At 35.8% G+C, this 115343-nt stretch carries 48 protein-coding genes (1 of these 48 running past the window's edge); 41 read left to right on the top strand and 7 right to left on the bottom strand.

The features are described from left to right. The 3 genes from G3A47_RS14050 to G3A47_RS14040 form a co-directional block, all read left to right on the top strand. A protein-coding gene (locus tag G3A47_RS14050; protein ID WP_166923359.1) for a glycoside hydrolase family 20 protein crosses the window boundary here: on the top strand, window positions 1-1124 show its end. Its footprint begins 1201 nt before the window's first position; the window shows 1124 of its 2325 coding nt (coding positions 1202-2325); its start codon lies beyond the left edge, outside the window; the stop codon is at window positions 1122-1124. A 199-nt stretch (window positions 1125-1323) separates the two neighbouring features. Further along, window positions 1324-2808 (top strand): alpha-L-fucosidase, encoded by a 1485-nt coding sequence (locus tag G3A47_RS14045; protein WP_166923357.1) that lies wholly within the window; start codon window positions 1324-1326, stop codon window positions 2806-2808. A gap of 10 nt (window positions 2809-2818) precedes the next feature. Further along, entirely contained in the window at window positions 2819-5059 is a 2241-nt protein-coding gene (locus G3A47_RS14040) for a GH92 family glycosyl hydrolase (RefSeq protein ID WP_166923355.1), read from the top strand. A 369-nt stretch (window positions 5060-5428) separates the two neighbouring features. Here G3A47_RS14040 and G3A47_RS14035 read toward each other — a convergent pair whose 3' ends face one another. The 4 genes from G3A47_RS14035 to G3A47_RS14020 all read right to left on the bottom strand — a co-directional run bounded on the left by G3A47_RS14035 (window position 5429) and on the right by G3A47_RS14020 (window position 11548). Then, window positions 5429-7555 (bottom strand): alpha-L-fucosidase, encoded by a 2127-nt coding sequence (locus G3A47_RS14035; RefSeq protein ID WP_166923353.1) that lies wholly within the window; start codon window positions 7553-7555, stop codon window positions 5429-5431. A gap of 30 nt (window positions 7556-7585) precedes the next feature. Further along, window positions 7586-9034, bottom strand: coding sequence for an alpha-L-fucosidase (locus G3A47_RS14030; protein ID WP_166923351.1), 1449 nt, complete (start codon window positions 9032-9034; stop codon window positions 7586-7588). A gap of 595 nt (window positions 9035-9629) precedes the next feature. Further along, on the bottom strand, window positions 9630-10634 hold the full coding sequence (locus tag G3A47_RS14025; protein ID WP_166923350.1) for an isoaspartyl peptidase/L-asparaginase family protein: 1005 nt from the start codon (window positions 10632-10634) through the stop codon (window positions 9630-9632). Between the two features lie 11 nt (window positions 10635-10645). Next, window positions 10646-11548: an ROK family protein gene (locus G3A47_RS14020; protein ID WP_166923348.1), complete on the bottom strand. Its 903-nt coding sequence runs from the start codon at window positions 11546-11548 to the stop codon at window positions 10646-10648. A 416-nt stretch (window positions 11549-11964) separates the two neighbouring features. On the opposite strand from G3A47_RS14020, the gene G3A47_RS14015 reads away from it, so the two are divergent. From G3A47_RS14015 to G3A47_RS13980, 8 genes are all read left to right on the top strand, one after another. Next, window positions 11965-12831: an AraC family transcriptional regulator gene (locus tag G3A47_RS14015; RefSeq protein WP_166923346.1), complete on the top strand. Its 867-nt coding sequence runs from the start codon at window positions 11965-11967 to the stop codon at window positions 12829-12831. A 483-nt stretch (window positions 12832-13314) separates the two neighbouring features. After that, window positions 13315-13662, top strand: a complete 348-nt coding sequence (locus tag G3A47_RS14010) for an L-rhamnose mutarotase (protein WP_166923344.1) — start codon at window positions 13315-13317, stop codon at window positions 13660-13662. Beyond that, window positions 13649-14482 (top strand): amidohydrolase family protein, encoded by an 834-nt coding sequence (locus G3A47_RS14005; protein WP_166923343.1) that lies wholly within the window; start codon window positions 13649-13651, stop codon window positions 14480-14482. Before G3A47_RS14010 ends, G3A47_RS14005 begins: the two co-directional genes overlap by 14 nt. 226 nt (window positions 14483-14708) lie before the next feature. Beyond that, the gene (locus tag G3A47_RS14000) at window positions 14709-15488 is read left to right on the top strand and encodes an L-fucose dehydrogenase (RefSeq protein ID WP_166923341.1); all 780 of its coding nucleotides are present in this window, start codon (window positions 14709-14711) and stop codon (window positions 15486-15488) included. 328 nt (window positions 15489-15816) lie between these two features. After that, a complete protein-coding gene (locus tag G3A47_RS13995) occupies window positions 15817-17154 on the top strand; it encodes an alpha-L-fucosidase (protein WP_166923339.1) in 1338 nt (445 codons plus the stop codon). Window positions 17155-17504: 350 nt separating this feature from the next. Next, entirely contained in the window at window positions 17505-18518 is a 1014-nt protein-coding gene (locus tag G3A47_RS13990) for a LacI family DNA-binding transcriptional regulator (RefSeq protein ID WP_166923337.1), read from the top strand. A gap of 250 nt (window positions 18519-18768) precedes the next feature. Continuing rightward, window positions 18769-22104 (top strand): SusC/RagA family TonB-linked outer membrane protein, encoded by a 3336-nt coding sequence (locus G3A47_RS13985; RefSeq protein WP_166923335.1) that lies wholly within the window; start codon window positions 18769-18771, stop codon window positions 22102-22104. 30 nt (window positions 22105-22134) lie between these two features. Next, entirely contained in the window at window positions 22135-23700 is a 1566-nt protein-coding gene (locus tag G3A47_RS13980; protein WP_166923326.1) for a SusD/RagB family nutrient-binding outer membrane lipoprotein, read from the top strand. A 428-nt stretch (window positions 23701-24128) separates the two neighbouring features. On the opposite strand, the gene G3A47_RS13975 is transcribed toward G3A47_RS13980, so the two are convergent. The 3 genes from G3A47_RS13975 to G3A47_RS13965 form a co-directional block, all read right to left on the bottom strand. Continuing rightward, complete coding sequence (locus G3A47_RS13975) at window positions 24129-25097, bottom strand: M20/M25/M40 family metallo-hydrolase (RefSeq protein ID WP_166923324.1); 969 nt, start codon at window positions 25095-25097, stop codon at window positions 24129-24131. A gap of 388 nt (window positions 25098-25485) precedes the next feature. Then, complete coding sequence (locus tag G3A47_RS13970) at window positions 25486-26817, bottom strand: alpha-L-fucosidase (RefSeq protein WP_166923322.1); 1332 nt, start codon at window positions 26815-26817, stop codon at window positions 25486-25488. 205 nt (window positions 26818-27022) lie between these two features. Continuing rightward, window positions 27023-28696 carry a GLPGLI family protein gene (locus G3A47_RS13965; protein WP_166923320.1) on the bottom strand — a complete coding sequence of 558 codons (1674 nt, stop codon included), beginning with the start codon at window positions 28694-28696 and terminating at the stop codon, window positions 27023-27025. 687 nt (window positions 28697-29383) lie between these two features. On the opposite strand from G3A47_RS13965, the gene G3A47_RS13960 reads away from it, so the two are divergent. The 30 genes from G3A47_RS13960 to G3A47_RS13815 all read left to right on the top strand — a co-directional run bounded on the left by G3A47_RS13960 (window position 29384) and on the right by G3A47_RS13815 (window position 114761). Next, a complete protein-coding gene (locus G3A47_RS13960) occupies window positions 29384-31567 on the top strand; it encodes a glycoside hydrolase family 3 N-terminal domain-containing protein (RefSeq protein ID WP_166923318.1) in 2184 nt (727 codons plus the stop codon). 212 nt (window positions 31568-31779) lie between these two features. Next, window positions 31780-34038 carry a GH92 family glycosyl hydrolase gene (locus G3A47_RS13955; protein ID WP_166923316.1) on the top strand — a complete coding sequence of 753 codons (2259 nt, stop codon included), beginning with the start codon at window positions 31780-31782 and terminating at the stop codon, window positions 34036-34038. 55 nt (window positions 34039-34093) lie between these two features. Beyond that, window positions 34094-34999, top strand: a complete 906-nt coding sequence (locus G3A47_RS13950) for a metallophosphoesterase family protein (RefSeq protein ID WP_166923314.1) — start codon at window positions 34094-34096, stop codon at window positions 34997-34999. 370 nt (window positions 35000-35369) lie between these two features. Continuing rightward, window positions 35370-36659: an L-fucose:H+ symporter permease gene (gene fucP / locus G3A47_RS13945; protein WP_166923312.1), complete on the top strand. Its 1290-nt coding sequence runs from the start codon at window positions 35370-35372 to the stop codon at window positions 36657-36659. A 16-nt stretch (window positions 36660-36675) separates the two neighbouring features. Further along, window positions 36676-38331: a UxaA family hydrolase gene (locus tag G3A47_RS13940; protein ID WP_166923310.1), complete on the top strand. Its 1656-nt coding sequence runs from the start codon at window positions 36676-36678 to the stop codon at window positions 38329-38331. Window positions 38332-38578: 247 nt separating this feature from the next. Further along, the gene (locus G3A47_RS13935) at window positions 38579-39343 is read left to right on the top strand and encodes an SDR family NAD(P)-dependent oxidoreductase (protein ID WP_166923308.1); all 765 of its coding nucleotides are present in this window, start codon (window positions 38579-38581) and stop codon (window positions 39341-39343) included. 6 nt (window positions 39344-39349) lie between these two features. Beyond that, the gene (locus G3A47_RS13930; protein ID WP_166923306.1) at window positions 39350-40087 is read left to right on the top strand and encodes a (Fe-S)-binding protein; all 738 of its coding nucleotides are present in this window, start codon (window positions 39350-39352) and stop codon (window positions 40085-40087) included. 691 nt (window positions 40088-40778) lie between these two features. Beyond that, window positions 40779-42152 carry a lactate utilization protein B gene (locus G3A47_RS13925; protein ID WP_166923304.1) on the top strand — a complete coding sequence of 458 codons (1374 nt, stop codon included), beginning with the start codon at window positions 40779-40781 and terminating at the stop codon, window positions 42150-42152. 19 nt (window positions 42153-42171) lie between these two features. Further along, window positions 42172-42756, top strand: coding sequence for a LutC/YkgG family protein (locus tag G3A47_RS13920; RefSeq protein WP_166923302.1), 585 nt, complete (start codon window positions 42172-42174; stop codon window positions 42754-42756). 320 nt (window positions 42757-43076) lie between these two features. Next, on the top strand, window positions 43077-43931 hold the full coding sequence (locus G3A47_RS13915) for a fumarylacetoacetate hydrolase family protein (protein ID WP_166923300.1): 855 nt from the start codon (window positions 43077-43079) through the stop codon (window positions 43929-43931). Between the two features lie 80 nt (window positions 43932-44011). Next, a complete protein-coding gene (locus tag G3A47_RS13910) occupies window positions 44012-45640 on the top strand; it encodes a beta-N-acetylhexosaminidase (protein WP_166923298.1) in 1629 nt (542 codons plus the stop codon). 540 nt (window positions 45641-46180) lie between these two features. Continuing rightward, window positions 46181-47365, top strand: coding sequence for a hypothetical protein (locus G3A47_RS13905; protein ID WP_166923296.1), 1185 nt, complete (start codon window positions 46181-46183; stop codon window positions 47363-47365). A 1304-nt stretch (window positions 47366-48669) separates the two neighbouring features. Then, window positions 48670-62340 carry an SDR family NAD(P)-dependent oxidoreductase gene (locus G3A47_RS13900; protein WP_166923294.1) on the top strand — a complete coding sequence of 4557 codons (13671 nt, stop codon included), beginning with the start codon at window positions 48670-48672 and terminating at the stop codon, window positions 62338-62340. A gap of 34 nt (window positions 62341-62374) precedes the next feature. Continuing rightward, window positions 62375-78670 (top strand): SDR family NAD(P)-dependent oxidoreductase, encoded by a 16296-nt coding sequence (locus tag G3A47_RS13895; protein ID WP_166923292.1) that lies wholly within the window; start codon window positions 62375-62377, stop codon window positions 78668-78670. Window positions 78671-78675: 5 nt separating this feature from the next. After that, window positions 78676-89619, top strand: a complete 10944-nt coding sequence (locus tag G3A47_RS13890) for an SDR family NAD(P)-dependent oxidoreductase (protein WP_166923290.1) — start codon at window positions 78676-78678, stop codon at window positions 89617-89619. Continuing rightward, a complete protein-coding gene (locus G3A47_RS13885; RefSeq protein WP_166923288.1) occupies window positions 89620-97347 on the top strand; it encodes an SDR family NAD(P)-dependent oxidoreductase in 7728 nt (2575 codons plus the stop codon). Window positions 97348-97376: 29 nt separating this feature from the next. Next, window positions 97377-97712 (top strand): hypothetical protein, encoded by a 336-nt coding sequence (locus G3A47_RS13880; protein ID WP_166923286.1) that lies wholly within the window; start codon window positions 97377-97379, stop codon window positions 97710-97712. Between the two features lie 24 nt (window positions 97713-97736). Then, on the top strand, window positions 97737-99539 hold the full coding sequence (locus G3A47_RS13875) for a cytochrome P450 (protein WP_166923284.1): 1803 nt from the start codon (window positions 97737-97739) through the stop codon (window positions 99537-99539). A 64-nt stretch (window positions 99540-99603) separates the two neighbouring features. Further along, on the top strand, window positions 99604-100914 hold the full coding sequence (locus G3A47_RS13870; protein WP_166923282.1) for an NAD(P)/FAD-dependent oxidoreductase: 1311 nt from the start codon (window positions 99604-99606) through the stop codon (window positions 100912-100914). A gap of 35 nt (window positions 100915-100949) precedes the next feature. Further along, the gene (gene fabD / locus G3A47_RS13865; protein ID WP_166923280.1) at window positions 100950-103223 is read left to right on the top strand and encodes an ACP S-malonyltransferase; all 2274 of its coding nucleotides are present in this window, start codon (window positions 100950-100952) and stop codon (window positions 103221-103223) included. Between the two features lie 26 nt (window positions 103224-103249). Next, window positions 103250-104569 carry an NAD(P)/FAD-dependent oxidoreductase gene (locus G3A47_RS13860; protein WP_166923278.1) on the top strand — a complete coding sequence of 440 codons (1320 nt, stop codon included), beginning with the start codon at window positions 103250-103252 and terminating at the stop codon, window positions 104567-104569. Window positions 104570-104589: 20 nt separating this feature from the next. Next, window positions 104590-104823 (top strand): phosphopantetheine-binding protein, encoded by a 234-nt coding sequence (locus G3A47_RS13855; RefSeq protein ID WP_166923276.1) that lies wholly within the window; start codon window positions 104590-104592, stop codon window positions 104821-104823. An 11-nt stretch (window positions 104824-104834) separates the two neighbouring features. Then, a complete protein-coding gene (locus tag G3A47_RS13850) occupies window positions 104835-106094 on the top strand; it encodes a beta-ketoacyl synthase N-terminal-like domain-containing protein (protein ID WP_166923275.1) in 1260 nt (419 codons plus the stop codon). A gap of 24 nt (window positions 106095-106118) precedes the next feature. Beyond that, window positions 106119-107366, top strand: coding sequence for a hydroxymethylglutaryl-CoA synthase family protein (locus G3A47_RS13845; RefSeq protein ID WP_166923274.1), 1248 nt, complete (start codon window positions 106119-106121; stop codon window positions 107364-107366). Next, window positions 107363-108145 (top strand): enoyl-CoA hydratase/isomerase, encoded by a 783-nt coding sequence (locus G3A47_RS13840; RefSeq protein ID WP_166923273.1) that lies wholly within the window; start codon window positions 107363-107365, stop codon window positions 108143-108145. Before G3A47_RS13845 ends, G3A47_RS13840 begins: the two co-directional genes overlap by 4 nt. Continuing rightward, complete coding sequence (locus G3A47_RS13835; RefSeq protein ID WP_166923272.1) at window positions 108133-108879, top strand: polyketide synthase; 747 nt, start codon at window positions 108133-108135, stop codon at window positions 108877-108879. Before G3A47_RS13840 ends, G3A47_RS13835 begins: the two co-directional genes overlap by 13 nt. 84 nt (window positions 108880-108963) lie before the next feature. Then, complete coding sequence (locus G3A47_RS13830; protein WP_166923271.1) at window positions 108964-109935, top strand: acyltransferase domain-containing protein; 972 nt, start codon at window positions 108964-108966, stop codon at window positions 109933-109935. After that, entirely contained in the window at window positions 109925-110665 is a 741-nt protein-coding gene (locus G3A47_RS13825) for a 4'-phosphopantetheinyl transferase family protein (protein WP_166923270.1), read from the top strand. The genes G3A47_RS13830 and G3A47_RS13825 overlap by 11 nt, the downstream gene beginning before the upstream one ends. Next, the gene (locus tag G3A47_RS13820; RefSeq protein WP_166923269.1) at window positions 110665-111309 is read left to right on the top strand and encodes an MBL fold metallo-hydrolase; all 645 of its coding nucleotides are present in this window, start codon (window positions 110665-110667) and stop codon (window positions 111307-111309) included. Before G3A47_RS13825 ends, G3A47_RS13820 begins: the two co-directional genes overlap by 1 nt. Before the next feature lie 1286 nt (window positions 111310-112595). Continuing rightward, on the top strand, window positions 112596-114761 hold the full coding sequence (locus tag G3A47_RS13815) for a hypothetical protein (RefSeq protein ID WP_166923268.1): 2166 nt from the start codon (window positions 112596-112598) through the stop codon (window positions 114759-114761). Window positions 114762-115343 lie beyond the last annotated feature (582 nt).

Below are 115343 nucleotides of genomic sequence, written 5' to 3'. Positions count from 1 at the left end.
TAGCTCCTGAAGCAACTGTAATGAGCTGGAGAGGTACAAAAGGAGGAACCGAAGCAGCAAATCAGGGACATGACGTGATTATGTCGCCGGAGTCACCTTGTTATTTTAATTTTTATCAGGGACCACAAAACGAAGAACCTTTGGCTTTTGATGCGTATAATCCGTTAAATAAAGTGTATGAATTTGATCCTGTTGTAGCAACCATGACACCGCAGGAAGCCGGTCATGTTTTAGGCGGACAAGCTAATTTATGGGCTGAATTTCTAACCAATCCACAAGCTTCAGAGTACATGATTTTTCCGAGATTAGCAGCTTTAGCTGAGGTTTTATGGAGTTCAAAAGAAAATCGCAACTGGAATAATTTTACCTCAAGACTACCTTCCTTATTAAAAAGATACGATTATTTAGGAATCAATTATTCAAAAAGTGCTTATTTGGTCTCGGCTTCCTCTACTGCGGATTTAGCTAAAAAAGTGATCAATGTTATCTTAAAAAATGAATTCCCCAATCCCGATATTCGTTATGTTTTGGGAAATAAAAACATAGATCATAATGCTGTAAAATACACAAATCCAATTCCGTTTAAAGAGACAACAATTCTGAAGGCCTCTTTGTTTCAAAATGATAAACCGGTTGGAAAAACGTTTACTGATACTATTGTGTTTCATAAGGCAGTTGGTTATAAGGTAAGCTATCTGACACCTTATAGCGATAGCTACAAAGGTGATGGGGCTTTTGGAATGGTAAATGCCATCAGAGGGTCAAAAAACTTTCATGACGGACAATGGCAAGCCTGGTTAGTGAATGATATGGAAATCGTGATTGATCTCGAAAAGGCTCAAAGTATAGAGCAAGTTACGGTTGGAACTTTAGAAAGTCAGGGAGCAGGAATTAATTTCCCAACACAGATAAAAATTTTAGTATCAAACGACGGTATTCGTTATAAAGAAGTAGGTAAAGTAATGCGCCCGTATGCTATGAATGTCAATTCTGAATTGAAAGAATTTAAAATCAACTTTGAAAAACAAAATACAAGGTTTGTAAAAGTGATTGCTGCAAACTTAAAAAAGAGCCCAAGAGGAGAGAGTTCCTGGCTGTTTGTGGATGAGATTTTAGTGAATTAGAATCGTTGGCTCTATTTTTTTAACACATAGAAACATAGTTTTCATAGCTTAATAAAGGCGCTTCACTTGTATTAATACACATAGCCATATGAGAGAAACTTGTTTCTTTTTGCATTCTTTTTTTCATAAGTAAGGCCTATGTTTCTATGTGTTAAGAATAAATAAAGTACAAGATGGCAAAATTTAAAATGTATAAAATATGAAAAGAGGAATATTCATAGTCGCAATTTTATTTTCAGTTCAGCTGTTTGCTCAGGCCATTTACGAAGATGAACGTTATGTGCCGGAAACAGATCCTTTAGTATTGAAAAACATAGAAGAGTGGCAAGGGAAAAAATTTGGATTATTAATGCACTGGGGTACTTACAGTCAATGGGGAATTGTAGAATCCTGGTCAATTTGCCCGGAGGATTACGGCTGGTGTGAACGTAAAAAAGGAAGCAATCCGGGGAATTACAATCAATATGTGAAAGAATACGAAGGTTTAAAAAAAACATTTAATCCGGTAAAATTTGATCCCGAAAAATGGGCAAAAGCGGCAAAAGCTGCCGGAATGAAATACATGGTTTTTACCACAAAACACCATGACGGATTTTCTATGTTCGATTCAAAATATACAAATTATAAAATAACAGACAAGGAGTGCGCTTTTAGCAGTAATCCCAAAGCCAATATTGCCAAAGAAGTTTTTAATGCTTTTAGGAACGAAAATTTATCGGTCGGAGCTTATTTTTCAAAACCGGACTGGCATAACGAGAACTATTGGGATCCATATTTTCCTCCTTTCGACAGAAACGTAAATTATGACCCATCATTATATCCTGAAAAATGGCAAAAGTATGTCGACTTTACGCACAATCAAATTTTAGAATTATTGACAGATTATGGTAAGGTTGATATTTTGTGGTTAGATGGCGGATGGGTTAAAAAAAGAGACCAACAAAATATCGATGAAAATTACAAAGAAAAGTTTGCAGAAAACACTTCTAAAAACGGATTTATAAAACACAGAGTTGTGGATCAGGATGTGAAAATGGACGAATTGGTTGTAAAAGCACGTCAAAAACAACCGGGATTAATTGTAGTAGACAGAGCCGTTCACGGGAAAAATCAGAACTACCTGACCCCTGAAAATCGTGTTCCTGAAAAAACATTACCTTATCCTTGGGAATCCTGTATCACTTCAGGCGGTGGTTGGTCGTATACGCCGGATGCTAAATATCTGACCGGAAGAGAAGGAATTCATATGCTTATTGATGTAGTGGCAAAAGGCGGAAACTTATTGTTGAATGTTGCTCCAAGTCCGGATGGAGAATGGCAACAAGGCGCTTATGATTTATTGGCAGCTTATGGAGAATGGATGAAAGTAAACAGTACAGCAATTTACAATACCAAACCAATCGCGCCTTATAAAGAAAACAACATTTGTATGACTCAAAATAAAGCTGGAAATGTCTTCTTGTTTTATTTGGCTAAAGAGGGAGAACAGAAAATTCCTTCAGAAGTGGTAGTGAAAGCGATCAATCCTAAAAAAGGAACAAAAATCTCAATGTTAGGTTTTAATAAACCATTAAAATGGACGAAATTAGCGGACGGATTTAAAGTCACAATTCCCGAAAGTTTAAGTACTAATTTACCCTGCAAAGAAGCGTGGACTTTAAAAATTGAAGCCATTAACAGATAGAAGATTAAAAATGATTTTTAATAACAGAATAACAATACAAACAGCATGTTTTTTTAGCATGCTGTTTTTTAGCATCAGTACTTTTGCACAACAGCCGGCAGAATTTGTAAATCCGTTTATTGGAACTTCTAATTATGGAGCTACTTTCCCTGGGCCAATTGCACCGAGAGGAATGGCTAGTATCAGTCCGTTTAATGTGGCGGGGTCTCAGAATTCTTTAGAAAAAGACAGTCAATGGTTGTCGAATCCCTATGTAAACGAAAATAAATTTTTAACCGGATTTAGTCAGGTAAATCTAAGTGGTGTAGGTTGTCCGGATCTGGGAGTTATTCTTTTAATGCCCACAACAGGAGCAGTTGAAACAGATCATTTAAAGTATGGTTCCGTTTATTCTAATGAAGTAGCAAAATCGGCTTACTATAGTGTAAATCTAGACAAGTATAATGTTAAGGGAGAATTTACAGCTTCTAAAAGAGTGGGAGTAAGCAGATTCACTTTCCCGAAAGGGCAATCTAATATTTTATTGAATTTAGGTTTAGGATTAACAAATGAAGAGGGAGCGATGGTCAAAGTAGTGTCGTCAACCGAAATAGAAGGAATGCGCTCAGTAGGATCATTTTGTTACAATAGTCCCGAAGATGCTTATCCGGTTTATTTTGTGGCTAAGTTTTCCAAACCGGCTCACCATTTCGGAGTTTGGAAAAATAGCCCAAAATACAAAGGGGTAGAAGCACAATGGATGGGCTATAATGGCAAAACCCGATTAATGAAAAATACGGTTAAAACCGTTGTAGGAGACAGCATTGGAACTTACTTTTCGTATAATTTTGATAAAAAAGAAACAGTCGAAGTTAAAATTGGAATTTCTTATGTAAGTATTGAAAATGCTCGTGAGAACTTAGAGAAAGAAACCGGTTATAAATCATTTGATGATGTTTACAAAGAAACATTTAACGAATGGAACGAAGAGCTTTCTAAAATTTTAGTAGAAGGCGGCTCCTATCAGGATAAAGTTATTTTTTACACTGCATTGTACCACACTTTAATTCATCCTAATATATTAAATGATCTTAATGGCGATTATCCCAAAATAAAAAGGACCAAGGTTGGAAAAACTATTGATCCGCGTTATACAGTATTTTCTTTGTGGGATACCTATCGCAATATGCATCCATTAACATCTTTAGTTTATCCGAAGCAACAATCGGATATGATAAAAAGCATGTTGGCCATGTATGATGAAAACAGCTGGTTGCCAAAATGGGAATTAAATTCAACAGAAACATTTACAATGGTCGGAGATCCCGCAAGTATTGTGATAGTTGACGCCTGCTTAAAGGGAATTCAGGATTTTGATATTTACAAAGCCTACCATGCTATGTTAAAAGGCGCCGATCAAACTGAAAATAATCCGTTGCGCCCGGGGTTAAAAGAATATATTCAAAAAGGGTATTTGTCAACCAATTATCATGGGTCAGTTTCGACAACAGAAGAGTACAATACCTCCGATTATGCGATTTCACTTTTGGCAAAAGCCTTAGGTGAAAAAGAAGATTATAAGCGTTTTGCCAAACGTTCCTTATCGTACCGAAAATTATTTGATAAAGACCTGAAATTACTTCGACCACGCACTGCAGAAGGAAAGTGGTATGAGCCTTTTGATCCCAATGCAGGAGCTAATTTTCAGGAAAATGTTGGTTTTATAGAAGGCAATGCATGGCAATATGCCTTTATGGTACCGCATGATATTAAAGGATTGATGAAATTAATGGGTGGTGAAAAAGTTTTCTCGGATCAATTGCAAAAAGTGTTTGACACCAAACAATTTGATATGGCAAACGAACCGGATATTGCCTATCCTTATTTATTTAATTATGTAAAAGGCGAGGAATGGAAGAGCCAGGAAATGGTGAAGAAATTAGTAAGACAGTATTTTAAAAATGAACCAAAAGGATTACCCGGAAATGATGATACAGGAACGATGTCTGCCTGGTTGGTTTATTCCATGATGGGAATTTATCCAATATCTCCTGGAGATCCGATCTACACCATTACAACACCAATGTTCGATAAAATAACGATCAAACTAGATTCAAGATATTACAAAAAAGAAAACATTGTAATTGAACGAGAGGTAAATACCGACGACAGAATTAAAGCGATTCAACTAAACGGAAAAGTACTGAACAGCTTTTTTATCTCACATGATGATTTTGTGAATGGAGGAACATTAAAGGTGATTCAGAATTGACAATATTGTGTGAATCTTTATTTGTACTTAAAATATAATAATTTCCCTAAAATTAAATCAGACAGGTTTTTAAAATCTGTCTGATTTGTTGTTTTAGATTATCTGATTCTTAATAGTTTGTTTTTATTGATGCAGCTAATTCAATAGATAAAACAAGCACGATATGTCATTTCGACTTTAGGAGAAATCACACCCGTATTTCGGCAAAGATTGGCGACATTCTGTAAGGAGTTATTGTTGGGATTCCTCATTCCTTAAAATATACTAATTCCCTAAAATTAAATCTGACAGGTTTTTAAAACCTGTCAGATTTGTTGTTTTAGATTATCTAATCCCTATTAGTTTGTTTTATTGAGGTAGATAATTCCCTTATTTTATTGTCTTAACACCCAATTCAGCTACAGAAATATAATTTCCGTCCACACTGTTTTTACCTATAAACTTGATGTATCGGGCTTTTGTTGGTGTTCTTAATGTGATGTTTTGCTCAACAGGATTACTTTTCATATTGGCAAATTCACCTTCAGCAACAGTTGTCCAATTCTGATTGTCGGTACTTACAAGCCATTCGTAGTCTTTTACAATGCCACCCGTTCCGTTTTTACGAGGTAAATAGGATAGTGAAGCAATTGTTATTTCCTGATTCATATCTATTGTTATGGCTTGGGGAAAAGGAATTGCAGGAGAACTGTCAATAGTACTCCAAACCGTTTCAGTATTCTCATCTATTGCATTTGATGATTTCCCAATTTCCTCATTCTCAAAAGTGACGGCAGCTATTTTCCAGTCTTTTTTTGAAACAGTAAAGGATTGTATCGCAGTTTCGCCGGATTTCATATTTATGGCAAAGGATTTGGCTTTTATTTCACCGGAATTTAAGAAGGGGAAAGCGGTTTCATAAACAGGTGATTTTGACGTTGGTTCAGTTCCGTCAGTCGTATAGTGAATCTGATGTATAGTAGATTCTGTGGTGATCGAAACCATTCCGTCTTTGTTTCTTTTTATTTTTGGTATAGCTAACTGCTCCGGTTCTTTAAACACACCTATGTCGCTTAAGGCAATACAAACGGGTGATTCTTTGATGCGAATTCTTAACCTTGTAGTCGAAATATAATTGGGTAAACGCACCAATCTATTGGCGCCAATGCTTGTCGCTTCACCTATTTTTTTCCAATTTCCTTTGAAAAAAGCATCAATTTCTATTTTTTCAATGCGTTGTCCCAGTTTAATGTTTTCTCTTAAGCGGATGAGGTTAAAGGTTTGTTCTTTTTCCCATTCTAAAACTACAGAGGCTTTTTTTACCTCGTCGCTGGTAGCCCAATAGGAGTAACGATCATTATCCGTAAGGTTTTTGGTTCCGTAAAATATTTGATTGTCCCCTCGAATTTCTGAGGCAGTAAGTACAGCAGATTCTGCAAGGTTGTTTGAAAACGTTTGTTTGAGAAAATCTCCGAAATCTTTCAAAGCTTTAACGTCATTATCGTGTAATAAACCATTCGTATCTGGTGCGAGACCGATATCCATAGCGGCACCTCTTCCTACTGATTTACAATAAATTTCAAATAGTTCTGAAACGGATTTTACTTTATCATCCTGATTCGCATGATAGAACCAGCCTTCTCTAAGCGGGACATCACACTCAGCAGGTTTCCAATATTTGCCGTTTCGGGTTCCGCTTTGTGCTTTTTCAGAATCAGTTTCTCCGGGAACAGCTACCATTTTTCCGGCTATTGGTTCGGGAGTAAAAGTGGCCCAGGAGGTTTCATTTGCAAAACCTCTTTCGTTCCCAACCCAGCGCACTTCACCATTATCTGAGAAAATGACTGCTTCGGGTTGTAATTCTTTAGAAATTGCCCACGTTTTATCCCAGCCATAATAAGTAGCGCGGTCTATATTTCTATTTTCTTTTTTTCCGCCATAATAACCGTCGCCACCATTGGCACCATCAAACCAGGTGATGAATAGTTTTCCATAATTGCTGTACAATTCTCTTAACTGATTTCGGTATTTTTCTACATATTCAGGTTTACCGTAATCTTCATTGTTTCGATCCCAAGGAGAGCAATAAAGACCAAATTTCATTCCGGCTTTTTGGGCTGCAATTTCAAACTCTTTGACCATATCTCCTTTTCCATTGCGAAAAGGGCTTGCACTAATGTTGTAGGCTGTTGTTTTAGTCGGCCATAAACAGAATCCATCATGATGTTTGGCAACAAAAATGACACCTTTAAATCCGCCGGCTTTAGCTGCATTTACAATTTGACTAGCATCGAATTTTATCGGATTAAAAATCTTAGGATCGGCATCGCCATATCCCCATTCTTTATTTTGAAAAGTAGTGGGGGTAAAATGAACTAAAACATATTGTTCTGTTTCTTGCCAGCGCAATTGAGCTTCCGTTGGCAATGCTCCGTAAGGCGTGGGAGCACTTATTTTTTGAGCTGTTAGAGACAAGAAACTCAAACATCCCCAAATCGTTATTAATTGCTTTTTCATTTATCTTATGTTATTAACTTCTTTTTTGAATTATGGAATCACTTTAATTACGACAGCTTCCTGAGCAGCCAAAGAAGTTCTTAAGTCTTGTGGAATGGTAACGATAATTCCTCCATCAATCTTTGTACTTGTCAATTTTAGTTTAGTACCCAATAAAGAAGCTTTTAAATTGCCTTTTTTATCTGTTTTGATCGTGAGTGTTGCCGGTAGTTCTTTTTCATCTTTTGCGGGCATATAAATACCGTAAATGGTATTTCCTTTTTGTGTATAACCTACTTTTCCATCTAAGTAGGGAGCAACGGGTTTGGTGTCATAAATCGCTTCTCCATTTGCTGTTAGCCATTTTCCAACACCGGTCAAAGTGGCTTCAATTTTCGGATCAAATTCTCCTTTGGCGTCAGGGCCTACACCCAGAAGTAAGTTTCCTCCTTTTACTACAATATTTGTCATTAGTTGTATGACTTCTTTAGACGATTTGTAATGATCATTGGCAACCCATCCCCAGGCACCGCCAAGAGTGATACAGCTTTCCCAAGGTACTGTTAAAGGTTTCTCAGGTGTTTTTTGTTCCGGTGTTAAATAGTTCTCATATTCACTGGGAACCCAACGATCGACAACAAGCATTCCGGGTTGTTTTTTACGGGCGGTTTCAGAGATTAATTTCATATCAATATCCATATCGTAAGGATATTTGCAGAACTCTTCTACTTTTTTGTTAATGGTCGAAAGTGGTCGAACCCAGCAGCCATCAAGCCAAAGAATATCAACTTTGCCATAATTTGTAGTCAATTCGTTGAGCTGATTTTGGGTGTACGTTACATAACTTTTCCATCTTTCAGGAAATTTAGTAATGTCGTAAGTAGGATTTCTGTCCTTTGGCGGATAATAAGACCACCAGAAGTTTTGAGTTGTCCAGTCCGGTTTTGAGTAATAAACTCCTACAGCCAATCCTTCTTTTCTGGAAGCATCCAATACATCTTTTAAAACGTCGGCTTTTGCATTTTTGGCGTAAGGGAATTCAGGATTTGTAATTTTAAAATCGGTAAATTTTGAATCGTACATACAAAAACCATCATGATGTTTAGACGTGAATATCATGTATTTTGCCCCTGCGTTTTTGAACATTTTTGCCCACTTTTCTGAATTTAGACGTGTAGGGTTCAACTTGTATTTGGTATTTCTGTAATCGGTTGCGTATTGGTAATAGTCGTCGTAACCATCTCTGCCTACCCAGTCTTCCGGAGCCAGCCCCCAGGATTCTACTGTTCCCAGTTGTGTATAAAGCCCCATATGTATTAAGATACCAAATTTGTAGCCTTGCCATTTGTCGAGATTTGCTTTTACTAATGGATCTTTTGGCGCAATGTATCCCGCTTCTTCAGATTTGTTGGCTTCCATGCTAAAATCGCCCTGGGCATGCAAAGAAAAGGCACTGGCACAAACTAATGCTGTAAACAGTAACTGGAGTTTATTTTTCATTTGGTTTTTTGTTAACGTGAACTCGATTATTGAATAGTTGTAGTAGATCAGAAAAGAAATCCTTTAGATCAGTAAAATCTGTGGCAGCTTTTTTTTGCTACAGATTAAAAGATTAAAACGATTATTTCTTAGTTTAAAAAAATAATTCATAAAAATTCGTGCAATTAGTGTCTAGTTCTTTTGCCACGAATTTCGCTAATTTCCACAAATTGGCTTGTTTCTAGTCTGAACTCAATTGTTTAATACTACAATTGAATCAGAAAAGAAATCCTTTAAATCAGTGAAATCTGTGGCAGCTTTTTTTTTGCCACAGATTAAAAGAATTAAAATGATTATGTGTTAGTTTAAAAAAAAATAATTCGTGAAAATTCGTGCAATTAGTGGCTAGCTTTTTTGACATGAATTTCGTTAGTTTTCAAAAATTGCTTTGTTTTTAGCTTGAACTCGATTAATACTATTGAATCAGAAAAGAAATCCTTTAAATCAGTGAAATCTGTGGCAACTTTTTTTTTGCCACAGATTAAAAGAATTAAAATGATTATGTCTTAGTTTTAAAGAAAATAATTCGTGAAAATTCGTATAATTAGTGGCTAGGTTATTCGATATAATAATCAGGATCAATCAAACGATTTCCGGTTTCGTCATGAACGGCATAGTTAAAACCACTTTGCACACAATAAGAACCGTAATCTCCTATTTTATTCAGGGCAATAAATCCAACCTGAATGTCTTTTAGGTTTTTATTTCTGATTTTTATTAGTTTTACGACTCTATAAACCGCTTCTTCACATGCTTTTTGAGGAGACTTTCCCTGACGCATTAATTCAACAACCAGATGACAACCGGCAATTCTAATCACTTCTTCACCATGACCTGTTGCGGTTGCCGCTCCAATTTCGTTATCAACATATAAACCGGCTCCAATAATAGGAGAATCTCCTAATCGGCCGTGCATTTTAAAAGCCATTCCACTTGTTGTACAGGCGCCTGATAGATTTCCTGCTGCATCAAGAGCGATCATTCCAATGGTATCATGGTTCTCAATATTGGCAATTGGTTTGTATTCGGATGTTTTGAGCCATTCTTTCCATTCTTTTTCTGAATCAGGGACTAATAGATTTTCTTTTGGAAAACCTTGTGCTAATGCAAATTGCAGTGCTCCGTCACCAACAAGCATAACGTGAGGTGTTTTTTCCATTACGGCACGCGCAACAGAAATAGGATGTTTTATAAATTCAAGACAACCTACAGAACCAATATTTGACAATTCGTCCATAATGCAGGCGTCTAATGTTACACGTCCGTCGCGATCAGGTCTGCCGCCGTAACCCACACTTCTTTCTTTTGGGTCGGCTTCGGTAACTTTTACCCCGGTTTCTACAGCATCTAAGGCGCGACCTCCTTTTTTTAATACCTCCCAAGCCGCTTCATTAGCTTTCAAGCCAAAACGCCAGGTAGAAAGTACAATTGGTTTGCGTACTTTTCCGTCGGGAAGCTCGTTTTGTTCTTTATGTTCTTTTGCTCGCCCGGTAAAAGAACTTAATGCTACGGCAGCCGATGCTATTGCCGTTTTTTTTAGAAAATTTCTACGATTTGTCATATCCTTTTATTTTAGGCTTTATATAGTAAACTTGCAGCTCCTAATAGAGCAGTTGTTTCATTATCTGTTGAGAGTAATAGTTCAATTTCAATTCCTGATTGTTTTGCTTTTTCTTTAAAAGAATTGAGAAATAAATCTCCGGCATTGGCTACTTTTCCTCCAATAACAAGCATATTTGCATCAAAGCTTTTTATCCAGGGTAAAATAATTTCGGCCAGATCCTCTCCAAACAAATTAAAAGCTTCTAAGGCTTTTTGATTTCCTTTTACAGCTAAGGTATACAATTCCAAGCCATTACTTGCTAGAATACCGCTTAGATTTTGATAATTAGAAAGCAAGCCTCTCAGAGAAACGGCATCTTCTGCCATGCCATTTTTATAGGGAAGATTCCATATTTCGCCATTTTTGGGAACTGTGCTACCTGTATTTACAATTTTTCCGTTTTCGATAAAGCAGGCACCAAGCCCTGTACCCAAGGTAATAGCCAGTACATTTTTAGGAAGATTTTCCATATTTTTATATACTTCACCCTTTCCAAAACTCTTAGCATCATTTTCAAAAACAATTGGAAAGTTCGCATCAAAATCAAAACGCTCTCTCAGCAAATCTTTTATATTGAGGCCATAGAAATGGTTGTATTTGTCCTGATCTTTAATCCAACAGGTTCCGTCTTCATAATCAAAAGGCCCCGGTACAGCCAACGCTATTCCCGATAATTTGCCAACTTCTGATTTTTCTAATAAAGTTCGAATGGCATTTTCCCAATAATCCATTACTTCCGCGGTTGGTAAATTAGAATTAAAAGAAACCTTAAACATGGATTCTTCAAAGACCTTCATTTCGCTCAGATCCACAATTGCAGAAGTAATATGAGAACCGCCAACATCCATGGCTATTGCAAATCTTTTTTCCATCTTTTACTTTTATTCTTGTGGTACTGAAAGGTTTTATTTTGGAAAGAAAACCTTTCATTTTTTTTATTTATAATTATTTTAAAATATTTTTCTGGGAAATCTCTTCCTAATTAATAACAGTTCTTTTTTTATCGCAAAATCTCAATTTTGTCCTTATTTATTTTTGTGTTTAGCTCATAAATCAAGGCAAAGTGTTGAAAAAAAGAGGTAGAGATTTTTAGTAAATAGTAAAAATGAATCACCCCTTTTTGTATTTGTTTTTGATTTTTTCAAACTTAGTAAAACGATTTAGTACTGTCATATTAATTTTTTATTATTTTTGTTTTTTGGGAAATTTAAAATTATATCTAAAAAAAATAAGCGATTAATTCGATTTTATCCTTATTTAATTATTAATTATCATTACTATTCTTAAAATGAAAATTGTAAAGACTAATATTGCTTCCTATACCAATACATCATTGTCTGTATTCTCGCGTGAAGAATCTTTTTTTCAGTCGCCTTTTCATTCGCATCCGGAATTTGAACTGGTTTACATTTTAGAAAGTCATGGAAAAAGAATTATCGGAAATGCTGTAGAATCATTCGAATCCGGAGATATGGTTTTTCTGGGCGATGATATCCCGCACGTTTGGCTTAATGATGAAATTTTTTATAAAGGCATTAATAGTTTAAAGGCAAAAGCAATCGTGATTTATTTTAGCAGAGACCTTTTTGGAGAGTCATTTTATGAATTACCCGAAGCACAAGATGTGAAGAAGTTTTTCTCTGAAGCCATAAAAGGCGTTTCGATCTCAGGGCAAACGAATGCTTTGGTTTCTAAAAAAATGGAAAAATTGCTTAAAAAGAAAGGATTTGAAGTGGTTTTGGGATTGATTGAAATTTTATTTCTTTTGTCGAAAAGTAAAGATTTAAGGTGTATCAATGATAGTTCTTATGTTTCAGCCAATGATGAAAATAAAAACGATCGACTTGTAGAAGTTTTTCAATACGTAAAATCGAATTATAAAGAGGATATATCACTTGATGAAATTGCAAAAATTGCTAATTTAACTCCAACCTCGTTTTGCAGAATGTTTAAGGCAAAGACAAAAAAACCTTTTGTGGAGTATCTAAATGAGATACGAGTTTCAAATGCGTGTAAGTATTTAATCGAGACCGATTTGGGCGTTTCTGAAATCGCCTATGAATGTGGCTATAAAACGGCCTCAAACTTCAATAAGTTGTTCAAGAAACTAATAGGAACAACTCCTAAAGAATATCGAAAAAAGGCTTTAGTTTAAAAAAAACGTCTTTAAAATATTCTATATGTAAATATGGACTTTGGTCTTTTTATTCCTTGATTCATTGTAAATGATTATCAAAAGGCTAAGTTCTTTTTTTCGAATCTTTCCTGTTTTTTAAATCAGTCCGTTCTTTTGAGTTGATATAGGGAGAATCATTTTTATTTCTTTTGGAACAGTGAATTATATTGAAAATTCTAAATATTAAGAGTTTTTCTACGAATTTAATTATAAAGATAAAAAAAGCTTAATTAATGATAATTTTGGAGTAAAATAAAAGGTATTTAAACAATAATTTTATTTTTTGAAAACGGTAGTAAAATATCGTTTCACGAATCATAAAAACGATTTAGTTGATCGGTTTGTTTTTGTTGAAATTGAGAGAGATATTATATTCTTGTCTAAATAAATTTTAGTTTGAGTTGTTTGTTGTTGATAATCATAGTTTTAGGTTTTTTAACCTTCAATTTTAAATAAAGGAGTATGGTAACTCAAAAATTTGGTCTGGCATTAGATTTAAATGAAGATCCGACATTAATGGCCGAGTACAAAAAGTATCATGAAAAAATTTGGCCGGAAATTACAGAAAGTATCGTCAATTCCGGAATCGAAAATCTTGAAATTTATTGCATAGGCAACAGAATGTTTATGATTATTGAGGCTAATGAAACTTTTACTTTTGAAAGAAAAGGGGAGATGGATGCTGCTAATCCTGTGGTTCAGAAATGGGAAGAATTGATGTGGAAATACCAAAAAGCACTTCCCGGGGCAAAAGAAGCTGAAAAATGGATACTGATGGATAAAATATTTGATTTGCATGAGAATAGATAGTCACCAGCACTTTTGGAAATACAATCCTGTAAAAGATGCATGGATTAGTGAAGAAATGAAAGTGATCAAAAGGAATTTTTTGCCGGCCGATTTAAAGCCTTTATTGACAGAAAATGGAGTTGATGGCTGTGTAGCGGTGCAGGCAGATCAAAGTGAAAAAGAGACACGTTTTCTTTTGGATCTTGCTAAAGACCATGATTTTATAAAAGGCATTGTAGGTTGGGTTGATTTATGTGCAGAAAATATTGAAGAACGTTTAGAATATTTCTATAAGTATAAGAAACTAAAAGGATTCAGACATATTATTCAATCCGAAGCAGATCTTGATTTTATGTTATCTGAAAGGTTTTTAAATGGAATTTCGAAATTAGATAAATACAAATTTACCTACGACATTTTGATTTTTCCGAAACAGCTGGAAAATGCAGCAAAATTAGTAGCAAAGTTCCCGAAACAAAATTTTGTTATTGATCATCTGGCCAAGCCGGATTTTAAGAATAAAGAATTCAATGAATGGGAAAAGGGGATAAAAGCTATTGCGAAATATCCAAATGTAATGTGTAAGGTTTCCGGTTTAGTAACCGAAGCCGACTGGAATAATTGGACAGAGACAGATTTTACCTTTTGCTTAGATGTCGTTACTGAGGCATTTGGAATGGATCGTTTGATGTTTGGCAGTGATTGGCCAGTAAGTTTACTGGCAGCCTCTTATGCCGATTTGTGTGATATTGCCGAGCATTATTTTTTGAAATTTTCTAAAGAGGATCAGGATAAATTTTGGAGCAGAAATGCGATTGATTTTTATCAGTTAATGGAATAGATTAAAATCTGGATATAAAATATTTAACACATAGAAATATAGATTTTATAGCTAAAAAAAGGAGGGCATAAAGAAACTGGTTTCTTTCACATAGAGAAATCTATGTACATTTTATAAAGTAAAGCGTCTTTTTTGGGAGCGTTCAATAGCTATGTTTCTATGTGTTTAAATTAAAATTATAAGTAACCGTTTTACAAAAAACTTGCTAACCAAAAACAGAGAACCAATGAACCTTAATCTTAAAGACAAAATAATTATCGTCACCGGTGGGGCTAAAGGAATTGGGCTCGGAATCTGCAAAGTTTTGGCTGCTGAAGGGGCTATTCCTGTAATAATTGGAAGAGATGCAGCCGACAACCAAACAGCTATAGAGGAAATAGAAGCAGAGAACGGAAAAGCCTTTGCGGTAGTAGCAGAATTGACAGATCCTAAAGCTTGTAAAACTGCCGTAGATCAGGTTATCGCTTTGTGCGGACGTATTGATGGATTGGTGAATAATGCCGGTGTAAATGATGGTATAGGCCTGGAAAGTGGGGATTATGAAAAATTTATAGCATCGATTCATAAAAATTTAGTCCATTATTATTTAATCGCACAAAATGCCTTGCCGGAGTTGAAAAAAACTAAGGGCGCAATTGTCAATATTGGTTCGAAAACAGCAGATACCGGACAAGGAAATACTTCTGCCTATGCCGCTTCAAACGGTGGACGTAATGCTTTGACCCGCGAATGGGCAGTAGAATTACTGAAATATGGAATCCGTGTAAACGCCGTTATTGTGGCGGAATGTTACACGCCATTGTACGATAGCTGGATTAAAACACTTGAAAATCCGGAGCAAAAATTAGAAGAAATAAAATCAAAAATTCCATTTGAAAATAGAATGACAACTGTTGAAGAAATTGCAAATATGGCTGTTTTCTTATTGTCTGATAAATCAAGTCATACAACAGGTCAGTTAATTTATGTAGATGGAGGATATACGCATTTAGACCGTTCGTTGTAAGGTAACAAGTTTGTTTTGTTATCAGGGAAATTAGGTATAAAAGAACAAAGGATAACGTGTTTGGTGCAATTGCAAAAGTCAAACTTAACACATAGAAAAATAGATTTTTTTGTAAAAAAGAGTATAAAAAAAGAAACACATTTCTATCACATCGTCAATCTTCGACTTCGCTCAGACTGACAATTGAGGATTTAAATAAGTGAAACGCCTTTTCTCATTTTTAAAACTATGTCCCTATGTGTTAGAAAATAATCACACTCAACAGGTAAAGAATATTGCAGTAATACTACCAAAGCGAAATGTAATAATGAACAGTAAAAAAATAGAAATGATTAAGAAAATAATTTTAGCGGTTTTAGTAGTTGGGACAACTTTCGGAAGTGTTGCGCAAAACAAGATTGCGGCTAGTGATATTGCTCAAAAAATGAAATGGTTTGAAGATGCTAAATTAGGAATCTTTATTCACGCCGGAATTTATTCTGTTGCAGATGTTTCTGAATCATGGAGTTTTCACAATGGTAATATTTCGGTAGCAGATTATATGAAACAGCAAAAAAGCTACACCCTGAGCAAATACGATCCTGCAGCCTGGGCGGATATGATCAAAGATTCCGGTGCAAAATATGCTGTAATTACAACCAAACATCACGACGGGGTGGCAATGTACGATACCAAATTGGGTAAGTTAAGTTCTGTAAAAACCTGTCCTGCCAAAAAAGATATGATCAAACCTTTTTTTGAAGAATTGCGCAAAAGAGACATAAAATGCGGAGCTTATTTTTCTTTAATAGATTGGACACACGATGACTATCCGGGATTTTTGAAAGATAAAGCGCGTTACGATCTTAAAAAAGAACCGGCTCGTTGGGCTCGTTTTCAGAAGTTTTTTCAAGGACAAATCAAAGAAATTTCAGATTGGTACAATCCGGATTTATGGTGGTTTGATGGCGACTGGGAACATAGTGCTGACGAATGGCAAGCTGAAAAAACACGTAAAATGATGTTAGACAGAAATCCAAACACCATCATTAACGGGCGTTTGCAGGGTTATGGAGATTATGATACGCCGGAACAGAATTTTCCAGTTGTGCGTCCGGCTTTCAAATGGTGGGAGTTGTGTATGACTATGAATGAAAATTGGGGATATCGTGTGAGCGATACCAATTGGAAAACACCTTATGAAATCATCACCATTTTTGTAGACGCAGTTTCAAACGGAGGAAATTTATTGTTAGACATAGGACCAAAACCCGACGGAACATATCCCGAAACAGTTGTGACAACTTTGAAAGAATTGGGGGATTGGAACAGAAGAAATGGCGAAGGTATTTTTGGAACTATTCCGGGGATTCCGCTAGGGCATTTTTACGGACCAACAACATTATCTAAAGATTCAAAAACACTTTACTTATTTGTACACGGAAAAACTTCGGGACAATTGATGTTAAAAGGACTTGATAATAAAATTCAGGATATTACGGTCTTGGGTTCAAATATAAAATTGACGCACAAAGTAGTAGGGAAAATTTCCTGGAGTGCAGTTCCGGGATTGGTCTATATCGATTTGCCTGAAAATGCGACCGATAAATATGTAAGCTGTATCAAAGTTACATTAGACGCACCCATAAAATTATACAGAGGTCAGGGTGGTTTTCTTGTGAATTAAAGAGAAATAAAGATAAAATAGCAGCTGTTCAATTTAGTAATGACAGTATGTATTTGTGTTAAAAAATTAACATTTTCCGGATTTTAGTAATGCTCTATTTCAAGGTTTAATTTAAAAAAAATTAGAATGAAATTTAGCTGTTTGCCGAGGAAGTGATATTCGTTTTTGGAAATGTATTTTACTTATTTATAGGTAATTACTGTTTTATTTACGAATAATTAGTTTAAAATATTAAAATCAATAAAGGTCTGTAAGAAAAATACTAAATCGATTTACTAAATCGATTTATCAAAAGTGCGTTTGCTAGTGAAAAAATTAACTTAAAATTAAGAAAAAAACCAAGATGCTTTATGAGTTTAAAAATCACCATTAAAGATATCGCTAAAGCAGCAAATGTATCGATCACTACAGTTTCATTTGTTCTGAATAACAAAGGTGAGGAGATGGGGATAAGCCAAGAAGTGATCCAGAAGGTTTTTAAGGTTAGTGCCGAAATGAAATTCAGGCTCAATATGATTGCAAGTAGTTTGAGAACCGGTAAAACAAGATCTATCGGACTCATTGTAGAAGATATTTCGAATCAGTTTTTTTCTGATTTGGCAAGAGTAATTGAACGGGAGGCCATAGACCTGAATTATAGGGTTTTTTATTGCAGCACCAAGGGAAATGATGAACGCGCAGAAGAGTTAGTTAATAGTTTATTACAGGCCAATGTGGATGGTTTTATAATTACGCCAACAGAGCATATGAAACCAACCATCGATCGACTGATAAAATTGCAATGTCCGGTTGTTTTACTTGACAGATATTTTGAAGAACAAAACGTGAGTCATGTGGTGCTGGATAATTTTGAAGGAGCGGAAACAGCAACTAATTTTCTTTTAGAGAAAGGATTTAAAAAAATTGCTTTTGTGACGAATTCTTCACAATTGATTCAGATGAATCTGAGAAAACAGGGGTATAGCAAGGCACTAAAAGAAGTGGGTTTGTATGACGAATCTAAAATTCTTGATCTGGAATACCATATCAGCGAAGAAGAACGAATAGCAAAGATCTCTGACTTTTTGAGTACTACAACTGAAATAGATGCTGTTTTATTTGGAGCAAATTATCTACTGCTGGCGGGTTTGTTGTCTTTTAGAAAATTAGAGCTAAAAATTCCAACAGATAAAGCAGTCATAAGTTTTGATGATCACGACAGCTTTAGATTGCATTCGCCTGCTATTACGGTTTTGTCTCAACCAATTGAAGAGATGGGAAAAAAGGCGGTACACCTATTAATGAAACAGATGAATGAAGGAAATGATTATGAAATTGAGAAAGAAAAGAAGAAAGGAAGTCTAACGGTTAGAGAATCAGTGTAGTAGTTTTTTAGAATAAAATACTAAAACGATATAGTAAAACAATAAAAACAAGTGAAACAAGGACCAATTTTTAAACAAAAAAAGCGCGTATGATGTATAAGAAGTAAGAGATATGTTAACCAAGAAGTTTAATTACTATTAAATCCTTTCAAAGGAAATAGTAATAAAAAAATTAGAGGTTTTGATGCTCATTTTTAGGAGACGATAAGCCTTAATTAAATTAATTAACCAAACTAAACCAAAATTAATTATGAGAAAACTGTTATACGAATCACTAGTAGTCTTTCTAGTGATAATGTGCTTCCAGGAAGCAAAAGCACAAAGCAAAACAATCTCCGGAGTGATTACAGACCAAGCAAATCTTCCAGTTCCTTCGGCTATTGTTAGGGAAAAAGGTACCAAACAAGAAACAACTGCCGATTTTGACGGAGCATTTAAAATTTCAGTAAGAGAAGGGGCAACCTTGGTGGTAAGTTCAATAGGATTTAAAACAACAGAATTAAAAGCTGTTGATGGTATGAAAGTGAGATTGGTGGCTGCTACAAATGAACTTGATGGCGTGACCGTTACCGCTTTAGGTCAAACGAAAAAGAACAAATCAATCGGATATGCTACAAGTATTATTAAAGCAGATGCGATAGTAAAAACGGCTTCACCAACCATTGCTAACTCGCTGTATGGTAAAGCACCGGGGGTACGTATCAGTTCTACTCCGGGTGGAGCGGGAGCAATCAATATCCAGATTCGTGGAATCAACTCGATTACAGGGAGAAACCAGCCATTAATCATTCTGGATGGTGTGCCTATTCGTGATGGAGAAGTGAACAACAATGATTATTGGAACCAGCAACGTGTTAAAAATAATGGTCTAGCAGATATTAATCCGGAAGATATTGAGAACATTTCGATTCTTAAAGGAGCTTCTGCTGCTGCATTATACGGTTCTGAGGCTGTAAATGGAGTTGTATTGATTACTTCTAAATCGGGTAAAGGTAAGAAAGGCTTGGGTGTTGATTTTAGCACCAGTTATTCAGGAAACGAAATCGCTTATTTGCCAAGATTTCAGTACGAAAGAGGTCCGGGATGGACTAATGCAAATTATTCTACAGGATTTTTAGCGCCTGATGGTTTTGCTCGTTATGATACAAATGGTGATGGCATTAACGATACAAGAGGGGTTTCTGCCAGTAGTAATAACTTTGGTCCATGGTTCGACGGACAGCCGGTTATGTCTTGGGACGGAGTAGTACGTCCTTATTCTGCTCAAAGAGACGGATATAAAAATTTGTTCCAACATGCCTGGGATGCCACAACCAATTTTGCACTTACAAACAGTACTGATAACAGCAGTACCCGTTTTTCTTATACACATATGGAATCAGAAGGATTGAGTATGGGAAATAGCAACAAGAAGAATAATTTCAACCTAAATGCATCATTCAAAACGGGTAAATTAAAAACGGATGTTATTGTAAGTTACCTAAACCAAAATATAACGAATCGTACTTTTGCTATGGATCGTTTGGTTAACAACTTTACCGGTATGATTAGCCCATTTGATAATGGTGATTGGTATAAAGCAAAATACAAAACCAGTTTGGGCTACAAATATGTTACCGGTTTATCAGGTGTGAGTTTAACTAAGAACGAAAACATCATCCGTAATGGTTTCAAAGCTGATATTGGGGATTATTTTTGGAATACAAATGCTAAACGCCAGGAAGAGATTACAAATCGTTTGATTGCCAGTGTTACAGAAACATTTTCGATTACAAATGATTTATCAGTACGCGGTCGTATTTCTACTGACTTAACAGCGGTGAATATAGAAAATAAAAATCCTGTCGAAATTCCTTTAGTTTATCAATTTGGAGGAGATGGAGATGTTTCAGGTTCTTTTATGATGGAAGGTCAGGATTATAATATTCTTTATGGTGATTTATTATTGACTTACAATAAAAAAATCAATGAGGATTTTGGTGTGAATGCCGTTTTGGGTTATTCAGGTACACAGGAAACATTCAGAACTTTAACACGTTCTACGAATCGTGGTTTAAGTGTGGAAGGATGGTACGACATGAACTCCTCTATAGGAACGACAATCAGTACTTCGAAAAGAGAAAAAACGATTAAAGATGCTGTTTTCGGAACTTTAAGCGCAAGCTACAAAAACTATTTGTTTGTTGAAGGAACAATCAGAAGAGACCGTACTTCTACAATGAATCCAAACAATAATGCCTTTACATATCCTTCAGTAAATTCAAGTTTTGTATTGTCAGATGCGGTTAAGTTGCCGGAATTTATCAGTTATGCCAAAATGCGTGGTTCTTGGGGTATCGTGGGTAACTACCCGGATCGTTACAGAGCTAACGTTGCCTATGAGCAAACAACTTTAGGAAATCAGGGAACTGTTAATCCGGTTTTGATTACTAATTCTCAGGACATCTACGGAAATGAGTTAATCAAACCAGAGATGAAGAATGAGTATGAACTTGGTTTTGAAACTAAATTCTTTGACAGAAGATTGGGATTAGATTTCTCTTACTACAATGCAAAAGTTAAAGATCAAATTCTTGATTTGACATTAGCGCAAACTACGGGAGCAAGTAAAATATTAGCTAACGTAGGAGAGTTAAGCAATAAAGGATTCGAAGTTGCTTTGACAGGTTCCCCTTTTAGAACCGAAAACTTCTCTTGGGATATTACTTTAAACTGGGCAAAAAACATCAACAAAATTGTAAAACTGGCTAATGGCGCTAGTGAATTATTACATCAGGATTATGATGGGGCTGCGGCTCAATTAAAATCAGTAGTAGGTCAGCCAATGGGAGGAATTTACGCGCATCCGGTTAAAACAGATGATAATGGTAATAAAATGGTTGATTCAGATGGTTTTTATATCATTGATGGAGACAAATGGGAAAGATACGGAACAGCTATACCTAAAGGGGTTGGAGGTATGTTGAACTCCTTTACTTATAAAAGTTTCACTTTAGATGTCAATATTGATTATTCTTATGGAGGTTATTTAATGCCTACAGGTATTAACTGGATGACATCAAGAGGTTTGACAGAGGAATCACTAAATTATAGTACAAATGAGCGTGGTGGTTTAACGTACTATATGGAGGGTGGCAAAGGAGTACAGGTCCCTAATAGTGCAACAACCGGACCGGCCGGTCAACAACTATTCCGTGATGGTATGTTGATGGATGGAGTAACTGCTGATGGTTCCCGAAATACAAATGTAATCTCTCAGGCAGGTTATTACAACATGACTTACAACTGGGGAGGACCACAGTATAGTAGTTCACGTTATGAGTTGTACATTCAAAAGAATGACTATGTTAAATTAAGAGAATTATCTCTTGCATTTAATGTACCGTCGTCTTATGCAAGTAAAATTGGAGCTACCAGATTAAGTCTTTCTTTATTTGGACGTAATTTATTCTACATCTACAGAACGATTAAAGATATGGATGCCGAAGCAACAACTGCAGGATCCAGATGGGAGAAAAACGTAAACAATGCAGGCTTGTCTCCGTCAACAAGAAGTTATGGAGTAATGTTGAGAGCATCTTTCTAATTGGATAATTTATAAGTAAAAATAGACAACATGAAAAAATTATTATATATATCACTAGTATCCGCGTTAGTTTTTTTTAACTCTTGTTCGGATGACGACTTTGCAGAAGCTTATAGAAATCCGGCTACACTGGTAAAGACAAATGTGCCAAAACAGTTTGCCGGGTTCATGAAAATTAACTTTGAGGATGTAATCCCATCGTACTGGAATTATTTTACCGTACTTAGAACAACTTCTCTTAGTTATACGCAAGCCCATGGTTTTACCAACAGTACGGGGCGTTATATTCCGGGGGCTGCCGTAAATGACAGATGGAACAGATATTATAAGTCTGTTGCCCAATATAGAGAACTGGAAGCAGTGATGGCAGCATTATCTCCTGCTGAGCAGGCAGAAAACAGGGTGTACATGATCACTGCGACGATTTATTTGTACGATCATACCTCAAAAATGATTGATAATTTTGGAGATATCCCTTTTTATCAGGCAGGTAAAATTAGTTATACAGGCGGAAATTATGCAGAAGCATCAGCTAAGTACGACAATCAAACGGAACTTTATACAAAGATACTGGATGATTTGAAAGCTTTTTCTACAGAATTGAACACAGTAACTTTGTCTGCCAAGTTAACAGTTGAATTTAAAAATCAAGATTTGATTAATAAAGGAGATCTGGTAATGTGGAAAAATTATTGCAATTCTTTGCGTTTGAAATTATTGAACAGAGTTTCTGCCGCTCCTGCCTTTGCAGCAAGAGCAAATACTGAAATGGCTCAAATTATAGCGGAAGGAAAAATCGTTGATGAAAGTGCAGAAAATATTGCTTTTAAAGTATATACTCAGGATGTTGATTTAGATACTTCAGGATTTTTTGATGCTCTGGAGTCAGGAGGCAATAATATTGCTCCAAAACCAATGATTGATCACATGAATGCTAATAGTGATCCGCGTGAAGCCTGGTTGTTTGAAAAAGGAGAAAAAGCAACAACCTATGTGGGACTGGATCCAATGTTGACTTCAGGAGATCAGGATCAATTGCTAAACGATGGTAAAATTGCGATCTACAACAGATCCGTAATTAGTAAAAATGACTGGCTACCGGGAACATTGATAAATGCTGCTGAAGTTAATTTGATCCTTGCGGAATATTATTCAAGAAGTGGAAATGCTGCTGTAGCAAAAACGCATTTTGAAAAAGCAATCAGACAATCAGTAGAATATTATGTTAGACTGGGTGATAAAGCGGATGTTATAACCTGGAAACCAACAACAGAGCCAACAACAGCAGAAATTGATGCTTATATCACAAAAATTAATTTCGCAGGAGCCGTAACAGCTGCTGATCAATTAAAATTGATTGCTTTTCAAAAGTACATTCACTACAATGTTATGCAGGCGGATGAAACATGGGCAGAGCAAAGAAGATTAAAACTTCCGGTCTTAAATTTCATGGAAGATGAAACAAGCACTATTAGAAAAACACCTCCAACGCGTTGGACGTATCCAAATTCTGAAAGAGTTTATAACACAGATAATTATAATGCTGTAAAAGATAAAGACAACTTAAGTACCAAAATTTTCTGGGACGTAAAATAATTTCATTTTAAATGTTTTGTTAGTAATTGGAAGCCCCGGATTCAGGATATTTTCTGAATCTGGGGTTTTCAATTTTAGAAAGGTTTCTTTTTTATTTAAAAGTAAAATTTTATTTAATATACCAACATTAAAACCAGAAGAATTTCTGCAAGTTTTTACGTATAGGGCCTTTTTTGCTCGCAAAGACGCAAAAACGCAAAGTTTCTTTTTATACACGCAGATCTAGCAGATTAAGCCGATATTTTACTCTGTGATTTCGACAAAAATTATCTGAATAAATCTGCTAGATCTGCGTGAAAAAATTTCTTGCCAAACATAAGAGTTCGCAAAGCTTTATCCTTTAATCTTTGCGAACTTTGCGTAAATCCTTGCGCCCTCTGCGGTTAAAATAAACGGTACATTTTGATAAAGAAACTGTAAAAGAGAATTTAATTTTGCTTTATAAAAGCTAAAGGCTTTTCGTAATTGGCAATAGCAACTAAAGCATTATAAATGTATTTAGAAACTAAAACTCCACCTTCGCTGTTAATGAGTGCCGTATCGTCTTCAGGAGTGTGATATTGCGGATGTCCACCGGTATGCAATCCTATAGCCGAAATGTCATTTTTATAGAAGGTAACATGGTCAGAACCGCCAACGTCTCCCGCAAAAACAATCGGATTTAGCCCGCTGTTTTCACCTAATTTTTTCATAAGTTCAACACCATCAGGAAAGGTTCCTGCACCACCCATATAAAGTTCTTTTTTCTCGTTTAGTCTTCCAACCATGTCCATGTTGATCATTACTTTTACAGCATTTTTAGCTACAGGTAAGTGGCTAACAAAGTATTTTGAACCCAATAAACCTTCTTCTTCGGCACTGAAAGAAATAAAAATAATACTTCTTTTGGGAGCAATTTTGTTATGGTGAAATTCTTCGAGTATAGACAAAAGAGCCGAAACCCCCGAAGCATTATCATCAGCCCCGTTGTGAATGGCAATCGTGTCTTTTTTCTTGCTGCCGGAACCTTTTCCGCCCCAACCCCAATGATCATAATGTGCCCCAATAACGATAAATTCCTTCTTTAAATTTTCATCGGAACCTTCAAGATATCCCACAACATTCTGCGTTGCGACACTGTCTGATTTTATTTTATTAATATCAGGTTTCATGAATATTTTGAAAGGCTGATAGTAACTGGTATTAAACTTTTTTAGTCCAAATTTTTTGAAGTATTTTTTGATATAAGCTGCCGCTTCATTGTTGCCTTTTGTTCCCGCAAGACGACCTTCTAATTTATCGGAAGCCAGGTAAGTATCATGTTTAAGGAATTTTTCGGCAGAAAAAGTAGTTTGTGCAGTTCCTTTCTCAAGTGCGATAAAAGCAGCAAGTGAGAAGAAAAGAGTTTTGTTTAACATGTTTGTGAAAATTAGTTTAAGTTGTGGGGGGGTGAGATGTGAGTTGTGAGTTATGAGTTATGAGTTATGAGTTATGAGTTGTGAGAAAGTGAGTATTAGAAAACAACAACCAAACTTTAATGAATAAAATACTTACGAAAGAAAAAAACAATTCTAATTTCTATTTCATTGATTTACTATCTTACTTAGAAACCGAGTCTAAAGTTGTTATCAATTACTGTCGTTCGAGAATTCAAATAAAATCTATTACAATCTATGTTTATCTTGCAAAAAGCTGTAAAACAAAACGTACCACTTTTCAGTCGACATTTTGTTTCACATTTCACATTTTATATTTTACATTTTACAACCCATAACTCATAACTCACATCTCACAACCCACAAGTAGTTACTGTATTTGCATTTCGATTATAGTATCAATTGCATCGATTTTGACTCCATTCAGATACACAAATGTTCCTTCTGGTTGTTGTTTGAATTTTAGTTCCTTTTTGCTGTCCATCAGATAACACTTTTTAATTTTTTGCTTCATTTCAGGAATAAAAATATAATCAGCTTGATTTGGAGTTTTGAGAATGTGTGCAAACAGGGTTTTGTCTTTGGCAGTGCATACTCCCCAATCCTGCGGTTTCATTACATTACCTCTTGTTCCGTAAATGGATTTTCCGTTTTTATCCATCCAGACTCCGATTTCTTTTAAAGTTGCCACAAATTCAGGCTGAATGGATCCGTCTGCCATTGGTCCCACATTTAAAAGGAAATTGGCATTCAGACTGGCAGCATTGATTAAGTAATGAATTAAATCTTTTGTCGATTTGTATTTTCGGTCATTGATATTGAATCCCCAGGAATTGTTCATGGTTTCGCAAGTTTCTAAAGGCAATTGAGATACAGATTGCCCTCCGAATCCCGAAGTATTTCCTCCCGGTAAATCTTTTTCAAATGCTTGAAAATCCTCGCCCTGTAACGGAGTCAAATGGTGATTGTTTGAAATTAAACAGTTGGGTTGTAAGGAATGAATCAATTTGTAAATTTCATCGTAATGCCAATTGACTTTAGACTGTAATGTTTTATCTGTATCATTATCCAATTGATCCCAATGACCGTCAAACCAAATTCCTCCAATTTCTCCGTAGTTAGTCAATAATTCGGTCAATTGGCCTTTCATAAAACGAATATAACTTTCCCAATCACTTTTTTGAGTTCTTCCGGTTCCTTTTCCCGTTTTTCCTGTTTCGTATTGGTAATCAGATCTCGTCCAGTCTAAAAGCGAATAATAGCAGAATAATTTAATGCCTTCTTTATGGCATTCGTCTGCCAGTTCTTTCAATAAATCTCTTTTAAAATGCGTATTGGTAATTTTCCAATCGGATAATTTGGTGTCAAAATTGCTAAAACCATCGTGATGACGAGTCGTAACAGTGATGTATTTCATTCCTGCCGCTTTTGCGATACCAACCCATTTTTTAGCATCAAATTCCTGTGGATTAAAAACAGTAAGCAATCTTCCGTATTCTGTTACTTTAATGTTTTGGTTGTTCATAATCCATTCGCCATTGCCCAGAATGCTATAGGGACCGAAGTGAACAAACATTCCAAATTTATCGTCCTGAAATTCTTTCCTGTTTTTCAGATTTCCTTCAGTGGGGGTGTAGTTTTGTGCAACAATTGTTGTCCAGCTCATCGAGAAAAACAACAGCCAAAGTGTGATTCTTTTCATGTTTTTTGAAGTTTGGTGGTTTAATGGTAAAAAATTACTACTAAAAAAACAGAGTTAAACAAAGACTTAGAATCATGACAATTTAAAAATGGTAGCTTTAAAAGTTGTAATTCCTTGTTTTTGATTAATTTAAGTTTTTAAAATTTAAATATAGAAAGACTTCTTTGGCGAGAGTAAGTCAATATTATCTAAGTTTAATTATCAATTACCTTTCCCCAATCAAAAAACCTGAAACATTCCAAGCACTGCTACTAGTCCCTTCCGGTTTACCCATTGGGATAACTACACGAATTGTATGTTTTCCCGGCGACAGATTTCCTAAATCTATTAAGTTTGGGTTAGTTGTTGTTCCCGGACACCAATTAGAGCGGCTTAAATCTGATGAGGATAAACCATTGCCAAAATTGCCCGAAGCGGGATTGCTCAATCGGTAAGAACCACAATCGGTACGCCACGGAGTGAATCCAAATACTTCTTTGCCATCAATAAAAATGGTATTCTTTTTCTGTAAAAATTCATCGCCGTTTTCCCAGCCCCCATGACCTGTTGTGGTATAACTCAGTTTGAAATTTTTATAGCCCTGTGGAACTTCAAATGACATTTCAAGCCCTTTTTCGTTATCAAACATCGTTGCATAATCTTGTCCTGCCATTTCCATTACATTAAGGGTATTGAATAATGGTAAAATAAAATCGCCTTTTTTGTTGTTGTCTTCGCCTTCATGAATCGAAATATTCAAGCTTGCTTTGTGTCCGCCCTTGTCATAATTGCCAATAAACATTCCGATATAAACTTCCTGATTACTCAGTTTAGGTTGCAAGAGTGAAATGTCCTGACGATAAAAAACGCTGTCCTGCCAAACTTTGTTTTTGAGCTGTAGGTAGTTAAAATGCTTCACACCAAAAGGAGTGAAAAAACGCATTAATTCCAGCAAAGGGGTGTAGTCGTCTGTTGCTACGACACCCTGATATTTTTTACCGTTTCCGTTGTCATAAACAGGTAATGTTTTAACTCCGGTTTTTAATCCGTCAAGGAAGGAACTTTTTTTATCCATTGGAATCATAAAAACCGAACCTGTTCTGTCATAAGCATCTCCATTAGACTGCTGAGTAACATCTGCAAAAATGGCGCTTCCGTTTTTTATTTCAGGAAACTTTACTTTTCGAACAATAATAGTACCGTTTGCAAATCTCAAAATACTGTCATTTGATTTCGAATCAGATGAAAAGTTAATTTGCTCTTTGTTGAAAACGGCAATGTTTGTAAAACGGCTTTTCCACAATAAATCTTTATAAGTCAATTGATCAACAGTTGGTACAGCAGGTATTTTTAAAACAGCAGGAACAGTTTTCAGAACCTCAATTTTGGATGCCGAAACAATAGAATTACCGTTGCGATTTGTTTCCAGAACCAAACCTAAATCCTGTCCGAGAACGCTTGGTCCACCTTTCAGTCCCAATTCAGTGGTATACCAAATCTCGATTTTATTTGAGTTTACAGAGGTTGTTGCTTTTTTGCAGGTATAATTCAGGATTTTTTTGGTTTCATTGCTCAACTCAAATTTTTGGCTTGCCAAAGCTTGAGTATCCTGACTAAGAATAGATTGATTGGCTTTCAGTTGTGCCGATTGCAAAATCGTTTTAGTATTAAAAGCTACAAAAGTCTGTTCGAAAGGCCAATCTGCTTTTTGCTGAGTAATTTTATCAGAGGTTATTAAACTCAATTCTTTAGAAGTAAACAAAAGTACAGCATCCTGGTTTTCGATACTTTTTCCATTGTAACTTCTTTCATAAGTAACTTTGATTGCCTTTGGTGTTTTCTGTGCAAAAGTCGAAGAGATTATGCAAAAGGCTAAGCATACAAAAAGTTTTTTTTTCATGTTTTGGTAAGTGTGGTTTATCAGTCCTTAAAAGTTTAATTTTGGAGGGACTGAGAGGTTAGTTATGAAAAATTTTAAAAAACGAATTAATTTACTAAATCGATTTTGTAAAAAGCAAATGTAGAAAAAATAACTGTAAATTTGAAAATGTTGTACCGCAATAAAGTATTGGAGATTAAAAGAGTAATTAACTCAAATTGCTAGTTGAATAGTAATGTATATTGTAAAATGTATACTGTAAAATGTGAAAAATAATACGTTTTGTTTTATTGATTACTATCTTACTTTATACGAACATATAATTGTATCAGATCACTGAAATACAGTAACAATTTATCTAAATTTCAGCACTTAGCCCAAAGGCAAGAAAATCTGTTAATTAAAATTAAAACATGTACTCTTTCAGACTAGCATATCACATTTTACAGCATACATTTTACAATTAGTAACTAGTAACATGAATTAATTATTGTTTATTTATAAAAAGGACTGTTTTTAGAATTTTGCGAAAGGTAATTGATGATTAGATTTAGATAATATCGAATTACATTATCAACAGAAGTAAGTCTATATTTAAATTTCTGAAAGTACCTGGTGGCTGTACTTATTTTCTATTTTTCTATGTGGTAAATATAATTTCCAGCAATTGCAGATAACGGGTCGTTTATTAATTTAAATATCTTACTAATGAATGGTTTAAAAACTTACCAATTTCTACTGTTTTTTTGTTTTTGTATAGGGATTGCAAGCGCACAGGAAAAAGGATTTCCGTATAAAAATCAGAATTTATCAATTGATAAAAGAGTAACCGATCTCTTAAAACAATTGACAACCGAAGAGAAAATTTCTTTGTTGGGATTCGAAAGCAAAGCTGTAAAACGATTAGATATTCCGCAGTACAATTGGTGGAACGAATCGCTGCATGGAGTGGCCAGGGCCGGAAAGGCAACTGTTTTTCCACAAGCATTAGGAATGGCAGCTTCTTTTAATGATAATTTATTGAATGAGGTTGCAAACGCCATTTCAACAGAAGCCAGAGCTAAAAATAATATGGCTGTGGCCAAAGACCGTCGTTTACAATATATGGGATTGAATTTTTGGTCACCAAACATTAATATTTTCAGAGACCCGCGTTGGGGAAGAGGGCAGGAAACCTATGGTGAAGACCCTTTTTTGACCGGAAAAATGGGAGCTGCTTATGTAAAAGGTTTACAGGGAACACACCCGAAATACATGAAAACAGCAGCTTGTGCCAAACATTTTGCGGTACATAGCGGACCTGAAAAAAACAGACATTCTATTGATGTGATTGTGGATGAAAAAGATTTGAGAGAAACGTATTTATACGCTTTTAAAAAACTGGTCGATGCAAAAGTAGAAACCGTGATGTGTGCTTATAATCGGGTAAACTCCGAGCCTTGTTGTACCGGTAAAACTTTATTAAAAGATATTTTGCGAAACGAATGGAAATTTGGCGGTCATGTTGTTACCGATTGTTGGGCATTGCAGGATATTTACGACAGCCATAAAACTTTACCCAACAGTGTAACGGTTGCAGCAGCGGCAATAAAAGCAGGAGTAAATATGGATTGCAGCGGATTACTGCAAAAAGATGCTATTACTGCTTTGAATCAAAAATTAATTACTACAAAAGATATTGATAATGCATTAGCACCAACATTGCGTACCCAATTTAAATTAGGATTTTACGACAAGGCAGAAGATAATCCGTATCGGAAATATGGAATAGACAGCATTGCAAATACGTATCACAAAAATCTAAGCCGAAAAATGGCAGAACAAAGTATGGTTTTGTTAAAGAATGCCGAAATAGGCGAAATGAAAACAAAACTGCTTCCATTGAAAAAAGAAGATTACAAAGCAATGGTTGTTGTAGGGCCAAATGCAGCTTCGCTGGATGCACTATTAGGAAATTATCACGGAATCACGGACAAAGCCGTAAATTTTGTTGAAGGAATTGCAGGAGCTGTCGATCCTGATACGCGTGTAGAATACGATATGGGTTGTGATTTTACAGATACAGTAAATTTTGGTGGTGTTTGGGCGGCTTCGATGGCCGATTTGACCATTGCAGTAATTGGTTTCACTCCGGTTTATGAAGGGGAAGAAGGCGATGCTTTTCTTGCAGACGGTAAAGGCGATCGAAAAAACATGGATTTACCGGCCTCCCATATTGCCTACATCAAAGCGCTTCGCAAAGGAACTAAATCACCATTGGTAGCTGTAGTGACGGGAGGAAGTGCAGTTGATATTTCGGCAATTGAGCCTTATGTCGATGCAATTGTTTTTGCCTGGTATCCGGGAGAACAGGGCGGGACAGCTTTGGCGAATCTTCTTTTTGGTAAAGTTTCTCCATCCGGACATTTACCCGTTAGCTTTTACAAATCTTTCGGTGATTTACCGGATTATAACAGTTATGCCATGGCGGGCAGAACCTATCGTTATTTTGATAAAGAGGTACAATATCCGTTTGGTTTCGGGTTAAGTTACTCGACTTTTGCATACAATTGGGTTCAAAAACCTGAGAATGTTAAAACTACTTCAGATAAAATTTCGATGCAAATCAAAATTGATAATACAGGAAATTATGATGCCGATGAAGTGGCTCAGGTGTATATAGAATATCCGAACGTTGATAGAATGCCGTTGAAAGAATTGAAAGCTTTTAAACGGGTATCAATCTCTAAAGGAAATTCTCAAATCGTTACATTGGAAATTCCATTGCAGGAACTTCAGAAATGGGATGATACTAAGAAACAATTCAAAATCTACGAAGGAAAATACAACATAAAAATAGGTTCGAATTCGAGAGATATATCATTACAAACGAGTTTTGAAATTGTGAAGTAGTAGAGAATTAGTACAGTAGAAAATTTTTTCTCGCAGATTTTGCGGATTTTTTTTCTGATAATTATTTGCATTGGAGGTTATTTAAACATATTAGATGAAAGAAATACGTTTCTAGGTGTTTAAATAAGAGCCTGACATCAAAAAAAAGTAAAATAAAATCTGCAAAATCTGCGTGAGAAAGCATTAAATACATATGTAATAGAATAAATACGATGAATAAAAATTTTAAATCAGCATTTTTTGCAATTTTAGGACTTTGCTGCCTACAAGTGGAAAGTCAGACAACTAAACAAAATCTAACACAATATGTAGATCCGTTTATTGGTACGGGATTTCATGGGCATGTTTTTATGGGAGCAAATGTTCCTTTTGGGGCAGTTCAGTTAGGACCGGTCAATATTTCGCAAGGCTGGGATTGGTGTTCGGGGTATCATTATTCTGATCCTACAATTATTGGATTTTCACACACCCATTTAAGCGGAACGGGAATTGGTGATCTTGGTGACTTGCTTTTTATGCCCGCAGTTGGTAAAATCAGTTTGAAAAAAGGAACAGCCAAAGACATGGACAACGGTTATATCTCCAGTTTTGATCATAAAGATGAGGTAGCAAAACCGGGTTATTACTCTGTTATTTTAAAGAAAAACGGAATCAAAGCTGAAATGACAGCCTCAGAAAGAGTTGGTTTTCAAAAATATACTTTTCCGGCTTCAGATCAATCTCATATCGTTTTAGATCTGGTAGAAGGAATTGGCTGGGACAAAGCCGTGGATACCTACATCAGAGTTAAAAATGATACTTTGATTGAAGGCTATCGCTTCTCGAAAGGCTGGGCGTCGGATCAACGAATTTATTTTGCAGCCATTTTGTCAAAACCGGCTAAAAAAATCCAATTGTACAACAATACAAGGGAGATGATCAATAAAGTGGTTTTGGGTGACAGTGCCAAGGCAGTATTTCAGTTCTCGACTTTAAAAGACGAAGTAATTAAAATTAAAGTGGGTATCTCGGCAGTAAGTACAGAAAACGCTTTGATGAACATTAAAAAAGAAGTTGCCGACTGGAACTTTGAGAAAGTTGCTCTTCAGGCGGATGAAAAATGGAATAAAGAGTTGAATAAAATACAGGCGAAATCGAAGGATATAGCCAAAATGAGAACATTCTACACTGCTTTATACCACACTATGATTGCACCGTCAACTTATAATGACAGCAATGGAGATTATTATGGTTCTGACAAACAAGTGCACAGAGCGGCAGGATTTACCAATTTAACCACATTTTCATTGTGGGATACGTATAGAGGAGCAAATCCGCTGCTTACGTTAACCCAAACGGATAGAGTTTCGGATATTGTCAATTCGATGTTGGCTATTTATAAAGAAACAGGCCATCTTCCTGTTTGGCATTTAATGGGGAATGAAACCTATTGCATGCCCGGAAACAGTGCCATTCAGATTGTTGTTGATGCCTATTTAAAAGGAATCAAAGGAATTGACGGAGAATTAGCATTCGAAGCGGTAAAAGCAACGGCAATGCAAGACGACCGCGGATTGAATTTCGTAAAAAAAATAGGCTACATTCCCGCAGATAGTTTGAAAGAATCTGTAGCGATTGGAATGGAATATGCTATTTCGGACGGAGCGATTGCCATGATGGCAAAAAAAATGGGTAAAACAGAGGATTATACTTATTTCAGTAACCGATCAAAAGCGTATAAAAAGTACTATGATCCTTCGGCCACTTTTGTACGTGGAAAAGTAAGTGATACGCAATGGAGAACTCCCTTTGATCCGTTTAAATCGGCACATATGAAAGATGATTTTGCCGAAGGAAACGCATGGCAATATACGTGGCTGGTACCACATGATGTAGAGGGGCTAATTACAATGTTGGGCGGAGAAAAAGTATTCACAAAAAAACTGGATACTTTGTTTACAATCACCGGAGATATGGGAGCGGAAGCTTCAAGCGATATCACTGGTCTAATCGGGCAGTATGCACACGGAAACGAGCCGAGCCATCATATTACTTATCTCTATAATTTTGTTGGTCAGCCTTGGAAAACAGCCGAAAAAGTACGTTACATTGTTGATCATTTATACAGTGATAAACCGGATGGTTTGTGCGGAAATGAAGATGTTGGGCAAATGTCGGCCTGGTATATTTGGAGTGCAATGGGAATGTATTCTGTAAACCCATTCAACGGAATTTATGTTTTCGGAAGCCCAACTATGGACGAATCCGTACTGAATTTGGCTGATGGGAAAAGCTTTACTGTAAAAGCAATAAACAATAATTCGAAGAATATTTATATTCAAAAAGCGACTTTAAACGGAAAACCTTATACGCAAAGTTATATGCTTCATTCTGACATTATGAAAGGCGGTGAATTAATTTTTACCATGGGAGCGAAACCTTCTAAAACCTGGGGAGTTTCTGCAAAAGACAGACCGTATTCCGTAAAATAATTTTTCACCGGACAGTTTTTTAAAACTTGTCCGGTTTAAATATATCAACTACAAAATGAAAAGAAGAGAATTGTTAAAATATATTGGTTTAACTGCCGGTACTGTAGCCCTGAGTGGTTCAACTTCTATTATTTCTGCAGCAGAGAAAAGCGTAAAATCTAAAAGAGTTTTGCGAATTGCACATATTACCGACGTTCATATTCGACCGGAAGAAAATGCACCGGATCGGTTTGAAAAATGTTTAGAAGAAATTAAGAAACACAAAGTAGATTTTTTTCTAAATGGCGGAGATTCGATTTTTGCGGCAGATTATGACCATATTACCCGTGAACGAGTTAATGAACTCTGGCAGATTTGGAACCATACAACCAAAGGAATCAGCGGGTTTGAATTACACAGCTGCCTCGGAAATCATGATATGTGGTGGGCAGCGCCAAACAAACAAGATGTTATGTACGGGAAAGACTATGTTGTAAAGCAATTAGGAATTCCAAACCGCTATTATAGTTTTGATAAAAAAGGATGGCACTTTGTAGTATTAGACAGTAATAATGAAGGAGGTTCATTAGATGAGGAGCAACGTTTGTGGTTGGAGAAAGACTTGCAAAGTATTCCTGTTGGCACTCCCATTATGTGTATGAGTCATTTTCCTATTCTTGCTGTATGCACGCATGTTGACGGAGGAAATCATACCGATTCTAAATACATCAGTGACCTTTTTTACAAACATAAAGACAAAAAAATCACTTGTTTGAGCGGACACATTCATCTATTGGACGAAGCAGTTTACAACAATGTACATTATTACTGCAATGGCGCTTTGAGCGGTTTTTGGTGGGAGCTGGGAGACAAAGACTCAGCAGGAAAATCCTATTACAAACAAACGCCTCCGGGTTACGCTATTATAGATCTGTTTGAAGACGGATCTGTTGTAAACCAATACTTTCCACATTCTTTTTAAATGTACTTTTTTTTGGTTTAAAATTATCGCAATAGACAAGTATTAATTAAACAAGGGTAATTTAAAAAATACAAATCAAGCGACAAGCTATTCGAAAGAAATGAGTTTCTTTTTTAGTACCCTTTATCATGAAGATAGAGTCTATGTGTCAAATAAAATTTCAGGGACTCTTTTTGTTTATAAACCGGACAGGTTTCAAAAACCTGTCCGGTTTAATTTACTTTCCACATTCTTTTTAAATACACCTCTTTGTTTAAAATTATCACAATTGACAATTAATAATTAAACAAGGGTAATATTGAATTAATAATTATACTTTAAGTATTCTACTTTTATAATTGTAAATAAGCATAATTTTAATAAAAAGCATATGGCATTACTAACGCAGTTGGGTATTCAAAAAGAGACTGATACTAAGGAAAATAAGAAATGGCTTTTTCCTTTTATATTGGTGACCAGTTTATTCTTTTTCTGGGGTTTTGTACACAATCTGGATCCGATACTAATTCCACATTTAAGAAAAGCGTTTAATCTTACAGATTTAGAATCATCTCTAATAGACTCTTCAGTCTTTATTGCCTATTTTGTTATGGCATTGCCTGCTGGCTTTATCATGCGAAAATACGGTTATAAGTCAGGTATTATGATGGGGTTGATTCTATTTGGCATGGGGTCTATTTTGTTTGTTCCGGCCGCCAATTCGCTGCAATACGTTTACTTTTTGGGTGCTTTGTTTGTGATCGCCTGTGGACTTACCTTTTTGGAAACAGCAGCCAATCCGTATGTAACCATATTGGGGCCGGCAGAAACGGCAACCAAAAGACTAAATTTTTCGCAATCGTTTAATGGATTAGCTGCTTTTATTGCTCCGGCCTACATTGGTCCAATGATCTTATCGGATAAAAATCTGACTCAGGCTCAAATTAATGCTATGGCGCCTACAGAATTACATGCTTATGTTTTAGAAGAAGCGGCAAGTGTAAAAATGCCATACTTAGTTTTAGGACTAATTATTCTGGCGGTAGCGGTTTTGTTTTATTTTACCAATATGCCCGATGTAAAAGACGAAGATAAAGAGGGAGCAGATGGAGCAAGTTTTACAGGAGCCCTAAAATCAAAACGGTTACGCTGGGGAATTTTAGCTCAGTTCTTTTACGTAGGAGCACAGGTTTGTGTGGGAAGCTTTTTTATAAAAATGGCGACTACCTCTGCCGGACTTGCTGAAGATGTTGCAGCCAAATATTTAGGATTTTTCGGTTTGGCTTTTATGCTTGGACGTTTTGCCGGAACATTCTTTATGCAATACATACAACCAAGAAAATTATTAATCATCTATGCCATTATTAATATACTGCTATCGATCTTGGCTATAGTTGGTACCGGAATGTTGGTAGTTTATACTTTAATAGCGATAGCCTTTTTTATGAGTATCATGTTTCCAACTATTTTCTCAATGGGAATTGACGGACTTGAACATAACACAAAAATTGGTTCTTCTTTAATTGTAATGTCAATTGTTGGCGGAGCATTGCTTCCCCCGGTTTTAGGATTGATTTCAGATCGCACAGGAAGCATTCAGTACGGTTACATTGTTCCGCTGATCTGTTTCTCAGTAATACTATTGTTTGCATTTAATGCACATCAAACAAATAAAGCATAAATTCTATTTACATACTATGTTAGATAACGGAAGTAAACGATTGGTCATAAAAATGCACCCGGATGATAATGTACTGGTGGCTTTAACAGATTTGACCAAAGGAGAAAGTATAATTTTTGAGAATGAAACTTATATACTGCAAGACACAATCAAAGCAAAGCATAAATTTTATACGACCAACTTGAGAGAAGGAGATGAAATTATTATGTATGGCGTTTTGGTTGGAAAAGTACAATATAATGTTGCAAAAGGAAGTCTGATGACGACAGAAAATCTCAAACATGCTGCTGAACCTTACAAATATCGTGATATAGATTTTGAATGGAAAGCGCCAGATGTTTCAAAATATAAAGACAGAACTTTTAACGGATATAAACGAAATGACGGTCGCGTAGGAACTGCAAATTATTGGCTATTTGTACCGACTGTATTTTGTGAAAATCGAAATCTCGATGTAATACGCGAGGCTTTGCATAATGAATTGGGATATTCTGTAAGTGATAAGTATACGCAATATACCCATGCTTTGCTTGAAGCCTATAAAAACGGAAGAAGCCTCGATGCAATTGATGTGCAACTGACTCCGGATCCCTACACTAACAAAGTTTTTAAAAATGTAGACGGGATAAAATTTTTAAATCATCAGGGAGGCTGTGGAGGTACGCGACAAGATTCGGCTACATTAAGTGCCTTATTGGCGTCTTACGCAAATCATCCAAATGTTGCCGGAATAACAGTTCTAAGTTTGGGGTGCCAACATTTACAAGTGCAAAATTTTACAAACGATGTCAAAAAGCAAAACCCACATTTTGATAAACCGTTGTACATTTTTGAACAGCAGCAATCTAAAAGTGAAGAGCAATTAATTGCCGATGCTATTAAAAAAACATTCGAAGGATTAATTGAAATAAATAAACGACAACGAACTCCGGCGCCTTTGAGCGAATTGTGTTTAGGAGTTAAATGTGGAGGAAGTGATGGTTTTAGTGGTGTTTCGGCAAATCCGGCAGTTGGTTATACGTCAGATTTGTTGGTGGCTTTAGGAGGTAAAGTATTATTAGCAGAATTTCCGGAATTGTGTGGAGTCGAACAAAATCTTATCGATCGTTGTACATCAGAAGAAACGGCAAAAAAGTTCATTGATTTAATGCAGTCCTATGATGCATTGGCACATAAAGTAGGTTCGGGATTTCATATGAATCCTTCGCCCGGAAACATTAAAGACGGTTTAATAACAGATGCCATAAAAAGTGCCGGTGCAGCAAAAAAAGGGGGAACGGCTCCTGTTATCGATGTGTTAGATTACACAGAACAAGCTGTAAAAGCAGGTTTAAGTTTAGTTTGTACACCGGGAAACGATGTAGAAGCAACAACCGGAAAAGCAGCATCCGGAGCCACATTAATATTATTTACCACAGGGTTGGGAACGCCAACAGGAAATCCGGTTTGTCCTGTAATCAAAGTAGCTACAAATTCGGTTTTGGCTAAAAAAATGAGCGACATTATAGATATTGATTGTGGTCCGATTATAAGCGGCGAAAAAACCATTGAAGAAATGGGCGAAGATATACTGGAATATTGCATCAAAGCAGCCAGCGGCGAGATTATTCCAAAAGCAGTATTGTTAAACCAGGATGATTTTATTCCGTGGAAACGTGGCGTTTCTTTATAGAAAGAAAAATCTTTGGAGTTAAAAATGGAACAAAAAAGTATAAATCAAATTGTTTGGGTAAAAAAAGCTAACACATAGTAACATAGATTCTTTCTGGTTGATAAAGAATACAAAAAAGAAACACATTTCCTTCACATAGCAAGCTATGTGTATTATAAATAAGTGAAATGCCTTTTTAAAGCATTCAAAAGCTATGTCTCTATGTGTTAAATTAATTAAGCCCAACGAGTAAAATAGTAAATAATTTATGTTTTCACTACAAAACAAAAAAGCAGTTGTTACCGGAGGCGGGAGCGGGATTGGCAAAGCCATTTCGGTTTTGTTTGCAAAGCAGGGAGCCGAAGTTCATATTGTCGACTTAACAGAAGAAAGTGCCCAAACAGCGGTTGATGAAATAAAAGCAAGTGGAGGGAAAGTATTTTCGCATGCCTGTAATGTTGCGAATCAACAAGAAGTAATAGCAACATTTGAGAAAATTGGTAATATCAATATTTTGGTAAACAACGCCGGAATTGCTCACGTAGGTAAAGTAGATACTACTCCCGAAGCTGATTTTGACAGAATTATGAGCGTAAATGTAAAAGGAGTATACAATTGTTTACATGCTGCGGTACCTCAGTTTAGAAATTCCGGTGGAGGTGTAATCGTAAATATGGCTTCTATTGCAGCATGGGTAGGCATCTCGGATCGGTTTGCTTATTCTACTGCCAAAGGGGCTGTAATGGCAATGACCTTGTCGGTAGCGAGAGATTATATGAGCGAAAATATTCGTTGTAATTCGATTTCGCCGGCACGCGTGCATACTCCATTTGTAGATGGATTTATTGCCAAAAATTATCCGGGTCAGGAAGCTGAAATGTTCGAAAAATTATCCAAATCACAGCCTATCGGACGTATGGCAAAACCAGATGAGGTGGCAGCCCTGGCTTTGTTTTTATGCAGTGATGAATCCGGTTTTGTTACCGGTTGTGATTATCCTATTGATGGAGGTTTTATAAAATTAAACAACTAAGTTACAATGAAGGTCGCCTTATTTATACCCTGCTATATAGATCAGTTTTACCCCAATGTGGGTATTGCGACTTTGCAATTATTAGAAAAGCTGGGTTGTGAGGTTACTTTTCCTTTAGAACAAACCTGTTGCGGTCAGCCAATGGCCAATAGTGGTTTTGCAAATTTGAGTAAAGGTTGTGATCAGAATTTTGTTAAGAATTTTAAAGGATTTGATTATATCGTGGCTCCGTCAGGAAGTTGTGTTTTACATATAAAAGAGCATTTGCAAGATGTAGAACATCCGGAAGTGGCAGTACAGATTCGTAACGCTGTCTATGAACTTACCGAATTTTTAACCGATGTTCTGAAAGTAGAAACTATTAATGCCAATTTTCCCTTTAAAGTCGGATTGCACAATAGCTGTCATGGACAAAGAGGATTACATCTTTCGTCAATGTCAGAAAGAATGCTGCCAGAATTTTCTAAACCCGAGCAATTACTCAATATGGTAAAAGGCATTAGGTTGAGCAAACCAAAACGGAGTGATGAATGTTGTGGTTTTGGAGGTACTTTCTGTGTATTTGAAGAAGCGGTGAGTGTAAAAATGGGCAAAGACAGGGTAAATGAACACCAGGATAATGAGGTAGATTATATCACTGGTGGAGATGCCAGTTGTCTGATGCATTTGGAAGGAATATTAAAGCGACAAGGAAGTAAGACAAAAACGATTCATATTGCTGAGATATTGAATGGTTTTTTATAAAAAATAAAGTAAACGAGTTGGTTTTAGTTGATTTTTTTTAACACATAGGAACATAGATTTTAGTTGATGAGAAAAGGATAGTAAAAAGAAACCCATTTCTTTCACATAGCAAACTATGTGTATAGGAAATAAGTGGAACTTCTGTTTTAAAGTTGCAAATGTTATGTTTCTATGTGTTTGAAAAATGAAGTTTTATAAATGGCAATTAGTGACTAATAAGAGATAGAATAGATGAGTTGGTTTTAGTTGGAGTTTTTTTTAGACACATAGAGATATAGATTCAAATTGGTGAAAAAGGATGTTTTAAGGGGAACACATTTCTTTCGCATGTTATAAACTATGTGTATTGCAAATAAGTGAAACACCTTTTTTAAGAATTCAAAATCTATGTTTCTATGTGTTAAAAAAAATTGCACCAATGAAGAGCAGTATATGAAAAATGAAGTTTTATAAATGGTAACTAATAAGAGATAGAATAGATGAGTTGGTTTTAGTTGATGTTTTTTTAAGACACATAGAGATATGGATTCTAATTGGTAAAAAAGGATGTTTAAGGGGAACACATTTCTTTCGCATGGTATAAACTATGTGTATTGCAAATAAGTGAAACGCCTTTTTTAAGAATTCAAAATCTATGTTTCTATGTGTTAAAAAAAAATGCGCCAATGAAGAGCAGTATAAAAAGTAAAGTATGACGGTAAAACACGCTGCATTAGCGGAAAAGTTTATAGCAGACGAGCCAAGAACCAATTGGCACGACGAAACCTTATGGTTTGTTCGTGAAAAAAGGGATAAGGCGGCGTTTGGTTTACCGGAATGGGAACAATTGAGAGAGTGGGGATCGCAGATCAAAAATGCAACACTTTCTAATCTCTCCAATTATTTAAAAGAATTTGAAGAAAAAGCGAAAGCCAATGGTGTAAAAGTGCATTGGGCTGCAGATGCCAAAGAACACAATGAGATCGTTCATAGAATCATCAAAGAACACGGTATTCAGAAAATTGTGAAGAGCAAGAGTATGTTAACCGAAGAATGTCATTTGAACGAATATTTACAACATAATGGTGTAGAAGTAGTTGATACTGACTTAGGAGAACGTATTGTTCAATTTCGAAAAGAACCTCCAAGTCATATAGTGTTGCCCGCCATTCACTTAAAAAAAGAAGACGTAAGTGCTACTTTCCATGAGCATTTGCAAACCGAAAAAGGAAATAACGATCCGCAATATTTAACCGAGGCAGCGAGGCAGCATTTGCGCAATAAGTTTGTAGAATCGCAACTGGCAATTACCGGAGTTAATTTTGCGATTGCAGAGACCGGAGGTTTTGTTGTTTGTACCAATGAAGGAAATGCCGATATGGGAGCGCACACGGCTGCTGTACATATTGCCTGTATGGGTTTCGAAAAAATAATTCCAAAAGCAGAACATTTAGCTGTGTTTTTGAGATTATTGGCCAGAAGTGCTACAGGTCAGCCTATAACAACTTACTCGAGTCATTTTCACAAACCGAGACCCAATCAGGAAATGCATATTGTGATTGTAGATAATGGACGCAGCAAACAATTAGGAAGAGAAGATTTTAGAAATTCCTTAAAATGTATTCGTTGTGCAGCTTGTTTTAATACCTGTCCGGTGTATCGCAGAAGTGGCGGACATAGCTATCATACTGCTGTTGCAGGGCCTATTGGCTCTATTTTAAATCCAAATTTAGACAGGAAAGCCAATGCCGATTTGCCTTTTGCTTCCACTTTATGCGGCAGTTGTACTAACGTTTGTCCTGTAAAAATTAATATTCATGAACAATTATGGAAATGGAGACAAGTAATTGTTGCGGAAGGTTATGTTACGGCGAGCAAAAAATTAAGCATGAAAGGAATGAATTTCCTGTTCTCGAATCCTAAAATCTATCGTCTGCTGGGCAAAATAGGGAGGAAGAGTATGCAGTTATTTCCTTTTGTGGTAAACAATAAATTAAATGTTTGGTTCAAACAAAGAGAAATGCCTGTTGCTCCAAAGGAATCTTTTAGAGATTGGTATTTAAAAAATAATAAAAGCCAAAATTAAAATAACAGCTAATAAAAAAATGAGTGCAAGAGACTACATATTGAGTGCCATAGCAATGAATCAGCCTGAATTTGTTGAGATTCCTGTTATTGATAGCAGTGTTGTGATTCAGTATGACGATGTCTATGCGCAGTTTAAATTAGTTTTAGAAAGTATTGGCGGTAGGGCGGTATTGATCTCAGATATTACAGAATTGCAAGAACAATTAACTACCGATAGATTGAACGGGAGTTTTGTAGTAAATACAATTTCTGCAATTGGAGATGTAGACGAACAGGTCAGTTCTTTATCAGCATTTGAACTGGAAAAAGTGGAGAAAGCCTATGTTAAAGGAACAATTGGAGTAGCAGAAAATGGTGCTGTTTGGGTTTATGAAAGTCAAATGATTAACAGACTTATTCCTTTTATATGTCAGCATTTGGTTTTAGTACTAGAGAAAAAAGACATAGTTGATACTTTACATCAGGCCTACGAAAGAGTAGAGGTTTCAAAAGAAGGATTTGGTGTTTTTATTGCGGGACCATCTAAAACAGCCGATATCGAACAATCATTAGTAATAGGAGCTCACGGAGCAAGAAGTGCTGTGATTTATGTAATTGAATAAAGGACAAAATAATTATTTAAAACCCGTTGGGTGTAATTATTTTTTTAACACATAGGAATATAGATTTTGAAAACAAAAAAAGACGTTTCACTTATAAATCTTTTAAATCAGTGAAATCTGTGGCTATTTTTTCTGCCACAGATTAGAAGGATTAAAATGATTATTTCTAAGTTTTAAAAATAATTCGTGAAAATTCGTGCCATTGCTTCGCCTGTTCGCTATCGATCGAGTTGTGGCAAGCTTTGTTTTTAACCTGAACTGGATCTGAGTGGTCATTTAAAGAAGCAAGAAGAAGTATAATATATTAAATTAAGAATAAAATGAAATTAATACGATTTGGAGAAGCCGGCAAAGAAAAACCGGGTATTTTAATAGAGGAAAAAAGATTTGATGTATCTTCAATAGTAACAGATTATAACGAAACATTCTTTGAAGAAAACGGATTAGAGAAACTAAGAAAAGCATTAGAAAGTAATCCGGTGTTACCGGAAGTAGATACAAAGGTACGTTTAGGTTCTCCGGTTGCAAGGCCTTCAAAAATAATTTGCATCGGTTTAAACTATGTAGACCATTGTTTAGAAACCAATGCGCCAATTCCGGCTGAGCCCATTATCTTTTTTAAATCAACTACGGCATTGTGCGGACCAAATGATAATTTGATTATTCCAAAGAACAGCGAAAAAACCGATTGGGAAATTGAATTGGCTTTTGTAGTAGGAAAAAAAGCAAGTTATGTTGAAGAAGCTGAGGCATTAGATTATGTTGCTGGTTATGCTTTGCTTAATGATTACAGCGAAAGAGCTTTTCAAATCGAACGTGGAGGCCAATGGGCCAAAGGAAAAGGAAGCGATACATTCGCCCCGCTGGGACCCTTTCTGGCAACTCAGGACGAAATTGCAGATGTGAATAATATACCGATGTGGTTAACCGTAAACGGTAAAAAATTCCAGAACAGTAATACCTCAAATCTGGTATTCAAAATTCCATTTTTAGTGCATTATTTAAGTCAGTTTATGACTTTGCTTCCGGGAGATATAATTAGTACCGGAACTCCTCCGGGGGTAGGTTTAGGAATTAAACCGGAGCCCATTTACATCAAAGCCGGAGATATAATCGAATTAGGAATGGATGGTTTAGGAAGCAGCAAACAATTGGCTGTAGCTTATACAAAATAGAATGATATAATCTGTTGGATGTTAACCTACATTGGACAGAATTTAGAGTTTTAACAATAATTAATTAAATAATAAATAGGATGAAATCATTTTTCTTTTCGCTTCTTTTATGCAGTACATTGTCGTTTGCACAGGAAGTAAATATCATTCCGCAGCCGGTGAAAGTTGTTAAAAATGCGGGGAATTTTGTGATTAATGCACAAACTAGTTTAGTTGTTACCAGTAAAGAAGATGATGCTTCAGCTGCTTTTTTAAACGGTTATTTGTCCGATTATTACGGATTTGTATTGCCTGTTGCTCAAAAAGCAAGTAAGAACTATATTAAATTAGGAAGCCTTAAAAATATAGGTGGACTTAAAAGCGAAGGCTATAGTTTAATATCAGATAAAAATGGTGTTGAAATTACAGGAAACTCTCCAATAGGAACTTTCTACGGAATACAAACTCTTATTCAATTACTGCCAACAGAAAAAAGCAATACGCTTGCCATTGCAGCTGTAAATGTAAAAGACGAGCCTCGGTTTGCTTATAGAGGAGCTATGTTAGATGTGGGACGTCATTTTTTCTCAGTAGCATTCGTTAAAAAATACATCGATTATTTGGCATTGCATAAATTGAATTATTTTCATTGGCATCTAACCGAAGATCAGGGCTGGAGAATCGAAATTAAAAAATACCCTAAACTTACTGAAATCGGTTCTAAGAGAAACGGAAGCATTATTGGTCATTATCCCGGTAAAGGAAGTGATAATACGCCCGAAGGTGGATTTTACACACAAGAAGAAGTAAAAGAAATCGTAAAATATGCTGCGGATCGTTTTATAACGGTGATTCCGGAGATTGAAATGCCGGGACACAGTGGCGCTGCTATTGCTGCTTATCCTGAGTTGAGTTGTTTTCCTAACGAGAAAACCAATCTTCCTGACACTATGATTTCAGCTAAAAGTAAACAAGAGATGGCCAACGGAAGAAATAAGATCGTTCAGGAAACCTGGGGTGTACATGCCGATATATTTGTTCCTACTGAAAATACGTTTCAATTTCTCGAAGATGTTTTGGATGAGGTAATTGCTTTATTTCCTTCAAAATACATTCATATAGGTGGTGATGAAGCCCCAAAAGACGCTTGGAAAAAAAGTGAATTTTGCCAACAAATGATAAAAGAAAAAGGATTAAAGGACGAGCACGGTCTGCAGAGTTATTTTATTCAACGAATAGAAAAATACGTTAACAATAAAGGTAGAACCATAATAGGTTGGGATGAAATTTTAGAAGGCGGCCTTGCACCCAATGCAATAGTAATGAGCTGGCAAGGAGAAGCCGGTGGAATTGCAGCGGCAAAAGAAAACCATCAGGTGATTATGACTCCGGGAAGCCACGTGTATTTAGATCATTCACAAACTAAAAACGAAAAAGAAGTTACCATTGGTGGTTTTTTACCATTAGAGAGAGTGTACCATTATGAGCCAATTCCTAAGGAGTTAAATGCGCAACAAGCCCAATACGTTATGGGAGCGCAAGGAAATGTCTGGACAGAATATATGGTGAATCCTGCCAAAGTAGAGTATATGATATTCCCGCGTTTGAGTGCCTTAAGCGAAGTATTGTGGTCGCCAAAAGAAAGCAAAAACTGGTCTCAGTTTCAAGCAAAAATTAAAACCATGAAAAAACGCTATACCATATGGGGAGCAAACTATTTTAAAGAGTAGTAATAATAATTCGAAAGGAATAAAAGACAGCTTAATTTGGGCTGTCTTTTGTTTTGTAAGAATAGTGGTTTTTATTGAGCTTAAGTAATGATTTTATTGATGTAGAATTAATTCTATAAAAAAATAAAATAAAGTTTTACATGTAAAATTTTATAAAAATCTGACATTTGGAAAATATAGTTTAATTAGAAAATAATTATGTTTCGCATTCTTTTATATCAGGGCATTGTCGCTCAGTTGATGACCTGAGGCAGCCATCAGTAAAATTTTAAATTATTGTTACTGCAATTTTTGCTATGGTTGGTGTTTTTTTTTGTCTTTTTTATGGAAGCGGGGAAAAGATCAGGTCAAAAGGACTTTATTAAATCCGTTATTGGTTTAGGTTGTTGTAGGTATGGTAAATCTTAATAATTATCTTTTTTCTTCCTCATGCAGATGTTTTTGATTAAAGAAAAGTGTATCAGAGTTTATTCTTCTCTTAACATATAGTTGTGAAAGAGAATAAAAATAACCAGTTTAATTAAATAAAAATGCAATTATATGGAAATATTAAGAGAAAAACAGGGTTTAGAATTGATATTAAAAGATTCAACAGTATTAAAAAGGATGGATCCAAAAACAATAGAAAAGATACTTAAGGAGTCTGAGGCGAAGTTAAAAATGTTAGAAAAGAAACCAAATCTAAGCCTTTACGATAAAGCTTTAGCAAAGAATCTTGATAAACTTGTTATCAAGCTTAAAGTAGCATTGAAGGAGTCTAATAGAGTTGAAAAACAGAATTTAGAATCAGTAAAGATAAACCCGCAGCCAATAAGGATAGATCCGGAAATACAAAGGAAAATTAAGGTTCGTGAGGGTATGTTAAGAGCTGCGAAAAAGCTTGATCACAGAAGTCCTTATCGTCGACAAGATATGGAGCGTATGAATAATGAATTGATCGAGCTTAAAGTTAAAGCTGGATTGAAGCCCAAAGGAGTATACAAAGAGAGAACTTTAAAGTCTTTAATATGGACAAAAAAGGATATTAAAATAGTAGAAAAGGATATAAAAAGGCGTGAGCAGTATATAAAAAGTCCTGAATGTAAGCGTCAACATCCTAAAAGTTATGATGCTTATGTAAAAGTAACTAATACAGATATTGCCAATGCCAGAATTAAAATAAATAAGGACAAGGCTATAATTCAATTGAAAAAGGATAATAAGCTAAATTTTTCGACCAGGATACATAAATTTTTTGGATTTAAAAGTAAATCTGGAGAAGATCATCAGATTGTTGGCGTAAACAAAGAGGATGCTTCAAAAAGGATGAAAAAAGAATTAGTGCAGTCAGAAGCTAAACTTGTTGGGCAGCACTCTAAATTGGTTTCGACACAGTCACGTGTTCAGGAAAATAAAGAAGCTAAGTCTGTCAAATTTGATTTAAGTATGCTAACTAAGCCGTCAGTAGTATCAAAGGAACAATCTGATAATGCAAATAATACACCTATTGGTAAGTACAATGAGGTAAAGAAGGGCAGAGTGGGTTCCAGAATTAATAATGGAGATGCGTGTGAAATACAGTCCATTCTTAACGAAACGGATCCTAAAGGTAAAAAACAAATACGTGATATGAGGAATCTGTTTAAAGAATCACCAGAACGCTCCATTCTAAAAAAAAGAGATACTAAAGATATAAAACAAGGATTACAGATAGAACCTAAAAGTAATGTTCGTTTTAGAACCTAAAAGAGGTGTATTTAAAGAATCTAGTATTTAAAGTTTAATGTATTTTCTATAAACTAAAATATAAGAGCTATAACAATCAGTTAGACGGATCAGTTTTTCGAACCTATAGTCTTGAACTTTTGGGATAGTTTGGGGAACAAAATAAGGGGGTTCATTTATTTTAATTCACATAGTCAGGGTGTACGAGAGCGATATAGTTTTTGTAAGTGTAATCTCTGTCCCTAAGCGATAAGTATTTTTTTTTAGATCTAACAAACATATAGGGCAGAATTGACTTAAAAGAGAGATGAGGCTGTCTAAAAAGTAATTTTTAGGCGGTTCTTTTTTAAAATGTGTTTTTGCTCTTAATTTATGTTTGGTTAAAAAAGGTTATCGGGCAAAAAAGGATTTTGCTCTTCTCTATAAATCTTTTCTACATAAGCCCATATCGTTTTCAACTGCTTCTCGATGCGTTCACGGCTGGTCTTAGCTGACTTTACCCATACAAAAGTATAACGGTTGACATTGGCTTATATCTTTATCCCATCTATATAAAGGTCTTTAAGACTTAGTACACCTGCTTCCTGTAAAAGTAGTACTACCTGAGTAAATATCTGTTTTAACTGCTTGTTCAGGCGTTGCCCGCGGAAGTTATTAATGGTACCGTGGTCTGGCTCGCTCTGTTCGCTAAGCTACATAAGTTAACTACGCTCTTTTTTCTCAAAGATGAAATTTTCAATTTTTTGTAATACCGATATAAAAAAGGCAAATGATGAATCTGTTGTTAAAAGAGAAAAAATCAAAACACTCGCTAGAAAAATTAGAATTCTCAATGATGAAATAATTTGGAATAGTTAAAAAATATTCAATCATGATGAGTTATTCTATTTTTTAAACTGCCTCAACTTTTTGGAGTAAAAATGTATTCTCTTGAAGTGTCAAAGTCCGTAATTTTTATGTAAAAAGTCCGTAATTCCCGGATAAATGTTGTCGTTACTTTTACGTAAAATCAATTATGCTTTGTATTACAATTAATGAAAATGTAATCAATTATTTTAAAGACATATAGATAAAAAACTAATAGTTCAGTGTACTGTTGTAAGGACTATTTATCCTTTTTTGTTGCAGAAACTTATTAATGAATTTGATGGTTACGTATGATCAAACTATAAAAAGCATAACGCTAAAATTAGTTTTGAAATGTAAAATTATATAGAGGGGAACTTGACCCCAATGTATGAAATCAAAAATTTAGCTGATTATAGTTGTTTTTTAATAATCAATGCAAGTTCATTACAATAGTAAAAAAGCAAAAAAGCATCATAATGAATACTTACTGTTTAAAAAGAGATTACTCTTTAAATATACCTCAGCTGTTGTATGGAAGAATGTCTGAGAATTGGCTTTTAAAAGAATTAGGCGATATTCATTGGGAAATGATATCAAAGGGGTTGGGAGCCCCATCAGATGCGATCTTTGATAGTAACGGGGAACGTCTTTATGCCAGTTTCGTAAGAATACAATGGAGTTGTCAAAATAATTTAGGATTAAAACCTTTTGTAGAGAACGATAAAACTGTAATTGAATCGTGTTTAGAGCAGTTTAAAACGAAGATGTTTTTAAGCAACGGAACTGTAAAGAACACTACAAGAGATACTTCTTTGCAAACTTCAATGATTTCAATTTTTTCAGCCAGAAAAAATGATGATAATCAAAATTTAGTTAAAGGCACGCCTATTCAAAAAGACGATTATAAAGTACCATTATTAAAAATTATACCCAAATATGTTAAGGCTTTCTTTAGTGTAAAGAATCAAATTTTTTCTTTGCCTTCTCCTGATGAAGAAACTTCAAACAAACATTATTTTTACGACACAGAGTTTACTATACTCACAGAACCTCTTTTTACCCGAATTTACGAAGTAGAACCTTATGACGATATAAACGGTGTAGGGCTCTTGTATTTTGCTTCTTATCCCAATATTAGCGACAAATGTGAGCGTCATTTTTTTGAAGGGCATATCCTTATCGAAGGAGAAAAGATCAATTGGGCCAGTCATGCTATTTGTATTGCCAGAGACATTCATTACTATGGAAATGCCAATCCGAATGAAAAATTAAGATATCAATTGGATCAGGCCATATTAGAAGATGATTTGACCATTCGATTAACATCATCGTTATACAGAGAAAAAGACGGTCAAATTATTGCCAAGATTTTTACGGTTAAAAAGCTAAATCAAAAAGTAGTTATAGCCAGCGAAATTGATGAAAGGTTAGAGAAAGAAAAAGAGGTTTCAAAAAAGGATATAAGAAGCCCTTTTGTTAAAAATGAAGGAATAGAAATTTCCGGAGAATTTCCCGAAGAACTTGCTGACGGTACCGTAAAAATCTCATCCGAAGAACTTTCTAACACGATTATTGGCTTTTTTAATTCGGTTTATGAAAGTCATGAAGTCAATTTAAATACAGATTTACGCAAATTAGGTGTAGAATCAATTATTTATACAGAATTGTCAGAGTATCTGAATCTGGAGTGTGGATTAAAAACAAATCCAAGTAGATTCTTTGGCTTGTATAGCATTAAAGAAATTATAGCATATTGCTTAGGAAAAACGGCTAAAGAAGAGAAAAAAAGAGAAGAGAAAAGCGAAAATTCCTTTACAGATATTGCTATAATAAGTACTTGTTGCAGATTGCCTGACGCCAATACACCGGAATCATTCTGGAAGAATCTAAAAGAGGGTATTTCATCCATAAAAACGACACCGGAGGACAGATGGGTCTGGCCGGAAGGAACTGAAAATAAATACGAAGGAATAAAACATGCAGGCTACCTAGACGACATTGACAGTTTTGATTCTTTGTTTTTTGAAATTTCGCCCAGAGAAGCACAATTAATGGACCCTCAACAGCGAATGCTTTTGCAGTTGACCTGGGAACTCTTTGAAAATGCAAAACAAAAACCAAGTCAATATAAGAAAAGCAATACCGGAGTATTCATTGGGGTAAGTGGTAGCGATTATGAACGGGTCGTGGCAGAAAACGACCCAACACAAGAGGGAACGGTTACCGGTAATGCGATTGCTCTTTTGGCCAATCGTATTTCTTATTTTTATGATTTTGAAGGACCGAGTATAAGTATTGATACTGCTTGTTCCTCTTCTTTAGTGGCTATTGCCGAAGCAGTAAAAGCATTGAAACAACAACAATGTGATCAGGCAGTAGTAGGCGGAATTCATCTGATGTGCCATCCGGCAAAAAGTATAGCGTACAGCAATGCCAATATGCTTAGCAAAGATGGAAAATGTCACACTTTTGATGCAGAAGCAAACGGATATGTGAGAGGCGAAGGAGCCGTTGTTATGCTTTTAAAACCATTACATAAAGCTCAGGAAGACGGGGATGAGATTCTGGGAGTAATAAAAAGCACAGAAGTCAATCATGGAGGTTACTCCGGAGGAGTTACGGTGCCTAATCCGGCTCAACAACAAAAACTGATTACAAGTGCCTATAAACAAGCTAATATTCCCATAGAAACAGTTAGTTATATCGAAGCGCATGGTACAGGAACTAAACTGGGAGACCCTATTGAAGTTAAAGCGCTTAGAGATGCTTTTGAGCAAATGCGAAAAGATGAATCAGTAACAAACTGGTGTAGCTTAGGGTCTGTAAAAACGAATATCGGACATTTAGAAGCAGCCTCAGGAATAGCCGGTTTACTAAAAGTGCTGTTGTCCATGCAAAACCGATATTTGCCCGCAACATTAAATTTCAGAACATTAAATCCTCATATCGAATTAGATAACAGTCCTTTTAAGATTCAAAAAGAAGGGCAAGAATGGAAATCATCTGCTAACGAGCCTCTTAGAGCGGGCGTTAGTAGTTTTGGAATTGGAGGTACTAATGCTCACGTAGTAGTTGAAGCATATGATCAGAACCTAAAATTAGAGACAGACAACTCTAGTCAATTGTCTGCTTATGTATTTGTATTATCAGCCTTAAATCAGGAAAGTCTGGAAAGATGTGCTCAGGAAATACATCACTGGATACAAAAACAGGAAACAATTCCATTAGCTTCTTTTGCGTACACCTTACAAACAACCAAAGAAGAATTTGCTGAGCGATTAGCATTTACTTATAAAGATCATAGTGATTTACTAAATAAGCTGGGAAGTTTTCTTTTGAAAGAAAAGAAAGCATCACTATTGTATTATTTAGAAAATACGAAGCAATACAAAGATATTCATAAAGAGGAGTCTGTATCTGAACAGTATATAGAGGAGCAAAATTTTGAGGCTCTGGCTATGTTCTGGAGTAAAGGAGGGATTGTAAAATGGGAGCAACTATATGATAAGGGGCAAATTTCAAAAATAGCTTTGCCAACCTATCAATTTGCTAAAAAAAGGTTTTGGATTGGGAAAAAAATTGAAATAAAAGAAAAACTAACCGGTTCAATGAACGATGTTGAAAAGCCTGAAAATGTGACTATTGCCGCTGTTCAGGATAAAACAGTGACAGCTATAGAACCGATTATTGCAGTAGAAAAAATTAAGCTTGTGCCTCTAAATCAGATAGCTGCTGTTGAGAAAGAAGTGCTGTCAGTAGCTCCTTATCAGGGAGAAAATGGGGAAGATACCGAGTTGGTATTGTCTCAAATACTGGGAGATTTATTATATCTGGAACAGGAAGAAATAAGTATAGATCAAACGTTTGTGGCCTTAGGTCTGGATTCTATTTTAGGAGTTGAATTTGTAAAAAGAATAAACAAAACTTTAGGGATCACACTCAATACATCAAAATTGTATAGTTATCCTTCAGTAAAAGAGTTAGCAAATGCACTTAAGATAAATGAATCCGGTATTGATACTAAAAAAGAGAGCTTTACTAAGATCAAGCTTCGGCCGATTGAAAGTTTTGGTGATAAGCTGATAACCAATAAAAAGGGGATTGAAGAGATATCGATTGCCCCTATAAATAAGGATTATGAAAGTGTGTTAAAAGAACTTTTATGTGATTTATTATATGTGACAACGGACGAATTAGAGTCCGAACAAACTTTTGCAGAATTAGGTCTGGACTCTATTTTGGGAGTTGAATTTACCAAGAAAATCAGAAAACAGTGGAATATTGATTTTGCTACGACACAACTGTATAGCCATCCTACTTTAAAAGAGTTAGCAGCATATTTACAAATTGCGGACAATAGTAATCCGGTTTTAATAGCCGTAGAAAGCGATACAGTTTTAGCAAGCAAAGAAAGCGATAAAAACTGCGAAGTAAAAGACCATCCTGTAAGCCAACATGCTACTATTCAGAAGGAATTGTTAACCTTGATATCCGAATTACTGTATTTGGAAGAATCCGAAATAAGTGACACACAAACTTTTGTAACATTAGGATTAGATTCTATTTTGGGAGTAGAATTGGTGAAGAAAATCAATAAAAAATGGCAGCTTTCAATGCCTACATCACAAATTTACAGCTATCCGTGTTTAGTAGAATTAAGCGATTATATAACAGTAAGTCTTGAAGCAACAGAAGCAACAGAAACAAATGAAACAAAAAAATCATTTGTACAAGACGTTGATCAGGAAATCATAAATGCGTTTGAAGAAGGAGAACTAAAAAATATTCTGGCTGCGCTTTTATATTTAGAAAGCGAAGAAGTTTCGACCACAGATACTTTTGTTTCATTGGGTTTAGATTCTATTTTAGGAATAGAATTCGTAAAGAAAATAAACAAAGAATTTGGGATACAATGCGCCACTTCTTTATTATACAGTTATCCAACCGTATCCGATTTGCATGCGTATTTGATTTCGAATTATTCCGTTAAAAATAGCAGACAAGAAGAAGAAAGTAAAACGATTAATTCTTTTTTTGTGCCAGTTGTTATTATCGGTAATATAGAGAAAGAGGGTGAATCTAGTATTGAATATCATTTAAGCGTAACAAATACCCCAAGTTTAAAAGACCACAAAGTATTTAATGAATACATCTTGCCAACAGATGCCTATGTTGAGTTGCTGTACAGTTTTTTTAGAGAGCAATTAGGAAGAAAAAGTATATCACTAAAACAATTGCGTATCTCGGAAGTTTTAATGGCCCAAAAAGATGAGGTGGTTCCGGTCTTACTGAATTTGAAAAAAGTGGGTGAAGGAATAATTCGATTTACAATAGTTAACAAAACAACGCAGAAGGTTTATGTTAGAGGGACTATTGCAGAGGACACTATTTTAATTGGTGATTTAATTGACAGACCTAAGGAATTTGAAACGAAGCTAAATCTGGAAGCTTTAACAGATTGGACTAAGGACATTTTATCTGATAGTTATTTTCAAGTAAGAAAATCTCTTGAGATTAATGGGAAATTTGCGAAAGGAGTTGTTGCTGTCACAAAGCCACAAAATAAAGCTGTTAGTTATGTGTCTCAATGGTTAGATGGGGCATTGTTATTTGCAATACAATATGCCGCAATACAGCAACGTCAGGGAAAAATTGATGGAGTTATGTATTTGCCTTATCGTATTGAAGCTATTCATATACATGCGTTGGCACAAACAGAAGTACACTACGATTGTCATATAATTTGCCATGAAGCAGCTGAGGATATGTTCCTTTTTTCAATAGAAATAACTTCGGATCAGGGTAAATTGATTACTATTAAGAACTTAGAAGTTAGAAAAATTGAGCAGAGACAATTAGCTGTATCGCAAGAAAGAAAAGCAAATGCTGAAGAATCAAAAGAAGATATCGCAAATTCTAATAAACCTATAGCAACTGATGTAGCTATTATCGGAATGTCATGTCGTTTTCCCGGAGCAGAAAACACAATTGAGTTTTGGGATAATTTGAAACATGGTATCGATTCTGTTACCGAAATAGATTCAGAGCAATGGCAAGATATCGATTGGTACAATGAAGATCCAAAGCAGCAAAAAAAATCGTATAGCAAATGGGCAGGTTTTATAAAAGATAAAGATAAATTCGATTCTTTATTTTTTGGAATATCACCTCGGGAGGCAGAAGTAATGGATCCTCAGCATCGTTTATTTTTGCAGGAATGTTGGAGAACTATAGAAGATGCGGGTTATACATCAAAAGCAATCGATAAACAGAATGTAGGCGTTTTTGTAGGAGCAAGTTCAGGTGATTATCAACAATTATTGGCTCAGGATCAATCTGAAAAAGAGGGATTTGCTTTTATGGGAAATTCTCAGGCGATATTAGCAGGAAGAATTGCTTTTTTATTGAATTTAAAAGGGCCTGCTTTAACCTTAGATACCGCATGTTCTTCTTCTTTAGTAGCTATTGACAGAGCTTATCAAAGTATCGTGTCGGGTGAGACAGATATGGCTCTTGCAGGCGGCGTAAAATTAATGTGTACTCCGTTACTGCACATTTGGACAAGTCAGGTAGGCATGGCTTCTAAGGACGGAAAATGCAAAACTTTTGACAATAAAGGAGATGGTATTGTTTCTTCAGAGGGAGTGGGCGTACTATTCTTAAAAAGACTGGATGCTGCTATAAAAGACGGGGACCATATACATGCCGTAATTAAAGGCAGTGGCATCAATCAGGATGGTAAAACCAACGGAATCACAGCACCTAACGGGGCAGCACAAGCTGTACTACAACAACGTATTTACAAACATTACAATATAGATCCTGCGACTATTAAGTACGTAGAGACACACGGTACCGGAACTAAGTTAGGGGATCCTATAGAAATTGAAGCATTAAAAATGAGTTTCGGTGCAAAATCAGCATTAGATAATAGTTGTGCATTAGGATCCGTAAAAACGAATATTGGTCATGCAGCTGAGGCTGCAGGAGTTTCAGGAGTCATTAAGACAATACTCATGCTTAAGAATAAACAGCTGGTACCCAGCTTGCATTTCGAGCAACTTAATGATGAAATATCTTTAGAAAAGTCCCCATTTTATATTAATACAACATTCAAACCCTGGCAAAATAACACCGAACATCTAAGACGGGCGGTTGTAAGCAGTTTTGGTTTTAGCGGGACCAATGCTCATTTGGTGTTAGAAGAATACCCGGAATCCAAAGCCGATAAAATTACAGCTGATGGTATTGAACAATTGATAGTACTTTCTGCCAAAACAGCATACAGTCTTACAGCTCAGGTAAAGCAAATGGCAGACTATCTTAAAGAATCTAAAGAATCTTTAAGAGCAATTGCCTATACCTTACAATTAGGGAGAGATGCTATGCAAGAGCGATTGGCAGTTATAGGGAATTCTAAAGAAGCAATCATAAATCAGCTGTCTGAATTTCTTGAGACATCAAATCATGAAGTGTTAAGAGGAACAGTGGAAAAAAGAAAAGGACCTACTGCATCTATAGCACAAGAAGAAATAAATACAGCTATCCTAAAAAAGAACTACACTACTCTGGCAAAAGCATGGATTTCAGGACTAGAAATAGATTGGAAACTTCTATATGAGAAAGAACAGATTAGAAAAGTGCAATTGCCAACTTATGCCTTCGAAAAAGACAGCTATTGGGTAGAACCTGTAAAGCAGAATGTAACAACAAAATGGAGCTTAGAAGCGGTTAGAGATCAATTACATCCATTGGTGCATCGTACTGCTTCTACATCAGATGGACACTTATATGTGAGCGAGTATTCAGGGCAGGAGATCGTTTATAAGGATCATATAGTCGATGGTCATAAAGTTTTGGCAGGAGTCGCTTATATAGAGCAAGCCAGTGTTGCTTTAGAACAAGCTACCGGACAACGAATATGGGGGCTTAAAGATATTTTTTGGCAGCAACCTCTTTTTTTAAATGCTCAAAAAGAAGTATTTACCCAAATAGGGTCAGATGCGAAAAATAACAATTATGAGATTTATACCAAAGAAAACGGAGTCATCTTAATTCATGGTAAAGGAGCTGCTATTTTACAAGAGCCATTGCAACCGGAAAAAATAAATTTAAATAGGTTATTGAGTTTAACACAGAAAAAGACCCAAGGAGAAGAATTTTATGCTTTTCTTAAAGCAAAAGGGTTTGATTTAGGTGCAAGCTTTAGAGGAATACAAGAACAGTATTCAACTCCGGAATTTTCTGTTTCCAGAATACAGTTGCCTTTACAAGCAGGTTATAAAATGCAGCCGGGTGCCCTGGACAGCGCTTTACAAAATGCACTAGGATGGATTATGATCGAGGGAGTAGTACAGCAAGCGCTTCCGTTTAGTATGAAAACATGCTATCGTTTTGCAGATCAGCTACCGGAAATATTCTGGTCATATGCCCGCAAAAGCCAATTAAACGAAACAACCCGCAAAGTTCAGGAATATGATGTAGATATCTTAGACGAGCAAGGTAATGTCTTAGTGCAATTTTTGCAATGTGTATTTCTTCCCGTAAAAGATAAAAAAGTAAAAGAGTCTGATAGTATGCCGGGTATTCAAAAAGTAGCCTGGCAAAAAGTTCCCTATCTCAAAAATTGCGACTCGGTTTATGAGCATACGATTGTATACCTGATTGGAGGAAATCCAATTTTGGCAGACGCGATCAGAAATTTTTATGAAGCAGAGATTCAATCTATAGCTATTGAAAATGAGATTTCGACCTATATTCAAATTTTTGAAGATGTAAAACGAAGACTTCATACAAAAGGAAAAACGCAGCTAATTGTATTAGGATCAGAAGAAGAATATGAGCAGTATGGTTTCCTTTCGGGAATGTTTAAAACGCTGGCCTTAGAGCATTTTAATTTTGAAGGGAAAGTAATCGCAATTGAAGATTTTTCAATTCATAATATCCATGAGATAGCTGAGCTATTAAACAAAGAACGATTTAACAATGCCGTTGAGGTAAAATATACATCTCTTGAAAGGCTGGAAAAAAAGAGTACAACATTCACCGGTACTAAACAGCAGGATAGTTTAATTAAAACATCAGGCGTATATGTGCTGGTAGGAGGAGCGGGAGAAATAGGACGTACGGTTTGTGATTATATTCTTGAAACTTTCGATACTAAAGTGATTCTTTTAGGAAGAAGCGAAGCACTTAAGAAAAGAGTGCCTGCAGGGGCCTATTATTACCAATGCGATAGTACAGATGCGCTTTCGGTAGCTAAAGTTTTTAAAGAAATTAGACAGCAATTTGTAGCAATCAATGGTATAATGTATCTCGCGGGCATTACTGCAGATGGTTATGCGAAAAACAAATCGACAGCTGCTGCTGCAAAAGTTTTAGAAGTAAAGATCGAAGGAATCAGGAATATTGATAAAGAGACAAAGTATGATGCTTTAGATTTTATGGTTTTCTTTTCTTCAATAGCGGCTATTTACGGCAATATAGGACAGATAGATTATGCGGCTGCCAATGCTTTTCTTGATGATTATGCAAGATATAGAGAAAATCAGCGCAGCATAGGAAATCGCCATGGTATTACTAAAAGTATCAATTGGCCTTTGTGGAAAAACGGAGGAATGCAAATTAATGCCGATACAGAAGCTTTTTTGCAAAAAAAATGGGGCATGCAGGCTATGCCTGATGAAGAAGGTATAAAAGCACTGAAACAAATTTTGAATTCAGATTGCGTGCAGGCTTCGGTTATCTATAAAGTTTCATCAGAGAATAACATTACGAAGGTAGAAAACACACCTAATTCTAATCGAATTTCGAGAAAAACGCTGCTGGAAAATTTAACACAACTGGCCGCTAAATTAGTTAAAATGAATCCGCTTAAAGTAATTTCTCATGTAGAACTGGGAGATTACGGATTTGATTCGATTTTATATACACAGTTTTGCAATGAGATCAATGCGCTTTATGGATTAGATATAACGCCAACATTATTTTTTAATTATCCAACTTTAGATGACTTAACAGCGCACTTAGAATCGAATTATGCTCTTTCGATGGAAGGCGGGCAACAGTTTAATGAGGAAAATGAGAACATAGCAGCTGCTACAATTCAAGAAGAGGAAAAAAATGCAGGTTCTGATCGATATTCCGGAAAAGCAGAGCAAAGAAAACAAGTTGCGATAGTAGGCATGAGTGGGCGTTTTCCCGGTGCGGAAAATGTAGATCAGCTATGGGAGCATTTAAGAAATAAAGAAGATTTAATCACAGAAGTTCCGGAGAGCAGATGGGATTGGAGAAAATATTATGGAGATCCACAACAAAAGGAAAACACTACTTTGTGCAAATGGGGAGGTTTTCTGGACGGAATAGATGAATTTGATCCGTTGTTTTTTAATATTTCACCAATAGAAGCAGAGCTGATGGATCCTCAGCAACGTTTGGTTTTACAGGAAGTCTATCATGCTTTAGAAGATGCAGCAATTGCAATCCATACGATTAAAGGAACCGATACCGGAGTTTTTATTGGAGTATCAAGTTCAGATTACTCCACTTTACTAAAAGAGCAAACGAATCAAACCGGTATGGCTCAATTTGCGACCGGTTCTGCGCATTCTGTTTTAGTAAACAGATTGTCTTATATTTTTGATTTACACGGACCAAGTGAGCCTATCGACACAGCATGTTCGAGTTCTTTGATCGCAATTCACAGAGCGGCAGAACATATAAGGAATGGTCATGGCACGATGGCAATTGCAGGAGGTGTAAATGCAATATTATCGCCGGAATTAACACTATCATTTAGTCAGGCAGGAATGCTAAGTAAAGACGGCCGTTGCAAAACATTTGATCAGACTGCAAATGGTTATGTAAGAGGAGAAGGGGTTGGAATTTTAATATTAAAAGATTTAGATCAAGCTATTGAGGATAAAAACCCTATTTACGGAATTTTAAAAGGAAGTGCGGAAAATCATGGAGGAAAAGCCAATACCTTGACTTCTCCAAATCCAAAAGCCCAGCAAAATCTACTTATCAAAGCCTATAAAACAGCGGGGATAGATCCCCGAGCAGTAAGTTATATCGAAGCTCACGGAACCGGAACACCACTGGGTGATCCCATCGAAACTGAAGGATTAAAATTAGCTTTTGAAACTTTATACAAAGATTCGGAATCCTCTTATGGACAGCAGGAGCATTGTGCTATTGGAAGTATCAAAACGAATATAGGCCACCTGGAAGCTGCCGCAGGAGTAGCAGGAGCAATCAAGGTTTTGATGGCAATGAAAAACAATAAAATTCCCGGAAATCCATTGTTGTTTCAACCTAATCATTATTTAAAGTTAGAGAATACTCCCTTTTATCTTCAAAAGGATACAACAGATTGGGAGGTAACCAAAGGACAGCGTAAAATAGCTGGTGTAAGCAGTTTTGGTTTTGGTGGAGCAAATGCGCATATCATTATCGAAGAGTATAAAGAAGATAAGCCGGTAAATCACTTTTCAGAAGCAATACCTGTTTGTGTATTATCTGCCAAAGATGCTGATGGTTTAAATCGTTTGGCAAAATTAATGACTGATTATTTATCAACTACCAGTGATGATGCTTTTCAAGAGGTATTGTATACACTGCAGTCCGGAAGGGAAGCAATGGAATACCGATTGGCATTTGTTGTAAATAACCGTAAGGGATGTATCAATCGATTAAATGAATTTCTTGAGGCAAATGATACAATACCCCATATGCATATTGGCAATAATGAAGATACTATTTCGAGTGCTGATAAAGAAGAACTTCACGATAGTATCAGCAATTGGAGTATCAATAAAGATGCAGCTACAATAGCTAAACTATGGAGCAAAGGTGCAAACATAGATTGGAAACTTTTATATGAAAATAAAACACCTCAGAAAATTCATTTGCCTACCTATCCTTTTAAGAAAGATCGCTACTGGTTTGTTGCGACAAGAAATCTAAATGAAACTGGGGCTAAGTCTTGTGAAAAAGAGCATCCATTAGTAGAAAAAATGGTCAATGAGACTACTTACGAAAGTGTTTTTTCCGGAACAGAACCCATTTTTGCTTCCCATAAAGTAAATGGAATAAATGTGTTGCCGGGAGCAGCTCAAATCGAATGGATTCGCGAGGTAGGAAATCGATATAAGAAACAGGCTGTGACCAGAATTACAGATGTGGTCTTTAGGGAGCCTATTCAGGAAAATGATAATAAGTTAGTTGAAGTTGTTGTTGCGTTAGAAGAAACTAAAGAAGGATTGACCTATAACTTTAGAAAGAAATCAGATCCAACATCCATTTACAGCAATGGTATTATTCAATACGATTTATTACCGGTCACAAAAGCCGTAACCATAGATCATATAGCCTTGCGATTGCCAAATAGTTTAAGTAAACAGGAGTACTATAAATTGCTGGACGATAAGGGAATCACTTACGGAAAACATTTCCAGGGGATTCAGGAAATTATGTATTCAGATAAGGAAGTCTTAACACAAATCTATTTGGCAGAAACGGAAGAGAAATATATGCTTTCACCTTTTTTATTAGATAGTGCAGTGCAAACCGTCATGGGGCTTAGTTTTGGATTTGATAAAAAGAACCCTACCAAACTTCCTTTTCGTGTTAAAGAGGTGAGAATCTATAAAAAATTACCACAACAATTTTGGTCCTATGCTAAGAAAATAGAGCCAACTAATGGAGAAGCACTTCCAACATACGATGTAGATTTAATAAATGAAAATGGTGAAATCTTAGTTCAATTTGAAGGTTTTGTCGCTTTAAATATAAAAACGACACCTATTGCAGAACAGCAACCTTGCTCAATAGAAGACTTGATGTATGTTTCTGAATGGAAAAGAGAAGCTCTATTTAGGCAGGAGGAAACTCCGAGCGGTAATGCTCTAATTATTTCTTATAAAAATAATAACAGTAAGATCGCAAACGAATTAAGAGCGTACTTAATGCATAAAAACATAGCCATTTTCTATTCTGATGATTCGTCTGAAATACCGGAAGAAATTACGGATGTATATATTGTTCATGATGCTCCTGCAGCTCATACCTCTTCTATATTAGAAACATTCTGGGAAAGCAATGAATTAGAAGTTTTTAAACAGCTTAAGAAGTTATTATCGTCTCCTTATGCACATAAAGATTTAAACATAACGGTTTTATCAGATCGTACACAAAAAGTATTAGCAGGGGATAAAGTACAATGTCATGGCAGCGGAATTTTGGGATTAATGAGTTCCTTAGCCAAAGAACAAAGCAACTGGAACGTTCGTATTATCGATGTAGATGCCTCAAATAAAATAACGCCTTCAGATATCATGCAGTTGTTAAAAATACCGTATGACCCTAATGGAGAAATTATAGCGTATCGCAATCAAAACACTTATATAAGAGATCTGTATCCTTTAGAAACACAACCGATTACAAGCAAATTTAAAAAGGGAGGTGTTTATGTAATTCTCGGAGGTGCAGGTGGGATCGGGAAAGTTACCTCAGCCTATTTGGCAGAAAAATATCAGGCTCAAATAATTTGGCTGGGACGTAGCCCGGAAAATGAAACAATTCTAAAAGCACAGGAAGAAATAGCACAATGGGGGCCAAAACCGGTCTATATACAATGTAATGCAATTTTAGAAAATGAAGTAAAAGGGGCGTATCACAAAATCAAACAGATATTTAAAAATATTAATGGTGTATTTCACTCGGCATTGGTACTTAGAGATAGCTTAATTCATCAAATGGACGAAAGTACTTTTGTTGAAGTGTTTGAATCTAAAGCAACATCGAGCCACTATTTAATTGATGTATTTGCCCGGGAGTCATTAGATTTTATTTGTTTTTATTCTTCGATGCAATCTCAGGTAAATGCTTTGGGACAAGCAAATTATGCCGCTGCTTGTATGTACAAAGACAGTTTTGCCTATACGGTTCAGCAAAAGTTCAATATCCCGGTACAAATCATTAATTGGGGGTACTGGGGATCAGTAGGTGTAGTAGCTTCAGACGGATACAGAAATAAGATGGAACAATTAGGTATTGGCAGCATTGAAGCCGATGAAGGAATGGCAATTTTAGAAGAAGTTATCGCACAAGAACACCAACAAGTTATCGCTGCAAAATTTATTTAAAAGCCTAAGACCATATTAATTGAAAGAAACGATTATGATTAAGATTAACAAAAATAAAAAAGCGACTTTGGTGCAGGAAAGCACATTTTTGACTCTTCGGGTTCCTGCTATAACACGATATAAAAAGAATGCACTTACAGAGGAAGAGTTTAAGGGAAATTGTGGTCTGGCCATATTACAAGTATTACTTAAAATGGGGATTAAATCCTTGCATTCAACTACCATAAAAGAATGGCGCAAAGAATTAAATATTTTGCCTCAGTATGATGCTTTATTTCAGACTATTATCGAAGAGTTAGAGAGAATGTCTTTCATTCAAATTGGCAATCAAAGTATAGTTGTACCAGAAAATATTGAAGAAAAAGCAGTTCTCTTTTCGCTAAAAAATCAAGCGATAAAAGCAAAAAGAGAAGTAAATCCATATCAAAGTTATTATGAATTATTAAACCAAACGATTTCGTCTTTTGAAGAAATTTTAAAAGGAAAGACAAAGGGAACCGATGTGTTGTTTCCGGAAGGAAATTCCGGTTTGGTTAGTGCTATTTATAATGGAGATTACAGATCGGATTATTTCAATTCAATAGTAGCTTCAATTCTGGAAAACACCATCAGGAACCATGAAGGAAGTGATCAAAAAATAAATATTTTAGAAATAGGAGGCGGAACGGGAGGTACAACGGTGCGAGTTGTAGAAGAACTAAAAAAATATGCAAATCAGATTACTTATACCTTCACAGATGTATCTCAAAGTTTTTTGATCGCAGCATCAGAAAGATTTCAGGAGACATTGCCTTTTTTTGAAACGAAAAGATTTGATATTACCCAGTCGGCATCGATGCAGGATATAAAAATGGGGAGTTATGATATTGTGATAGGGGCCAATGTCATTCATGCTACGGCTAATATTGCGGATACACTTAAGAATATAAAACCAATTCTGAAAAAGGACGGGATTCTGATTATTAATGAACTGAGTGCTTTGGAAATGTTTACAACATTAACATTCGGCTTACTTTCTGATTGGTGGAACCATGAAGATAAGGAATTGAGGATTTCAGGCAGTCCGGCATTAACTTTTGATAAATGGAAACAAGTATTATCGGAAGTTGGTTTTGCAGATTGTGATGTATATCCTAAACAAGAAGATATTCCACAACAAATTATAACAGCCAGAAGTAATGGCAGAGTATTGATCGATACACAAGTAGTAGTTGAACCTGCTAAAATACCAGCGGAAAAAACAGTAAAAGAACCTGTAGCGGGATCTTTAAAAGGGGCAATAGACCTGAATGATTTTCAAGAAGAATTAATTGCTATTGCTGCCGGTACGATCAAACTTCCGTTAACGGCTTTTAAGAAAGAAAAACCATTTTCAGACTATGGTTTTGATTCGATTTTGGGACTCACACTTATTAAAAATATTAATAAGGCTCTGGAGATAACACTAGATGTTACCGCTATATTTAATTATCCGACGATTCCGCTATTGGCTCAACATATAGCAGACATATATCCGGACTTACTTCATGCAAAAGAGAAAATAGCCGATCAGGCATATGAAGTAGTCGAAGCGATTACCGAAAAAGTGGTTGAAGAACCGGACTTCCGGAAAATTGACAATACGCAAGAGAATGATAAAATTGCTATCATAGGAATGAGCGGACAGTTTGGTAAAGCAAACAGTCTTGAGGAGTTTTGGGAAGTATTAAAAAACGGAGAAAGTCTTGTAGAGGAAGTTCCGAATGACAGATGGGATATTGCATTGCATTTTGATGAAAACCCAAAAGCCAGACAGAAAACCTACAGCAAATGGGGTAGTTTTTTAAGAGACATAGATAAGTTTGATCCTGAATTTTTTAAGATATCTGGTAAAGAAGCGGAAAATATGGATCCGCAACAACGTATATTTCTGCAACATTGTTGGAAAGCGTTGGAAGATGCAGCCATTGACCCCACTATTTTACAAGATTCTAAGTGTGGCGTATATGTTGGTGCTACAGACGGAGATTATTATAAAACTTACTTAGAAGAGGCCAACGAAGCTTCTGCATTCTGGGGTATTTCCGGTTCTATATTAGCGGCGCGTATTTCGTATTTTCTTAATCTGAAGGGAGCCGCTGTAGCAATAGACACTGCATGTTCAAGTTCATTGGTCGCAATGGATATGGGATGCAAAAGTTTATTGACAAAAGAAACTGATCTTATTATAACCGGAGGTATTTCATTATCGGTAACACCGGAGTTTTACAAACTTAGCAGTATGGCCGGAATGTTATCTCCTGATGGGCAGTGTTATACTTTTGATGAAAGAGCAAATGGTTTTGTACCCGGAGAAGGCGTGGGCGTAATTGTGATGAAACGCTTAGACGATGCCATAAGAGATGGTGATCCTATTTATGCCGTTGTGCAAGGAATTCTGACCAATCAGGATGGGGCAACCAACGGAATTACAGCACCGAGTGTATTATCGCAACAAGACATTCAGAAAGAAGTTTTTACTAAATACAATATTAATCCGGAGACTATTACCTACGTGGAAGCGCATGGTACCGGAACCAAATTGGGAGACCCTATAGAGTTGCAAGCGCTTAAAGCGTCCTTTAAAGAACATACTTCGAAAGTAAATTATTGCGGAATTGGGAGTGTCAAAACAAATGTCGGGCATACGCTCAGAGCAGCAGGAATGGCAGGTATTATGAAAGTACTGCTGGCTATGAAAAACAAGCAATTGCCACCCTCTATTAATTATGAAAAGCTCAATCAGCATATTCAATTAAAAGACAGCCCTTTCGTCATTCAGGAAAAATTAACTTCCTGGAACAGTGAAACCCCAAAACGAGCTTCGGTAAGCAGCTTCGGAATTAGCGGTACCAATGCATTTGTGGTTCTGGAAGAGTATATACAAAAAAACAGCATTTCAGAAGTAAGTGATGAACCAATGATACTGGTTTTATCTGCATTAAATGAAGAAAGACTAAAGGTTAAAGCAGCACAACTTGCTTATTTTATTGAAAAAGAAAAGAACCTAAATCTTACTGATATTGCATATACCTTACAGGTTGGCAGAAAAGTAATGGAATGCCGTAAAGCTTTTGTTGTGAGTCAGATAGATGAATTGGTGGTTCAATTGCAACAATTTGCTCAGGAGGAATCTGCCGGTGTTTATTTAAAGGAAAATATAGTTAATGAATCCGAAATTCAGCAAGCAATTTATGCAAAACAGTATGAAACAATAGCAAAATACTGGGAACAAGGAAATGCTATAAATTGGTTGCGTTTGTACACTGTTTATCAGCCTAAAAAGATTCATTTACCAACCTATATTTTTGCAAAAGAATCATATTGGATCACTCCTAAAACCGAGATTCTATTCTCTGATATCAAAAGATTACATCCGTTAGTACATGAAAATAGATCAAATTTTGAATCACAAAAATTTTCATCTCTTTTAACTGCTGAAGAAACCATTATATCAGATCATATCGTACAAGGAAAAAAGATACTTCCGGGAGTTGCGTATATAGAAATGGCAAGGGAAGCGGTACAACAAAGCGGATTAGATTTAGGGCATCATTTTTCAGACATAAAATGGTTGCAACCGATAGAGATATCCAAAGAGTCAGCAGTAATTGAAACGGAAGTTTATATGAATACTGAGGGCGTTTTTGTCGAGATAAAAAGTATAAAAGAGAATAAAGTTACAACTCATTTTCAAGCCGGTATAGGAGAAAGTAAGGAAGTAACAGAATCTTTTTATAGAGATATAGCTTCTATTGAAGAACAAAGTATTAAATCGTATTCAGCTGATCAGTGCTATCAGATTTTTAGTGAGAAAGGAATTAATTATGGAAATAGTTTACAACTCATAAATGCTGTAGCGGTTCTGGAAGAAGAGGTACTGGCAAGTATTTCAGTTTTTAGTAAAAGTAAATTTAAGCTTCCGGTCGAAATATTAGACAATGCACTTCAAACAGTCGCATTATTATGGTTGCAAAATTCGGAAGATTTGGCTTTGCCTTATGCTATAGAAAATATTTCGTGTTACAATTTAGAAGAGGAAATTAAATATTGCTATGCCTATTATTCTGATCAGAAAGAAAAGAAAACTTTTGAAGTAGAACTGTTAAGTGCAACAGGAAAAGTGCTTATTGTGCTATCAGGATATAAAATGATGCCGGTTTTAGGAGGTATACGAGATATTGCACAAACTTATTTATATGAATCGGTATGGCAGCCTAAACTAAATACAACTAACATATTTGATGTTTCTGCTGTATTTAACGAGTTTATTGTTGTTGGTGATTTTCCTAAAGTTGAATTAGAAGGAAGTATAACAAGAATTAGTGAAATTGAAGAAAGGGAGTTATTCTCTGCTGTTTTTGATAAAGTTAAGCAAGTAATGACTTCCAGGACTCCGGTACGTCTTGTAATTGTTTACGATTATAAGAAGGAACATGAGGTACAGTTTTTATCTGGATTATTAAGAACTGCAGCGATCGAAAACCCTAAAGTTTTATGGAAATGTGTAGGTATTGATTTAGATAAGATAAACGATGCAAAACAGCTGTCGAAAATTATTACGGATGAATTAAATGAAAAGGAAACACTAGTTCGATACCACGATTTAAAAAGAGAAGTCAAAATAATCGTTCCGGTAGCGCAACCACTAATTGAATCAAATGATAGTGCTACTTTCATTGACGGTGGAGTATATATCATTACAGGCGGTATGGGTGGTGTTGGAAAAATACTGTTAGAGTATCTTTTTGAAACTTATACCGATATTAAAATTATTGCCAGCGGAAGATCGCTTTTAGATTCAGCCAATCAGGAATATGTAAAAGCATTTAAGAATCTTACTTACTATCGTTGTGACATTACGAATAAGTTAGCTACTCAACAATTAATTGATGAGGTCCAAAACCAGTACGGCAAACTCAATGGAATTATCCATGCAGCAGGTAGTATTAACGATAATTTTATCCAGCAAAAGACCAGTGATGAAGCCTTGCAGGTTTTAGAAGTAAAAACCAAAGGAATACGTAATCTTCATGAAGCTACACAGCATATTCCTTTAGATTTTGTGATACTATTTTCTTCATTAGCTGCAGTTTTAGGAAATTCAGGACAAGGCGATTATGCGGCAGCAAATGAGTATTTGAGAGATTTTTCAAAATTTAGAAATAAAGAAGTAGCACAACAAAGAGCTTTTGGTAAAACAATTAGCATAGCATGGCCATTATGGGACAGTAGCGGAATGCAACTAAATGTAAAGAATAGGGAATTACTCGAAAAGAAACTGAATATAGTTCCTTTACCTAAAAAGGAAGGTATTTATTGGTTAGAAAAATTAATAAGCGGAACCATAGAGTCAGCAGTCTTGCATTATGGAAGAGCGCCCTTACCGGAAACACTTTTATCGGATTTAAAAGAAACACCGGAAAGCAGTAAAGATGAAAAAAACGGAAGTGAAACCGGAGACTTAACAGAAGAAAAATTAAAAGAGATTGCTTATCGCTATCTGATTACAGTTTTTGCCGAAGAACTTCGATTTCCGGAAAGTAAATTCAAAATTACAGATACTTTCGAGAAGTATGGATTAGATTCTATCATGATGACGAGCCTTACCAATCGTTTAGAAGAAACTTTTCCGGACATTCCGAAGACTTTGTTTTTTGAATTCTTGACTATCGAAGAATTGGTTGTGTTTTTTATTGAGGAGTATTCTAGTGAATTAAATGCAATTGGCAACAATAGAAAAGAGTCTATTGCTATAAAAGAGCAAATTAATATTGCACCAGAAATAAAGCCAACTTTTAAAAAGGGTATACCTCAGAAGTTTGTTTCGCTTTCAGAAACAAAACAAGATTATTCAAAAAAGAATAACGATGTGGCGATAGTAGGATTGAGCGGTAGATATCCACAAGCAGATACTATAGAAGAATTCTGGGAAAATCTTAAGATCGGAAAAGATTGCATTACTGAGATCCCCGGAGACAGATGGGATATTGACGGATTTTTTGATGCAGCAAAAGGAAAATCAGGATACAGTTACAGCAAGTGGGGAGGTTTTGTAAATGATATGGATAAGTTTGATCCGTTATTTTTTAATATCACACCTTTAGAGGCAGAGAAAATAGATCCGCAAGAGCGTCTGTTTTTGCAAATAGCCTGGGAAGCTGTAGAAGATGCAGGATATACCCAAGAAACTTTAAAAAGAAACCCTTTTACAGGAAAACCGGATGGAAAAGTAGGAGTATATGTTGGGGTTATGTACCAGGAGTATCAGCTATACGGAGTAGAAGAAACACTAAAAGGAAACTCAACAACACTTAGAGGCAGTGCAAGTAGTATTGCCAATAGAATTTCGTACGTTTTTGATATTCATGGGCCTAGTTTGGCTTTAGATACGATGTGCTCTTCGTCAAGTACTGCTATTCATTTAGCATGCAAAGCCATACAGGAAGGAGAAATCCATGCGGCTATTGCAGGAGGAGTAAACCTGAGTGTACATCCTAATAAATATCTGATGCTTAGCGATGGTGGTTTTGCAAGCAGTAAAGGAAGATGCGAGAGTTTTGGAGAAGGAGGTGATGGGTATGTTCCGGGAGAGGGCGTTGGTGCTATTTTGTTAAAATCTCTCGAGCAAGCCGAAAAAGATGGAGATCATATTTATGGCGTAATTAAAGGATCTGCATTAAATCATGGAGGAAAAACAACAGGATATACGGTTCCGAACCCTAAGGCGCAAACAGCAGTAATTAGTGAAGCTATTGAAAAAGCAAATATTAACGCTGATTCTATTTCCTATATTGAAGCACATGGTACAGGAACTAGTTTAGGTGATCCTATAGAGATTGTCGGGCTAAAAAATGCATTGGCGAGAACAACTGCTAACAAATGTCGTATAGGTTCTGTAAAATCAAATATTGGACATTGTGAATCGGCAGCCGGTATTTCCGGAATTACTAAAGTGTTGTTGCAATTGAAGCACAAACAGTTAGTTCCATCTATTCATTCTGCTGTGCTAAACCCTAATATACAGTTTGATCAAACTGCTTTTTTAGTGCAACAAGAACTAGAGCCTTGGTCGTCTCAAAACGAAGAATTGTTAACGGCGGGTATTAGCAGTTTTGGTGCAGGAGGAAGCAATGCACATATCCTGATACAGGAATATCCAAAAGCTGAGATCACGAGTGAATTCAATACAGAACCGGTTATAATAGTTTTGTCTGCTAAAAACAAAAATCGATTAAAAGCCTATGCCAGTCGATTAGTAAATTACATAGAAAAAACTCCGGAAACCCTTCAAAATATTGCTTATACATTGCAAATTGGCAGAGAAGCTATGTCGGAACGATTGGCAATAGTGGCCAGTTCTAAAGAAGAGTTGGCACAAAAATTAGAAGACTTTATTAAAAATGATGTTCGTTTTGCAGAAGAAGTTTTTACGGCCAATATAAAAGACGAAAACACTGATTTTCTCTTAAGAGGTAAGGCCGGAGCAGCCTATATTAAAGAAGCCATTCAGGAAAAAGAATTAGCTTCTATTGCGCAACTGTGGGCAAAAGGAGTTGAAATAAAATGGGAGTTACTAAATTCAGGTAGTAAGTTGTTACAAAAAGTAAGTTTGCCTACCTATCCTTTTGCTAAGGAAAGATATTGGGTGCAAACCATAAATACGACAGTAAAACAAGAATCGATTTCTAAACTGCATCCATTACTTCACACAAACGAATCCGATTTTGAAACTCAGAAGTTTGCGAGTGTTTTTACGGGAACAGAATGGTTCTTAGAAGATCACCTTGTTCAAAATGAAAAAGTAATTGCCGGAGTAGCCTATCTGGAAATGGCAAGAGAAGCCGTAGAAAGAAGTATACATCAAAAAGTAACACAATTTAAAGAGGTAACCTGGTTGCATCCTATCAAAGTATTAGAACAACCTAAAAAAGTGGGCATAAGACTGGAATCTTCCGGTGAGCAAATTAGATATCAGGTATACTCTAAAGAACAGGAAGAAGAATATATTCATGGTCAGGGAATTGTAACTGCAATTGTTCAAGAGGTACCTGAGCCTTATAATTTGGGAGTTATTAGATCCCGCACCAACCAGACCGCTTCGAGACCGGAATGTTATAAAATGTTTAGTACTCTTGGATTTGGATATGGAGAACGTTTTCAAGGGATACAAGAACTGTATTATAATGATACAGAAGCCTTGGCCAAAATCGAATTACCTCAGCACAGAGACATGATCCTGGATCCCGGAGTATTAGACAGTACGCTGCAAGCATGTTTAGCCTGGTTATTACTAAAAGATGGCAACAAAATGCCATTGTCTATACCGTTTAGTGTTGGGAAAGTAACAGTTTATAAAGAGATTACATTTCCGGTATGGTCGTATGCAAGGTTTAGTCCAAATGCTAATCCAAATGCGACAATACCTCAATGCGATATGGATTTACTAAACGACAAAGGAGATGTTGTAGTGCGTTTCAAAGATTTTGTCATTTTACCATACGAGGGAGCATTTTTAAATCAGAAGTCCGGTAAAGAATCGTTAGCAACAGAAATTTATAAGTATCAATGGGAAGCAATTGAATTAGAAAAGACGTATGCCCATATTACAGATTATAACGATGTGGTTTTAGTCGGCGCGACTCAAAACCTGACGCAACAATTTAGTCAGGTATTTGAAGGAACAGTATATAGTATAGAGGAAAAAACAGAAGAAACTTATTTTTTGAAAATACTCGAGCTTCTCAAAAATAGAATGTCGCAAAAGAAAAGAGGACATTTTTCGGTAGTTATAACTGATGAAGACTATGATAAGTATGGATTTATTATAGGAATGTTGAAATCGGCTTCAAAAGAAAATCCAAGAATTAAAACTAAACTGGTTTCAATTGAATCGCTGAATGCTAAGTCAGGAAATGAATTAGCAAAAATCCTAAAAGACGAAAATACGGATGAACACGCAGAAGTGCGTTATTTAAACGAAACAAGAGAAGTAAAGAAAGCTATTTCAGTATCTCAAAATCAGATTTCTGATCTTAAGATTAAAGAAGGAGGTGTTTATTTGATCACCGGAGGTGTAGGCGGAATTGGAAGCACTTTTGCAACGCATATTGCCAAAACCAAAGGAACGCAACTTATACTTACAGGAAGAAGCGCTAAAAACGATTCTATTCAGAAATTTATAGAAAGCTTACCAAACGCTCAGTATTATGCGTGTGATGTTACGAGGTACGAAGAAGTAGAAGGACTATTACAAACTATTTTTACAGATTATAGAAAAATAGATGGTATTATTCATTGTGCAGGTATAGGTACAGCCAGTACGATTGCGGAGAAAACAGAAGCAGAAGTTCATAAGGTATTGTTGCCAAAAATGGCAGGAGTAAAAAATTTAGACAAAGCATTACAAAATCAAACCCTGGATTTTATCATGTATTGCTCCTCTATCTCTTCAGTATTAGGTGATATAGGATTATCAGATTATGCGGCAGCAAATGCCTATATGGATCATTTTGCCAAAAAACGCAATCACTTAGTTAAAGAGGGCAAACGCAAAGGAGTTACGATTGCTGTCAACTGGGGATTATGGGAAACCGGAGGAATGCAGGCAAATGCAGAGAGTATAGAGTTTTTATCTAAACAATGGGGAATGTTTCCTTTACCGGAAGAAGAAGGAGCAAAAGCTTTAGATAAGGCATTACAGCTGGCAAATGAACAACTTATTATAGTTTATGGCCTTAAAAATAAACTGGACAAAACTTTCGAAGCCAAAGCTAATGATGTAGTAATTACAGATAAAAACGTTATTTCAGAGCAATCTAATGAAGGTTTAGAGGCAATTGCTTATGAGAAAATAGTTGAAATATTTAAGAAGGAACTAAAATTAAAAGAAGAACATATCCAGACCGGATTGCCTTTTGAAGAATATGGAATCGATTCTATGTTAGTGGTAAAGCTAACAAATAGATTGGGAGATATTTTTGATAACGTTTCGGTGTCCTTGCTGTTTGAGTATCAAACAATAGATCAGCTTGTCTCTTATTTTGTAAAAGAGCATTCCGATACTTTACAAACATTAAAAACCACCAAAGAGGCTCCTGTACTTTCGGTTAATAAAGTAAGTAGCAAGGAAGAGTTTTCTATAATCGAAGCAAAGGAATACAAGCGCTTTATGCAACCTAAATTAGTCCCGGTTGTAAAAAAGCAAGAAATAAAAAGCGAAGATATTGCTATAATCGGATTGAGTGGAATCTATCCCGGAGCAAATAATATTGCGGAGTTCTGGGAAAATCTCAAAGCAGGTACAGACAGTATCACAGAAATACCGGAACAACGATGGAATATTCGTGAGTTTTATAACGAACAAAAAGGAAAAAAAGGAACAAGTTATAGCAAGTGGGGAGGTTTTATTGAGGATATAGATAAGTTTGATCCTTTATTTTTTAATATTTCGCCACGTGAAGCTTCCATGATGGATCCACAAGAGCGGTTGTTTTTACAAACCGCCTGGCATGCCATTGAAGACGCCGGATATACCAAAGAGAAACTACAAAATATAGGGAAAAAATCAGCTACAGCCACAGGCGGTAACGTAGGTGTTTTTGTTGGAGTGATGTATGAAGAATATCAATTGTTCGGAGTAGAAGAAAGATTAAAAGGCAATTTTATTGCGCCAACCGGAAATGCCAGCAGTATAGCCAATAGAGTTTCTTACTTTTTAGATCTTCATGGGCCGAGTATGGCAGTAGCAACTATGTGTTCTTCGTCGCTGATTGCAATTCAGATGGCTTGCGAAAACATACATTTAGGGAACTGTGAAGCAGCTATAGCGGGAGGTGTTAATTTAAGTATGCATCCGGGTAAGTATTTGATGTTAAGTGATTTGCATCTGGTTTCGGATAAAGGGAAATGTGAAACTTTTGGAGAAGGAGGAGACGGCTATGTTCCGTCAGAAGGAGTTGGTGCCATCCTGTTGAAATCATTGGCAAAAGCCAAAGAAGACGGGGATCAAATTTATGGGGTTATCAAAGGCGGTGCTATTAACCACGGTGGGAAAGTAAACGGCTATACTGTGCCTAACCCTAATGCTCAGGCAGCGGTAATTTCGCAAGCAATGGAAAAGGCAGGAGTTTCAGCTGAAGCCTACAGTTATATTGAAGCACATGGTACAGGAACCAAATTGGGAGATCCTATTGAGATTGCCGGACTTAAAAAAGCATTTGCGGGGGCCGGAAATCAATTTTGTAAAATTGGTTCCGTAAAATCGAATATAGGACACAGTGAGGCAGCAGCAGGGATATCCGGGGTTACCAAAGTGCTTTTGCAGCTTAAGAATAAGCAACTTGTTCCGTCATTGCATTCGAAGAAATTAAATGTAAATATCGATTTTGAAAATAGTCCGTTTCAAGTACAGCAGGAGCTAGAAGATTGGACTACTTCAGATGGCAGGCCACGAATAGCCGGAATAAGCAGTTTTGGAGCAGGCGGTACCAATGTGCATCTTGTGATTGAAGAATATGAGAAGGATTCTCAGGATTCTATAGATTTTCAAGGTCCTGTTATCATTCCGATATCGGCTAAAGATACAGTTCGATTAAAAGAGCATGTCAAAAAAATAGGCAACTATCTGGAAGAAAACAAAGAGACTCTAACGATTACTGATATCGCCTATACATTGCAAACAGGCAGAGAAGCAATGGAGAGCAGAGTAGCTTTTGTAGTTACAAGTATCGGGCAATTGATTGTAAAACTAAAACAATATCTGGAAGAGCCCACAACTGCAATAATTGGCGAAATAGCGACCAATAAATTGTTGGTCTATAAAAAAATAAGCAATGTGGTTGAGGACGCTTTAGCACAAAACGATCATATCAATTTAGCTGCTTTATGGACTCAGGGAGAACGTGTTGACTGGAATCAATTATACGAAAAAACACCTAATATTATTGGTTTACCTAACTATCCGTTTGCCAAAGAGTATTGCTGGTTTAAGCCAAAAGATACGGTTGCGGTAACAGCAGTAAAAAAAGCACATCCGTTAGTACACGAACAATTTAATACACTAGACAGCTCCCGATTTATAAGTACTTATTCGGGTAGTGAACAATTTCTGTCAGAGCATGTACTGTACACAGAAAAAATCTTGCCTGGTGTAGCTTATCTAGAGATGGCAAGAGTTTCAGGGGAATGGTACATTGACAAAAAAATAGCGCAATTGAGAGATGTGTTTTGGATGTCGCCTCTGCATGTTAACGGACATTCCAGATCGGTAGTTACAGAATTGCAAAAGTTAAATGAAGAAATTGTTTTTACAGTTAAAGATGAAATAGAAGATCATGTCATTTTTAACCAAGGTAAGATCAGTACTTCATTTGTAACCCAAATAGAGAAATTGGATACGGAATTAATTAGTAACCGATTGCCAGCTGTTCTTTATAAAGAGGATTATTATAAATTATTCAAAGAGCTGGGATTTCACTATGGAACAAGTTTTCAGAGAATAGAGTATATCCGATATTCCGGAAGCGAAGCTTTAGCAAAAATTAGTATAAATCAAGACCTTTCCGATAATTATTGGACTGTTCAGGCAATGGATAGTGCCTTACAAACCTGTTTAGGAATTCACCTGAAAGGAGATACAAAGCAATTACCATTATCAATCCCATTTAGCGTTAAAGAGGTAAATATTTATAAAGAACTGCCTTCGGAATTTTGGTCTTATGTAACGGTAAGAGAGCGAGAGGAAGAGAAAAATACGCCAATACACTATGATGTAAAATTAATAGATGTTAGCGGAGAGGTGATAATGAGTTTTATTGACTTTGTAACACTACCCTTTACCAACCAGGAACAGGCTGTATCGAATAGAACAGCTGCCTATACACAATTATATTCTTATGACTGGAAATCGAAATCAATTACAGAGAATGTAGCAATAAATTCTAATAGAAACTATGAAGTTATTTTGGCCGGTTCGACATCAGAAGTAGCTGAACGATTAACAGATGAGTTAGAAATTCAGGTAACAAGTATACAAAGCCAGAACGAAGAAGAATTCTTTAATACGATCTTAAAGCGCGTAAAACAGAAATTAATCAGTAAAGAGGAAACACATTTTTTAATTGTATTTGAAGAAGAAGATGCCCTGTCCTATAGTTTTGTTTCCGGAATATTGAAATCGGTAAACAAAGAGAATCCTGTAATTTCAGGAAAAACTATTGCTGTAGATCAAATCTCGTTAGACAATATAGACCTGTTGTGCAAGATTATAAGCAAAGAGAAAAATACAGAGGAAAATGAAGTTCGGTATCTAAACAGCAATCGCGAAGTTCGGGAAATAGGAATTTATAATAAGACACCCGATCAAAATGCAATTGAAATTAAACCTGATGGTGTTTATATCATTACAGGAGGAGCCGGAGGGCTGGGGATGATTTTTGCAAACTATTTGAATCAATTTAAAAATACTACACTTTTTTTAATAGGTAGAAGCGAATTAGCTGCCGAAAAGCAAAGAGATATTAATGCATTAAACAATGCAAAATACATCCGTTGTGATGTTACGGATAGAAAAGCTATTTCTCTTGTGATTAATGAGATTCTTAGAGAAGAAGGACAAATTAACGGCATTATTCATAGTGCGGGAATAGGAACAGCAAGTCAGATCCTAAAAAAGACCTCCGAAGAAATACATAAAGTATTATCGCCAAAAATTGAGGCAACCCGAATTTTAGATGAGGTTACGCAACAGCTACCATTGGATTTTATGATGTATGTATCTTCTATTTCGGCCATTATGGGCGATATTGGATTAGCAGACTATGCTTCTGCCAATGCTTATATGGATGCCTATGCATGGTATAGAAATCAATTGGTAAAAGAAGGAAAGCGCTACGGGAAGTCCATTACAGTCAATTGGGGATTATGGCATGAAGGCGGGCTGCAAATAAATGAAGAAAGTCGAAAGTATTTAGAGCATTATTGGGCCATGCTGCCATTGCCTACAGCGGAGGGAATCAAAGCATTATCTGATATTTTTAGAGAAGCACCTTCGCAAATAATGGTGGTATATGAGAAAACATCTAAACTTTTAGAAAAGAAAGAATATAAAAAGACAGCAACAGCTGCGAATACTTCCGGTATTACAAAAGAGGCCTGTATGGTATATTTCAGAAATCTGATCAGCGAAGAGTTGCAAATAGAACCGGAAAGAATTGGTCTGACAACACCATTTGAAACGTATGGAATGGATTCTATTCGTATTGTAAAACTTACGAATAAATTAAATGAAGATTTTGACGACATTCCAAATACGCTGTTTTTTGAGAATCCGACTTTAGACGATTTAGTACTATACTTCATGAAAAATTATTCTGATTCGATGTTAAAGGTCGCAGGAAATCAAGAAGTTAGACAAGAGGTTACGGCAGATAAAACCGATTTTTTGTATAATCATAATGAATTTAAAAAACAAATTGAAGCTGATTACAGACCTATTGAGGAGCCTGTAGCCATTATTGGTGTGGCTGGAAAATATCCCGGAGCCAATACTTTAGAAGAATTTTGGGAGAATTTAAGAACAGGCAAGGACAGTATTACAGAAATTCCAAAAAACAGGTGGAATACCGAATTGTTCTTTGATAAAGAAAAAGGGAAAGAAGGTAAAACCTATAGTAAATGGGGTGGTTTTGTAGAAGATGTAGATAAATTTGACCCTATATTTTTTAGTATATCACCCAAAGAAGCGGAGCTTATGGATCCTCAGGAACGTTTGTTTTTGCAAACGGCCTGGGATACAGTAGAAGATGCGGGATACACACCCGAAAATCTGAATCAGAAAGTAGGTGTTTTTGTGGGGGTAATGTATAGTGAGTATGCCATGTTTGGTATAGATGCCATGCACGAAGGCCAATTTACAACGCCAAAAGGAATTCATAGCAGTATTGCCAATAGGGTTTCGTACGTTATGAATTTTGAAGGGCCAAGTATGGCTATTGATACAATGTGTTCTTCTTCTCTTACAGCTATACATTTAGCTTGTGAGAGCATCAGAAAAGGCGAATGTACAACTGCTATTGCGGGTGGCGTTAATCTTAATTTACATCCGTACAAATACCTCTCTCTTAGTAGTGCCGGATTTGTGTCCAGCCAGGGTAAATGTGCTGCTTTTGGTGAAGGAGCAGACGGATATGTACCGGGAGAAGGTGTTGGAGCTGTACTTTTAAAACCGTTATCAGAGGCCATAAAAGACAACGACCAGATTTATGGAGTTATCCGATCTACAGAAATTAATCATGGCGGAAGATCGAATGGTTTTCATGTGCCTAATCCTAATGCACAAGCCAAAGTTATTCAAAAAGCAATTCAAAAAGCAGGAATAGAACCCCATTCGCTGCAGTATATAGAAGCGCATGGTACCGGTACAAGTTTGGGAGATCCGATAGAAATAGCAGGATTATCTCAAGCTTTAAATATGGATTCTAAAACCAGTTACAAAATAGGATCTGTAAAATCGAATATTGGGCATTGCGAGTCGGCAGCCGGAATTTCTGGACTAACTAAAATTTTACTTCAATTGAAGCACAAACAAATTGCCCCTTCCATTCATAGTAATATCCTGAATAAGAATATTCAATTTGGTGACAGTCCATTTGAGATTCAGCAAGAATTAACAGATTGGACAACCACAGATTCAGAGAAAAGAAGAGCAGGTTTAAGCAGTTTTGGAGCAGGAGGCAGCAATGCACATGTGATACTCGAAGAACACCTTAGAAATGAGGAAAGAGAGCAACAGGAAACAGAGTCCGTACTCATTATTTTATCAGCTAAAGATACAGAACGATTAAAGCAAAAAGCGGCAGAACTACTAAAATTTCTGGAAGAACAAGAGGCTGTTTCTTTGATTGACCTGGCTTATACATTGCAAGTAGGTAGAGTAGCTCTGGAAAGTAGATTAAGCATAGAAGTTACATCAATAAAAGAACTCAAAAAGGAACTTCAAAACTATAGGCAAGATCAATTTTCAGGATATCAGAAAACTTTAAAAAGCTATGAGTTAAATAAAGCAAACAATACAGACATTTTGTATAAAAAGGCTTTAAACAATAAAGATCTGGATGAACTGGCAAAGCTATGGATTGAAGGAGAAACCATTTCATGGGAAAAATTATATGCCAACAACGCACAACCCAAACGAATAAGTTTACCAACCTATCCATTTGTAAAGAAGAGGTATTGGTTACCGGAAATCTCTGAAAAATTAGAGAAAAGAGAAAAGGTATCAGAAGCCATTCATCCATTATTTCAAAATTAAATCGCATGAAATTCAAGATTATATATACAGGGAAAGAATCGTTCTTTCAATATTTTAAAATCAACGGAAAGAAAACATTGCCATTAGCTGCTTATATAGAAATGATAAGAGCAGCGGGAGCTAAAGTAAATGATGGAGAAATCAATGAAATACGAAACTTTAAATGGAATCAGCCTATTGTAATAGAAAAGGTGCCTCTGGTACTTCATATCGAATTTTGGAAACAAAAAGACGGATTCTTATTTGAATTGTATGAGGAGAGTAATGTTGATCATAAAACAATATACGCGCAAGGAGATTTATCAAATGTTTTCAAAAACAGACCAGCAAAGATTAAATTGGATCAGCTAAGAAGCAATGATTCAGTATTAAACAAGGAAGAATTATACAAACAGTTAGCAAAGAATTCATTAGAATATACAAATGAATTGCAGAGTATCAATGCTGTATTTCAAATGCAAAATCAGTTCTGGTCTAAAGTTATTCCCAAAGAGGAAGAAGAGCATTATGTATTACCATTAAATATAGTAGAAAGCGCGTTCCAGACTTTAAACGGACAAATAGCCGGTACTTTAAGGATAGAAAGTATAGAAGCAATGCACATATATGGCACTATTAAAAATACAGCATGGTGTCAGGTTATTAAAAAAGAAGACATAGAAGGTTTTTATACAGTTAATTTACTTAGCGTTGAAGGGGAGGTTCTTTTGGTATTTGAAGGAGTAAAATTACTTTCCGATGTTACTGTTCCGGAACTCCACTATTTTGAAGAAAAATGGGAAGAGATTGAAGAATTAAATCAAGAGCTAAATCCTTTTCAGGGAAAGAAAATTTTATGTCTGGGGGATGATAGTGATTTGATTTTTGATTTTAAAAACGCATTAAGAAAACAGGATGCAGAGGTAATTTATTCTTCGTTTATTGAGGATATTAATGAATCTTTTGATTGCGTATTCTTATTCCCAACCCGTTCTGAGATGTCCAACGATATCGAAAATAGATCTTATGGAAAAGAAGAAGAATTTGTTTTTACAGGATTAAAAAAGGTATTAGGATTAAAAAGGAATAACGTTCAGATACACCTTATTGTAAATCAGACACAACAGGTTTTCTCTACTGATGTGCTTCAGGAAAAAGGAGCGGGAATCTTTGGTTTAGTTGGGACTGTAGCTGCAGAAATGCCTACTTGGAATTTCAGAGTAGTGGATATCAATGAAAATGAACCAATAGATTTTGAAAAATTAGCAGTTAGAACAGGGCAAATTAATGAAACGTTAGTGGCTTATAGAAACGGAAAATTTTATAAAAAACTATTAAGCCCTGTAACCGAATTGCCGACAGTATCTGATTCTGCTAAAATTAGAAAAAACGGTACTTATGTGATTCTTGGAGGAGCCGGCGGTTTAGGCAAAATCACTACAGAACACTTGATTAAGAAGTATAATGCAAGAGTGTTTTGGTTGGGAAGGAGACCATTAGACAAAATGGTAGAAACCGCTATAGGAGACTTTTCCGGATACGAAAGTAAACCTTTTTATATTCAATGTGATGCCAATAACCCCGAAGACATAAAAGCGGCTTTTGAGCAAATAAAAGCTGATGGTGGAACTATAAATGGAGTTATTCATTCTGCTTTAGTGCTGGAAGATAAACCTTTTTATGCCATGAGTCTTTCGGATTTTACCAAAGCCTTTGCTCCAAAATCAACAGCAGTTCAGAACTTGATGCAAGTATGCAAGAAGGAACACTTGGATTTTATGTGTTTCTTTTCCTCTATTCAAGGTTTTTTTAATGGTCCGGGCCAAGCCAATTATGCAGCAGGTTGTACCTATAAAAATACGTTGGCTAAGGTAATTGAGCAAAATTATAAGATACCTGTCTATACAATTAATTGGGGGTATTGGGGGAATATCGGTGCAGCTTCAGATGCTAAATACGAAGAACGCATGGATCAAATGGGAATTGGAAGCATCAGAGCAAAAGAAGGAATGATTGCCTTAGAAAAAATTCTGGGAGGCGAACAAAAAGAAATATATGCAGTAAAATTTTCTGAAAAAACTATTGCCAAAAATTTAATGTCCAGAATAAAAAAGCTCTCTCCGTTAAGCGCAACTGATGAAGAGAAAAGTGTTGAGGCCCCTTTTGAATCTGAGGTTTCCAATAGAGAAGAACATGAGAGTATTGTATTAGAAAAAGTGCAAAAAATAGCTGCAGCTCTTATTAAACTTCCTCAGGACGAAATGGACATTGATGTACCATTTTCTGCTATGGGGTATGATTCTATACTTAGTAATCAACTTAGCGAATACCTAAACAAAGAACTGAGTATCGATATACAACCAACAGATTTATTTAATTATCCAAGTGTTCGGTCTTTAGTACAATATATTATTGAAAATAAGGAGGGTTGGAAAGATAATCTCATAGAAAGTACTACTACAGATACGTCTGTCCTTACAGCTGAAAAGCATATAAAAATTGCAGCACAAGAAGAACCAAAAGAGACTGGCGATATAGCAATTGTCGGGATGAGTGGAGCTTATGCAGGAGCATCAAATCTGGAAGAATATTGGGAAGCTCTGCAGCGAGGGGAGAATTTGGTAAGAGAGACTCCAATAGAAAGATGGGATAGCAGACTTCATTACAGTCCTGTTAAGGGAGAAGAGGATAAAACCTACAGTAAATGGGGAGGTTTTATGAAGGATATAGACAAGTTTGATGCAGGGTTTTTTAAAATATCAGGTATAGAAGCAGAAAATATGGATCCACAACAACGATTGTTCTTAGAGCATTGTTGGCACGCATTGGAAGATGCAAATTTAACTCAGGATCATTTAGACGGTAAACAGGTAGGGGTTTATGCCGGGGTTGGAAATAGTGATTATATTCAGAATCCAAAAGGCAAACATGTGTCTGTTTTTTGGGGTATGGATAATTCAATTCTTGCAGCCAGAATCTCCTATTATTTAAATCTCAGAGGACCTGCATTAGCAATTGATTCGGCCTGTTCCTCCTCATTGGTAGCATTAGAAGCAGCCTGTAGAAACCTGCAAACGGGCAACATTGATATGGGAATTTGTGGAGGCGTAAGTCTGACAGCAACGCCACTGTTTCATAAAATGGCAAGTAAAGCTGCAATGTTAAGTGAGAACGGCAAGTGTTTTACATTTGATCATAGAGCAAATGGATTTGTACCTGGAGAAGGTGTAGGGGTAATAATTGTTAAGCGATTAAAAGACGCTTTAAGAGATGGAGATCACATTCATGCAGTGATTAAAGGCATCCTTACGAATCAGGATGGGGCAACCAACGGAATTTTGGCACCAAGCGCACCTTCACAAGAAGCCTTGGAAAAACAAGTGTACGAAACGTTTCAAATAGATCCTGAAACAATAAGTTATGTAGAAGCACATGGTACTGGTACAAAGTTAGGAGATCCTATAGAAGTTGAGGCTCTTACTAAGGCTTTTGGTTCTAAGACACAAAAGAAAAATTTTTGTGGTATTGGGAGCGTAAAAACAAATATCGGACATACCCTTCATGCAGCAGGATTAGCGGGTTTGCAAAAAGTGATTTTGGCAATGAAGCACAAACAAATTCCTCCTTCTTTAAATTATGAAAAGAACAATGCATTTATCGATTTTGAGAACAGTCCGTTTTATGTAAATACAACTCTTAAACCCTGGAACGATTTTGTAGGAGGCAAAAGAAGAGCCGCCATTAGCAGTTTTGGTTTTAGTGGTACCAATGCGCACGCTATTATTGAAGAATACATTCCCGTTGCTATAGAAAAGGCTGAAGAGACAAATGCTAAAGTAATCATAGCGATATCTGCAAAAGACAGAATGAGTCTGGAAAACTATTGCAAAAAAGTAGTGCAGTTTGTTCAGGACAATTCAAAAGAGATTTCATTAAGTTCTCTTGCCTATACATTTCAGGTAGGGCGCACTGCGATGGAAGAACGTTTTGCCTGTGTAGTGCAAAATAAAGAAGAGTTACTATTGAAATTGAATAACTTTTTAAATCCCGAAAACGAGAAATTTAAAACCTCCGGTTTTTACATCAACAATATAAAAGTACAGGAAAACACTACTATAAAAGGCATTTCAGGAAAAGCATTTATAGACAGTGCGATCAAACATGCAGAAGTAGAAACGGTAGCAGAATTGTGGACACAAGGTGTAAAAATAGATTGGGAGTTACTGTATAAGCAAAAACAAAACAAAATTAAAATACCATCATACCCATTCCGCAGAGATCGATTTTGGGTGGAAGAAACAGAAATACAATCCCAAAAGCCTTTACAAATACATCCTTTAATTCATCAAAACCTGTCAACACTTAGAGAACAGAAATTTGCAAGTTATTTTGATGGTAATGAATATTTTATAAAAGAGCATGTTGTAAACGGTTCGGGTTTATTTCCCGGAGCTGCTTATATCGAAATGGGACTGGCCGCCGGAAAAATCGGTACAGATTCGGTGATTAATGAATTATATGATATTACATGGCAAGAACCCTTAAGAAATAAAGGAAAATCAACTCTGGTTAATACTGTAATTTCAGAAACAGCAAATTCAGAATACCACTATCAGATCTTCTCGGCAGTTGCGGACAGAAAGATTATACACAGCTCAGGTAAATTAAGAAAAAGAATATCCGATTCCGTACCTCAGGAACGAATCGAGGTAGACAAAATAATAGCTGATTTGCCCCAATTTAAAGGTAAAAAAGAAATATACAAACACTTCGGTGCTTTAGGATTTGACTATGGGACAAATTTTCAGGGAATTGAAAACATTAGATACTCTGAGAACAAAACTCTGGTTGAGTTAACATTCAAAAAGCAAAATCAATTTGTTTTAGAGCCCGGTGCATTAGATAGTATATTTCAATGTACAATAGGACTTTCTTTAGAAGGAAAAACAGATAAAGTTTATGTTCCGTACAGCATAAAAAGGTTAAATATTTATAAAGAATTACCCGAAAAAGCCTGGTGTTTAGTAGAGTTGGTTGCAACAAAATCCAGTACATCCGGTATTAGAAAGTACAATATGCTTTTGATAGATAGTGCAGGGGAAACGATTCTGAAATTAGATGAATTTACACTATTGCCATTAGAAAACATCACTACAGATAAAGAGGAGAAAAGCGACGGTAACCAAGAAGGGCTGTACTATTTCAATAATGTATGGAAAAGTACAACCCCACGAGTAATTAAAAACAAAGAAAATAAGGAGCTGATTTATCTGGCAGGTTTTGAAAATACAATTGAAAAAAGTATAAACTCCAGTAATTCAGATGTTAGAATAATACCGAATGGACATGATCCTAAAGATGCATTTCAGATTGTTTTTCAGGAGCTCAAAAAAAGTATAGAGAGCAAAGAAGAAGCACTGATTAGTATCGTGATAGAAAACAACAACTATCATCAGTACGGACATTTGGCAGCACTATTACAATCGGCTCAATTGGAATATTCAAAAGTAAGGGGGAAAGTAATCGTTTTAGACAACACGGCTACAAAGACTTTAGAGGAAATTCTTCAAATTGTGAAAGTAGAAAAACAATTAGAAGGCTTAGAAGTCAGATACCTAAATGTGGAACGGGAAGAACGAGTTTTAGAAGCTTTGACCCCTGAAAAACAAACTCCTGAAGTAAAAATTAAAGAAGGAGGAGTTTATTGGATCACCGGAGGAATGGGCGGTTTAGGACAGTTATTTTTAAAACATATTTTAAAAACAAAGAATACCAAAGTAGTTCTTACCGGAAGAACCATGAGCAGCGAGGACGATACGAAAATAACGAACGCTTATTCGAATGTGGTATACAATAGTTGCGACATCTCTGATAAAGATGCAGTAGCACTACAGTTTCAAAAAATAAAACAAGAATTCGGAAATCTGAATGGCATTATCCATAGCGCAGGACTCGTTAGAGATGGCTTGCTAATTCATAAAAGCGAAGAAGAAGCTGAAGCAGTATTAAAGCCCAAAATAGATGGTATAAGATTTTTGGATGAGGTGACTAAAGATGAAAAATTAGACTTTTTTGTCAGCTTTTCCGCTGTAGCGGCTGTAATGGGAAATCAAGGACAATGCGATTATGCTTCTGCTAATGCATACATGGACCATTTTATGGCTTACAGAAGAACAAAATGCGAGCAGGAAAAACGATTTGGAAAGAGCATTAGTATAAACTGGCCTCTATGGGAAAATGGAGGAATGAAAATGTCAGAAGACCAAAAGCGGTATATGAGAAATCAGACCGGTATGGTACCAATGCCTAATGAGATAGGTACAAGTAGTTTTGATTTTATAGTATCCGGCAGACACACTCAGCTAATGCCGGTTTATGGTTTGCTGGAAAAAATCAAAATACAAAAAGCAATTAATAAAGAGGTTACCGAAGAAGTTAGCGAGAAGAATGATAAAGAGTACAGTAAGGATGAGTTAAAAGCATTTATTACGTCTTATTTAATAGATCTTTTATCAGAAGAATTTAAGTTGCCCAAAGAGCGATTTGAATTACATAAATATTTTGAAGATTTCGGAATTGATTCCATAACGATTACCAAGTTAACCAACACATTTGATGAGGTTTTTATTGATATTCCAAGGTCCTTATTTTTTGAATACCAAACACTTCAGGAGTTGGTAGGGTATTTTTTGGAAGAGCAGCTGGAAACAGTAAAAGAGTTGTTGCTGAAAAGTAAAGATTCGTTGGCTGTGTTATCGCATCAGAAAGAAGATAATAAATCATTTGAGAGCGAAGATGTTGAAGAAGAATTTCAAAACTCAGATCAATTGGCAAAAGAGAATCGTTCGGAATACCAAGAGGATTTTTCATCCCCTAAAATTAGCGATAGGGAAGAAAAAATTGCAATTATAGGTTTAGCAGGGAAGTATCCCGGAGCAAATAATGTAGATGAGTTTTGGGAAAATCTCAAACAAGGAAAAGATAGTATCACAGAAATACCAGGAGACCGATGGGATTTGACAACTTTCTACGATGAAGAAAAAGGAAAATCCGGTAAAAGTTACAGTAAATGGGGAGGTTTTATAGAAGGTGTAGACAAGTTTGATCCGCGATTTTTTAATATTTCTCCTAGGGAAGCTGAGATTATGGAGCCTCAGGAACGGTTGTTTTTACAAACGGCTTGGGAAACGATTGAAGATGCCGGTTACACCAGAGAACAATTAGGTTTGTCTACACAAACAAACGAAATGACCGGCAATGTAGGTGTTTTTGTGGGAGTCATGTACGAAGAATATCAGTTGTATGGCATAGAAGAACAGCACAAAGGCAATCAGATTCATTTGGTAGGCAATCCAAGCAGTATAGCCAATAGAGTTTCGTATTTCTTTAATTTTCACGGACCAAGTTTAGCAGTAGATACGATGTGTTCCTCTTCGATTACTGCAGTAGAACTTGCCTGTCAGAGTATCATGAATGGAGACTGCAAGGCCGCAATTGCAGGAGGAGTAAACGTAAGCATTCATCCTAATAAATATTTGCTTTTAAGTAAAGCCGGATTTGCATCAAGCACAGGACGTTGTAAAAGTTTTGGAGTTGGTGGAGACGGGTATGTACCTTCTGAAGGAGTTGGTGCGGTCTTACTAAAGAAATTATCCGATGCTGAGCGTGATGGAGACCAAATTTATGGAGTTATTAGAGGGGCTTCATTAAATCACGGAGGAAAAACCAACGGATATACAGTACCCAATCCCAAAGCTCAAACAGCTGTGATTAAAAGAGCCATGGAAAAAGCAAACCTTAATGCCAATGAAATCTCTTATGTTGAAGCACATGGTACGGGAACGAGCCTGGGAGATCCGATAGAAGTAACGAGTCTGAAAAAAGCATTTCAGACAGAAGACAAAGACTTTATATGCAAGATAGGTTCTGTAAAATCGAATATCGGACACTGCGAATCAGCGGCGGGGATATCCGGAATAACAAAAGTGTTGTTGCAATTGAAGCATAAACAATTGGTGCCGTCTATTCATGCTGAAGAACAAAATGCCAACATTAATTTTAACAATACTCCGTTTAGGGTGCAGAAAACATTAGAGTTATGGGATACTAATGGCACACCCAGAATAGCAGGTATTAGCAGTTTTGGTGCCGGCGGCAGTAACGCTCATTTGATTATTGAAGAATACACCGGTCAGGAAAAAAATTATAGCGATGACCAAGTTATACCACTATGGGTTATATCTGCAAAATCAGAAGAACAATTAAAGGAATATGCAGAGAAACTGTTGAATTGGATAAAAAATCAGGAAAAACTTTTACCGCAAGAAGTCGCTTATACACTTCAGGCAGGAAGAGAAGCAATGTCACACAGACTGGCTTTTTATGCGTTAACGATCGAGGAAGGGATCGCACAATTAAACGCTTTTTTAGATGGTATTTCGTTAGATTATTATAGCGGAACTACAGATTCTGAAACACTGGTGTTGGAGGATGTAACAGATGCAGAAATCAAGAGGTTATGGGGAAATAGAGATTCAAAAATAGCAGAATTATGGTGCTCCGGAAGAAAGATGGAGTGGTCTCTGTATCATGATAAAAAACAGTTGCCTAGAAAAATAAGCTTGCCAACATACCCTTTTGCAAAGAAGTATTGTTGGTTTACTAAAATGGATGAGGCCAATAAAATGGAAGTAAAACCTAATGGAATTGGGCAGATACATCCTATTCTCCATAAAAACATTTCGGATTTGGACGGGGTTAAATTTCAAAGTGATTTTTTAGGAAACGAAACCTTTTTGAAAGATCATATAGTAAATGCTGAAAAACTGTTTCCGGGAGTTGCTTATCTGGAATTAGCCAGAAAAGCGCTTGAAGAAGTAACAAATCAAGAGGTATGTCAACTCAAAGACATTACATGGTTGAAACCGTTAAAAGTCGAAGATGGAGTAAAACAAATTACCACTGTTGTATCAAAAGACAAAAATGAGATTTTAGTTCAAATTTCAAGTACTGAGGAAGGAAAAAACGTATTGCATGCAGAGGTCAAACTAGGCAGAGAAAATGTAAAGCAACCTGCTCAATATATTATTTCGGTTTTAAAAGAACGAATGTCTGGCGAAAAAGAAGGTAAGGAATGTTATGAAGCTTTTAAGACTGTAGGTTTAGCTTATGGGGGCAGTTTTCAGGGAATCAAAAAAATGTATTTCAACGAACAGGAATCATTGGTTCGTATTGATTTGCCAACACAGGAAGGAATTATAACAGAGCTGGGAATTTTAGATACTGCATTACAAGCCACTATTGGTGTAGATTATACAAACAAAGAAGGTGGCATTCAATTGCCTTACAGTCTTCAGGCAATAGATTTTTATACTGCAGATATATCAGGAGCTTGTTGGTGTTATGTACAAAAACATAAAGAAAGAAGTAAAGTACACAGGTATTCAATACAACTATTGGATCAAGAGGGGAATGTATTGGCAGAAATGAGAGATTTTGTGTCTATAGAATTACGTTCAGCGTCAAAAACAGTTCAGGAAAAGGAGGACAGCAATGCGATCGGAGTTTATTATGAATCGATATGGGAAAAAACGGTATTCGAAAAAGCAACGCTAGCTACTGCTGAAAACAATGCTTTTATCGGGGCTAAAAATGAATATAGCTTACTATTAGAAAAAGAAATAAAAGCCAATGGAGGAAATGTAATCTGGTATAGCGATGTTACTGAAATACCGGTGGGTATTAAATCTGTTTATTTCCTGCAAGGGTTGTGGGATTCGGGTGAAAAAAGAGAGCTGACAGAGCAAATTGAAAAAACAGAATTAAATGTATTCAATAATGTAAAAGCATTACAAAAAAGAAGCGCTGAAAAGCTGGAAGTCGTATTTGTAACCAAACAAACACAAAAGGTAACCCATTCTGATACAGTTACAGAAAAAGGAGCCGGTATTGTCGGATTTGTTGGCTCTCTGGTAAAAGAAGAGATGAATTGGACGATTAAAAGCCTAGATGTTTCAGATCCCAATGACATGAAGAGTGTACTCCAGGCCCCTTTTTCTAAAATGGGGGAATCTTTGGCTATCAGAAATCTCGATTTTTATCAAAATATACTAATACCGGTAGAAAATAAGATCGGAGCACCTTATTCAAAATTGAGAAAAGGCGGGGTATATGTGATTTTAGGCGGAGCTGGCGGTTTAGGAAAAGTGACCACTGCTTATTTGGTAAAAAAATATCAGGCGAAAGTGTATTGGCTCGGAAGAAGAGAACAAGATGAGGCTATTACGGCATCAATTGAAGAAATAGCACAATATGGGGTATCTCCAACCTATATTCAATGCGATGCCGGAAATAAATTAAGTATGCAAGCCGCCTATACCCAAATCAAACTAACCTCTGAAGAAATCAATGGAATCTTTCATTCCGCTATTGTACTCAATGATAAAGTAATTGCGAATATGAAGGAAGAAGATTTTACAAAATCATTCTATCCAAAATCTGTAGGAAGTCAATATTTGATAGACGCTTTTAGTCAGGAAGAATTAGATTTTATTTGTTTTTATTCTTCAGCTCAAAGTTTCTTCAGAGCAGCCGGGCAATCTAATTATTCGGCAGGATGTACCTATAAAGACAGTCTGGCAAAACAAATTCAGCAAAAATCAGGAATTCCAACATATGTAATTCATTGGGGCTATTGGGGGAATATCGGTATTGTCTCTTCCAAAGATTATGAGCAACGCATGCAACAGATGGGTATAGGAAGTATTGATGAAGCCGAAGGTATGCAAGCTTTAGAAAAAGTTTTCACACAAAAAAACGGTCAACTTTTCGTAATGAAATTTTTGAATGATGCTGTTATTAAAAGAATGAATCTTTTTCAATTGAACAAGAGAAAAGTTCAAACTCAAAAAGTGGCAGCAATAGAACTTAAAAGAATCAAATTAACTCCTTCAAAACAAATATTAAATTAAATGGCTACTATAAAAAATAATGCTGTAGAAATGCAAAAATTATGTCATAAATCTTTGCTCCATATCTTAATAAGTATGGGGTTTAGAAATGGCTTAACCAATGAAATAGAGCAGTTAAAAACAGAATTAAAGATTGTTGACAAATATACTCGTTTGCTGGAAGAATGTATTCGTAGTCTGAAAAGTTGTAATTATTTGCAGGAAAATAACAGAATCCTTACAATTCCTAAAGTAATTCAGGACGAATTAAGCGCTTTTGATTGGCAGAGAACATTGCAAAAAAGCACTATAGAAATGCCGGAAATGGCAAATCATGCTAGATTATTAGAAGTCTGTTTAGAAGGACTGCAGTCCATATTTCAAGGGAAAATTAGTGCTACAGATGTGATGTTTCCGGATGGAAGTATGGAGTTGGTTTCCGGAGTTTATAAAGGAAACGAACAAGCAGATTACTTCAATGATACCTTATGCCAGGTAGTAGAAAATATTGTAGCAGATACTGTAGAAACTTTAGAAGAAGGAGAAAAATTTACCATTTTAGAAGTAGGGGCAGGTACAGGAGGAACGAGTAATTTATTGTTTCAGGGATTAAGTGCTTACAAAGATAAAATAAGCTATGTATATACCGATTTGTCTAAAAGTTTCTTATTTCATGCAGAAAAGAATTTTAAGACCATTGCACCTTATTTAGAAACGAAACTTTTTAACATTGAAAAATCACCGGTGAATCAGGAACTCCCTTTAGGAAGTTTTGATATGGTCATTGGAGCAAATGTAGTACATGCTACAAAAAATATTAGAAAGAGCCTTCAAAATATTAAAGGAGTACTCAAGACAAACGGAGTGTTGGTGCTAAATGAAATAGCACAAAATGACATCTATGCCACCCTCACATTCGGACTGCTGGATGGTTGGTGGTTGTATGAAGACCCCGAAGTGAGATTAGAAGGAAGTCCGGGCTTGTCTGCAGAAGGATGGCAACGGGTATTGACCGATACTGGTTTTATGAATACGATTAGCTATCCGGAAAATGAAGAACTGTTTCAGCAAATTATAATAGCTCAAAGTGATGGGGAAATTATTCTGGCTGATGAAAATGCAAAAACAGAGCAAAGTGTAAGCGAAATTAAATCTGAAAAAAGTGAGACGACCGCTAAGAAAGTTGTCCCATCATCTCAAACAGCAGACATTGCGGAGATAGGAAATTTTATAAAAAAGAAATTAGCCTTAGTATTGAAAATGGAAGTCTCAGAGTTTGATGAGGTAACACCAATGTCAGATTATGGAGTAGATTCAATTATAGGTTTGGAGTTGATAAAAGAAATTAATGAAAGACTAACCAATGCAATTCCAACAACAATATTATTTGATTACCCTACTATAAAAGAATTTTCTAAGTTTCTGGCAGAGGAACATAGTTCAGATTTTGCGATAGAGTCTCCAGTGTCAAAAGAGGAAATCAAGGAAGTAGCTGAAATTCCTCAACAACAACAGTTTGAAATCGTAAAAAAAGAAGAAATTCCTTTTTTTGTAAATAAAGAAAAAAGTCAGGCACAACGGCTATGGATCGAAAAACCTGCCGGAATCGATGATATTAAGGTTGTTGGTTTTGACTTACCGGCGATACAACAAGACGAGGTTGTAGTTGAGATTTCTCACTTTTCACTCAATTTTGGCGATCTGCTTTGTGTAAAAGGGTTATATCCCACTATGCCGCCGTACCCTTTCTCTCCGGGATTTGAAGCCTCGGGAATTATTATAGAAACAGGAACGAAAGTGGCTCATTTTAAGACTGGCGACAGAGTAATAGTAATGACAGATGGCAGTTATGGATTGCATAGCACACATTGCGTTGCTAATGAACTCCAGTTGCTACCTCTGCCTGAAAATCAGTCTTTTGAAGAAGCATGCGCAATTCCTACAGTAGCAATGACTATGGTTGAAGCTTTTAGACGCATACAGGTTAAAAAAGGGGATTATATTTTAGTTCAGACCGCTACAGGAGGTATTGGTCATGCCGCTGTACAATTAGCCAGACATTTAGAATTAAATATTATCGCTACGGCCGGAAGCGCTTCTAAAATAAATTATTTAAGCCAAAATGGAATTCAGCATACGATTAATTATAATGAACAAGATTTTGAGAAGGAAGTAAGCCGAATCACAAATGGTCAGGGCGTTATGGTTGTGGTGAATACACTTTCGGGCGACAATATTCAGAAAGGAATAAATTGTTTGGGAAAAAGAGGTCAATATATTGAGTTATCGATGACCGCTTTGAAATCTGCCAATAAAATTGATTTGAGTAAGCTTTCAAACAACCAGACTTTTATAGCAGTTGATCTTCGAAAATTGATAGACGAAGACCGGGAGTACATTGAAGGCCTATGGGCAGAATGCAAACAATACATAGAAAAAGGAATTTTAAAATCAGTGATTAGTACTGAAGTTGCTTTTGAAGAGTATAAAAAAGCTTATAAAACGCTTGAAGACAGAAACAATATAGGAAAAGTAATTGTCAAAGCTAAGTCGGCACGAACGCTACAGGTAGAAGTTCCATCAAGAAGTTTTGAGGAAGGCACATCATTCACTCAAAGTTCAAAAGCATTAGATATCGCTATTGTTGGAATGAGCGGACAATATGGTGATACAAAGGATTTAAATGATTTTTGGAAAAAAATAAAAGAAGGAGAAAGCCTCATAGAAGAAGTACCGACAGACAGATGGAATGTTGAAGAACACTTTGCAGCAGATCAGGACATAGCCAATAAAACTTATAGTAAATGGGGCAGTTTTTTAAGAGATATAGATAAGTTTGATCCCCTGTTCTTTAGAATCTCAGGTAAAGAAGCAGAGGGTATGGATCCGCAACAGCGTATCTTTTTAGAACATTGCTGGAAAGCTTTTGAAGATGCTGCGATTGTAACTGATCAGTTAAATGGAGCAAAATGCGGCGTATATGTTGGCGCAGGACAAGGAGATTATGTACAGACCAATAATCTGGATAATGCTGCCGTTTTTTGGGGAAACAGCAGCGCGATTTTAGCTTCAAGAATATCCTATTTTCTCAACTTAAAAGGACCGGCTTTAGCTGTAGATACCGCATGTTCTTCTTCTTTGGTGGCAATCGATATGGCCTGTAAAAGTTTATACCATAAAGAAATTGATATAGCACTCAGTGGTGGGATATTTATTAATACAACACCAAGATTTTACAAATTATCCAGCAAGGCAGGAATGCTCAGCAAAGATGGTCAATGTTATGCTTTTGATCACCGTGCCAATGGTTTTGTGCCGGGAGAGGGAGTAGGTGTTTTAGTCCTTAAACGATTAGAAGACGCAAAGAAAGACGGGGATTTTATATATGGTATTATCAAAGGAGTAGAAACCAATCAAGATGGAACCACCAATGGTATTCTGGCGCCAAGTATGAAATCTCAGGAAGAGCTGGAAACCGAAGTATATCAAAAGTACGATATCCATCCGGATAGTATCAGTTATGTAGAAGCCCATGGTACCGGAACGAGTCTTGGAGACCCGATAGAGTTTGAAGGATTATCACGTGCTTTCAGAAAGCAAACCAATAAGACTAATTTTTGTGGCTTAGGGAGTGTAAAAACAAATATTGGTCACACTGTTTATGCGGCGGGAGTAGCAGGGGTACAAAAAGTAGTATTGGCACTTCAAAACAAAAAAATACCTCCAACTTTAAACTACGAAAAGAAAAACAGCTTTATCAACTTAGAAAACAGTCCTTTTTATATAACAGAGGCCTTGCAAGATTGGGCTAATAGCGATTTGACACCAAGAAGAGCAGCCGTAAGCAGTTTCGGATTTAGCGGAACAAATGGGCATCTGGTGATAGAAGAATATGAAAATGCTTCTCGCAAGAATAGTTTTGATAAAGAATTTGTTATACCAATATCTGCAAAAAATGAGAAGGCGCTAGCACGTAAAATAAAACAGCTAATTGAATATCTGGAAGAAAAAAATGAAATTTCTATTGCCGATGTAGCCTATACATTGCAGGTAGGACGTCAATCGATGGAAGTCCGCAGCGTATTTCTAGCAGATTCTGTGTCAGATTTTTTAATGAAGTTAAAAGAGGATAAGAGCTTCGTAAGCTCAACAGCAATTGCAACAAAAGAAAAAGATCAAATCAGGACTTTTTTATCAAACGGTGCCGGAGAAGCTTATATCAAATATGCGACAGAACATAATGAACTTCAGTCTCTGGCAAATCTTTGGACTATGGGTGTAGAGGTCGATTGGAATAAATTATATAGTACTAATCAAAAGAGGCCACAACGAATTAGTTTACCGGCATATGCTTTTGAAAAAGAGAGCTATTGGTTAAAATCTAATTTCATAACCGAATCCAATCAGGAAGCCGGAAAACTACATCCTTTGCTTCATCAAAGAGCAGAAATTGGCGAGGAAAATTTAAAATTTGGCAGTACTTTTTCAGGAAAAGAACACTTTTTTAGAGATCATATTTTTAGGGATAAAAAGATATTGCCGGGTGTAGCTTATCTGGAGTTGGGCAAGACTGCCGGAGAAAAGAGCATAGGCAAAAGCATTACGCAGTTTAAGAATGTACTATGGCTTCAACCTATGTGGCATGTGGATGAGGCTGTAAAAATTGAAACAGAAATTAGTAAACAAGAGCAAGGCCTTCAGTATGTTATCTATAGTGATGTAAAGAGTACAGCAACTTCAGCTATAGAAAAACAAATACATAGCCAGGGAGAGTTAAGTACAATTGAAACCGCAAGACCAGTAAAACATGATGTAGAACATATAAAAAAATCGCTCAGTAAAAGTATGTCAAGGGTTGATTTCTATAAGACATATGAAGCAATAGGACTGGAATTAGGAGCATCTTTTAGAGGTGTACAACAGCTATGGTACAATTCATCTGAAGCACTTTCTAAGATTGAATTGCCAAAAGGAGAAGGCTATACCCTGACTCCGGGAATTATGGATAGCGCTTTGCAAACCTGCATAGGAATCAATTTAGAAAAAGAGATAACCGGTTTATTATTTCCTTTTAGCGTTGAACAAATCAACATATATCAGCCATTAGAAGAAAATATATGGTCTTATGTACGAAAAAGCAAAAACAACAACTCAGCCGAAGTCATTAATTATGACGTAGATATTTGCAATGAGGGCGGAGAAGTATTAATTGCATTTCAAAATGTATTGTTTCTGCCGGAACGAAAGACATCGGCTCAAACAATAACAGCAGCCGAAACGCAATTTTATAAATCGGTCTGGAAAGAAATTCCTGCAAGCTCTGAGAGAAATACCGATATAAAACGCAAAATAATAGTATGCGAAGCAGTGCCGGAGATGTCGGATTATTTTATTGAATCGGTAAATACTGATGTAGAACTGATTGAACCAACTACTGCCGAAGCTTATTTTGAAAAGATACTAACGATAATCAAGCAATTGATTGTTAGTAAAGACAATGTTGAAATACTTCTTGTATATCCGACAAGTAAGCAGTTAGATATTGAGTTTCTAAGTGCTTTATTAAAAACTACATCTCTTGAGAACTCAAAAATCCTGACCAAAACGATAGGAGTTGATGTAGAGTTTACAAAATCGAATACTGCTGAGATTTATACAATAATCGAAAATGAATTAGGAACAACAGATCAGGAAATTAAATACAGCAAAGGAATCAGAAAAGCGAAGCAGCTTGACTTAGTAAGCCTTCCGGTTTCTAAACAAAAAACAACTATTAAAAAGAATGGCGTTTATGTAATTTCCGGAGGAATGGGAAGCTTAGGACGTATTCTGGCCAAACATATAACAAGTCACAAAAATGCTAAAGTCATTCTTTTAGGACGCAAAAAATTAAATAAAAGTCAGGAAAGTTTTGTAGAGAATTTATCCAATGCAGCATACATGATTTGCGATTTGGCAAGTAAGCAAAAAGTGCAAAATGCGATTGCTAAAATTAAAGCTAAATATGGTACCATAAGCGGAATTATACACGCAGCAGGAATTACAAGAGACAGTTTAATTCAGGTCAAAACAGCAGAAGAGGTAAAAAGTGTTTTCGCTCCAAAAATAGAAGGATTAAAATATTTGGATGAGGTAACTAAAAAGGAACCTTTAGACTTTATGATGTTGTTTTCTTCTATTGTTAGTGAATTGGGTAATATAGGGCAATCAGATTATGCGGCTGCCAATGCCTATCTTAACAATTATGCTCTGTATAGAGAAGAAGAACGACTACTCGGAAACAGACAAGGTAATACCTATAGTATTGGATGGGGATTTTGGGAAGAAGGCGGTATGAGATTGCAGAAGGAGCAAATAACATATCTGGACACGCAGTGGGGAATGAAACCAATGCCAACAGAAGTAGGATTAGAGTTATTGGAAACAATTTTAGCTGCAGATTCGCAAAACGTATTAGTAACTTATGGCGATTCTCAAAAAATCAACACTGTCCTTTCGAAGCAATTTGCCGAAAAGAAAATGGTTGAGCATTCAGGAGAGCAAATTAAAAGTGATAGCAGAGAAATACTGTTAGATAAGTTGCAGCTGTTGATTGCGGACTTGTTAAAGCTGGATAAAGATAAAATAGAGCGAAACAAAGACTTAACAGCATATGGAGTAGATTCAATTTTACTAACAGAATTGAATGCGGAGCTGAATGCCTATTATGAAATTTCATTATTGCCATCTGTATTCTATAATTACACGACTATAGAGAGTTTAGGGGAACATTTGTTAGAAGAGTATAATTCAGAAGTTCTTAGTAAACATGAGGAGGTTAACGATGTAATTTTAGAAAAGGAATCTAACAGTAAAAGCTCTTTTTCTGATGCAAAAAGTAACGAGTATAGCTTAAGTCAGTTAGATAGTAAACAATTGCAGAGTACAATAGACGGATCTCCCTATTTGATTCAGTTCAATAAGATAGTACCCGAAAAGCCAAGTATTTTTATCATACCGGGTGTTCCGGGCATTGCGCATGGATATTATGAATTGGCAGAGCAGTTCTCTAAATATGGAAATTGCTACGGGATCACAATGCAAGGTATTTTCGATGATAAGAAACCACTGGATAGTATAGAAAAAATGGCTTCTCATAATGTGGCTGAGATTATCAGAATAGCTCAGCCCCATTCAGAGGTATATCTTGTCACTCATAGTTTTGGGGGACTACTGAGTTACGAAATGGTAAAACAATTACAGGCCGTAAGTATAGAAGTCAAACAAATATTTATGTTAGACTGCTTTCCTAATACACTGTCCAGCGACGAAATGGACAAAACGGTTTTGTTCCTTAATTTATTCCCTGAAATATTTGATACTGTAGAAATAGAAGTTATAAAAAGAGAAGTATACAACATTCTACAAGGAAAAGTCCCAGATAGAAAGGAATTGTTGTACGATTTTATTACGACCAACGGCGTGATTGTGAATCAAATAATGTTCGACAAACTATGGGACGTTTTTTATGTTTCTATGAGTTGTAGTTACGAAATGGACATTCAGCATCAAGTTCCGATTACACTAGCCAAAGTAAAAGACCAGGTCATTACAAATGAATTCTATGATTTGGGTTGGAGCCAATATTTTGAACATGTGGAAGTAATTGACGTAGAAGGAGATCATTTTTCTATAATAAGAGAACCACATTGTTCTAAGTGGGCTAAAGAAATAACATTTTATAAAGAAGAAAACGAACAAGTATCTTAATCAAATAACATAAAAAATCATTCATCACAATGATAGTATCAGTAACAAAAATAAGAACCAAGTCCCTATTGACATCCATGTCATTGTTTGGTGTAGAGTACAGATTAAAAAAGCAAATGAAAGAAGCTAAATGTTTGAAATATAGAAGTCTGAAGTTGTTTAGAGTCGCGTATACGATGACATTATGGAGAGATCATGAACACATGTTAGAGTTCAGAAACAATGGAGAACATAAAAAAGTAATGAAAGACATTGCTAAAATAGCTGTATCTGCCGCTTATATTTCTTATGAATCAGACAAAAAACCATCATGGAGATTTGCTGTAAATATGTTAAATAAAAATGGAAAGAAAGTAAATTATTAATTCAGCCTTACTAAGATATAAAATATGGAAATTAAAAAAGAGTTTAGTCCGATCAGATTAGTAAATGTTAGTGAATTGAAGGATAAGAATATGATCGGTGTTAATAAAGAGAATGTTGAACTTGTAGTAGTAAACTACCACGATCAGATTAAAATATTTCAGGGGCTCTGTCCGCACGAAAAAGAACTTCTAAGTTTTGGTGAAATCGGCGGAGAACAAAACATTATATGTCCTGCACATCAATGGCAGTTTGACTGTATCTCCGGAAAGAATAAATGCAGTTCAAAAGACGGTTTAAGAATGTTCTATTATGAAATAGTCAACGGAGATATCTTTATTGATAAAAATGAGCTATTGGAACATAAAATGGAGATCGAGAATGTTACAGGGCAAAGACAGATACGTATAAAAACATTAAAAGATTTACCGGGTCCCAAAACCAAACCTTTCTTTGGAAATTCGCTAAGCTTTCTTTCTAAAATGGATAAAGTGCATTTGCAATACGAAGAATGGGCAAAGCAATATGGCTCTTTTTATAAAATTAATGTTAATGGCGAAGATGGTGTAGTAATTTCAGAAGTGTCTATAATAAAAGAAATTCTAAACCAAAGGCCTTATAAATACAGACGTTTTAAAAATATCAGACCCGTATTGGAGGGCATGGAAATTCATAATCTTTTTTCAACAGAAGGAGATGAGTGGAAAAGAAGCAGAAAATATGTAACCCAGGCATTATCAAATAAAGTGCTCAGATCCTTTTATCCGTCTATTCAGGATACCACTAAGGATCTTTATAATCACTGGGAGAACGTATTGAATAAAAACTCTGAGATAGACTTACACGAAGATATTTTCAATTATTCATTTGATATTATATCTCACTTGGCATTTGGTCAGAAAATAGGAACGGTAGGGACTGAGGAAAGCAAAATTCAAAACAATTATAAAAGAGTCATGAACATGATTCAATTTCGTATTGTGATTCCTGTTCAATACTGGAAATTTTTTAAACTGCCTAAAGACCACAAGTTAGATAAAGACCTAAAAGAAATAAAACAAGATATCTGGAGGTATATAGACGAAGCTAAGGAAAGGGTAAAGCTAAATCCGGAATTAAAAGAGAATCCTACAAATTATATTGAAGCCTTGTTGCAGGCGACAGATGATGATGGAGTATACCTGACAGACGATGAGATTTATCCAAGTATATTCGGTACGCTCGTAGCGGGAGAAGATACCACTGCCAATACCATACTTTGGGTACTTCATTATATTACAGACTATCCCGAAGTTCAGAAAAAGATGAGGGAAGAAATCGTTACTGTTCTGGGAGAAGAGAAGTTTTTGCAAACAATGGACGACTCCAATCAATTAGACTATGTAAATGCTGTTATCTATGAAGTGATGAGGTTGAAACCGGTAATTCCTGTTATCGCTTTAACTACAAATGAAGATTGTATTATCGGAGAGTATGAAATACCAAAAGACACTGATGTATTTGTATTATCGCATTATAGAGATCAGGAAAGTTGTCCTTTTTTAAAAAGAGAAGCATTTGATCCGGAACGCTGGGTAGAGAGTAAAAGTGTCACTTTCCATACCAATCAGAGTAATCTTATTCCTTTTGGGCTGGGGAAAAGAATATGTCCCGGAAAATCGTTGGCAATGGTAGAAATGAAAACCATTTTGTGTATGATTCTGAAAAACTACGAAATAAGCAAATCAGATAAAGAAAATAAGGTAGAAGATCATTTTAATACAACCCTTGGGCCAAGTAAATTCAATATAAAACTGGAACGTCTCAATGTAACTGTTGCGGCAGTATAAATTGACTTAAAGTTAAATCGGGTTTGTGTTAGCATAGAGTTTTAAATTTTTTAAAAGAGTAAAAATGAATTATAAAAATGCAATTGTATTAGGAGGAGGAATTTCCGGGTTATTGATTTCTAAAGTACTCAGCAATAAGTATGAAAAAGTAATCATAATCGAAAAAGACGAACTGGAAGACAGACCGGAAGTAAGACAAGGGCAATCACACGGTGGACAGTTTCACGTATTGTTACTTAGAGGGCTAAAGACCATGGAATATTATTTTCAGGGGATTACAGAAGAATTAAAAAACAGCGGGGCTGTAGATTTAGATCTGGGCGACGGTGCATACTGGTATTCTTATGAAGGCGTAAAACAAAATATAACTACAGATATAAATACATTGTTATCCAGTAGAAAATTAATTGATTACGCTGTCCGAAAAAGAGTAGAAAAAATACCTAATGTTCAAATACTGGATAAGACGAAGTATATTGATTTTATTCAAAAAAACGGAAAGATTAGCGGAGTAATCGTTAAAAGTAAAAACAGTAAAGAATATGAACTGGAATCAGATCTGGTAATTGATGCAACAGGACGAGGTTCCTTAACACCTAAGTGGTTAGAAAATAACAATTATCCAAAACCCGAAGAAGAGAAAACGATAGTCAATATCACTTACAAAACTGCGATCTATAGCAGACCCGAAGGAGGACTTCAGAAAGGAAAGATGATGATGTATTCCCCGAAACCGCCTGAGAAAATAGGTGTAGTAATACAGCCCATTGAAAATAATAAAAACCTGGTTTGTGTAGCCGGTTGGCATAGAGAAGATCCTCCTGTTGATGAGGAATTACTTGAATTTGTGAAGCAATTACCTGATAAAACGTTTTATAATGTATTAGTTGATTGTCAGAAAGAGAGTGATTTTGTAGCCTATAAGGTGCCACATTGCTCCAGAAGGTATTTTGAGAAATTAACGGAATTTCCTGAAGGACTACTTCCGATAGGCGATGTTATTTGTAATTTGAATCCAACGCACGGACAAGGTATAACTGCTGCCTGTTTACAAGTAGAAATTTTTGAGGAATTAATGAAGAAGCACGATCCTGCAAAAATGTCAAAGATATATTTCAAAAAAATAGCTAAGATCATAGATCAATGCTGGAGTGCCTCGGCCTATGAAAATTTCAGGTACGAAGAGACCGTAGGTAAGAAGCCTAAAGGCGTAAACTTAATCAACAAATATATGGACGCGATCCATAAGGCAGCCAATAAAAACGGATATGTATATGGTGAGCTTGTAAAGGTTTCTGTGATGATAAAACCTGCAGTAAGTCTGTTTTCTCCCTTTTTTTTATGGAAAGTATTTGCGGCTAATATGCGTAAATAAAATGTTTTTTATCAATTAAAACCAAGAACAAATCGATGAAAGTAATAATGTTTCCAGGACAAGGAGCCCAATACAGAGGAATGGGGAAAAACCTTTTTGAAAAGTATAAAGACAAAATGGAAATGGCTTCAAATATACTTGGATATGACTTAGAAGAATTATGTCTTAAAGATCCGAAAAGGGTACTAAACAATACAGAATTCACCCAACCGGCTTTGTTTGTTGTTAACGCACTAAAATATGAAGAGCAATTTACTTCAACCCGGCCAGATTACCTTATCGGTCATAGTTTAGGCGAATATAATGCTTTACTGGCAGCAGGAGCGTTTGATTTCGAAACAGGCGTGCGAATTGTACAAAAGAGAGGCACTTTGATGGGAGAAGCTTCGGGAGGATCTATGGCTGCTGTTTTAGGATTAGATGAAATTGTTTTAAAAGAAAAGCTGAAAGAAGGAGGATATACAACTATAGATGTAGCTAATTTTAATACACCTACGCAAATAGTAGTATCAGGTCCCAAAGATGCTATTGATGAAGTGGTAAAAGATTTTGATCAGCAAAATATCAAAATTGTTCAATTGCAGGTTACGGCACCCTTTCACTCCAGATACATGCAAAGCGCAGTAGAAGAGTTTGATTATTTTATTCAGAAATTAGAATTTAATAGTCTTAAAATTCCTGTAATTTCAAATGTTACAGCCAGAAATTATGAGCAAAACCAAATTAAAGATTTGCTTAGCAAACAGATAGCAAGTTCTGTACAATGGGTAGATTCTATTCGTTTTCTAATGGGTAAAAATGTGCAGGAATATGAAGAAGTAGGAGGAGACAGATTAACCAAAATGGTGGAACAAATTAAAAGCTGCTGTTCGCCTATTTATGAAGAAACTAAAGAAAAAGTAGTTCTTACTACTGAAAAACAACTAAAAAAGGAAATAACAGAAACGGCTAAAACTCACAAAACAAATACGTTGGGGAGCAGTACATTCTGTGAAAGATACAATACGCCTTATGCTTATGTAGCAGGTGGACTTCATATGGGAATAGCTTCAACTGCGATGGTACTAAAAATGGCAAACTCTAAAATGTTAGGTTTTTTGGGAACCAAAGGACGTACTATAACAGAGATCAACAAAGACATAGAAAGATTGCAGGATCAATTAATAGAAGGAAACCCCTTTGGAGTTAATTTATATCAGGATATTCTGGACCCAAACAAAGAAATAGAATTAGTCAACAGCCTGCTGGAAAGCAAAATAAGAATAATTGAAGCGGGAGGATTTAGCCAAATAACCCTGGCCTTAGCTTATTTTAGAATTGCCGGTTTAGAAAGGAATAGCGATCAGGGTATAAGCTGTAAGAACCATATTATAGCCAAAATTGCAAGACCTGATGTTGCGGAAGGTTTTATGAAACCGGTTCCGGAAAGGTTAGTCAAGAGATTGTTGGATAAAGGTTGGATTACACAGGATCAGGCAGAAATGGCAAGTGAAATTCCTTTAAGTGGAGATATTTGTACCGAAGCAGATCCGGGAGGTGTAACGCACAGAACTGCTGCATTTGTATTGTTTCCTTCTATAAAGAACCTACGCAATCAAATACAGCAGGAATACAAGTATAACGATCCCATACATCTTGGTATTTCCGGAGGAATAGGAACTCCGGAAGCAGTTGCCAGTGCCTTTATCATGGAAGCCGATTTTGTACTCACAGGTTCAATCAATCAATGCACAGTAGAGTCCGGTTTAAGTGAGGTAGCCAAAGAGCTGCTTCAAAATAGCAATGTACAGGATACGGCCTATATTCCCGACGAAGAACTCTTTGAGATAGGAATACAAGCACAGGTTCTCAAAAAGGATGTCCTATTTGCAACACGTGCCAAAAAATTATACGAATTGTACCAGCGATACGACTGTTTAGAGGCAATTCCAAATGATGTAAAAGAACAACTAGAGACTAAGTATTTCAAGAGAACGTTGTCGGAAGTATGGCAAATAGTAAGGAGAGAGTTTGTACAAAGAAATGAAATAGCACAAATAGAAAGTATAGAGGAGCGACCTAAGAAAAAGATGGCTACTCTATTTAAATATTATCTCAGACTGGCCAACCAATATGCATTGGAAGGAATTGTAGAAGAACAATCTAATTTTCAAATACAAACAGGAGCTGCTTTAGGCGCCTTTAATCAATGGGTAAAAGGAACTTCATTAGAAGCATGGCAAAATCGACATGTAGATCAAATCGGAATGAAGATTATGGAAACCGCAGCAGAACTAATAAAAGGCAAATCAACGTTGATCGAAGTATAATTATACAATAAAAAAGATTTAAATATATGAGTACAAATAGAGAACACGCCGTAGTAATTGGGGGCAGTATGGCAGGTTTAGTCGCAGCAAGAGTGCTAAGCAACCATTTCAAAAAAGTAACCATTATAGAAAAAGATAAAGTAAACAATAAGCCCGAAACCAGAAAGGGACAACCTCAGACCAGGCATATTCATTTGCTGCTTGCACATGCGATGAACATACTTTCAAGATATTTCCCTGAGTTAAAAAAAGAATTATTAGAAAATGGGGCCTTAGAATTGGATGTAGGCAATGACTACAGTTGGTATTCTTATGGAGGGTTTAAGAAAAAAGGAACTACGGGAATTACAGCACTTACCATGACCAGACAGCTTCTGGAATATCACGTAAAAAAGCATGTTCTGGATATCGGGAATGTTGCGATTTGTGATGAAACCAAAGTCCTGGAAATGAAAATGGAGGGTGAAAATGTCAAAGGTTTGATATTAGAAAATGAAGGAGTAAGAAATGGTATTGATACTGATTTTGTTGTAGATGCATCCGGAAGAGGAACCAGAGCTTTTAAGTGGTTAAAGCAATATGGATACCCTACTCCGGAAGAGAGTACAATCAAAATCGATATTATGTATATAACCATACTGTTTGAACGTAAAAAAATGCCTCAGGGAAAAAAGATAGAAACCATCAGTTATACCCCTGATGCACCAAAAGAAAAATTAGGGGCTGTACTTATGCCGATTGAAAATGACAGGTGGGTGCTTACATTAATTGGGTTAAGAGGTGCTGAACCACCTCAAAATGATGAGGAATTATTGAAATTTTTGAAAGAACTGCCGATTTCAGAATTGTACGATATTATTTCGGATACAACACGACTTACAGATTTTGTCGTTTATAAATACCCAAATAGTGTGAGAAGACACTATGAAAAATTAAATAAATTCCCCGGTTCTTATTTAGTTTTAGGAGATGCGGTTTCAAGTTTCAATCCTATGTATGCGCAAGGAATGGCATCTTCTATATGTCAGGCAGAAATTTTAGACGAAGTATTGAAAGGTACCCCGTCAAATTCGGAGGTTTTTCGGCCTTATATCAACAAAGTAAATAAAGTAATAGAAGATTTTTGGACCGCAGGAGCTTATGAAGATTTCAGATATCCGGAAACAGTCGGAATAAAACCGGCCGGGCTCAAAGTAGTCAATGGTTATATGAAAAAATTGCAAAAAGCAGCGAACAAAGACACAGAATTATTTAAAGAAATATTAGAAGTAGCAGGATCTTTGAAATCAGGAAAAAAGCTTTTCAGACCCAGAATCTTGTGGAAAGTACTCAAAACAAACTTATAATTTAATTAGCAAATAAGAATATGAAAAATCAGATCATCGAACAAATTAGAGAAAACTTAATCGATATTATCCCGGAATTGGAAGGAACAACAATATCAAATGATGAAACACTACTAAATATTGGTGCAAATTCTATTGATAGAGCCGAATTAATCGCATTAACATTAGAACAATTAGAAAAAGAAATTCCCAGAATAGAATTGGCAGGAGCTCAAACTATCAATGAGTTGGCAGAATTGATTGCCAGTAAATAAAAAAGTTTTATATGAATGCGGATCAGATACATAAAGCTTGTGTAACAGGAATGGGAGTAGTTACCCCTATAGGAATAGGCGTGCCGGCTTTTACGGAAGCTTTAAAAAAAGGCAAATCGAATTTTGCTATAAAAAACTATACTATAGAAGATAAAAACTTCAATTATGTATATGGAAAAGTAGAAAATTTTGATCTCAAAGAAAATATATCAGATAGTGAGTTTGAGGAGCATTGGAAACTAAAAATAAAACGGTTACGCGATATTTCATTAAGTACCGCTTACGGTACGTTTTGTGCTGTAGAAGCCTGGCATCATGCTGGGCTTCCTTCAACGATAGATAAAAGTAAGATTGCTATAGTGGTTGCTGGCAGTAACACACAACAGCAGCATCATAAGGAGATTAGTGATTCTTACAAAAGTAAAATGCAATTCATGAAACCGTCATACGGATTCAATTTTTTGGATAGTGATATGATTGGCGTAGCTTCCGAATTATTTGGGATAACCGGAGAAGGATTTACTGTTGGAGCCGCCAGTGCCAGCGGAAATATGGGAATCATTCAAGCTTGCAGGCTTATAGAAAGCAAAGCGTATGATGTAGTCATGGTAATTGCCCCGATGATGGATTTATCGGTATTTGAATATCAGGGATTTTCGGCTTTGGGGGCTATGCTGCCGATAGTGTCAGAGAAGGACGAAATTCCGCAATACAAACCTTTTGACACCGATCATGCAGGATTTGTGTATGGGCAAAACGCGGGAGCACTTATTTTAGAATCAAAAGAACATGCCCAACAAAGAGAAGCAAACATATTAGGAACTATATCTGGCTATGGAGTTACATTGGATGCCAACAGAAATCCAAATCCTTCTGTAGAAGGTGAAGAAAAGGCGATAGCCAAAGCACTGCAAAAAGCAGGGATTCTGCCCGAACAAATTGATTATATCAACGCACATGGTACAGGATCAAAACTGGGAGATTATACAGAGCTTGAAGCTTTGATTAATTTAGAACTTAAAAACAAACCGATAAACAGTACAAAATCATTAATAGGTCATGGCATTACAGCAGCAGGAACAGTAGAAGCTATTGCAAGTCTGATACAAATGAATGAAAATTTTGTGCACGAAAATCTTAATTTAAAAACACCAATAGACTTCCCAATGGATTGGATACAAAGCTGTAGAGACCACCATTCAATACAATATACATTAAGTAACAGTTTTGGTTTTGGAGGTATAAATACAGCAATTATTCTGGAAGCGTAACCAAATATAGAATCAGAAAAAAATATGAGAGCAGGAATAGAAGCTATAAATATATATTGTGGATCAGCGGCCATAAATGTAGCTGAATTAGCAAAACATCGACAATTAAATATGGAGCGATTTGAAAATTTGCTAATGAAAGAGAAAACAGTCCCAATGCCCTATGAAGACCCGATTTCTAACGCAGTTAATGCAGCCAAACCATTATTGGATGCATTGACAAAAGAAGAAATTGAAAGCATCGATATGTTAATTACTTGTTCTGAATCCGGAATTGATTTTGGAAAGTCAATGAGTACCTATGTTCATGATTATTTAAAACTTAGTAGAAATTGCAGACTGTTTGAACTCAAAAATGCCTGTTATTCAGGTACGGCAGGTATACAGATGGCTATTAATTTTATCCTTTCGGGTACAGCCCCCGGCAGAAAGGTTTTGGTGATCGCCACTGATATTATGAGAATGAGCACAGTAGAGGGAGCTGCTATGGAAATGTCTTTTGTAGAGCCTTCTTCAGGATCAGGAGCGGTAGCCATGTTAATTAGTGACAAACCAAAAATATTTGAAATAGACAGAGGAGCCAGCGGTTATTATGGTTATGAGGTTATGGATACCTGCAGACCTGTTCCGGACAAAGAAGCAGGAGACTCAGATTTATCGCTATTATCTTATCTGGATTGTTGTGAGAATAGCTTCAAAGAATACCAAAAAAGAGTGGATGATGTAGATTATCAGGACAGCTTTCAATACTTGGTTTTTCATACCCCTTTTGGCGGAATGGTAAAAGGCGCTCATCGAAGTAACATGAGAAAATTCAAAAAGGCAAAACCGGAAGAAATAGAAAGTGATTTTCAAGATCGTGTAGCTCCTTCTTTAGAATATTGTCAGAGAGTTGGAAACATTATGGGAGCCACAACCTATTTGGCATTGGTAAGTATGATTGAAAAAGGAAATTTCGAAACCCCAAAAAGAGTTGGGATATTTTCATACGGATCAGGATGCTGTTCAGAGTTTTTTAGCGGAGTAATACATCCTGGAAGTCAGGAGATAATTTCGAACTTGGCTATAAATGAGCATTTAGATCAGCGTGTAGTATTATCTATGGAAGAATATGAAAGTACTTTTACAGTCAACTCAGAAATCAAATTCGGAACAAGAGATTTTAAAATAGACACCACATTGTATCCGGAACCTTTTAGTAAAGTGAAAGGAAAAGAGAAGTTAATCTTTTCTGAAATTAAAAATTATCACAGAATTTACGAATGGGTATGATACAGGAAGATACAATATACAGTACAATTTTAGTAACGCGACAGCGAGAGGTTTTACATATTCAGTTCAATAGACCCGAACAGCATAATAGTATTAATGCTGCAATGGGAAATGAACTTTTGGAGGTTTTGGAAAGTGTAAAACAAAACGCAAAAATTAAAATCATTGTACTGTCAGGTAATAAAAATCATTTCTGTACCGGAATGGATTTTGAAGCCGTTGTCAAGCAAAACAATGAAAGCTTAATAAACCAACAACCGGATCAATATTATAATTTATTAAAAGCAATTAGTGAAATTGATAAGGTAGTAATAGCAAAAGTAGAAGGAAAAGTAAATGCAGGAGGCTTAGGATTAGTTGCAGCCAGTGATATAGTGATAGCACACAGTCAGGCAACTTTTGGTTTATCTGAAGCCTTGTTTGGATTGTTACCGGCTTGCGTAATGCCTTTTTTGATAGAGAGAATAGGTCCGCAGAAAGCCAAATGGTTAACATTAATCACGCACGGAATTACTGCAACACGAGCTTATGAAATAGGTTTGGTAGATGAAGTAGCAGATGAAATCAATAATGAAGTAAGGAAAAATATACTAAGACTAAGTCGATTAGAAAGCAGTACAATTGAAGAAATTAAATCCTATATAGCAAAACTTTGGATAATTAAGGAAGAAACCAAAACGATGGCAGTTGCCAAATTGCAGTCTTTAATGGAGTCAGAAAGGGTGCAAAATAATATAAAAAACTTTGTAGAGAAAGGAGAGTACCCATGGGAGAAGTAGTAAGTATTAAAGAAATTACCAATGACATCGTACAGATTACGATGCAAGACAAAGAGTCAAGAAATACATTTTCTAAAGAACTGATAGAAGGGCTAAAACTGGCTTTTGCTGGTATAAAACAAAAGCAGGAATATAAAGTAGTAATTCTGACAGGATACGACAGCTATTTTTCCTGCGGAGGAACTCAGGATGAGTTACAACAAATATATGATGGTAAATTGAAATTTACTGAATTAGATTTTTTCACAGCACCAATCGAATGCGATATCCCTGTAATTGCAGCCATGCAAGGCCATGCAATCGGAGGAGGGCTTGTTTTTGGGTGTTATGCAGATTTTCAGATTTTAGGAAAAGAAAATATATATACCGCTAACTTCATGAAATACGGATTCACCCCGGGAATGGGAGCAACGTATATGCTACCATTGCGTTTTGGTTCAGTATTAGGTGCCGAGATGCTTTTTACTGCCGAAAGTTATAGAGGAGGAGAATTACAAGAACGAGGCGTATCTTTACAGGTAGTTCCCAAAAAAGAAGTTGTTGCAGAAGCAATAGTATTAGCGAAGAAGTTAGCCGAGAAACCAAGACTCTCTTTAGTGACGCTTAAAAAGCATATGACATCAAAAATAAAAGTACATTTGAAAGAAATATTTGAACAGGAATTAGAAATGCATGAAATAACGTTTCAGCAATCACAAGTCAAAGAAAATATAAATGCCTTGTTTGGGAGGTAAATAAGTAAAATATATTCCATTAGAACAGCTAGGTTGTAATGGAATATACTTAGTAATAAAAAAGGTTAAAATCTTATACAAAGTATGAAAAAGCATAAAGTTGTCTTTTTATTTTCAGGGCAAGGAAGTCAATATCGCAATGCAGGGAAAGAGCTATTTGCTAGCAATGAAGCCTTTAGATCAAGTATTAAAGAAAGCGATTTGATTTTTAAGAAGTATTTGCACAGATCTCTTGTAGAAGAATTGTACAACAAAGCAGATTCAGATTTTGATGAGTTGCTAATTACTCATCCGGCTATTGTCGCAATCGAGATTGCTATGATAGAGGTAATGAAGTCTTACAGTATTTTTCCTGATTATGTTTTTGGCCAAAGCTTAGGCGAGTTTGCTGCTGGCGTTGCAGCAGGTGTTTGGTCAGCTTCGACAGCTATAAAAGCAGCTATGGAACAGTCTAAATCTTTGATCAGAAGTAATATTGAAGGCGGAATGCTTACTGTTATTGATGCTGAGGGACATCATAAATCTAAAACATATGAACAGTATAGTTTGTGTCTGGCCAGTGATAATTTTCAGAGAAGTTTTACCGTATCCGGTACAGCAGCTAATTTAGATCAATATCAAAAAATCTTAAAGAGAGAAGAGATAATACATTCCCGAATTCCGGTAACAGTCCCTTTTCATTCTCCTCTTATTGATGAAGGCTTAAATGATTTTTCCTGTTATATGAAACAAGGTATCGATTTAGAGAATCCCAAAGTGCCTTATGTGTCTGGTTTAACCTCAAATTTAGTAACACACATAGATGCAGACTATTATAATAAAGTTGTAAGTCGCTACTTTAATTTTAGTAAAACAATCAGTTTTGTGGAAGAACTTGGGGCCTGTCTGTATATTGATTTAGGCCCTTCCGGAACTAGCGCTACCTTTGCTAAATATTCAATATCAAAAATGTCAGAGTCGAAAATACAGCCTATTTTGTCTCCATTCGGAAATGAACTTATGCAGTTGGAAAAATTAAACCGTTTAATTTCTAATCGTTCCGACTATGTTATTTGAAGGCACTCTTAAACTTGAAAGAGAAAACTCTGAACATTTAGCCGGATTTGCCATCGTAAAGAAAGAATTGGTCGGTTTGAATGACTGTTTAGAAATCTTGCATTTGGACGAGATAACCTATTTGAACTCTTTAAAATTCGATAAGCGAAAATCCAGTTATTTGTTGGGACGTATAAGCGCTAAGAATGCTTTAAGTAAAATTATCCCGGCGAAAACGTCTATGAATTCTTTTAAAATAGGTTCCGGTGTTTTTCAGTACCCGGTTATTGAGCACCTGTCTTGTTCCGGTTTTCAGGTATCTATTACACACTGTGATACGATTGGTATTTCTTTAGCTTACCCCGAAGCTCATCCCATAGGAGTAGATATCGAAAAAATCAATCCCGCGAAAGTTGACTCTATGATTAGTTTGTTGACTCCGGCAGAAATAACTTTAACAAGCTCTCTTCTGAAGGATAAAGCTTCAGCGTATACATTGCTTTGGACAGTAAAAGAAAGTTTGTCAAAAGTCCTGAGGACAGGAATGATGATTGATTTCAAATATTTGGAAGTAGAATCGATTCATTATATAGATGGATTGTACCTGGCAAATTTTAAGAATTTTGCACAGTACAAATCTTATTCTATAGTTTTGGAATCATATATTGTCTCTATCACCTGTCCCAGACGAACCAATATTGATCTAACAACTTTTGTAAAGTATCTAACTTCTTTAAACCTGCAGATTTGATGATTTATGTGAAACTTTTCGAGGTTACTAATGGCATTTTTAAAAATCAATGTTACCTCGTTCATAATCTTTATGAAGGTATTTTGATTGATCCGGCCTGGGATTATGAGCTTATTAATTCTTATTTAATAGAAAATGGAATAGTATTAAAAGGGGTATTGCTTACTCATGGACACTTTGATCATATTGATCTGGCCGGAAAGTTCTCTGAAGAAAATAACGTTCCGGTATGGAGCTCTAATGAAGATGCAGCTAAATTTCAATTAGAATATGCTAAATTACAATTCGTCTTCCACTTGCAGAAAATTAAAATTGGCACGTTCGAAATAACTCCAATTTTTACTCCGGGGCATACTTCTGGCAGTGTTTGTTATGTAATTGATAACAATGTGTTTTGTGGTGATACTGTTTTTATTGAAGGTGTAGGTATTTGTTCTAAGGAAGGAGCTGAATTTTTGTATGATTCCGTTCAATTTTTAAAAAGCTATCTGCCCGAGAATTCTTTGTTTTGGCCAGGTCATTCCTATGGCCAAGCACCGGGCAAATCGTTGGGATATCTGATGTTGTATAATATTTACTTTCAGTTTGAGTCCAGAAAATCTTTTATCGGTTTTCGAACGCGAAAAAACCAGCCCAATTATTAGAGGGATTTTTACTTAGAAAAGAGATGGCAGTTCTTCGTGAAGAGATTAAAATTGCTTTTTGCAGTCGCAGGACAATGGACATGGCAATAAAAACTGTCGAAGGAGTTAAGCTAGATTTTTACAATTAATTAGTTTATTAAATTCTTTAATGGTTTTATAATTCAAAGTTGAAGGTGTTCTTTTTTTATTGCATCAAATTTTAATGTATTGCTTCTCCCTTTCGCTTTCGTGCGAGCCAAAAAAATCAAGTCTCATTTGTTCTCTAAAAATTAATTTATTACCATAAGAATTAGACAACCTGCTTAATGAAGATCAGGCTGAATATAGACAGGAAAACTGAAAAGCCAAAAGTTTTATACGAAACTATGGAAAGGGTAACCTATAAATTGATCTCTTTTACTGGAATAAGGGGGCTATTTTTGTTGGAATTTACATGCTTGTGGTTTTTGTGTGTATTTTCGTATTTTTAACATTTTTAGTTTGTTTTAAAGATATACCTTTACTAATTTAGACGTTGAATCATTTTTACTTCAGATTTACGGATTCACTATAGTATCAATTTGCCCTCCCCTCCATATAATTTTGTTTAGTTATATGTTTAAATACCACAGATTAAATAATGAAATATTTTTAATAACAGTGTTTTGTATTATGTTGTTTAAAAAATAGGCTAAAATAAGGTAGCAGGCTTGTTTGTTTTAAATAAACAAGTTTGCAAAATTAATACTTTCAAAATGGTAAATCACTATAATATAGCTTATAAGGATTTCATAATTTTATTTTTAGGAAGCACTTTTTAAATCAATAGACTATAAATGATTCACGAGATTGTAAATAATGATAACAATCTATGGAACGAACCGATAGACAGCACTTCAACTGTCTCACAAAAATCTGAAAACTCAAACACAAGGACTATCTCTAAGATACACTATTTAAGAAGCATTTATAAAAGGTGTCAGGAACTAGGTCTGCTTAATAAGGAAAACAAAGAAGAATCTTTATGGAGGAGTAGGTTGAGGATGAATATCGAACCGGAAGCATCAGGGCAAGGAGGGCAAGTTCTATTCGGGAATTAATGCATTCAACTATAGAGAGATTACCAGATTTAGAGACAAGGCAATTGAATGCCAATAAATCGATTAAATCTCCTTTTAACAAAAAAATGAGATTATAGTAAGTGGATTAATGCGTGTTTAAAGCAACTCTCACCAAACTGTTGGTATTCTTATAAAGGTGATTTGTAATTAAAATAAAAAAAATAGTAGTAATCAAAAGTAATTATTATGCCTAATGAAAACAAAACAATTCAACAAACAGCTGCATACGAAGAAGAGATAAATTGGGAGAAGACCAGGAAAGAGCTATTGCAGCTTTTAAAAGAGACATCCCCGGCGATTGACATCGACGTTCATATTAAAGGAAAGATTACTGAAGATAAAATGAGTAGTTTTGCTGAAAATATATTTATAGAGCAAGCTAAAGTCATGGACAAAACATTGAGGAATGAATATGACTACGACCTCGTTGTATGGTTAAATTCCTCAACCAGTAGGGCTCGCTTTTTAATTATTCAGGCAACTGATTACAACGCTCAAGAACTTGGAAAAGTGGTTATGAATGCCAGTCCTCTGGAACGAATCTTAGTGGTAGGCTTAGAAGGGCCAAAGAAAGATGTATTCGAACAAGCAGTAAAAGCGCAATGGCTTGAGCGACTTAAAAACAAGGAAAAAATTAATAAGAATAAAATTAAGGACCATTTTATGAGGAACGGATATACAACAGCTATGTCCGATATCGAATTAATTGAATCTATTTCTTTAAAAGATTTGTTGGGGCCTCATCTTTACATAAATGATATGAATATTTCCTTTGATAAACTATCGAATGATTTTCCTCATTTTCATGTCACCCTGGAGGAAATTTTATGTTTAGGAAAAGACAACGCTCTGAGTGAGCAGTTGGCGTACCTTTCTCTGGAAACTAAATTGCCTTACTTACTGGTTTGCTCAGAACCATTTGGAGTAAACGAAAGTACGTCAAATTATTGGCGCTGTTTTGCTAAAGATTTATCTCAGTTTTTGAACCAGGTAGCTTCTGGAAAATCTGCTTTAACACTATTAGGAAAAGAAACCACAGGAAATGATACCTATGAAAATGTCATATTGTCTGATTCGTTTTTAAACAGTTTTACTATCGATTCTATCAAAGCTACCTTAAAAATGCAGGGTGCTACTGAAGAACATATACAAAGCGTAGAAGAAGACGATATAAATTATTTAAAAAGTTTGTTTACAGATGAAGCATTATATGCAGCAAATGTTTCTCCTCAGGCAATAACAAAAACAGTTTCCAAAGCAAATGCAAAGTTAGGTGCCATGGGGGAATTAAGTGAGGGTAATGCATTGATTTGGAATTTGGCCAATCGTCCTGTGTCTACGGCTAAAGGTGTCGAATTTGCCGTTGCTTCTTTGATGTTGGATGGAGGTAGTGATTTAAATAAGGAACAGCTGGATAAAAAGCAAATTTATAAAATGTTTTACGATAAAATATTGACCGGCGCCATATCATGTGGGAAAACTCCGGATGAAGCATTAAAATTTGCCGCAACAGAGTTGGTTAGTATTTATTCTAAAGTAGAAAAGGAAAATCTTTTCATTCAAAACCTGTTGAAAGAGACTAGTGGAGCAAATAATTGGAGAACTTTAGGTCTTGAAGCTGCAAACAAAGTTAGGAGTAGTAACACTAAAGCTCTTAGTAGTCTAAAAGCAATGCCGTTTATATTTGTAGGTGGACTTCTAATTGGTATTACTGGTTTTGCTTTAGGATTTATATCAGGTATCCCTGCTGCTGTAGGAATCACTTTGGGATCTGTTGGTATGGCAGGATCTGTAGCGTCAACAGCCATTACGGGATACTCAATACGCAAGCAGCGCCAAGCTAGTTCAAAGTATTTACCATTAGCAAATGCATGCTTCGCTAATGCAAATAGTAAGCAATTTGAAGTAAGAGGAGTACGTATGCATGAATTAGAGAAAGGTGTAGCAGACGCATTAAAAAGTTTAAACAATCCTTCCTATAGAGTAGAATTAGCTAATAAGTTATCAGAAAGTGTTACACAAACTATTGCTACAAGTGAGGATATAGTAAAACAAGATAACGCTTCTTCTAATTCAGAAACATGTGTGGTTGATATTGAACCTATGCCGGAAGAAAGAGTTTTCACACCAAATTATAAAGATGAAAACAACGGAGTTGTATTTTTGACAAATAATGGAAGTGGAAAGATTACAACGATAACAGAAGATAGTAATAATAGTAACCTGGTAAAACTAGGCAGTAGTTCAATAGAGAGGCAAAAAGTTAATAAAGAAACAGGCAAAAAGGGACCTAAACAACCTGATGATACGCACTCTAGTAAAGAGAGCCTTGTAAAGATAACGCGGTTGTAATTAATCTCTGTTGTATCTGCGAATGTCAAAAAAAGAATAACAAAAGTCATTGTTATCCAAAAGCTATAATTCTTCAATTCATATTTATTTGAGAAGGAGAGGTTCTTTACTCTGGTAGAAGACAAAGCAGAAAAAGGCGCCAACTGCAGTATTATGTTTTAAAATTAAAATAAGGCTAGATTTAAATAGTTGTGAATTCTATAAAATACAGCTTTCTAAATGTGGTGATTTTATAGAAAATTCAACAAAGTAAGAAAAAGCTTCTTTTATTGAATTTTTATTTTGATTCTAAGTTTTATGTTATCAGTGTGTTAAGAAAAAGTTTAAAAAAAAGTAAAAAAAATGCTGTAGAAAGGCTTGTGAATCTCAATAAAGAGACTACCTTTGCACCCGCTTTGCAACACAAGCGAAACAAAAGAAATACACGTTCGTAGACATATTGAATTGACAGCCGTTTTTTAAGAGTGATCTTAAGAAACAGAAAAAATAAGAGTAATAGAATCGAGAGATTCGAAAAGAACCACTAGAGAACACATCGCAATATAATATAAAAAATATACGATGAAGAGTTTGATCCTGGCT

The sequence above is a fragment of the Flavobacterium poyangense genome, assembly GCF_011751075.1.
Taxonomy (GTDB): domain Bacteria; phylum Bacteroidota; class Bacteroidia; order Flavobacteriales; family Flavobacteriaceae; genus Flavobacterium; species Flavobacterium poyangense.
Note: the sequence above shows the minus strand (reverse complement) of the source record. Positions and strands in the feature narration are given on the sequence as shown.

Bases quoted from the DNA above. Each gene is read 5' to 3' on its own strand.
- G3A47_RS14045 (WP_166923357.1), top strand. From the start codon at position 1,324: ATGAAAAGAGGAATATTCATAGTCGCAATTTTATTTTCAGTTCAGCTG.
- G3A47_RS14040 (WP_166923355.1), top strand. From the start codon at position 2,819: ATGATTTTTAATAACAGAATAACAATACAAACAGCATGTTTTTTTAGC.
- G3A47_RS14035 (WP_166923353.1), bottom strand. From the start codon at position 7,555: ATGAAAAAGCAATTAATAACGATTTGGGGATGTTTGAGTTTCTTGTCT.
- G3A47_RS14030 (WP_166923351.1), bottom strand. From the start codon at position 9,034: ATGAAAAATAAACTCCAGTTACTGTTTACAGCATTAGTTTGTGCCAGT.
- G3A47_RS14025 (WP_166923350.1), bottom strand. From the start codon at position 10,634: ATGACAAATCGTAGAAATTTTCTAAAAAAAACGGCAATAGCATCGGCT.
- G3A47_RS14020 (WP_166923348.1), bottom strand. From the start codon at position 11,548: ATGGAAAAAAGATTTGCAATAGCCATGGATGTTGGCGGTTCTCATATT.
- G3A47_RS14015 (WP_166923346.1), top strand. From the start codon at position 11,965: ATGAAAATTGTAAAGACTAATATTGCTTCCTATACCAATACATCATTG.
- G3A47_RS14010 (WP_166923344.1), top strand. From the start codon at position 13,315: ATGGTAACTCAAAAATTTGGTCTGGCATTAGATTTAAATGAAGATCCG.
- G3A47_RS14005 (WP_166923343.1), top strand. From the start codon at position 13,649: ATGAGAATAGATAGTCACCAGCACTTTTGGAAATACAATCCTGTAAAA.
- G3A47_RS14000 (WP_166923341.1), top strand. From the start codon at position 14,709: ATGAACCTTAATCTTAAAGACAAAATAATTATCGTCACCGGTGGGGCT.
- G3A47_RS13995 (WP_166923339.1), top strand. From the start codon at position 15,817: ATGATTAAGAAAATAATTTTAGCGGTTTTAGTAGTTGGGACAACTTTC.
- G3A47_RS13990 (WP_166923337.1), top strand. From the start codon at position 17,505: ATGAGTTTAAAAATCACCATTAAAGATATCGCTAAAGCAGCAAATGTA.
- G3A47_RS13985 (WP_166923335.1), top strand. From the start codon at position 18,769: ATGAGAAAACTGTTATACGAATCACTAGTAGTCTTTCTAGTGATAATG.
- G3A47_RS13980 (WP_166923326.1), top strand. From the start codon at position 22,135: ATGAAAAAATTATTATATATATCACTAGTATCCGCGTTAGTTTTTTTT.
- G3A47_RS13975 (WP_166923324.1), bottom strand. From the start codon at position 25,097: ATGTTAAACAAAACTCTTTTCTTCTCACTTGCTGCTTTTATCGCACTT.
- G3A47_RS13970 (WP_166923322.1), bottom strand. From the start codon at position 26,817: ATGAAAAGAATCACACTTTGGCTGTTGTTTTTCTCGATGAGCTGGACA.
- G3A47_RS13965 (WP_166923320.1), bottom strand. From the start codon at position 28,696: ATGAAAAAAAAACTTTTTGTATGCTTAGCCTTTTGCATAATCTCTTCG.
- G3A47_RS13960 (WP_166923318.1), top strand. From the start codon at position 29,384: ATGAATGGTTTAAAAACTTACCAATTTCTACTGTTTTTTTGTTTTTGT.
- G3A47_RS13955 (WP_166923316.1), top strand. From the start codon at position 31,780: ATGAATAAAAATTTTAAATCAGCATTTTTTGCAATTTTAGGACTTTGC.
- G3A47_RS13950 (WP_166923314.1), top strand. From the start codon at position 34,094: ATGAAAAGAAGAGAATTGTTAAAATATATTGGTTTAACTGCCGGTACT.
- fucP (WP_166923312.1), top strand. From the start codon at position 35,370: ATGGCATTACTAACGCAGTTGGGTATTCAAAAAGAGACTGATACTAAG.
- G3A47_RS13940 (WP_166923310.1), top strand. From the start codon at position 36,676: ATGTTAGATAACGGAAGTAAACGATTGGTCATAAAAATGCACCCGGAT.
- G3A47_RS13935 (WP_166923308.1), top strand. From the start codon at position 38,579: ATGTTTTCACTACAAAACAAAAAAGCAGTTGTTACCGGAGGCGGGAGC.
- G3A47_RS13930 (WP_166923306.1), top strand. From the start codon at position 39,350: ATGAAGGTCGCCTTATTTATACCCTGCTATATAGATCAGTTTTACCCC.
- G3A47_RS13925 (WP_166923304.1), top strand. From the start codon at position 40,779: ATGACGGTAAAACACGCTGCATTAGCGGAAAAGTTTATAGCAGACGAG.
- G3A47_RS13920 (WP_166923302.1), top strand. From the start codon at position 42,172: ATGAGTGCAAGAGACTACATATTGAGTGCCATAGCAATGAATCAGCCT.
- G3A47_RS13915 (WP_166923300.1), top strand. From the start codon at position 43,077: ATGAAATTAATACGATTTGGAGAAGCCGGCAAAGAAAAACCGGGTATT.
- G3A47_RS13910 (WP_166923298.1), top strand. From the start codon at position 44,012: ATGAAATCATTTTTCTTTTCGCTTCTTTTATGCAGTACATTGTCGTTT.
- G3A47_RS13905 (WP_166923296.1), top strand. From the start codon at position 46,181: ATGGAAATATTAAGAGAAAAACAGGGTTTAGAATTGATATTAAAAGAT.
- G3A47_RS13900 (WP_166923294.1), top strand. From the start codon at position 48,670: ATGAATACTTACTGTTTAAAAAGAGATTACTCTTTAAATATACCTCAG.
- G3A47_RS13895 (WP_166923292.1), top strand. From the start codon at position 62,375: ATGATTAAGATTAACAAAAATAAAAAAGCGACTTTGGTGCAGGAAAGC.
- G3A47_RS13890 (WP_166923290.1), top strand. From the start codon at position 78,676: ATGAAATTCAAGATTATATATACAGGGAAAGAATCGTTCTTTCAATAT.
- G3A47_RS13885 (WP_166923288.1), top strand. From the start codon at position 89,620: ATGGCTACTATAAAAAATAATGCTGTAGAAATGCAAAAATTATGTCAT.
- G3A47_RS13880 (WP_166923286.1), top strand. From the start codon at position 97,377: ATGATAGTATCAGTAACAAAAATAAGAACCAAGTCCCTATTGACATCC.
- G3A47_RS13875 (WP_166923284.1), top strand. From the start codon at position 97,737: ATGGAAATTAAAAAAGAGTTTAGTCCGATCAGATTAGTAAATGTTAGT.
- G3A47_RS13870 (WP_166923282.1), top strand. From the start codon at position 99,604: ATGAATTATAAAAATGCAATTGTATTAGGAGGAGGAATTTCCGGGTTA.
- fabD (WP_166923280.1), top strand. From the start codon at position 100,950: ATGAAAGTAATAATGTTTCCAGGACAAGGAGCCCAATACAGAGGAATG.
- G3A47_RS13860 (WP_166923278.1), top strand. From the start codon at position 103,250: ATGAGTACAAATAGAGAACACGCCGTAGTAATTGGGGGCAGTATGGCA.
- G3A47_RS13855 (WP_166923276.1), top strand. From the start codon at position 104,590: ATGAAAAATCAGATCATCGAACAAATTAGAGAAAACTTAATCGATATT.
- G3A47_RS13850 (WP_166923275.1), top strand. From the start codon at position 104,835: ATGAATGCGGATCAGATACATAAAGCTTGTGTAACAGGAATGGGAGTA.
- G3A47_RS13845 (WP_166923274.1), top strand. From the start codon at position 106,119: ATGAGAGCAGGAATAGAAGCTATAAATATATATTGTGGATCAGCGGCC.
- G3A47_RS13840 (WP_166923273.1), top strand. From the start codon at position 107,363: ATGATACAGGAAGATACAATATACAGTACAATTTTAGTAACGCGACAG.
- G3A47_RS13835 (WP_166923272.1), top strand. From the start codon at position 108,133: ATGGGAGAAGTAGTAAGTATTAAAGAAATTACCAATGACATCGTACAG.
- G3A47_RS13830 (WP_166923271.1), top strand. From the start codon at position 108,964: ATGAAAAAGCATAAAGTTGTCTTTTTATTTTCAGGGCAAGGAAGTCAA.
- G3A47_RS13825 (WP_166923270.1), top strand. From the start codon at position 109,925: ATGTTATTTGAAGGCACTCTTAAACTTGAAAGAGAAAACTCTGAACAT.
- G3A47_RS13820 (WP_166923269.1), top strand. From the start codon at position 110,665: ATGATTTATGTGAAACTTTTCGAGGTTACTAATGGCATTTTTAAAAAT.
- G3A47_RS13815 (WP_166923268.1), top strand. From the start codon at position 112,596: ATGCCTAATGAAAACAAAACAATTCAACAAACAGCTGCATACGAAGAA.